The sequence below is a fragment of the Pantoea sp. B566 genome (genome assembly GCF_024793925.1).
GTDB lineage: Bacteria > Pseudomonadota > Gammaproteobacteria > Enterobacterales > Enterobacteriaceae > Pantoea > Pantoea ananatis.
Window position 1 is genome coordinate 1554502 of record NZ_JANUQL010000003.1, and the last position, 115343, is coordinate 1669844.

General features: G+C 52.7%; 105 protein-coding genes and 1 other RNA gene (2 of these 106 only partly in view). 57 read left to right on the plus strand and 49 right to left on the minus strand.

Going from position 1 to position 115343, the window contains the following annotated elements; translation table 11 throughout:
* Positions 1 to 411, plus strand: partial view of a stationary phase inducible protein CsiE gene (csiE, locus tag NYE92_RS08820; protein ID WP_029568392.1) — the 3' end only. Its footprint begins 858 nt before the window's first position; the window shows 411 of its 1269 coding nt (coding positions 859–1269); its start codon lies off the left edge, out of view; it ends in the stop codon at positions 409 to 411.
* On the opposite strand, the gene NYE92_RS08825 is transcribed toward csiE, so the two are convergent.
* Together NYE92_RS08825 and glyA are read right to left on the minus strand one after the other, a co-directional pair.
* Positions 393 to 1541 carry a 3-phenylpropionate MFS transporter gene (locus NYE92_RS08825; RefSeq protein WP_014594325.1) on the minus strand — a complete coding sequence of 383 codons (1149 nt, stop codon included), beginning with the start codon at positions 1539 to 1541 and terminating at the stop codon, positions 393 to 395. The two genes, csiE and NYE92_RS08825, sit on opposite strands and share 19 nt — an antisense overlap.
* Before the next feature lie 130 nt (positions 1542 to 1671).
* A complete protein-coding gene (gene glyA / locus NYE92_RS08830) occupies positions 1672 to 2925 on the minus strand; it encodes a serine hydroxymethyltransferase (RefSeq protein WP_015699732.1) in 1254 nt (417 codons plus the stop codon).
* A gap of 322 nt (positions 2926 to 3247) precedes the next feature.
* Here glyA and hmpA point away from each other — a divergent pair, with 322 nt between their 5' ends.
* Positions 3248 to 4432: an NO-inducible flavohemoprotein gene (hmpA, locus tag NYE92_RS08835; protein WP_259018872.1), complete on the plus strand. Its 1185-nt coding sequence runs from the start codon at positions 3248 to 3250 to the stop codon at positions 4430 to 4432.
* Positions 4433 to 4638: 206 nt separating this feature from the next.
* Here the strand turns inward: hmpA and glnB are convergent, their stop codons facing one another.
* From glnB to purL, 5 genes are all read right to left on the minus strand, one after another.
* Positions 4639 to 4977, minus strand: coding sequence for a nitrogen regulatory protein P-II (gene glnB, locus NYE92_RS08840; protein ID WP_003848647.1), 339 nt, complete (start codon positions 4975 to 4977; stop codon positions 4639 to 4641).
* Between the two features lie 89 nt (positions 4978 to 5066).
* Positions 5067 to 6401, minus strand: a complete 1335-nt coding sequence (gene glrR / locus NYE92_RS08845; protein ID WP_014594327.1) for a two-component system response regulator GlrR — start codon at positions 6399 to 6401, stop codon at positions 5067 to 5069.
* Positions 6401 to 7072: a two-component system QseEF-associated lipoprotein QseG gene (gene qseG / locus NYE92_RS08850; RefSeq protein ID WP_019106086.1), complete on the minus strand. Its 672-nt coding sequence runs from the start codon at positions 7070 to 7072 to the stop codon at positions 6401 to 6403. The genes glrR and qseG overlap by 1 nt, the downstream gene beginning before the upstream one ends.
* 3 nt (positions 7073 to 7075) lie before the next feature.
* Complete coding sequence (locus tag NYE92_RS08855) at positions 7076 to 8503, minus strand: HAMP domain-containing sensor histidine kinase (RefSeq protein ID WP_078829238.1); 1428 nt, start codon at positions 8501 to 8503, stop codon at positions 7076 to 7078.
* Between the two features lie 567 nt (positions 8504 to 9070).
* Positions 9071 to 12961, minus strand: a complete 3891-nt coding sequence (gene purL / locus NYE92_RS08860; RefSeq protein ID WP_029568395.1) for a phosphoribosylformylglycinamidine synthase — start codon at positions 12959 to 12961, stop codon at positions 9071 to 9073.
* A gap of 267 nt (positions 12962 to 13228) precedes the next feature.
* On the opposite strand from purL, the gene mltF reads away from it, so the two are divergent.
* Positions 13229 to 14686: a membrane-bound lytic murein transglycosylase MltF gene (gene mltF / locus NYE92_RS08865; protein WP_014605261.1), complete on the plus strand. Its 1458-nt coding sequence runs from the start codon at positions 13229 to 13231 to the stop codon at positions 14684 to 14686.
* Here mltF and tadA read toward each other — a convergent pair.
* Together tadA and yfhb are read right to left on the minus strand one after the other, a co-directional pair.
* Positions 14683 to 15177 carry a tRNA adenosine(34) deaminase TadA gene (gene tadA, locus NYE92_RS08870; RefSeq protein ID WP_014605260.1) on the minus strand — a complete coding sequence of 165 codons (495 nt, stop codon included), beginning with the start codon at positions 15175 to 15177 and terminating at the stop codon, positions 14683 to 14685. The genes mltF and tadA overlap by 4 nt on opposite strands.
* A 73-nt stretch (positions 15178 to 15250) precedes the next feature.
* On the minus strand, positions 15251 to 15889 hold the full coding sequence (yfhb, locus tag NYE92_RS08875) for a phosphatidylglycerophosphatase C (protein WP_013026761.1): 639 nt from the start codon (positions 15887 to 15889) through the stop codon (positions 15251 to 15253).
* Positions 15890 to 16044: 155 nt separating this feature from the next.
* Here yfhb and NYE92_RS08880 point away from each other — a divergent pair, with 155 nt between their 5' ends.
* A complete protein-coding gene (locus NYE92_RS08880; protein ID WP_014594334.1) occupies positions 16045 to 16884 on the plus strand; it encodes a MurR/RpiR family transcriptional regulator in 840 nt (279 codons plus the stop codon).
* Between the two features lie 102 nt (positions 16885 to 16986).
* Here the strand turns inward: NYE92_RS08880 and NYE92_RS08885 are convergent, their stop codons facing one another.
* Positions 16987 to 17364, minus strand: coding sequence for a hypothetical protein (locus NYE92_RS08885; RefSeq protein WP_014605259.1), 378 nt, complete (start codon positions 17362 to 17364; stop codon positions 16987 to 16989).
* A 524-nt stretch (positions 17365 to 17888) separates the two neighbouring features.
* On the opposite strand from NYE92_RS08885, the gene NYE92_RS08890 reads away from it, so the two are divergent.
* Positions 17889 to 18137, plus strand: a complete 249-nt coding sequence (locus NYE92_RS08890; protein WP_029568396.1) for a YfhL family 4Fe-4S dicluster ferredoxin — start codon at positions 17889 to 17891, stop codon at positions 18135 to 18137.
* Here NYE92_RS08890 and acpS read toward each other — a convergent pair.
* The 11 genes from acpS to rpoE form a co-directional block, all read right to left on the minus strand.
* Positions 18134 to 18514 carry a holo-ACP synthase gene (gene acpS, locus NYE92_RS08895; protein WP_006120525.1) on the minus strand — a complete coding sequence of 127 codons (381 nt, stop codon included), beginning with the start codon at positions 18512 to 18514 and terminating at the stop codon, positions 18134 to 18136. The genes NYE92_RS08890 and acpS overlap by 4 nt on opposite strands.
* Positions 18514 to 19245, minus strand: a complete 732-nt coding sequence (pdxJ, locus tag NYE92_RS08900) for a pyridoxine 5'-phosphate synthase (protein WP_014605257.1) — start codon at positions 19243 to 19245, stop codon at positions 18514 to 18516. Before pdxJ ends, acpS begins: the two co-directional genes overlap by 1 nt.
* 66 nt (positions 19246 to 19311) lie before the next feature.
* On the minus strand, positions 19312 to 20049 hold the full coding sequence (gene recO / locus NYE92_RS08905) for a DNA repair protein RecO (protein WP_013026765.1): 738 nt from the start codon (positions 20047 to 20049) through the stop codon (positions 19312 to 19314).
* A gap of 4 nt (positions 20050 to 20053) precedes the next feature.
* Positions 20054 to 20959, minus strand: a complete 906-nt coding sequence (gene era / locus NYE92_RS08910) for a GTPase Era (RefSeq protein WP_013026766.1) — start codon at positions 20957 to 20959, stop codon at positions 20054 to 20056.
* Between the two features lie 44 nt (positions 20960 to 21003).
* A complete protein-coding gene (gene rnc / locus NYE92_RS08915; RefSeq protein ID WP_014594336.1) occupies positions 21004 to 21684 on the minus strand; it encodes a ribonuclease III in 681 nt (226 codons plus the stop codon).
* A 131-nt stretch (positions 21685 to 21815) separates the two neighbouring features.
* The gene (gene lepB, locus NYE92_RS08920) at positions 21816 to 22790 is read right to left on the minus strand and encodes a signal peptidase I (RefSeq protein ID WP_014594337.1); all 975 of its coding nucleotides are present in this window, start codon (positions 22788 to 22790) and stop codon (positions 21816 to 21818) included.
* A 9-nt stretch (positions 22791 to 22799) separates the two neighbouring features.
* Positions 22800 to 24599, minus strand: coding sequence for a translation elongation factor 4 (gene lepA / locus NYE92_RS08925; RefSeq protein WP_013026769.1), 1800 nt, complete (start codon positions 24597 to 24599; stop codon positions 22800 to 22802).
* Positions 24600 to 24818: 219 nt separating this feature from the next.
* On the minus strand, positions 24819 to 25283 hold the full coding sequence (gene rseC / locus NYE92_RS08930) for a SoxR-reducing system protein RseC (protein WP_013026770.1): 465 nt from the start codon (positions 25281 to 25283) through the stop codon (positions 24819 to 24821).
* On the minus strand, positions 25280 to 26236 hold the full coding sequence (gene rseB, locus NYE92_RS08935) for a sigma-E factor regulatory protein RseB (RefSeq protein ID WP_013026771.1): 957 nt from the start codon (positions 26234 to 26236) through the stop codon (positions 25280 to 25282). Before rseB ends, rseC begins: the two co-directional genes overlap by 4 nt.
* Positions 26236 to 26889, minus strand: a complete 654-nt coding sequence (gene rseA, locus NYE92_RS08940; protein WP_259018875.1) for an anti-sigma-E factor RseA — start codon at positions 26887 to 26889, stop codon at positions 26236 to 26238. The genes rseB and rseA overlap by 1 nt, the downstream gene beginning before the upstream one ends.
* Positions 26890 to 26915: 26 nt before the next feature.
* Positions 26916 to 27494 carry an RNA polymerase sigma factor RpoE gene (gene rpoE, locus NYE92_RS08945; RefSeq protein WP_006120509.1) on the minus strand — a complete coding sequence of 193 codons (579 nt, stop codon included), beginning with the start codon at positions 27492 to 27494 and terminating at the stop codon, positions 26916 to 26918.
* Positions 27495 to 27865: 371 nt separating this feature from the next.
* On the opposite strand from rpoE, the gene nadB reads away from it, so the two are divergent.
* Positions 27866 to 29527, plus strand: a complete 1662-nt coding sequence (gene nadB / locus NYE92_RS08950; RefSeq protein WP_033774413.1) for an L-aspartate oxidase — start codon at positions 27866 to 27868, stop codon at positions 29525 to 29527.
* On the opposite strand, the gene trmN is transcribed toward nadB, so the two are convergent.
* Complete coding sequence (gene trmN / locus NYE92_RS08955) at positions 29509 to 30261, minus strand: tRNA(1)(Val) (adenine(37)-N(6))-methyltransferase TrmN (RefSeq protein WP_014605254.1); 753 nt, start codon at positions 30259 to 30261, stop codon at positions 29509 to 29511. The genes nadB and trmN overlap by 19 nt on opposite strands.
* Before the next feature lie 167 nt (positions 30262 to 30428).
* Here trmN and srmB point away from each other — a divergent pair, with 167 nt between their 5' ends.
* Complete coding sequence (gene srmB / locus NYE92_RS08960) at positions 30429 to 31757, plus strand: ATP-dependent RNA helicase SrmB (protein WP_014594342.1); 1329 nt, start codon at positions 30429 to 30431, stop codon at positions 31755 to 31757.
* A 208-nt stretch (positions 31758 to 31965) separates the two neighbouring features.
* On the opposite strand, the gene grcA is transcribed toward srmB, so the two are convergent.
* Positions 31966 to 32349 carry an autonomous glycyl radical cofactor GrcA gene (grcA, locus tag NYE92_RS08965; RefSeq protein WP_078829236.1) on the minus strand — a complete coding sequence of 128 codons (384 nt, stop codon included), beginning with the start codon at positions 32347 to 32349 and terminating at the stop codon, positions 31966 to 31968.
* Between the two features lie 256 nt (positions 32350 to 32605).
* Between grcA and ung the strand changes: the two genes are divergently transcribed.
* Complete coding sequence (ung, locus tag NYE92_RS08970; protein ID WP_019106095.1) at positions 32606 to 33286, plus strand: uracil-DNA glycosylase; 681 nt, start codon at positions 32606 to 32608, stop codon at positions 33284 to 33286.
* Between the two features lie 58 nt (positions 33287 to 33344).
* Here the strand turns inward: ung and grpE are convergent, their stop codons facing one another.
* Complete coding sequence (gene grpE / locus NYE92_RS08975) at positions 33345 to 33926, minus strand: nucleotide exchange factor GrpE (protein ID WP_015699722.1); 582 nt, start codon at positions 33924 to 33926, stop codon at positions 33345 to 33347.
* A 122-nt stretch (positions 33927 to 34048) separates the two neighbouring features.
* On the opposite strand from grpE, the gene nadK reads away from it, so the two are divergent.
* The 3 genes from nadK (at position 34049) to bamE (ending at position 37210) form a co-directional block, all read left to right on the plus strand.
* A complete protein-coding gene (gene nadK, locus NYE92_RS08980) occupies positions 34049 to 34927 on the plus strand; it encodes an NAD(+) kinase (protein WP_015699721.1) in 879 nt (292 codons plus the stop codon).
* 84 nt (positions 34928 to 35011) lie between these two features.
* Positions 35012 to 36673, plus strand: a complete 1662-nt coding sequence (gene recN, locus NYE92_RS08985) for a DNA repair protein RecN (protein WP_015699720.1) — start codon at positions 35012 to 35014, stop codon at positions 36671 to 36673.
* 186 nt (positions 36674 to 36859) lie between these two features.
* The gene (gene bamE, locus NYE92_RS08990; RefSeq protein ID WP_014605250.1) at positions 36860 to 37210 is read left to right on the plus strand and encodes an outer membrane protein assembly factor BamE; all 351 of its coding nucleotides are present in this window, start codon (positions 36860 to 36862) and stop codon (positions 37208 to 37210) included.
* Between the two features lie 130 nt (positions 37211 to 37340).
* Here the strand turns inward: bamE and NYE92_RS08995 are convergent, their stop codons facing one another.
* Positions 37341 to 37634 carry an RnfH family protein gene (locus tag NYE92_RS08995; protein WP_013026782.1) on the minus strand — a complete coding sequence of 98 codons (294 nt, stop codon included), beginning with the start codon at positions 37632 to 37634 and terminating at the stop codon, positions 37341 to 37343.
* A complete protein-coding gene (locus NYE92_RS09000) occupies positions 37627 to 38061 on the minus strand; it encodes a type II toxin-antitoxin system RatA family toxin (RefSeq protein ID WP_013026783.1) in 435 nt (144 codons plus the stop codon). The genes NYE92_RS08995 and NYE92_RS09000 overlap by 8 nt, the downstream gene beginning before the upstream one ends.
* Before the next feature lie 158 nt (positions 38062 to 38219).
* Here NYE92_RS09000 and smpB point away from each other — a divergent pair, with 158 nt between their 5' ends.
* The 5 genes from smpB to NYE92_RS09025 all read left to right on the plus strand — a co-directional run bounded on the left by smpB (position 38220) and on the right by NYE92_RS09025 (position 43384).
* Positions 38220 to 38702 (plus strand): SsrA-binding protein SmpB, encoded by a 483-nt coding sequence (gene smpB, locus NYE92_RS09005; protein WP_013026784.1) that lies wholly within the window; start codon positions 38220 to 38222, stop codon positions 38700 to 38702.
* 43 nt (positions 38703 to 38745) lie between these two features.
* Positions 38746 to 39108: a transfer-messenger RNA gene (gene ssrA / locus NYE92_RS09010) on the plus strand.
* 168 nt (positions 39109 to 39276) lie between these two features.
* Positions 39277 to 40503, plus strand: a complete 1227-nt coding sequence (locus NYE92_RS09015; RefSeq protein ID WP_116584729.1) for an integrase domain-containing protein — start codon at positions 39277 to 39279, stop codon at positions 40501 to 40503.
* Entirely contained in the window at positions 40503 to 41624 is a 1122-nt protein-coding gene (locus NYE92_RS09020; protein ID WP_116584730.1) for an SIR2 family protein, read from the plus strand. The genes NYE92_RS09015 and NYE92_RS09020 overlap by 1 nt, the downstream gene beginning before the upstream one ends.
* On the plus strand, positions 41612 to 43384 hold the full coding sequence (locus NYE92_RS09025) for an ATP-binding protein (RefSeq protein WP_116584731.1): 1773 nt from the start codon (positions 41612 to 41614) through the stop codon (positions 43382 to 43384). Before NYE92_RS09020 ends, NYE92_RS09025 begins: the two co-directional genes overlap by 13 nt.
* A gap of 336 nt (positions 43385 to 43720) precedes the next feature.
* Here NYE92_RS09025 and NYE92_RS09030 read toward each other — a convergent pair.
* Together NYE92_RS09030 and NYE92_RS09035 are read right to left on the minus strand one after the other, a co-directional pair.
* Positions 43721 to 44832, minus strand: a protein-coding gene (locus NYE92_RS09030; protein WP_152552407.1) for an IS3 family transposase whose coding sequence is annotated in 2 segments (ribosomal slippage) — positions 43721 to 44571 and positions 44571 to 44832 — 1113 coding nt in all. Because the reading frame shifts where the segments join, the coding sequence is not laid out codon by codon here.
* A gap of 199 nt (positions 44833 to 45031) precedes the next feature.
* On the minus strand, positions 45032 to 45847 hold the full coding sequence (locus tag NYE92_RS09035; protein WP_116585209.1) for a DUF5677 domain-containing protein: 816 nt from the start codon (positions 45845 to 45847) through the stop codon (positions 45032 to 45034).
* A 96-nt stretch (positions 45848 to 45943) separates the two neighbouring features.
* On the opposite strand from NYE92_RS09035, the gene NYE92_RS09040 reads away from it, so the two are divergent.
* The 8 genes from NYE92_RS09040 (at position 45944) to NYE92_RS09075 (ending at position 55285) form a co-directional block, all read left to right on the plus strand.
* Positions 45944 to 46126 carry a hypothetical protein gene (locus tag NYE92_RS09040; RefSeq protein ID WP_165836223.1) on the plus strand — a complete coding sequence of 61 codons (183 nt, stop codon included), beginning with the start codon at positions 45944 to 45946 and terminating at the stop codon, positions 46124 to 46126.
* Between the two features lie 729 nt (positions 46127 to 46855).
* Positions 46856 to 47473: a TetR/AcrR family transcriptional regulator gene (locus tag NYE92_RS09045; RefSeq protein WP_105087359.1), complete on the plus strand. Its 618-nt coding sequence runs from the start codon at positions 46856 to 46858 to the stop codon at positions 47471 to 47473.
* 164 nt (positions 47474 to 47637) lie between these two features.
* Positions 47638 to 48534 carry an alpha/beta fold hydrolase gene (locus NYE92_RS09050; protein ID WP_014594362.1) on the plus strand — a complete coding sequence of 299 codons (897 nt, stop codon included), beginning with the start codon at positions 47638 to 47640 and terminating at the stop codon, positions 48532 to 48534.
* A 735-nt stretch (positions 48535 to 49269) separates the two neighbouring features.
* Positions 49270 to 51417: a TonB-dependent receptor domain-containing protein gene (locus NYE92_RS09055; protein ID WP_243408641.1), complete on the plus strand. Its 2148-nt coding sequence runs from the start codon at positions 49270 to 49272 to the stop codon at positions 51415 to 51417.
* Positions 51418 to 51647: 230 nt separating this feature from the next.
* Positions 51648 to 52592 carry a siderophore ABC transporter substrate-binding protein gene (locus NYE92_RS09060; RefSeq protein ID WP_014594364.1) on the plus strand — a complete coding sequence of 315 codons (945 nt, stop codon included), beginning with the start codon at positions 51648 to 51650 and terminating at the stop codon, positions 52590 to 52592.
* Positions 52589 to 53548, plus strand: coding sequence for an ABC transporter permease (locus tag NYE92_RS09065; protein ID WP_024471336.1), 960 nt, complete (start codon positions 52589 to 52591; stop codon positions 53546 to 53548). The genes NYE92_RS09060 and NYE92_RS09065 overlap by 4 nt, the downstream gene beginning before the upstream one ends.
* Positions 53538 to 54530 carry an iron chelate uptake ABC transporter family permease subunit gene (locus tag NYE92_RS09070; protein WP_013026820.1) on the plus strand — a complete coding sequence of 331 codons (993 nt, stop codon included), beginning with the start codon at positions 53538 to 53540 and terminating at the stop codon, positions 54528 to 54530. Before NYE92_RS09065 ends, NYE92_RS09070 begins: the two co-directional genes overlap by 11 nt.
* Positions 54527 to 55285, plus strand: a complete 759-nt coding sequence (locus tag NYE92_RS09075; protein ID WP_024471338.1) for an ABC transporter ATP-binding protein — start codon at positions 54527 to 54529, stop codon at positions 55283 to 55285. The genes NYE92_RS09070 and NYE92_RS09075 overlap by 4 nt, the downstream gene beginning before the upstream one ends.
* A gap of 120 nt (positions 55286 to 55405) precedes the next feature.
* Here NYE92_RS09075 and NYE92_RS09080 read toward each other — a convergent pair whose 3' ends face one another.
* Complete coding sequence (locus tag NYE92_RS09080; protein ID WP_029570517.1) at positions 55406 to 56122, minus strand: IclR family transcriptional regulator; 717 nt, start codon at positions 56120 to 56122, stop codon at positions 55406 to 55408.
* A 175-nt stretch (positions 56123 to 56297) separates the two neighbouring features.
* Between NYE92_RS09080 and NYE92_RS09085 the strand changes: the two genes are divergently transcribed.
* From NYE92_RS09085 to NYE92_RS09100, 4 genes are read left to right on the plus strand one after another with little or no spacing between them, the layout of a single operon-like run.
* The gene (locus NYE92_RS09085; protein WP_029570518.1) at positions 56298 to 56990 is read left to right on the plus strand and encodes a diguanylate cyclase; all 693 of its coding nucleotides are present in this window, start codon (positions 56298 to 56300) and stop codon (positions 56988 to 56990) included.
* Positions 56990 to 57928 carry an NAD(P)-dependent oxidoreductase gene (locus tag NYE92_RS09090; RefSeq protein WP_072404136.1) on the plus strand — a complete coding sequence of 313 codons (939 nt, stop codon included), beginning with the start codon at positions 56990 to 56992 and terminating at the stop codon, positions 57926 to 57928. Before NYE92_RS09085 ends, NYE92_RS09090 begins: the two co-directional genes overlap by 1 nt.
* On the plus strand, positions 57925 to 58857 hold the full coding sequence (locus NYE92_RS09095; RefSeq protein ID WP_019106120.1) for an SMP-30/gluconolactonase/LRE family protein: 933 nt from the start codon (positions 57925 to 57927) through the stop codon (positions 58855 to 58857). Before NYE92_RS09090 ends, NYE92_RS09095 begins: the two co-directional genes overlap by 4 nt.
* Before the next feature lie 38 nt (positions 58858 to 58895).
* The gene (locus NYE92_RS09100; RefSeq protein ID WP_072138239.1) at positions 58896 to 60248 is read left to right on the plus strand and encodes an MFS transporter; all 1353 of its coding nucleotides are present in this window, start codon (positions 58896 to 58898) and stop codon (positions 60246 to 60248) included.
* Positions 60249 to 60371: 123 nt separating this feature from the next.
* On the opposite strand, the gene NYE92_RS09105 is transcribed toward NYE92_RS09100, so the two are convergent.
* A complete protein-coding gene (locus tag NYE92_RS09105; protein ID WP_259018878.1) occupies positions 60372 to 61712 on the minus strand; it encodes an MFS transporter in 1341 nt (446 codons plus the stop codon).
* A 911-nt stretch (positions 61713 to 62623) separates the two neighbouring features.
* Here NYE92_RS09105 and NYE92_RS09110 point away from each other — a divergent pair.
* Positions 62624 to 63292: an ATP-dependent Clp protease proteolytic subunit gene (locus NYE92_RS09110; RefSeq protein WP_259018879.1), complete on the plus strand. Its 669-nt coding sequence runs from the start codon at positions 62624 to 62626 to the stop codon at positions 63290 to 63292.
* Positions 63293 to 63485: 193 nt separating this feature from the next.
* Here NYE92_RS09110 and NYE92_RS09115 read toward each other — a convergent pair whose 3' ends face one another.
* The gene (locus NYE92_RS09115; RefSeq protein WP_259018880.1) at positions 63486 to 64499 is read right to left on the minus strand and encodes an NAD(P)-dependent alcohol dehydrogenase; all 1014 of its coding nucleotides are present in this window, start codon (positions 64497 to 64499) and stop codon (positions 63486 to 63488) included.
* Positions 64500 to 64601: 102 nt separating this feature from the next.
* On the opposite strand from NYE92_RS09115, the gene NYE92_RS09120 reads away from it, so the two are divergent.
* On the plus strand, positions 64602 to 65000 hold the full coding sequence (locus NYE92_RS09120) for a helix-turn-helix domain-containing protein (RefSeq protein WP_014594376.1): 399 nt from the start codon (positions 64602 to 64604) through the stop codon (positions 64998 to 65000).
* Between the two features lie 186 nt (positions 65001 to 65186).
* Here the strand turns inward: NYE92_RS09120 and NYE92_RS09125 are convergent, their stop codons facing one another.
* Positions 65187 to 66293 (minus strand): right-handed parallel beta-helix repeat-containing protein, encoded by a 1107-nt coding sequence (locus NYE92_RS09125; RefSeq protein WP_235193319.1) that lies wholly within the window; start codon positions 66291 to 66293, stop codon positions 65187 to 65189.
* An 83-nt stretch (positions 66294 to 66376) separates the two neighbouring features.
* The gene (locus tag NYE92_RS09130; RefSeq protein WP_259018881.1) at positions 66377 to 66976 is read right to left on the minus strand and encodes an NAD(P)H oxidoreductase; all 600 of its coding nucleotides are present in this window, start codon (positions 66974 to 66976) and stop codon (positions 66377 to 66379) included.
* Between the two features lie 97 nt (positions 66977 to 67073).
* Between NYE92_RS09130 and NYE92_RS09135 the strand changes: the two genes are divergently transcribed.
* Entirely contained in the window at positions 67074 to 67979 is a 906-nt protein-coding gene (locus NYE92_RS09135) for a LysR family transcriptional regulator (protein WP_022623555.1), read from the plus strand.
* On the opposite strand, the gene NYE92_RS09140 is transcribed toward NYE92_RS09135, so the two are convergent.
* The 5 genes from NYE92_RS09140 to NYE92_RS09160 form a co-directional block, all read right to left on the minus strand.
* Entirely contained in the window at positions 67969 to 69852 is a 1884-nt protein-coding gene (locus NYE92_RS09140) for a sigma-54-dependent Fis family transcriptional regulator (RefSeq protein WP_259018882.1), read from the minus strand. The two genes, NYE92_RS09135 and NYE92_RS09140, sit on opposite strands and share 11 nt — an antisense overlap.
* A gap of 143 nt (positions 69853 to 69995) precedes the next feature.
* A complete protein-coding gene (locus NYE92_RS09145) occupies positions 69996 to 71159 on the minus strand; it encodes a metallo-dependent hydrolase (RefSeq protein ID WP_019106125.1) in 1164 nt (387 codons plus the stop codon).
* A 13-nt stretch (positions 71160 to 71172) separates the two neighbouring features.
* Positions 71173 to 72567 (minus strand): DASS family sodium-coupled anion symporter, encoded by a 1395-nt coding sequence (locus NYE92_RS09150; RefSeq protein ID WP_014605220.1) that lies wholly within the window; start codon positions 72565 to 72567, stop codon positions 71173 to 71175.
* A gap of 75 nt (positions 72568 to 72642) precedes the next feature.
* Positions 72643 to 73341, minus strand: a complete 699-nt coding sequence (locus NYE92_RS09155; RefSeq protein ID WP_029570528.1) for an RraA family protein — start codon at positions 73339 to 73341, stop codon at positions 72643 to 72645.
* A gap of 1 nt (position 73342) precedes the next feature.
* Complete coding sequence (locus NYE92_RS09160) at positions 73343 to 74302, minus strand: hydroxyacid dehydrogenase (protein WP_014594384.1); 960 nt, start codon at positions 74300 to 74302, stop codon at positions 73343 to 73345.
* Between the two features lie 822 nt (positions 74303 to 75124).
* Here NYE92_RS09160 and ompC point away from each other — a divergent pair.
* Together ompC and NYE92_RS09170 are read left to right on the plus strand one after the other, a co-directional pair.
* Entirely contained in the window at positions 75125 to 76228 is a 1104-nt protein-coding gene (gene ompC, locus NYE92_RS09165; RefSeq protein WP_014605218.1) for a porin OmpC, read from the plus strand.
* Between the two features lie 85 nt (positions 76229 to 76313).
* Entirely contained in the window at positions 76314 to 76742 is a 429-nt protein-coding gene (locus tag NYE92_RS09170; protein ID WP_259019495.1) for a GFA family protein, read from the plus strand.
* A gap of 167 nt (positions 76743 to 76909) precedes the next feature.
* On the opposite strand, the gene NYE92_RS09175 is transcribed toward NYE92_RS09170, so the two are convergent.
* A complete protein-coding gene (locus tag NYE92_RS09175) occupies positions 76910 to 80011 on the minus strand; it encodes an efflux RND transporter permease subunit (RefSeq protein ID WP_259018884.1) in 3102 nt (1033 codons plus the stop codon).
* 147 nt (positions 80012 to 80158) lie between these two features.
* The gene (locus tag NYE92_RS09180; protein ID WP_227008696.1) at positions 80159 to 80299 is read right to left on the minus strand and encodes a hypothetical protein; all 141 of its coding nucleotides are present in this window, start codon (positions 80297 to 80299) and stop codon (positions 80159 to 80161) included.
* A gap of 395 nt (positions 80300 to 80694) precedes the next feature.
* On the opposite strand from NYE92_RS09180, the gene NYE92_RS09185 reads away from it, so the two are divergent.
* From NYE92_RS09185 to NYE92_RS09195, 3 genes are all read left to right on the plus strand, one after another.
* On the plus strand, positions 80695 to 81234 hold the full coding sequence (locus NYE92_RS09185) for a GNAT family N-acetyltransferase (protein ID WP_013026839.1): 540 nt from the start codon (positions 80695 to 80697) through the stop codon (positions 81232 to 81234).
* Positions 81235 to 81434: 200 nt separating this feature from the next.
* Positions 81435 to 82133, plus strand: a complete 699-nt coding sequence (locus NYE92_RS09190; RefSeq protein WP_014594389.1) for a response regulator — start codon at positions 81435 to 81437, stop codon at positions 82131 to 82133.
* Positions 82130 to 83197, plus strand: coding sequence for an ATP-binding protein (locus tag NYE92_RS09195; RefSeq protein ID WP_014605214.1), 1068 nt, complete (start codon positions 82130 to 82132; stop codon positions 83195 to 83197). Before NYE92_RS09190 ends, NYE92_RS09195 begins: the two co-directional genes overlap by 4 nt.
* Here NYE92_RS09195 and NYE92_RS09200 read toward each other — a convergent pair.
* On the minus strand, positions 83194 to 84138 hold the full coding sequence (locus NYE92_RS09200) for an ATP-grasp fold amidoligase family protein (RefSeq protein WP_029569076.1): 945 nt from the start codon (positions 84136 to 84138) through the stop codon (positions 83194 to 83196). The two genes, NYE92_RS09195 and NYE92_RS09200, sit on opposite strands and share 4 nt — an antisense overlap.
* 537 nt (positions 84139 to 84675) lie before the next feature.
* On the opposite strand from NYE92_RS09200, the gene NYE92_RS09205 reads away from it, so the two are divergent.
* Genes NYE92_RS09205 through NYE92_RS09215 form a run of 3 tightly spaced genes read left to right on the plus strand, consistent with a single transcriptional unit; the run spans position 84676 to position 87472 of the window.
* A complete protein-coding gene (locus tag NYE92_RS09205) occupies positions 84676 to 85674 on the plus strand; it encodes an ABC transporter substrate-binding protein (RefSeq protein WP_210459502.1) in 999 nt (332 codons plus the stop codon).
* Positions 85674 to 86711 (plus strand): iron ABC transporter permease, encoded by a 1038-nt coding sequence (locus NYE92_RS09210; RefSeq protein ID WP_013026844.1) that lies wholly within the window; start codon positions 85674 to 85676, stop codon positions 86709 to 86711. The genes NYE92_RS09205 and NYE92_RS09210 overlap by 1 nt, the downstream gene beginning before the upstream one ends.
* Positions 86711 to 87472, plus strand: coding sequence for an ABC transporter ATP-binding protein (locus NYE92_RS09215; protein ID WP_013026845.1), 762 nt, complete (start codon positions 86711 to 86713; stop codon positions 87470 to 87472). Before NYE92_RS09210 ends, NYE92_RS09215 begins: the two co-directional genes overlap by 1 nt.
* 406 nt (positions 87473 to 87878) lie before the next feature.
* Here the strand turns inward: NYE92_RS09215 and NYE92_RS09220 are convergent, their stop codons facing one another.
* The 4 genes from NYE92_RS09220 to mgtA form a co-directional block, all read right to left on the minus strand.
* Entirely contained in the window at positions 87879 to 88133 is a 255-nt protein-coding gene (locus tag NYE92_RS09220; protein ID WP_019106315.1) for a FaeA/PapI family transcriptional regulator, read from the minus strand.
* Between the two features lie 292 nt (positions 88134 to 88425).
* A complete protein-coding gene (locus NYE92_RS09225; RefSeq protein WP_013026847.1) occupies positions 88426 to 88899 on the minus strand; it encodes a hypothetical protein in 474 nt (157 codons plus the stop codon).
* A complete protein-coding gene (locus NYE92_RS09230; RefSeq protein ID WP_259018886.1) occupies positions 88886 to 89671 on the minus strand; it encodes a winged helix-turn-helix domain-containing protein in 786 nt (261 codons plus the stop codon). The genes NYE92_RS09225 and NYE92_RS09230 overlap by 14 nt, the downstream gene beginning before the upstream one ends.
* A 472-nt stretch (positions 89672 to 90143) precedes the next feature.
* Positions 90144 to 92846, minus strand: coding sequence for a magnesium-translocating P-type ATPase (gene mgtA, locus NYE92_RS09235; protein WP_110015947.1), 2703 nt, complete (start codon positions 92844 to 92846; stop codon positions 90144 to 90146).
* A gap of 648 nt (positions 92847 to 93494) precedes the next feature.
* On the opposite strand from mgtA, the gene NYE92_RS09240 reads away from it, so the two are divergent.
* From NYE92_RS09240 to speG, 6 genes are read left to right on the plus strand one after another with little or no spacing between them, the layout of a single operon-like run.
* Positions 93495 to 95069 (plus strand): ABC transporter substrate-binding protein, encoded by a 1575-nt coding sequence (locus NYE92_RS09240; protein ID WP_019106312.1) that lies wholly within the window; start codon positions 93495 to 93497, stop codon positions 95067 to 95069.
* The gene (locus NYE92_RS09245; RefSeq protein ID WP_013026851.1) at positions 95069 to 96121 is read left to right on the plus strand and encodes an ABC transporter permease; all 1053 of its coding nucleotides are present in this window, start codon (positions 95069 to 95071) and stop codon (positions 96119 to 96121) included. The genes NYE92_RS09240 and NYE92_RS09245 overlap by 1 nt, the downstream gene beginning before the upstream one ends.
* Entirely contained in the window at positions 96118 to 96975 is an 858-nt protein-coding gene (locus NYE92_RS09250; protein WP_013026852.1) for an ABC transporter permease, read from the plus strand. Before NYE92_RS09245 ends, NYE92_RS09250 begins: the two co-directional genes overlap by 4 nt.
* Positions 96965 to 97795: an ABC transporter ATP-binding protein gene (locus NYE92_RS09255; RefSeq protein WP_022623562.1), complete on the plus strand. Its 831-nt coding sequence runs from the start codon at positions 96965 to 96967 to the stop codon at positions 97793 to 97795. Before NYE92_RS09250 ends, NYE92_RS09255 begins: the two co-directional genes overlap by 11 nt.
* Positions 97788 to 98471: an ABC transporter ATP-binding protein gene (locus NYE92_RS09260; RefSeq protein WP_015699659.1), complete on the plus strand. Its 684-nt coding sequence runs from the start codon at positions 97788 to 97790 to the stop codon at positions 98469 to 98471. The genes NYE92_RS09255 and NYE92_RS09260 overlap by 8 nt, the downstream gene beginning before the upstream one ends.
* Positions 98472 to 98484: 13 nt before the next feature.
* Positions 98485 to 99030, plus strand: coding sequence for a spermidine N1-acetyltransferase (speG, locus tag NYE92_RS09265; protein ID WP_013026855.1), 546 nt, complete (start codon positions 98485 to 98487; stop codon positions 99028 to 99030).
* Here the strand turns inward: speG and NYE92_RS09270 are convergent, their stop codons facing one another.
* From NYE92_RS09270 to NYE92_RS09285, 4 genes are all read right to left on the minus strand, one after another.
* Complete coding sequence (locus tag NYE92_RS09270; RefSeq protein ID WP_015699658.1) at positions 99031 to 99450, minus strand: hypothetical protein; 420 nt, start codon at positions 99448 to 99450, stop codon at positions 99031 to 99033.
* A 96-nt stretch (positions 99451 to 99546) separates the two neighbouring features.
* Entirely contained in the window at positions 99547 to 100482 is a 936-nt protein-coding gene (gene mmuM / locus NYE92_RS09275) for a homocysteine S-methyltransferase (protein ID WP_110015949.1), read from the minus strand.
* Positions 100472 to 101878: an S-methylmethionine permease gene (gene mmuP / locus NYE92_RS09280; protein ID WP_014605203.1), complete on the minus strand. Its 1407-nt coding sequence runs from the start codon at positions 101876 to 101878 to the stop codon at positions 100472 to 100474. The genes mmuM and mmuP overlap by 11 nt, the downstream gene beginning before the upstream one ends.
* Positions 101879 to 102014: 136 nt before the next feature.
* Entirely contained in the window at positions 102015 to 102350 is a 336-nt protein-coding gene (locus NYE92_RS09285; RefSeq protein ID WP_014605202.1) for a DUF2002 family protein, read from the minus strand.
* Between the two features lie 151 nt (positions 102351 to 102501).
* Between NYE92_RS09285 and NYE92_RS09290 the strand changes: the two genes are divergently transcribed.
* The 12 genes from NYE92_RS09290 to emrB form a co-directional block, all read left to right on the plus strand.
* Entirely contained in the window at positions 102502 to 102819 is a 318-nt protein-coding gene (locus NYE92_RS09290) for a DUF883 family protein (protein ID WP_014605201.1), read from the plus strand.
* A 292-nt stretch (positions 102820 to 103111) separates the two neighbouring features.
* Positions 103112 to 103354: a redoxin NrdH gene (locus NYE92_RS09295; protein ID WP_014605200.1), complete on the plus strand. Its 243-nt coding sequence runs from the start codon at positions 103112 to 103114 to the stop codon at positions 103352 to 103354.
* Between the two features lie 4 nt (positions 103355 to 103358).
* Entirely contained in the window at positions 103359 to 103772 is a 414-nt protein-coding gene (gene nrdI / locus NYE92_RS09300) for a class Ib ribonucleoside-diphosphate reductase assembly flavoprotein NrdI (RefSeq protein ID WP_013026862.1), read from the plus strand.
* The gene (gene nrdE, locus NYE92_RS09305; protein WP_116585197.1) at positions 103742 to 105880 is read left to right on the plus strand and encodes a class 1b ribonucleoside-diphosphate reductase subunit alpha; all 2139 of its coding nucleotides are present in this window, start codon (positions 103742 to 103744) and stop codon (positions 105878 to 105880) included. The genes nrdI and nrdE overlap by 31 nt, the downstream gene beginning before the upstream one ends.
* 9 nt (positions 105881 to 105889) lie before the next feature.
* Positions 105890 to 106849, plus strand: coding sequence for a class 1b ribonucleoside-diphosphate reductase subunit beta (nrdF, locus tag NYE92_RS09310; protein ID WP_014605198.1), 960 nt, complete (start codon positions 105890 to 105892; stop codon positions 106847 to 106849).
* A 368-nt stretch (positions 106850 to 107217) separates the two neighbouring features.
* A complete protein-coding gene (gene proV, locus NYE92_RS09315) occupies positions 107218 to 108417 on the plus strand; it encodes a glycine betaine/L-proline ABC transporter ATP-binding protein ProV (RefSeq protein ID WP_013026865.1) in 1200 nt (399 codons plus the stop codon).
* A complete protein-coding gene (gene proW, locus NYE92_RS09320) occupies positions 108410 to 109561 on the plus strand; it encodes a glycine betaine/L-proline ABC transporter permease ProW (protein WP_089517113.1) in 1152 nt (383 codons plus the stop codon). The genes proV and proW overlap by 8 nt, the downstream gene beginning before the upstream one ends.
* A 59-nt stretch (positions 109562 to 109620) precedes the next feature.
* On the plus strand, positions 109621 to 110619 hold the full coding sequence (gene proX / locus NYE92_RS09325) for a glycine betaine/L-proline ABC transporter substrate-binding protein ProX (RefSeq protein WP_013026867.1): 999 nt from the start codon (positions 109621 to 109623) through the stop codon (positions 110617 to 110619).
* A gap of 146 nt (positions 110620 to 110765) precedes the next feature.
* Entirely contained in the window at positions 110766 to 111965 is a 1200-nt protein-coding gene (locus NYE92_RS09330; RefSeq protein ID WP_014605194.1) for an MFS transporter, read from the plus strand.
* Between the two features lie 270 nt (positions 111966 to 112235).
* Entirely contained in the window at positions 112236 to 112766 is a 531-nt protein-coding gene (gene mprA, locus NYE92_RS09335; RefSeq protein ID WP_259018890.1) for a transcriptional repressor MprA, read from the plus strand.
* Between the two features lie 148 nt (positions 112767 to 112914).
* Positions 112915 to 114087 carry a multidrug efflux MFS transporter periplasmic adaptor subunit EmrA gene (emrA, locus tag NYE92_RS09340; protein ID WP_013026870.1) on the plus strand — a complete coding sequence of 391 codons (1173 nt, stop codon included), beginning with the start codon at positions 112915 to 112917 and terminating at the stop codon, positions 114085 to 114087.
* A gap of 16 nt (positions 114088 to 114103) precedes the next feature.
* Positions 114104 to 115343, plus strand: partial view of a multidrug efflux MFS transporter permease subunit EmrB gene (gene emrB, locus NYE92_RS09345; protein WP_013026871.1) — the 5' portion only. It continues 296 nt past the right edge of the window; the window shows 1240 of its 1536 coding nt (coding positions 1–1240); the start codon lies at positions 114104 to 114106; its stop codon lies off the right edge, out of view.

Consider the following 115343-nt stretch of genomic DNA (forward strand, 5'->3'; position numbering starts at 1 on the left):
AGGCTTTATCCGCGCCTGCTGCGCACCACACAGCAGGCACTGGACGCTTTCGAGCAGACATTTCAGGTTCAGTTCGCGCCGGAAGAGGTCAGCCTGGTGACGGTGATTTTGGGTGCGTGGCTGATGCAAAGCAGCGCATTGCAGGAAAAACAGGTGCTGCTGCTCACCGGTGACGATCCCGAACTGGAACAGGATGTCGAGCAGCAAATCCGCGAGATTACCTTGCTGCCTGTTAACATCACCTATCAGCGCGTTGAAGATTTCCAGCGCGACGGCGCACCGCGCGAAGTCGATGTCATTATTTCGCCTTATGTCACCTCGCTGCCCCTTTTCTCTCCCCCACTTATCCACGCCGAACTGCCGCTGACTGAATACCATCAGCAACGCATTCGCTATTTGCTGGAATCCTGACGCGGCCGCAGGAACAGTGCGGGCAGTGCCACCAGCGCCATCACCCAGAAGAGATGACCGTGCAGGTGAGTAAAGAGTACGCCGCAAATCATGGTCATGACGGCAATTCCGCCGCCCATTGCCAGCGCCGAATAGAGCGACTGCAAACGGATCACATCCGCCCCCTGCCGTGAAGCGATAAAGCGCATTGCGGCCAGATGACATACCGTAAAGCTACCGCAGTGGAGTAGTTGCCCCACAATCAGCAGCGGCAACGCGGTGCTGGCGCCGAGCAGTCCCCAGCGAACCAGCGCACAGATGCCTGACAGCAACAGCAGATCCCGTGCGCGCCAGCGGTGAAACAGTCGATGGCTTAAGGCAAACACCACGATTTCCGCTACCACGCCCAGCGACCACAGATAACCCACCACCGATGCAGAATAACCGCTCTCCTGCCACCAGATGGCGCTGAAGCCATAATAAGCCGCATGTGCGCCCTGTAATAACGTCACGCACACCATAAAGCGCCAGACCGCGTTTTCCTTTATCAGATCGCGCCAGGCCTGCCAGCCTCCACCCACTCTGCCCTGCCTTTCGCTGCCCTGGGGATGGGTACGCGGGGTAAGCAGCATTCCTGCCAGCATACTGACCAACCCAACCGACAGCAGCATTAAGATCGCCTGCGAAGAGAAGGCGCTCACCAGCATACCGGTCAGGGCTGAGCTGATCACAAACGCCAGCGAACCCCACAAGCGAACGGGCCCGTAGGCAAGGCCAATTTGCTGCGTCCAGGTGGCGGCCAGTGCATCGCTTAAAGGAACCAGCGGCGAGAAAAACAGGTTAAAACCGGTCATGACTAACAGCAGCCACATCCACTGCTGCCCAACCCAATAGCCCGCCGCAATAAAGCAGGTCAGCAGGGCCAGCAGGCGTAATGCCGTAATCAGTTGTCCGGGATTTTTAACCTGAGAGGCGATGAATAAACTGCCCACAAAGCGCGCCACCATGCCGCACCCCAATAGCAGGCCAATTTGTTCAGCATTCAGGCCCACACCTTTGAGCCAGACGCCCCAGAAAGGAAGATAAATGCCGTAGCAGAAAAAGTAGGTGAAGTAGCTTAGTCCAAGCCACTTGGCGGAGCCGATTGCCATGTTCCCTCCAGCAATGATGCGTCCAGGCAATGATATGTGGTCGTTACTTTGTCAGAGCCGGGTTATGCAGGCAATAAAAAAGGATGGCCATGGCCATCCTCTTGTCAGACTGTGTTTTCAACAGAAAGGATTATGCGTAAACCGGCAGGCGCGCACAGATATCCAGTACTTTCTGCTTGGTACGCTCAATGGTGGCTTCATCGTTGATGTTGTCTAACACATCCGCGATCCAACCGGCCAGTTCGCGTACGTCTGCTTCTTTAAAGCCACGGCGCGTAACGGCAGGCGTACCAATTCGAACACCAGAGGTGACAAACGGGCTTTTCGGATCGTTTGGCACGCTGTTTTTGTTTACGGTGATATTCGCGCGGCCCAGTGCGGCATCGGCTTCTTTACCGGTCATGTTTTTGCTGACGAGATCGATCAGGAACAGGTGGTTATAGGTGCCGCCTGATACGATGTTATAGCCACGCGCGATCAGCACTTCTACCATTGCCTTAGCGTTTTTGGCGACCTGCTGCTGGTAGGCTTTAAACTCAGGCTCCATGGCTTCTTTGAAGGCCACGGCTTTACCGGCGATCACGTGCATCAGCGGGCCGCCCTGTCCACCGGGGAAGACGGCTGAGTTAAGCTTTTTGTACAGCTCTTCATCGCCACCCTGCGCCAGGATGATACCGCCGCGCGGACCAGCCAGGGTTTTGTGCGTCGTGGAGGTCACGATATGTGCATGTGGAACCGGGTTAGGGTAAACATCCGCAGCAATCAGACCGGCAACGTGCGCCATATCCACAAACAGCCATGCGCCAACGCTGTCAGCGATTTCACGCATTTTAGCCCAGTCGCAAATCCCGGAATACGCCGAGAAACCGCCGATGATCATTTTAGGCTTATGAGTCTGTGCCAGCTCGGCCAGTTCGGTATAGTCAATTTTACCGGTTTCGTCGATGCCGTAAGGCACAACGTTGTACAGTTTGCCCGACAGGTTAACCGGTGAACCGTGTGTCAGGTGACCGCCGTGTGCCAGGTTCATGCCCAGAATGGTATCGCCGGGCTGCAGCAGCGCGGTGAAAACGGCAAAGTTAGCCTGAGAACCAGAATGAGGCTGCACGTTCGCATAGTCAGCGCCAAACAGGGCTTTAGCACGGTCGATAGCCAGTTGTTCAACAATGTCTACGTATTCGCAGCCACCGTAGTAGCGCTTGCCCGGATAGCCTTCGGCATATTTGTTAGTGAGCTGAGAACCTTGCGCCTGCATAACACGCGGGCTGGTGTAGTTTTCAGAAGCAATCAGTTCAATGTGCTCTTCCTGACGCACTTTCTCTTGCTCCATCGCCTGCCACAACTCGGCATCATAATCGGCAATGTTCATTTCACGCTTTAACATCCGCATCTCCTGACTGGCTATCTTTAAATCGGCAATTTACGCCCCTGAGGGCGAAGGCAGACAGTGTAAACCGTTTTATCGGGGTAAGGTAGGGTGAATTCCCTCTTTTTACGCAAACGTTTGGCTACCGAGACGCCATGCCTTTTTATCCCTTTTTTGCAACGATTGCCCGCCAATATCATTTTTTCACTCTGTAAAAGATTTTTTGCACTTTTGTCGCGAAAACCGGCCAGTTGTTGCCAGAAACCCAGCATGAGATTTACAGCATCAAAGAAACGATCATAAGATGCATTTAAAATGCAACTTTAAATGAGGTGTTGCCATGCTTGATGCTCAGACTATTGCTACCGTGAAATCATCCCTTCCCGCCCTTGCTGCCTGCGGTCCCGATCTGACTGCTCATTTCTATGACCGCATGCTTGCTCAGCATCCTGAACTAAAAAATGTCTTTAACATGAATAATCAACGTAACGGCGGGCAGCGTGAAGCCCTGTTCAATGCGATATGTGCCTACGGCGCAAACCTCGAAAACCTGACGGCGATACTGCCGGCTGTTGAAAAAATTGCGCAAAAACATACCAGCCTGAATATTCAGCCCGCGCAGTATGCAATTGTGGGTGAGTATTTACTTGCTACCATCAAAACACTGTTGAATCCCGGTGATGACGTGCTGGCAGCATGGGGACGTGCTTACGGCGTACTGGCGGATGTGTTTATCCAGCGCGAAGAAGCGATTTATCAGGCATCGGAGCAGCAAAAAGGCGGATGGCGCGGGACGCGGCCGTTTCGCATCAGCGCGATTGAGCAGCAGAGTGCCGTGATCAAAAGCTTTACTTTTACGCCTGTGGACGGGGGTCCGGTTGCCCCCTTTAAATCCGGTCAGTATCTGACGCTTCACTTGCAGCCCGCAGGTTGTGAATATCATCAAATTCGTCAGTACTCACTAACCACAGGGAGCAACGAGAAAATGTACCGTATCGCGGTGAAACAGGCGCCGCAGGGAATCCTGTCCGGCTGGCTACATCAGCATGCAGAAGTCGGCAGTGAAGTGCAGTTGGCCGCCCCGCACGGCGATTTTTTCCTGCAGGTGAGCCCGACAACGCCGGTCACGCTCATTTCCGCCGGCGTTGGACAAACCCCAATGCTGGCAATGCTCCACGCGCTGGCTGCACAGCGGCATCTGGCGCCCGTCAACTGGCTTCACGCCGCCGAAAATGGCAAACAGCATGCCTTCGCAGACGAAGTGACCACCACTGGTGCTCTGCTTCCTGATTTTGAACAGCACATCTGGTATCGCGAGCCGGACGAACCCGATGCAGGCCGCTACGATGCGCAAGGTATGATGGATTTGGCGACCCTGTCAGCGCGGCTGCGGGATGTGAATACCCACTTTTATCTCTGCGGGCCACTTGGCTTTATGCAATTTATCGTTAAGCAGTTGCATGCGGTCGGCATTACGGCGGACAGAATTCACTATGAGCTGTTCGGTCCACATAAAGAGATATGAATCGGCGACTGCGAACGACGCCCTTGAAGCAGTGGTGCCAGCCGTTCGGTGTGCAGTGCTGCGTTAACGCGGGCGGGGGTAACACTTTGTGGTGAAACAGACAGCTTTTCGCCCCTCCCTCATATCAGGACGGGGCGAGATCTCGACGAATGAAACTTTTCCAACATCGCCGGGATTTCAGCTAAAGATTTTGCATCTAAAGTGAATTAAATCGCTTCTTCGTCTTCTTCGCCAGTACGGATGCGCACTACGCGGGCAACATCGAAAACAAAGATTTTACCGTCGCCGATTTTTCCGGTTTGTGCGGTGCGCATGATGGTTTCGACGCAGGTATCAACGATATCATCTCCGACAACCATTTCGATTTTCACCTTGGGCAGGAAGTCCACCATGTACTCTGCGCCACGGTAGAGTTCCGTATGGCCTTTCTGGCGACCAAATCCTTTTACTTCGCTCACGGTCATGCCGGTAATGCCGACTTCAGCAAGTGCCTCACGCACGTCATCGAGCTTGAAGGGTTTAATAATTGCATCGATCTTTTTCATGTCAGATCCTTTCCTCGAGCCCTCCATGGTTAGAGGGTTATTAAAGTATAAATGTCGCTGGCAGCGCCGCAGACTATGGGGGCAAAAAATTACTCTTTAAAGTCGCTGGCGTCCAGTTCATGCCGTGACAGCAGCTTATAGAATTCGGTACGGTTACGTCCAGCCAGACGCGCGGCGTTGGTGACGTTCCCTTTGGTCATCTGTAACAGCTTACGCAGATAGTTAAGTTCAAACTGATTCCGTGCTTCAACAAAGGTCGGTAGCGCGCTGTTTTCGCCACTCAGCGCCTGCTCTACCAGCGCATCGCTGATAACGGGCGAGGAGCTGAGTGCGACACACTGCTCAATGACGTTAACCAACTGACGCACGTTACCTGGCCAGCTGGCAGACATCAGGCGCTTCATCGCATCGACGGAGAAGCTGCGTATCTGCGGCTTATGCCGTTCTGCCGTTTGACGCAGCAAATGGTTAGCCAGCAGTGGGATATCTTCGGTACGTTGATGCAGCGCGGGGATTTTCAGGTTCACCACGTTCAGGCGGTAAAAGAGATCTTCGCGAAACGCATTTTTTTCCATCGCTTTCGGCAGATCCCGGTGCGTGGCCGAGATAATCCGGACATCAATATCGATATCATTATTGCTGCCCAGCGGCCGGACTTTACGCTCCTGGAGCACGCGCAGTAACTTCACCTGCAGTGCAGGCGGCATATCGCCAATTTCGTCCAGAAACAGCGTGCCGCCTTCCGCGGCTTTAAACAGGCCGTCACGCGCGCTGACCGCGCCGGTAAAGGCGCCTTTGGCGTGACCGAACAACTCTGATTCCAGAAGCTGCTCAGGTAAGGCACCGCAGTTAATGGCCACAAACGGCTTTTGCGCGCGCGGGCTGGCGGCATGGATAGCCTGTGCCAGGACTTCTTTACCCGTGCCGCTTTGCCCGTTAATCAGCACGCTGACGTCTGACTGGGCAACCATGTGTGCCTGTTCAAGTAAGCGCAGCATCTGCGGGCTACGGGTCACTATGGCTTCACGCCAGCGGTCGTCGCTGACTGGCGCTCGCTGCGCCAGGGCTTCGTCTATCGCCTTATACAGTGCATCGCGATCCACAGGCTTGGTAAGGAAGCTGAACACGCCCTGCTGCGTTGCCGCTACGGCTTCCGGGATTGAACCATGCGCCGTTAAAATGATGACCGGTAAACCCGCGTGACGCTTTTGAATTTCAGCAAATAATGCCAGGCCGTCCATTTCATCCATGCGCAGATCGCTGATGACCAGCTCGATCTTCTCTTTCTGCAACAGCCGAAGCGCATCGGGCCCACTGGCCGCGGTCGTCACCTGATATCCCTCACTGGTCAGGCGCATACCTAACAGTTTGAGCAGGCTGGGATCATCATCCACTAAAAGCAGGTGGGCCGCTTGTTTCACCATTACTGATCTTCCTCTTGTGGCAGTGCCGTTCCGTGACTGCCATCAGGCATATCAGAGGTTTTGCGCGACGAAAGCTGGCGCTCAATATCGGTTAGCCGCTCCAGTTTGCGCTGGGTATCACTGAGCTGCTGACGCAGTTTTATCTGTTGTTGACGCAGCGAATCTGACTGGGCATCGCTGCTCTGTTGCAAATGGGCGTAGCGTGACCGCATGGCGCTGAGTTCAAGCTGGGCGACCTGATTGCTGCGCCAGAGCTGAATTAACGCACGCATATTGGGGGGGAACTGCTCGCTGTAGCCATCAAGCACGTTGATGTAGTCGCGGCGTTCCAGTGGCGTCACATTGCCGTTTGCCATTAATACCCCCTGCTTAAAGGCGCGCGACCAGCTGTCCACCGGCCAGCGGTGGGCCTCCGCTCGTGCTTCAGCGGGAGAAAGTCGTTCGGCACAGTCTATACTGCGCATCCAGTAAAGGGGATTCGTCATGGCGGCGCTATTCTCAATACGCCAGATATCGACGCAGCGCATACTGAGATAGTCGACCAGCCGCGCTTCGGGCACCACAACGCTGCCCGAAGCGGGCTGGGCTGTTGTGGTGACCGGGGATGAGGCACACCCACTGAGCATCATGCTGCTCAGTGCGCTTATCACGAGGGCGGTGAAAAATTTCATGCTTCAGACTTTCCCGGCTGTGGTGTTCAGTTCGATGCGAAAACAAACATCAGCGTCGTCACGGGTAACCAGTTGCAGGCTACCGTGCATGCGGCGCAGACAATCCTTTGCGATGCTTAACCCCAGTCCGCTGCCTTTGACCGGCCCTTTACGCTGATGACTGCCCTGGAAAAAAGGTTCAAAAATCATCTCCTGCTCATTTTCGGGAATGGGCGTACCGCTGTTAGCGACATCGATGATTATTCGATCGCCCTGCCGCTGGCTGTGCAGCCAAATGTTACCGGATTCATTGCCATAGTTCACGGCGTTAGAGTAGAGGTTGTCAATCACGCTCATCAATAGCATAGGTTCTGCCAGGCAATCTGTGGCTTTCAGATCGATATTGACATGCATAAGCTTGGTTCGGGCTGAGAGTGCATGCGCATTAACAACGTCATACACGATGTCATTCAGATCCACCGTTTCCAGGGTAATCGGGCCATCAGCCAGTTTGCGGTTGTAATCAAGTAGCTGTTCGATAAGGCGTTGCAGGTGGCGACTGCTGTTATCCAGTATTGAAACGATTTCTTTCTGTTCAGGATTCAGTATGCCCGCAACCTCATCAGCCAGCAGCTCTGTACCTTCACGCAGGCTGGCAAGCGGCGTTTTAAGTTCGTGTGAAAGATGACGTAAAAATTCATGTCGCTGGGTTTCCAGCCAGGCCAGGCGTTCACTTAACCAGATAATACGTTGCCCCAAAGAGCGTAACTCGCGCGGACCGCGAAACACCATGCTGCTGCCCAGTTCGCGTCCTTCGCCAAGTCGGTTAATCATCCGCTCTACGCTTTTTACCGGGCCGATGATCATGCGGGTAAACAGCAGGGTTAACGTCAGGCTGATAATAAACAGGATAAGCGCCTGCCAGCCAAAAAACTGACCACGGTCGGCTATTTCACGTTGCAGTTGCAGACCACGTGCAAACACCACTTCTCGCGTATCCTGCACCAGTTGCACGTTTGTCGCTGAAAATTTTTCCAGCGCCTTTGACGCATCGGTCACAGGATTACCATTATCGCACTGCATGGTTTCCAGCTGAGGCAAAATGGCCTGCAACGTTTTAAACGCCGGTAAATCGGGCAGGCTGTCGGCATGGGAACTGAGCATCTGACCATAGCGGATACGCTGCGTCTGATAGAGCTTTGCCAGAGACGTATCGCCCAGCACACAGTACTGGCGATAACTCCGTTCCAGCTCGATAGCGGTGCGTGCCATCGCCTCGCTGCGCCTGACGTCAGTAAAGGTATTTCGGTTAGTGTCGGCAGCCTGATTACTTAACGCTGAGAGACTTTCCCAGGCTTGCCAGGCCAGCACCAACAGCGGCAGGAGCACCAGCAAAAAGGCCATCAGCACCAACTGGCGCAGGGACCCGGGAAATAAACGCCATTTTTTCACGCGACGGCTTCCTTAAAGATACGCTTACCGGATGCTAGCGGAGTCAGCCCAGAGAAGGAAGAGGCAGAAAAGAAAACGGCAGGCGCGATGGCCTGCCGTTGACGCACCGCCATAGCAGTACGCGAGAATGGGTGGAGCCTAACTCAACGTTGCGTCCGATGCTTGATAACGATGCAGAACATACGATTATCGGTTGGGTGGACGACAGGCTCCGTTTGGTGCGTCATTCGGATTTTATGAGCTCTGCCCGCTGTGCGGTGGCAATCATAAACAGATGAATGAGCAACAGGCATAGTATAGCAAGGTTCATGCCAGTTTTTAAAATACCTTTGTAATCAATATTTTGAAAAAACCATTCAGCTGACTTCGCTCATTTCAGACTGTCTGGTCCGCTAAAAGTGTCGCCAGATACCAACACAATTTTGCTTTTCCCTTTCAATCTATAGAAATCATAAAGATAGATGTCACCAATCGGCGACAACAAAAGGTGACGTATGTCTCCTTTTGCCAACAAGTGGGGAATAAAAAAGGGAGGCACTCAGGCCTCCCGGTCTTTTTTCGCCGTTCTTAACCCAATTGTTTCCGTGCATTGCGGAAAATGCGCATCCAGGGGCTGTCTTCGCCCCATTCAGCCGGGTGCCATGAGTTGCTGACCGTGCGGAACACACGCTCTGGATGCGGCATCATAATTGTGACGCGTCCACTTTCATTGGTCACCGCAGTAATACCGTTTGGCGAGCCATTCGGGTTTGCCGGATAGGCTTCCGTCACCTTGCCTGTGTTATCGACATAACGCAGCGCCACCAGCCCTTTCGATTCCAGTGCGGCAAGGTGCGCGCCATCACGCACCTCCACGAAGCCCTCGCCGTGCGATACGGCGATCGGCATACGGGAACCGGCCATGCCATCCAACAGTAACGACGGGCTGGCAGCCACTTCAACCAGGCTGAAGCGTGCTTCAAAACGTTCAGACTGGTTACGGACAAAGCGCGGCCACAGCTCACTACCCGGAATCAATTCACGCAGGTTAGACATCATCTGGCAGCCGTTACACACGCCCAGCGCCAGCGTTTGTGGGCGATGGAAGAACGACTCGAACTGATCGCGTACGCGCGGGTTAAACAGAATGGATTTCGCCCAACCTTCACCCGCGCCCAATACGTCACCGTAGGAGAAACCGCCACAGGCCACCAGCGCCTGGAAAGGTTCCAGATCGATCCGGCCCGCCAGCAGGTCACTCATATGCACGTCAACCGCCGTAAAACCTGCCCGATCAAAGGCGGCCGCCATTTCCACATGCGAGTTAACGCCCTGCTCGCGCAGCACGGCAACGCGTGGACGCGCGCCCGTTGCAATCATCGGTGCCGCAACGTCTTCGTCTGGCTTAAAGGTCAGGCTAACGTTCAGCCCGGGATCGGTGTCATCCTGCTTTGCCTGATGTTCCTGATCGGCACAGGCCGGGTTATCACGCAGACGCTGCATCTGCCAGGTGGTTTCTGCCCACCAGGTCCGCAAGGTGGTGCGGCTTTCGCTGTAAACCGCACTGTCGCCTGAGCGAATCACAAAGCGATCGCCCGACTGTGCGCTGCCCAGCACATGGCTGCAGTGCGCCAGGCCATGTTCAGCAAGAATCTGCTCCACGGCTTCGCGATCCGCCGCGTTGATTTGAATCACCGCCCCCAGCTCTTCGGTGAACAGCGCAGCCAGTGCATCGCTGCCCAGCGCCGCGATATCGACTTCGATGCCACAGTGACCGGTGAAAGCCATTTCCGCCAGGGTAACCAGCAGGCCGCCGTCTGAGCGATCATGGTAAGCCAGCAGTTTTTGCTGGCTGACCAGGGCCTGAATGGCATTAAAGAAGCCAGCCAGCTGCGTTGCATCACGGACATCAGCAGGCTTGTCGCCCAGTTGACGATAAACCTGAGCCAGCGCCGTCGCGCCTAAGGTGTTAGCGCCGTTGCCAAGGTCGATTAACAGCAGCAGGTTGTCCCGATCGGCGACCAGCTGTGGCGTCACATTGCGACGTACGTCTTCGACCCTTGCAAAAGCCGTGATCACCAGCGACAGCGGCGAGGTCATTTCGCGCTGTTCGGTGCCTTCCTGCCAGCGGGTTTTCATCGACATAGAGTCTTTACCCACCGGGATAGTGATGCCGAGCGCCGGACACAGTTCCTCACCGACGGCTTTTACAGCGTCATACAGGCCCGCATCTTCCCCCGGATGGCCTGCTGCAGACATCCAGTTAGCCGAGAGTTTCACGCGCTTCAGCGAACCGACCGGCGTCGCCGCCAGGTTAGTCAGCGCTTCACCCACGGCCAGACGGGCCGAGGCGGCGAAGTCCAGCAGTGCGACAGGCGCACGCTCGCCCAGCGCGAAGGCTTCGCCATGGTAGCTGTCGAGACTGGCCGTCGTAACGGCGCAGTTAGCAACAGGGATCTGCCAGGGGCCCACCATCTGATCGCGCGCCACCATGCCGGTTACGCTGCGATCGCCGATGGTGATCAGGAAGGTTTTTTCCGCTACGGTTGGCAAGTGCAGCACGCGATTTACCGCGTCCGTCAGCGTAATGCCCTCGCGCTGCAGGGCATCGCCCTTCGCCTGCAGTTTCACCACATCGCGCGTCATTTTCGGGGTTTTGCCCAGCAGGACGTCCAGCGGCATATCAATCGGGCTGTTATCAAAGTGGCTGTCGTTCAGGGTCAGGTGCTGCTCTTCGGTGGCTTCACCAATCACCGCATACGGCGCACGTTCGCGCTGACAAATGGCAGCAAACTCGGCCAGCTTTTCAGGGGCCACGGCCATCACATAGCGCTCTTGTGATTCGTTACACCAGACTTCAAGCGGGCTCATTCCCGGTTCATCACTCAGGATGTCGCGCAGGTTGAAGCGACCGCCGCGTCCACCGTCGCTGACCAGTTCCGGCATGGCGTTGGACAGGCCGCCCGCGCCCACATCGTGGATAAACAGAATCGGGTTGTCATCGCCCCGTTGCCAGCAACGGTCAATCACTTCCTGGCAGCGACGCTCCATTTCAGGGTTGTCACGCTGCACCGATGCAAAGTCGAGATCCGCATCGGACTGGCCTGATGCCATGGATGATGCCGCACCGCCGCCCAGGCCGATATTCATCGCCGGCCCGCCCAGCACGACCAGTTTGGCCCCGACGGTGATTTCACCTTTCTGAACGTGGTCCGCACGAATGTTTCCGATGCCGCCAGCCAGCATAATGGGCTTGTGGTAGCCGCGCAGTTCAGTCCCGTTGTGGCTGTTAACCTGCTCTTCATAGGTCCGGAAGTAGCCGTTTAAGGCCGGACGACCAAATTCGTTGTTAAAGGCTGCGCCGCCCAGTGGGCCTTCGGTCATAATATCCAGCGCGCTGACGATGCGTGCGGGCTTGCCAAAATCCTCCTCCCAGGGCTGTTCGAAGCCGGGGATGCGCAGGTTCGACACCGAGAACCCGACCAGGCCAGCTTTCGGCTTGGCACCGCGCCCCGTCGCGCCTTCATCACGAATTTCACCGCCGGAGCCGGTTGCCGCGCCAGGCCAGGGCGAAATCGCGGTTGGGTGGTTGTGCGTTTCAACCTTCATCAGAATGTGTGCGGCTTCCTGGTGATAGGCGTACTCACCCTTTTCTGCGTCCGCGAAGAAGCGACCGACCTCCGAGCCTTCCATTACCGCCGCGTTATCTTTATAGGCTGACAGAACATAATCCGGCGTTTGCTCGAAGGTGTTCTTAATCATTTTAAACAGTGATTTAGGCTGTTTTTCGCCGTCGATGATCCAGTCAGCGTTAAAGATTTTGTGGCGACAGTGCTCAGAGTTCGCCTGGGCAAACATATAAAGTTCAATGTCGTTCGGATTGCGTCCCAGCCGGGTAAAGGCCGCCAGCAGGTAGTCAATTTCGTCGTCGGCCAGCGCCAGGCCGAGCGTCATATTGGCCTGAACCAGCGCCTGACGGCCCTCACCCAGCACATCAACGCTTTTGACCGGCTGAGGTTCATGGTGAGCAAACAGCTGCTCAGCCTCGCTGAAATCGCTGTAAACCGTTTCCATCATGCGGTCGTGCAGCAGTGCGGAGAGCGTTTGCCATTGGCTTTCAGAAAGCTGAGGTGCCTGGACATAAAAGGCCATGCCTCGTTCCAGACGACGCACCTGCGACAGATCGCAGTTATGAGCAATGTCTGTGGCTTTTGATGACCACGGCGATATCGTACCAGGACGTGGCGTGACCAGAATTAAACGCCCTTGTGGCGCATGTTCAGCGAGAGAAGGACCGTACTTGAGCAGGCGCTGCAGACGGGATTTTTCATCCTCACTCAGCGGCGCGCTGACATCGGCAAAATGGACGTACTCAGCGTAAATATCACTCACCGGCAGATGAGCGTCCTGAAAGCGGGCCAGCAATTTGTTTACACGAAATGCCGACAGGGCGGGCGAACCACGCAGAATTTCCATCATAAGATCTCTCGTCTTCGAAGCGCCGGGCGACGCTTCATTGGGCGCAACAGGGGAAAACGGGGCGTATTATAAAGAAACCCACTCCGCGACGAAACCGTTTGCGCAAAATTTATGGCCATCAAGATTTGCCTGAAATTTGCGCAAAAATTGCTTTATAAGTTGCTCTGCCGGTGTTTGTTGCGCAAAATGCCCCTCGCTCTGGGAGTTAAAACAAGATCAATACTGCCTTAAAAGACAGAGGCCTTGGAGCCATCGAGAGATAACTATTTGAAACGCCTAAAATTTAATTATCTGGTTATCGGTCTGCTTACCGTGCTGCTGGCTCTGGCACTGTGGCCGTCTATTCCCTGGTACGGGGGAGGACAAGATACGATTTCACAGATTAAATCACGGGGAGTGCTACGCGTCAGTACCGTAAACTCGCCGTTGACTTACTACACCGTGAATAAAGCACCGGCCGGGATGGACTACGAGCTGGCGAAGCGTTTTGCCGATTATCTGGGCGTTAAGCTTGATATAACGGTGCGCGCCAACCTCAGCGATCTGTTCGATGCGCTCGACGACGGCAAAGCGGATCTGCTGGCGGCAGGTCTGATTTATAACGATGAGCGTTTGTCGCGTTATCAGATCGGTCCGGGCTACTACAGCGTTTCGCAGCAGCTGGTCTATCGCGTGGACAAACCGCGGCCAAAAAACCTGGGTGACTTAAAGGGGCGGCTGGTTGTTGCCTCTGGATCGGCTTATCTGTCGACGCTTAAAAACGCCCGGGCGAATCACTATCCCGATCTCGACTGGGCCATTTCGACCGATCAAAGTCCGAAAGCCCTGCTGGAAGCCGTGGCTGAGGGCAAGCTGGATTATACGATTGGCGATTCCGTGACGATTGCCCTGCTTCAGCGCATTCATCCCCAACTGGCTGTGGCTTTCGACGTCACCGATGAAGAACCGGTAACGTGGTATTTACCGCATGAAAGCGATGACAGCCTGAACGCCGCCATGCTGGATTTCTTTAACAGCATGGGAGAAGAAGGGGCGATGGCAAGACTTGAAGAGAAATATCTCGGTCACGTCGGCACCTTCGACTACGTGGATACCCGCACCTTCCTGCGCTCCATTGATAACGTGCTGCCCGATATAAAACCCCTGTTTGAAAAGTACGCCAAAAATATCGACTGGCGGTTGCTGGCGGCGATTTCCTATCAGGAGTCGCACTGGAATCCGCAGGCGACGTCGCCTACCGGCGTCCGCGGCATGATGATGTTAACGCGGAATACCGCTGACAGCGTTGACGTAGGTGACCGTACCGATCCAGAGCAGAGCATCCGTGGCGGCAGCGAGTATCTGCAAAACATGATGGAAAAGGTGCCACAAACGATTCCGGAAGATGAGCGTATCTGGTTTGCCCTGGCGGCCTATAACATGGGCTATGCGCATATGCTGGATGTGCGTAAGCTCACGGCTAAACAGGGTGGAAATCCCGACAGCTGGGCAGATGTCAAACTGCGGCTACCCATGTTGAGCCAGAAGCGCTACTACTCACAAACCACCTATGGCTATGCACGCGGGCAGGAAGCCTATAATTACGTGGAGAATATCCGCAAATATGAAATTAGCCTGGTGGGCTATTTGCAGGAGCAGGAAAAACGCATTGCCCAACAGGCGGCCCTGGAGGCAGAACTGGGCAAAGGTTATCCTGCCGTCACGCCTGAGGTGGCAATGAATTAACTTTCGCGCTGCGCCTGACGCAGCGCTTTTTGTTGCTGGCGGCGCATGCGGAAAAAGTCGCTCAGCATTGCCGCGCACTCCTCTTCCAGCACTCCCTGATGCAGCGCCACCTGATGATTCATTCCCGGATGTCCCAGAATATCAATCAGTGAGCCGGCTGCGCCGGTTTTTACATCGTGCGCGCCATAAACCAGACGTCCAATGCGACTGTGCACCATCGCGCCCGCACACATAATGCAGGGCTCCAGCGTGACGTAAAGCGTGGTATTGAGCAGGCGATAATTCTCCAGCACTTTCCCGCCCTGACGTAAGGCCATGATCTCCGCATGGGCGGTGGGATCGTGCTGCCCGATAGGCCGGTTCCAGCCCTCGCCTATCACCCGATCGCCCTGAACCAGCACCGCACCGACCGGCACCTCGCCCTGCTCCCATGCGCGCTGCGCCAGCGTAAGCGCCCGGCGCATCCAGTATTCATCTTGTTCTTGAGTCACGCAGACCACTCCCGGCAGCAAAAAAGCGGCGCATTATAACCATCGAATCCGTAAAACCGAAGCGTGACAGCGGTTATTCCAGCTGTTGTAATTCGCCACCCGGGGTGACGCGCCAGCGATGCTGGCAGAAGAACAGCAGCGGGTTATCCTGTTTGCTGTCGCTGTAACCGCTATACAGCTGTAAGGGCGTGCCGATTTGCTCTTCAAGCTGCACCACTTTTTCATGGCCGAGACAGCGCATTTTCAATATGCGTCCGCCTAAACCGGGCTGCATCTGGCTGGCGATGAGCTTCACCCTTGGTAGAAATGCGGAGTCGTAATAGACCTGCTCCACCAGCGACTGCGGTGAGCCCGTAATCAGCCATACATCGGCATCATCGCTACTAAGGTATTCACTGAGTCGTTTCTGCACCACGGGAAATGCTTTAACGCGTTGTCGAAACCACTGCGCGAATTCGGCTTCCAGCCGCAGCAGTGTGGCTTCAGAGCGGCCAAAGGTGATCGACCACAGCAGCAAACTCATCGGCCAGCGCGCGGCGCGTCCCTTAAACAATAAACCCGCGCCCACAACCGGCAGCAACGGCACCACCAGCAGCAGATTAAGCGGCTTGCGGCGCAGCAGATAGCGCATGAAGGTGCCAAACATGTCCTGTTGGTGCAATGTGCCATCAAGGTCGAAAAACACCACGCGACGTTGTATATCGTTGGTCAAACAACACTCCTTTTTACCTAATTGGCATCAACAGCCTCTATTGTAGTCATCTTCGTCCAACGAGGCGATGGCTGTCATTTTTTATTCCAGTGACTACAATGCGCATAGAATCATTTATTCCATGCGGAACATCCGCTAAATCATAAGGATTGAGCATGAGTTCATTGCTGCGCATTCGCCAGCTTTATCCCTCTCTGGCGCTGAACGAGCGTCGGCTGGCGGATTTTTTACTGTCACAACCGGATCGGGCACGGCATCTGAGTTCACAAAAGCTGGCGGAAGAATCCGGGGTCAGCCAGTCGAGCGTGGTTAAATTCGCACAAAAACTGGGATACAAAGGCTTTCCGGCTCTTAAGCTGGCGCTGAGTGAATCGCTGGCGGATAAAGATGCCATCACCGTGCACAACCAGATCCTGAGCGACGATCCGCTCAAAGCCGTGGGTGAAAAATTACTCACGGAGAAGCTCTCTGCGATTCGCGCCACGCTGGATATCAACAGTGAAGAGAAATTAAACGCCGTCCTGCAGTTGCTCAAGCGCGCACGCCGCATTTTGCTGGTCGGCATTGGCGCGTCCGGCCTGGTGGCAAAGGATTTTTCATGGAAGCTGATGAAAATTGGTATCAATGCGGTGGCGGAACAGGATATGCACGCGCTGCTGGCCAGTGTTCAGGCTATGTCATCTGGCGATGTGCTGCTGGCGATCTCCTACACCGGCGAACGACGTGAAATCAACCTTGCCGCTCAGGAAGCCGTTCGCGTAGGGGCGGATGTGCTGGCCTTTACCGGCTTTACGCCTAACACACTGCAGCAGTGCGCCACCCATTGCCTGTACACCGTGGCAGAAGAGCAGAGCACGCGCAGCGCCGCCATTTCATCTACCACCGCGCAGCTGGCGTTGACCGACCTGCTGTTTATGGCCCTGGTGCAGAACGATCCTGAGCGAGCATCCAGCCATATTCGTCACAGCGAAGCTCTGGTTAAGAAACTGATCTAGCCAGAAAGCTCAACGCAGATATTTTGCCGAGAACATAACGAAAGAAGCCAGCATTCGCGCTGGCTTCTCAGAGAACTGTAACTGTTAACCGGTATGAACGGATTAGCTACCGCTGGTATCTTGCGTCGAAATAGGCAGGTACTGGCTCATACCTGTGCTGGCAGAATCCACAGCAGCCTTGTTTTTAGCAACCAGATAGAAGGTGTCAGCATAAGAATGCGGAGCGTGATCTGCGGAATAAAGCGCGAATTTTACGACTTTCTTTCCACCCTCATACTTACATTCCATGTCCCAGCTAATAGTCGAGCCAGGTGTCGCTTTACATTTTCCCTTTCCATAGGTGTATTGCAGGAAATTATTCGTTTTATTTTCTGCCGACGCAACGAAATCTGGTCGAGATCCGCCCGCTGACAGGCTTCCGTAAGCGGTTGTTGCGGCAAGAACAGCTACGCCCACAATCAAAAGAATTCTTTTTTTCACCTGACACAATCCATCGATATTGTTGATGAATAGATATTATCGGAAAAATCCTAAGCCCGCATCTGTTCTTCGCATTTTCTATGACAAAATATTTCTATTGAACATTTTTCCTGCTAAATCCTTACAAATGGTGGACGGGATGACGTGGGGCACTTTTAACGCCTTCTCTCTCTTTAACCACTCAGGTTGCTGCTCAAAGAAAGCCATCATTCATCATAAAATTCAGCCCTGAACTTCATCCACAAAAAAAGAAATTTATAAACATTGAGTTATGCAATGCTGTAGCAGCATTTGTCACTTTAGCCCCTCGCCGTCATTTTTGCTTAAGGCAGAATATGATACTGTTCGCCACGTTTATCACAGCCGAATCCAGTTTGCAGGTCATTGACACAGTCTGCTAGCTTAAAAAGGCAATATTGTAACGTATGTCGGGAAATGAAAGTGTCATGGCAGGCTGTCTCGACCGCCGTCTTTGCCAGGCAACGCATAAACGACAAAAATTATTTATCGATTAAGATACCGCGATGTCTCTACTGATTACCGAACGATGCATTAACTGCGATATGTGCGAACCTGAATGCCCGAACCAGGCGATTGCGATGGGTGAAACAATCTATGAAATTGATGTAAGCCGCTGCACGGAGTGCGTGGGTCATTACGATCTTCCAACCTGTCAGCGCGTTTGCCCGATTGATAACACGATCGTCATTGATCCACAGCACATCGAATCACGCGATGCGCTGTGGGATAAGTTTGTGCAGCTGCACGGTTAACTTTCGATGATCACCGTTGCGCAAGCATAGTGACGCTCATCTGCCAGCGTGACATGCACATGCTGCACGCCAAGACGTTGCGCCACCTCGGCGGCATGATCGAAGAAACGCAGCAGCGGTTTACCCAGCGCGTCGTTATAAACTTCGAACTGGTTAAAAGCCAGCCCGCCCCGAATGCCGGTACCAAAGGCTTTTGCCGCCGCCTCTTTAACCGCAAAACGTTTCGCCAGGAAACGAACCGGCTGACGGTGCTGTTGATATTGCTGCCACTCGGCCTCGCTCAGGACACGCCGCGCCAGACGATCGCCTGAACGTGAAATCACATCGGCAATGCGTTCTATTTCGACGATATCGCTGCCCAGTCCCAGGATAGCCATTAGCGACGCGCTTCTCGCAGCAGTGCTTTCATGGCTTTCACCGCCTCAGGCAGACCACTCATCACGGCACGTCCAATAATCGCATGACCGATATTCAGCTCATGCATTTCCGGCAGGGCGGCGATTGGCAGTACGTTGTGGTAAGTCAGCCCATGACCGGCGTTAACTTTTAGCCCACGGCTGGCAGCAAAGGTGGCGGCCTGACGGATACGTGCCAGCTCAGCGTCGCGCGCTGGGCCTTCAGGCGCTTCAGCATAGGCACCGGTATGAATTTCAATATAGGGCGCGCCGCTGGTCACCGCCGCCTCGATTTGGCGGTGATCGGGATCGATAAACAGGGACACCAGAATGCCCGCTTCGCTGAGCTGTTTCACCGCGGCGTTCAGCTTCTCCTGCTGGCCCGCGACGTCCAGTCCGCCTTCGGTGGTGACTTCCTCGCGCTTTTCCGGCACCAGGCAGCAGAAATGCGGTTTGATTTCACAGGCGATAGCCAGCATCTCCTCGGTCACGGCCATTTCGAGATTCATGCGCGTTTCAATGGTATCGCGCAGGATGCGCACATCCCTGTCGGTAATGTGGCGACGATCTTCGCGCAGGTGCACGGTAATGCCGTCTGCACCCGCCTGTTCGGCGATAAACGCCGCCTGTACCGGATCGGGATAATGGGTTCCACGCGCATTGCGAACGGTAGCGATGTGGTCGATATTCACGCCTAACAGTAACTCAGCCATGACAATCCTCGGTTCATTATGGTCATTGCGTTGAGTGTACCGCGCAGAGATAAGGCCAGGCTACGGTCAGTGCTCTGTCTCGTCAGAAATAGTGGGCTTTTTTTTCGGGGTAAACTGGCGAAAAAGCTCCTGGCTTTTTAGCGGCTTACCGCCCAGGTAGGGTTTGAGGGCCATACGCGTGAAACGTTTGGCTGCGCGCAGGGTTTCTGCATCCGGGAATTCACGGGTAAACAGCGCCTGCAGTTCACGCCCGGTGAAGCTACGCTGGTTCAGCACCAGGCTGGCAATAAAGCCTTTCTCTTCACGGTAGCTGTAGGTCATGGCTTCGCTGACCGGTTCACCGCTGCCCGCACAGTGCAGGAAGTCTACGCCGTAACCCAAATGACCCAGCAGCGCCAGCTCAAAACGGCGCAGCGCAGGCTCTGGTGATCCTTCGCCTGCCGCCAGCATCTGAATGCATTGCAGGTAGTCGAAAAACAGTTCAGAGAAGGGAATGTGCTGCTCCAGTACCCGAGATAACAACTCGTTAACGTACAGGCCGCAGTATAGCGTGATGCCACTGAGAGGTAATGCCAGGGAGACCGCTTCAGCGTTGCGCAGGGTTTTGACTTCCCCACGCCCGCTCCAGCGCACCAGTAAAGGCGTGAAAGGCTGTAAGGTGCCTTTCAGTTGGGAACGCCGTGAACGTGCCCCTTTTGCCAGAACACGTACGCGGCCTTCACTTTCACTAAACAGATCAAGCAGCAGGCTGGTCTCGCTGAAAGGACGACTATGCAGCACAAAGGCGCGTTGCCAGCCTTCCATTTAATCAGAGATCGTCTGTGTAACCCAGGCTGCGCAGCGCACGTTCGTCGTCCGCCCAGCCGGATTTAACTTTGACCCACAGTTCGAGATGCACTTTCGCATCGAACATCTCTTCCATGTCTTTACGGGCTTCGATACCGATGGTTTTGATTTTGGCGCCTTTGTTACCAATCACCATTTTCTTCTGCCCTTCACGCTCGACCAAAATCAGACCGTTGATGTCATAACCGCCGCGCGCATTCGACACGAACTGTTCGATTTCAACCGTGACCGAGTAAGGCAGTTCAGCCCCCAGAAAACGCATCAGCTTTTCACGGATGATTTCTGAGGCCATAAAGCGCTGCGAACGATCGGTAATGTAATCTTCCGGGAAGTGATGGTCAGATTCCGGCAGATGCTTACGGGCAATGGCGGCGATGGTATCCACATTTTTACCGGTTTCTGCTGAAATCGGCACAATATCGATAAAGTTCATTTGCTGGCTCAGGAACTGCAGGTGCGGCAGCAGAATACTTTTGTCCTGAATATTGTCGACTTTATTGATCGCCAGCAGCACGGGCACTTTGCCATCGCGCAGCTTGTTTAATACCATTTCGTCATCCGGCGTCCAGCGCGTGCCGTCCACCACAAAGATGATGAGTTCAACGTCACCGATAGAACTGCTGGCAGCACGGTTCATCAGGCGGTTAATCGCCCGTTTCTCTTCCATGTGCAGGCCTGGCGTATCCACATAGATCGCCTGGTAGGCGCCTTCCGTATGGATACCCATAATGCGGTGACGAGTGGTTTGCGGCTTACGCGACGTAATCGAAACCTTCTGCCCCAGCAACTGGTTCAGTAAGGTGGATTTACCGACGTTGGGTCGGCCAACTATCGCGACAAAGCCGCTGTATGTAACGTTTTCGCTCATTCGAATCCTGAGGTTTTAGCGCCTGTTAAAGCGCCGGGATAATACTATTCCAGACCAAGTTTAATCAGCGCCTGTTCGGCGGCTGCTTGTTCGGCTTTACGGCGGCTGGAGCCTACGCCCACCACCGGTTCTGCCATGCCACTCACCTGACAGTGAATGGTGAATTCCTGATCGTGGGCTTCGCCACGTACCTGCACGACTAAGTAACTGGGTAGTGGCAGATGCCGGCCTTGCAGATACTCCTGCAGGCGCGTTTTGGGATCTTTTTGTTTGTCACCCGGACTGATTTCGTCCAGGCGCGTCTGATACCAGTCGAGGATCAGTTTTTCCACCGTCTGAATATCACTGTCGAGGAAAACGCCGCCAATCAGCGCTTCGACGGTGTCCGCCAGAATGGACTCACGGCGAAAGCCCCCGCTTTTTAATTCACCGGGGCCTAAACGCAGGCATTCTCCCAAATCAAACTCGCGCGCCATCTCTGCCAGCGTATTTCCCCTGACCAGGGTTGCACGCATACGGCTCATATCCCCTTCATCCACGCGTGGAAAACGGTGATAGAGCGCGTTAGCAATCACATAGCTGAGAATGGAATCGCCTAAAAACTCAAGACGTTCGTTATGTTTACTGCTGGCGCTTCGATGGGTCAGGGCCTGCTGTAAAAGTTCAGAATGTGTAAAAGTGTAGCCCAGTTTGCGCTGAAGCTTGTTAATCAAGATGGGGTTCATGCGATTCCAGTTCTGTTTTGCGTCTGTCACTCTGCATACCAAACAGGGCTGGAGAACCAACTCATTCTGTTTGGTGTGCAGTGGCCCCCCACCTGGAGGGCCACCCTTTTCACCTGACTGTCAGGCTATGGTTAGTGGATACCACCGATACGACTGAGTCGTACGCCGGTTGGCCACTGACCTTCTTGTTTTTCGAAACTCATCCAGATGGCGACCGCTTTACCCACCAGGTTACGCTCGGGAACAAAGCCCCAGTAGCGGCTGTCGGCGCTGTTATCGCGGTTATCACCCATCATGAAATATTGCCCCTGCGGCACGACCCAGCTGGCCTGCGGCTGGCCGGGCTGCTGATAGTACATGCTCGCCTGGCTTTGTGCTTCTGTCACCAACAGGATGTCATGCGTTACATCGCCCAGGGTTTCTTTGCGCGTGGCCAGACGTAATCCCCCCCGCATGGTGTCATTCAGCGGTAGCTGATAGAAACCGTTACCCGCTTCGTTACCATCAAACCCGCTAAACGTTTGAACAAATTTGCTGGGTTCAATATTGCTATAGGTGACGGGCAGCGCTTTGCTACAGGGCTTGCCGTTATCGCAGGCCGGATTAATGGTCAGCGTTTTACTGTACGGATCGTAGGTCACCCGATCGCCAGGCAGACCGATCACGCGCTTGATGTAATCCAGGCTGGGATCCTTCGGGTATTTAAACACCGCGATATCGCCCCGTTTTGGATGCCCGGTAGGGATCAGCGTCGTTTGCGTAATGGGATCTTTAATGCCATACGCAAACTTTTCGACCAGAATAAAGTCACCAATCAGCAGGGTTGGCATCATAGAACCGGACGGGATCTGGAATGGCTCATACACAAACGAGCGCACAAAGAACACCACGGCCAGCACCGGAAACACCGATGCGGCGGTTTCAATCCAGCCCGGTTTAGGGGCCATTTTCGCCAGCGCTTTGCTGTCGAGTGTTCCGCCCGCCTGCGCCTGCGCCGCCGCCTGCAACGCACGACGCTTTGGTGCCCACTTAATACGATCGATCACCCAAAGAATGCCGGTAATCAACGTCGCTATCGCCAGTATCAGGGCGAACATATTAGCCATTTGAGATCCTTATTTGCTGTCTTTTCCGACATGCAGAATGGCGAGGAATGCTTCCTGCGGCAGCTCAACGTTACCGACCTGCTTCATTCGCTTCTTACCATCTTTCTGCTTCTGCAACAGCTTTTTCTTACGACTGACGTCACCGCCGTAACACTTGGCGAGTACGTTCTTACGTAGCTGTTTAACGGTTGAGCGAGCGATAATGTGGTTGCCAATTGCCGCCTGAATCGCAATATCAAACTGCTGACGTGGGATGAGCTCTTTCATTTTCTCAACCAGATCACGTCCACGGTAAGGTGCGTTTTCACGGTGGGTAATCAGCGCCAGCGCATCAACACGTTCTGAGTTAATCAGAACGTCAACGCGCACCATGTCAGAGGCCTGAAAACGTTTAAAATTGTAGTCCAGTGAGGCATAACCCCGAGACGTTGATTTCAGACGGTCAAAGAAGTCGAGAACCACTTCCGCCATCGGAATCTCATAGGTCAGCGCCACCTGGTTGCCGTGGTAAACCATGTTGGTCTGAACGCCACGTTTCTCGATGCACAGCGTGATGACGTTGCCCAGGTATTCCTGCGGCAGCAGCATATGACACTCGGCAATGGGTTCGCGCAGCTCTTCAATATTATTAAGCGGTGGCAGCTTCGAAGGGCTGTCCACGTAGACGACTTCACCGCTTGTGGTTTCCACTTCGTACACCACCGTCGGCGCGGTCGTAATCAGATCCAGATCGTATTCGCGTTCCAGACGTTCCTGAATGATCTCCATGTGCAGCAGCCCAAGGAAGCCACAGCGGAAACCAAAGCCCAGCGCCGTTGAGCTTTCTGGCTCGTAGAACAGCGAGGCATCGTTCAGGCTCAGCTTGCCCAACGCATCACGGAACGCTTCGTAATCATCAGAACTGATGGGGAACAGACCGGCATAAACCTGCGGCTTCACTTTTTTAAAGCCGGGTAAGGCTTTATCCGCAGGGTTGCGTGCCGTGGTCAGCGTATCGCCCACGGGTGCGCCAAGAATGTCTTTGATGGCGCACACCAGCCAGCCGACTTCACCGCAGTTCAGCTCGGTACGGTCAACCTGCTTCGGCGTGAAGATACCCAGACGGTCAGCATTGTAGACCTGCCCGGTGCTCAGCACCTTGATTTTGTCGCCTTTGCGCATAGTGCCGTTTTTCACGCGCACCAGCGATACAACGCCGAGGTAGTTATCGAACCAGGAGTCAATAATCAGCGCCTGCAAAGGGGCGTCCGGATCGCCCTCTGGTGCCGGGATGTCGCGAACTAAACGCTCCAGCACTTCAGGTACGCCCACGCCAGTTTTGGCTGAGCAACGCACGGCGTCGGTCGCGTCAATGCCTACGATGTCTTCGATTTCCTGCGCGGCACGATCGGGATCGGCGGCTGGCAAATCGATCTTATTCAGCACCGGCACTACTTCCAGATCCATCTCAATCGCGGTGTAGCAGTTGGCCAGGGTTTGTGCTTCAACGCCCTGTCCGGCATCAACCACCAGCAGTGCGCCTTCACAGGCGGCCAGTGAGCGGGAAACCTCATACGAGAAGTCAACGTGTCCCGGCGTGTCGATGAAATTGAGCTGGTAAGTTTCGCCGTCTTTTGCTTTGTAATCGAGCGTTACGCTCTGCGCCTTAATAGTAATGCCACGTTCACGCTCCAGGTCCATTGAGTCAAGAACCTGCGCGGCCATCTCGCGATCGGTTAATCCCCCGCAAATCTGAATTAAGCGGTCAGAGAGCGTGGATTTACCGTGGTCAATATGGGCGATGATGGAGAAATTTCTTATGTGCTTCATTTATAGGAATATCTTCACGTAGAGAATCAGTTAGAAACCTGAGCACAGACACATTCAGGAAGATCGCTCTTAACCCACAATCCTGTCAGCCTCATTAATGACGACGCATATTACACTGTTAAGGCCGCGCATAAAAGAATGGAACGTTGTGGAAGCGAAACAGTTTTTGGCGAGGCGCCATAATGACAGAAGCCGCAGCAAGTGCGGCTTGAGTGAGGATCAGGCTTCGCTTTCAACGCGCAGTGCATCCGGCGGCAAAGCGATGTTCAAAATAACGGGCTGGAATGCCTCGCGATCGCCAAATTTCATCGAAATACCTTTGGCCACGATAAAGCCTCCCACGCCGCCTAACAGCGCGCCGCAGGCCGCAGCGAGGTCGCTACCAAACAGCGCCTGAAACAGGCCGGCAAACAGGAACAGGCCAAACAGAGGCGTCATATAAACCAGCAGCGCGGAACCCAGCAGGCTGCTCTCTTTGATACCGAGTTCAACACGCTGGCCCGGCGTCAACGGCTTGCTGCTGGCGATCTGCATCACGTGCGCGTTCTTTGGCCCCAGCTTATTCAGCATATGGCTACCGCAGCCTTTACGTGCCTGACAGCTGTTGCAGGACGTTTTAGCTTCAGTGTGCAGCGTGGCGATGCCATCCTGCCATGCCACCACAGTGGCCCATTCTCTCATCATTTTTTTGCCCCGAATTCGACGCTGTCTGCGATACGTTTGGCCGTCACGGGCGGTAGTTCGCCGACGACCGTAATTTCGTTATTATCGCGTATTACGGTTTGCACCGTACGACGTCCCGTGCGCAATGTCTGTGCGGTGCTGTTTTTATCTGCCGGAGTGACATTGACCGCAAAGCTAAACAGGCCATCGCTGTAGAGCCGTGATTCAACCGATTTATTTAACGCGGGAATGGTGCGACGACTTTGCGAGACCAGCGTCATGCCAGCGGGGAGCCAGGCGGGCTGCCAGTCTAACGAAACGTTATCGGTTTTAGTTAACGACAGCGACGGCGGCAAATTCGCTTTCTCCAGCCCCTGCATCAGATTGCGAACGCCATCGTCCACCGCGAAGCTGATAACGCGAAACTGCTCCATCGTTTCACCATCCCGGTCAAGCAAATCGACCCGGAGCGGCAGCTTGGTATCCACGTCCAGCCAGACAACGTAGCTGTAGCGCGTGCCATCGCGTGAAACGATGCGCACTACGTCGCACATCTGGTCGGCAATGCGTGAACGGCCCACGGTGATAAAATCGTAGGCGGTATCCAGCTTGCCAAAATCGGCGTAAATAATGGACGGTAGCGCATCCACAATGTGGTTGCCCGGTAGCGAGAAAGGCTCAATGCCAGGTTCAAAATAGCTGATGTCGTTGCCACGTTGAATCACTTCACGACGCGGACCGTCCATCTGCAGCACCTGCGCATAAACGCGATCGTCGATAACCGCATGACGATAGCGCAGAGATTCCATGCCAAGGCGGGAAACGTTAATGTAGGCGAATTCGTAGTTGAGGGTCTGGCTTGCCTGCTCCATCTGCTGCAATAACGCCCCAGACGCAGAAACCTGCGCTGGGGCGGCAGATGACCACAACAGGCTGCCTGCCAAAAGGCTGACGGCATACCATAGCGGCTTCATTACTGCTGCTGGATTCCTAATGACTGATTACCAGGGACATTGGCCTGCGCTTGTTTAGGCGCATTGGTTTCGAACTGCAGCTGATCCGCATGCAGGCGACGCTGGAGTTCATAGTCCTGCAGCATGGCATTCACGCGACGACGTTGATCCTGCACCTGCTGAGTCGCATTACCGTTGCCAAAGGCATCCGATGGCACGCCAAGGCTCACGGGAGAGGCTTTACCCATGACAGGTAAGGTGTTGAAGACCGGCGAATCAGAACTTTCGACGCTGCCGCTACCCGGTTGGTTATAGTGCTGAACGCCAACGATAACAGCCAGGGAAACACAGGCGGCGACACCAACCTGGGTAATCTGTGCCGCCCACGGGCGAGCTTTATGCCAGAACGGCATTTTTTCCCAGCGAGAAGGTTCGGGCTGTGCTTCGGGGATCAAGGTTGTGACGTTGCGCTGAGGCTCTTTTTCAATCGCAGCAGCGACGCGTGCAGCAATGTCAAAATGCAGGTGCTCGCCCACGTCACCGCGCATGGTATCGCGGATAAGATGGTAGCGTTCCCAGCTTTTTTGTAATTCTGCGTCTTTAGACAGCGCTGAAAACAGCTCACTGTCTAAAGCCTCACCATCCATTAAAGCGGAAAGTTTTTCTTTCTGCATGCCTAATACCCTTCCAGTAGCCGTTATCACTGACGTTGGATAAGCGGTTGAACTTTATTATCAATGGCCTCACGTGCACGGAAGATACGGGACCTGACCGTGCCCACCGGGCAATCCATAATGACGGCGATCTCTTCATAGCTCAGACCGTCAAGTTCCCTGAGGGTAATTGCCATTCGCAAGTCCTCAGGAAGCGCCTCGATGGTACGAAAGACGATTTGTTTCAGTTCATCTGACAACATTAAGTTCTCAGGGTTCGAAATTTCTTTCAATGCGCCCGCACTTTCGAAGTTTTCAGCATCAATTGCATCAACATCACTGGAAGGCGGACGACGCCCCTGAGCGACCAAATAATTTTTTGCTGTATTCACTGCTATACGATACAGCCAGGTGTAAAACGCGCTATCGCCCCGGAACGAGTCCAGCGCACGATAAGCCTTAATAAATGATTCCTGAACGACATCAGGCACATCGCCTGAAGGGACATATCGTGAGACCAGGCTCGCCACTTTATGCTGGTAACGAATTACCAGTAAGTTAAACGCCTTTTGATCCCCCTTCTGAACCCGTTCAACAAGAACCTGGTCCGCTAACTGCTCGCTCATCCGAGGTAATGTCTCCCCAAATACTTTCTTATGCGTTAAGGAACTGCCAGCACACCGCTATTGAGCAAGCATGCGCTTTGAGTCATTGCGTGGCAAAAAGTTCACTCTCGGCCTCTTTTAAGCCACTTTGCGGCAAAATCACACAGTTTGTTCATTTTCGTTCAGTGTAACGCGCGCAAATCGCAGGCAGAGTAACCTATGACAACAGCTTTTTCATCTTTAAATCCTTGTAATCGATTAAGTTTGGTATAAAAAACCCGATTTAAACCTGCAAAACATTAACCTCTTGATATCACTAATGAATTAATTTTCAGACACGCATATTGCCGCGTTTGTGTTCAAAATACTTCACAAAAAATGTCCAAACGCTTATGCTCGGTCCATTCTTGTTTAGTAAATTAAACACTATGACAATTTTCTCTTCCTCTGATTATCAGTGTGATGTCCTTATCGTCGGCAGCGGTGCAGCGGGATTGTCGCTGGCATTGCGTCTGGCAGAGCATTATCAGGTCACCGTATTAAGCAAAGCGCAGGTCAATGAAGGCTCGACGCTGTATGCGCAAGGCGGGATTGCGGCGGTTTTTGACGAAACCGACAGCATTGATTCACATGTGGAAGACACGCTGATCGCGGGTGCAGGTTTATGCGATCGGGCCGCCGTCTCCTTTGTGGCCAGCAATGCGCGGCACTGCGTGCAATGGCTGATTGATAACGGCGTGGCATTTGATACCGATCCCCAGGCTGCAGGCGAGATGCGCTATCACCTGACGCGTGAAGGCGGCCACAGCCACCGCCGTATCCTGCACAGCGCGGATGCGACGGGTCGCGAAGTGGAAACCACGCTGGTAGGCAAAGCGTTGCATCATCCCAATATCCGCATTCTCGAGCGCACCAACGCGGTGGATCTGATTCTTTCGGATAAGCTCGGCCTGCCGGGCCCGCGCCGGGTGACCGGCGCCTGGATTTGGAACCGTAATCGTGAACGGGTTGAGACCTGCCGCGCACGTGCCGTGGTGCTGGCAACGGGCGGCGCGGCCAAAGTGTATCAGTACACGACCAACCCCGATATCGCCTCTGGTGATGGTATTGCGATGGCCTGGCGGGCGGGATGTCGCGTGGCTAATCTGGAGTTTAACCAGTTTCATCCGACCTGCTTGTTTCATCCCCAGGCACAAAACTTTCTGCTCACTGAAGCGCTGCGCGGCGAAGGGGCCTGGCTGGTGCGGCCCGACGGCTCGCGTTTTATGCCCGACTTCGATGCGCGCGCTGAACTGGCGCCGCGCGACATTGTCGCCCGCGCCATCGATCACGAGATGAAACGCCTTGGCGTTGACTGTATGTATCTGGATATCAGCCATCAGCCTGAAGCCTTTGTGCGTTCACACTTCCCGATGATCTACGAAAAACTGCTGACCTTTGGTTTCGATCTGACCAAAGACAGGATCCCGGTGGTGCCTGCCGCGCACTACACCTGCGGCGGCGTCATGGTCAACGCGCAGGGCCGCACCGATATCAACGGCCTGTATGCCATCGGTGAAGTCAGCTACACCGGCCTGCACGGTGCCAATCGCATGGCCTCCAACTCGCTGCTCGAATGCCTTGTATATGGCTGGTCGGCAGCGGAGGATCTGCTGCGTGTTTTACCGGAGGTCGAAGCCGTTGATAACCTGCCGGCCTGGGACGACAGCCAGGTGGATGATGCCGATGAACGGGTGGTGATTCAGCATAACTGGCATGAGCTGCGGCTGTTTATGTGGGATTACGTAGGCATTGTCCGCACCACCAAACGGCTGGAGCGGGCACTGCGCCGCATTACCCTGCTGCAACAGGAGATAGACGAGTATTACCACCATTTCCGCCTGTCCAATAACCTGCTGGAGCTGCGTAACCTGGTGCAGGTGGCTGAGCTGATGGTGCGCTGTGCGCTACAGAGAAAAGAGAGCCGCGGGCTGCATTTTATCCGCGACTATCCGGATTTGCTCCCTGAGGCCCAGCCTACCGTGCTGCAACCGGGTCAGGACATAAACAAATAGAAGTCACGCGTCAGGCTTTGCCAGGCGTCTGAGTACTGCCTGTCTGCATCGCGAATAGCCAGCCGCTCAAACAGGGTTTCGCCGGGGCTGGGGGAAAAGCCCAGCAGAACCCGATGCGGGGGACGATGTGCGTACTCTGCTACATCAAAACGAAAGCGTAAGTGCCAGCCGTCAGCCTGTGCCAGCGCGATAACCTGCTGCCCTGTCGCTTCGGGTAAGACCACACAGAAAAATCCCTCTTCTTCGATCAGCGCGGCCGCACAGCGCAATAACGTCTGATGATCTAATGAACCGGTGGCACGTGCGCTGTCTCTAGCCGGGGTTGCGCAGGCCACACCGGGATCAAAATAAGGAGGATTACTGACGATAAGCGAGTAACGCGCTTCGCAGTTTTCAGCCCACTGGGCGATATCCTGTTGATGAACCTGCATTCGCGCTGCCCACGGCGACTGCTGGATGTTTTCATGCGCCTGCTGTGCGGCGTCCGGATCTAACTCTACGGCATCCACGTCGACATTCGACGGAGTACGCTGGGCCAGCATCAGGGCTATCAGGCCCGAACCGGTGCCGATATCGAGAATCCGCTTCACCCCGGCGACCGGTGCCCATGCGCCCAGCAAAATACCATCTGTGCCGACCTTCATCGCACAGCGGTCATGTGCAACAAAAAACTGCTTGAAGGTAAAACCGTTCTTTTTTAATTGTGGCCGCGCCTGCGGCTTGTCCTGCATCATACTCAGCGACCATTCACCTTTTATCCTGCCGTACGGCAAGGCGTAAGTGTAACGTGGTGGGTTGGGGAATTCACGCCGTTGACGTAATCTGGCGCAGTCAATACCGATAAACAGATGAAGATTATGTTCGATCTGTCTATAATCAGCGCCCCAAACTGAGGTAGAACATGACCGTAACCACATTTTCCGAACTTGAACTCGACGAAAGCCTGCTTGAAGCGCTGCAGGAGAAAGGCTATACGCGCCCGACAGCAATTCAGGCTGCTGCCATTCCCCCCGCGCTGGAGGGCCGCGACGTTCTGGGTTCGGCACCTACCGGGACCGGGAAAACCGCCGCGTATTTATTACCGGTGTTGCAGCACCTGCTCGATTTTCCGCGCAAGAAGTCTGGCCCGCCGCGTATTTTAATTTTAACGCCAACCCGTGAGCTGGCCATGCAGGTTGCCGACCAGGCACGGGAACTGGCGAAACACACGCATCTGGATATCGCCACCATCACTGGCGGCGTGGCCTTCATGAACCACGCTGAAGTGTTTAGCGAAAATCAGGATGTCGTGGTTGCCACCACCGGTCGTCTGCTGCAATACATTAAAGAAGAAAACTTTGACTGCCGCGCTGTAGAAACGCTGATCCTGGATGAAGCCGACCGCATGCTGGACATGGGCTTTGCTCAGGATATTGAAACCATCGCGGGCGAAACGCGCTGGCGCAAACAGACGATGCTGTTTTCTGCCACGCTGGAAGGCGAGCATATCAAGGATTTTGCCGAGCGCCTGCTGAATGAACCGGTTGAACTGGAAGCCGATCCCAGCCGTCGCGAGCGTAAGAAGATCCAGCAGTGGTATCACCGCGCCGACGATCTTGAGCACAAGACAAAGCTGCTGGTTCATCTGTTAAAGCAGCCGGAAGTGACCCGTTCAATTGTGTTTGTGCGCAAGCGCGAACGTCTGCACGAGCTGGTCAGTTGGCTGCATGATGCCGGTATCCGCACCAGCTACCTTGAAGGTGAAATGGTGCAGGCTAAACGCAATGAGGCGATTAAACGCCTGGTCGAGGGCCGCGTCAATGTGCTGGTGGCGACCGATATTGCCGCACGCGGCATTGACGTCGACGATGTCAGCCACGTCATCAACTTCGATATGCCGCGCACCGCTGACACCTATCTGCACCGCATTGGCCGTACTGGCCGGGCCGGTCGTAAAGGTATCGCGATTTCGCTGGTTGAAGCACACGACCATCTGCTGCTGGGTAAAGTCAGCCGCTATGTTGATGAACCGATTAAAGCCCGGGTGATTGACGAGCTGCGTCCTGTTACGCGCGCGCCTTCGGCGAAAACGACGGGAAAACCGTCGAAAAAGGCGCTTGCCAAGCGTGCAGAGAAAAAAGCGAAAGAAGAAGAGAAACCGCGGGTTAAAAAGCGTCACCGTGACCTCAAAAACGTGGGCAAGCGTCGCAAGCCGAGCGGCAGTACGCCGGGCAGCGAGAGTGCGGAATAAATCAGCACGGACTTAAAAAAATCGCCTCCAGTGAGGCGATTTTTGTTTTTGAAAGGCCTGTAAATATGCTTTTAGCATGATTTTAGCATCGAACAGCCCACGCTGGCCTGCCAGCCCAAACGCGCGCTTACCCAATCAAATTTATCATATTGTTAACATTGATAAATTTTGCAGACAGGCGCTGCGTTTTATTTCAGCGCCCGATCCGTTACAAACTTTCAGTAAAGGTACGGGCAATCACATCGCGCTGCTGTTCCGCGGTCAGTGAGTTAAAGCGCACGGCATAGCCTGAAACACGGATTGTCAGTTGGGGATACTTTTCGGGATGTTTCACGGCATCTTCCAGCGTTTCGCGGCGCAATACGTTGACGTTGAGATGCTGACCGCCCTCTACGCGAACCTGAGGTTTCACCTCAACCGGCACGTCGCGGTAAGCCACGTCGCCTAACTCCCCAATCTTCACAATCTGATCCTCCTGAAAGCCTGCAACGGCACAGAGGCAGCGCGCTTCGGCTTTTTCTTCGTCCAGCAGCCAGAAAGAGTTAATTAACGCCGGATTACTCGATTGGGTAATCTGAATACCTGTGATCATTTCAATCCCTCCTGCAAGGTGCGACCTTCGTCTACACCGTGACTCAGTCAATTTGAGCTGTTGGTATACCACCCGATGTCTGCCATAGTTTTGACCTGCATCAATTACCGCCGGGCGTTTTATCGCCACCCTGGTAAGCTTTTGATTTTAAAAACCCGCCTTAGGAAAATTTTGTTTAATTCTTCAAAAATTTTTGGGCTTCATGTCTGAAGACTGAACCGCTAAGCTTAGGGTTCGAAATACAAGGGAGTTGATCATGGCTGAAAAGCTGACCTGGCACGACGTGCTGGCCGAAGAGAAAGAAAAACCCTACTTCATCGAAACCCTGAAGCATGTCGCGAATCAGCGGGCCGCAGGCGTAACGGTTTATCCGCCTCAGAAAGATGTGTTTAACGCGTTTCGCTTAACCGAATTAGGTGACGTTAACGTCGTGATTCTGGGGCAGGACCCTTATCACGGCCCGAACCAGGCACACGGGCTGGCTTTCTCTGTGCTACCGGGCGTGCAGACGCCGCCGTCACTGCAGAACATGTACAAAGAGCTGCAGCAGGACATTCCGGGGTTTGAGCGGCCCAGCCATGGTTATCTGGCAAGCTGGGCGGAACAGGGCGTGATGTTACTGAACACCGTACTGACTGTTGAAGCCGGTAAAGCGCACTCTCACGCCCGGCTGGGATGGGAAACCTTTACCGATACGGTGATTAAAGCTATCAACGAACAGCGTGAAGGCGTGATCTTTCTACTGTGGGGCTCGCACGCCCAGAAGAAAGGCAGCATTATCGATCGCAAGCGCCATCACGTGCTGCAGGCGCCGCACCCTTCCCCGCTTTCCGCGCATCGTGGCTTCTTTGGCTGCCAGCATTTTTCCCAAACCAATGCGCTGTTACGCGATGCCGGTAAAACGCCGATTAACTGGACGCCGGTATTACCTGAGTAAACGCCATAAACACAAACGGCCGCGTCAGTGCGCGGCCGTTTGCAGGGTGAGACAGTAATCAGGCTTTCGCTTTCGCCACGGCAACCATGGCCGGACGCAGCAGGCGGCCGTTAAGCGTATAACCGCGTTGCATGACCATCATGACGTGGTTAGGCTCGACATCCTCAGACTCCATCATCGACATCGCCTGGTGCACTTCAGGATTAAAGGGCACACCGGTTTCGCCGACCACTTCAACACCGAATTTACGCACCGCGCCCAGCAGGGATTTCAGCGTAAGCTCAATGCCTTCAACCATAGAGGCAGACTTCTCGTCTTCTTTGTTGGCCAGTTCCAGTGCACGTTCCAGGCTATCGATCACCGGAAGCAGCTCATTGGCAAACTTCTCCAGCGCAAACTTGTGCGCTTTTTCAATATCCATCTCGGTGCGGCGGCGAACGTTTTCAATTTCTGCCTGCGCACGCAGCTGCGCATCACGCACGCCCGTCTGCAACTGGGCTAACTCAGCTTCAAGCTGAGCGATGCGCTCATCACGCGGATCCACCTCTACTGCTGTCTCCGCGTCCTGAGGTTGGTGTTGATCCTGTTGAATTTCGTCTGAGACTTGCTCGTTTGGGGTGTTCTGTTCTTTACTACTCATGAATTTCTCCGCGTTTTGCACATTCACGTCGCTGGTTGGCTTATTATGGGGATTGGTTTGACGGATTCAAGGGAACACGTCACATCATCGTGCCGATTTGGCTTATGAGGAACACCCACTCGATGAACAAACACTTTAACTGCATTGGTATTGTGGGCCATCCACGCCATCCTACCGCGCTCACTACACATGAGATGCTGTGTCGCTGGCTGACTGCCAAAGGCTATCCCGTTATCGTTGAACAGCAGATTGCACAGGAACTGTCGCTGGGGGATGTTCAGACCGGTACGCTGGCTGAGATTGGCCAACAGGCCGATCTGGCCGTCGTGGTGGGCGGCGACGGCAATATGTTAGGTGCCGCCAGAGTACTGGCGCGTTATGACATAAAAGTGATTGGCATTAACCGCGGTAATTTAGGGTTTTTAACCGATCTTGACCCCGATAACGCCCATCACCAGCTCGATGAAGTGCTGAACGGCAACTATTTTGTCGAAAGCCGCTTTCTGCTGGAAGCGCAGGTCTGCAAGACGGATTGCTCCCCGCGTATTGGCAGCGCCATCAATGAAGTGGTGCTGCATCCGGGCAAAGTCGCGCACATGATCGAGTTTGAAGTGTACATCGACGAAGTCTTTGCCTTCTCGCAGCGTTCCGATGGCCTGATTATTTCCACGCCTACCGGTTCCACCGCCTACTCGCTTTCAGCGGGCGGCCCGATTTTAACACCGTCGCTCGACGCTATTACCATTGTGCCCATGTTCCCGCACACCTTGTCGGCGCGCCCGCTGGTGATCAACAGCAGCAGTACGATTCGGCTGCGTTTCTCGGCACGGCGTAATGACCTTGAGATCAGCTGTGACAGCCAGATTGCGCTGCCTATCCAGGAAGGAGAAGATGTATTGATTCGCCGCAGCGAAAACCATCTCAACCTTATCCATCCTAAAAATTACAGTTATTTCAACACGCTGAGTTCAAAACTGGGCTGGTCAAAAAAATTGTTCTGAAAATGAGCGCGCCCTCTTTACTGGATAAAAAACCAGTTTATACTGTATGAAAAACCATATGTGTTTATTCATACAGGTGACGCTATGCTGGCACAACTGACCATCAGCAATTTCGCTATCGTTCGAGAGCTCGACATTGATTTCCAACGCGGTATGACCGCCATCACTGGTGAGACCGGTGCAGGTAAGTCTATTGCTATCGATGCGCTTGGGTTGTGCCTCGGCGGTCGCGCCGATGCGGACATGGTGCGTCAGGGGGCCAGCCGTGCTGACCTGTGTGCGCGCTTTCAAATTAAAGCGTCGCCTTCTGCCCAGTGCTGGCTGAGCGATAATCATCTCGATGACGGCAATGAGTGCCTGCTGCGTCGCGTCATCAGCGCCGATGGTCGCTCACGCGGCTTTATCAATGGTACGGCCGTTCCTCTCTCGCAGTTACGCGATCTGGGCCAGTTGCTGATCCAAATCCACGGCCAGCATGCCCATCAGTTGCTGCTCAAACCCGATCATCAAAAGCATCTGCTGGATGCCTACGCCGGTCATGACGACCTGCTCGTTCAGATGCGGGCATCCTATCAGACATGGCACCAGAGCTGCCGTACGCTGGCGCAGCATCAGCAACAGGCGCAGGAGCGGGAATCCCGCCGTGAGCTGTTGCAGTACCAGCTTAAAGAGCTGAACGAGTTCGCGCCGGTGGCAGGGGAATTTGAGCAGATTGACGAAGAGTACAAGCGCCTGGCGAACAGCGGCCAGTTGCTGTCGACCAGCCAGCAGGCGCTGCAGCTGTTAGCCGACAGTGATGACACCAATCTGAACAGCATGCTGTACAGCGCGCGTCAGATGCTGTCTGAACTCACTGCGATGGATGACAAGGTCAGCGGTGTATATAACCTGCTGGAAGAAGCCGCCATTCAGCTGAGCGAAGCCAGTGACGAACTGCGTCACTACTGCGACAGTCTGGATCTGGACCCGAACCGCCTCTATGAGCTGGAACAGCGCATTTCCCGGCAAATTGCCCTGGCCCGCAAGCATCATGTGGCACCAGAGGGCCTGCCCGCCGTGCACCAGCAACTGCTGGATGAAGCGGAACTGCTGTCACAGCAGGAAAGCGATCAGGAAAGCCTGCAGACGTTGGTAACCGAACACTACAAGGCTGCCCTGGCGTGCGCGGAGCAACTGCATGCGCAACGCACCCGTTATGCCAACGAGCTACAGCAGTTGATTACTCAGAGCATGCATCTGCTTTCGATGCCGCACGGTCGCTTTGCCATTGAGTTGATCTTCAACCCGGAGCAACTGACCGCCGACGGTGCCAGCCGCATTGATTTTCAGGTAACAACCAACCCCGGACAGCCGTTGCAGCCGCTGGGTAAAGTCGCCTCGGGTGGTGAGCTGTCGCGTATCGCGCTGGCGATTCAGGTTATCACCGCGAAGAAAATGGAAACGCCAGCGATGATTTTCGACGAAGTTGACGTGGGGATTAGCGGTCCGACGGCTGCGGTAGTGGGTAAAATGTTGCGTCAGTTGGGCGAATCTACCCAGGTGATGTGCGTAACCCACCTGCCGCAAGTTGCGGGCTGTGGACATCAGCATTTCTTTGTCAGCAAGGAAACCGATGGCGAAATGACAGAAACGCATATGCAGCCTCTGGATAAGCGCGCGCGCCTTCAGGAACTGGCGCGGTTACTGGGCGGCAGCGAGGTCACCCGCAACACACTGGCTAACGCGAAAGAACTTTTAGCGGCCTGATATGCACTTTTTTACCACAGCGTGGTCATATGCATGCTCTGTAGAGGTTTCCAATAGCGAAAAGGTTTATTATCATCGACAGCTAATGTCGCCTGAATAATAAAGCCTGCCGCAGGCAGAGTTCAGAATTTGATGGCAGAAGAACAGCCTGTAAAAGGCGTTTCGCCCAGGAAAAGGAATGTATAGATGCGCTGTAAAACGCTGACTGCCGCGGCAGTGGTAATGTTAATGATGACCGCCGGATGTTCCACTTTAGAGCGCGTTGTTTATCGCCCCGATATCAATCAGGGCAACTATCTGGTTGCTAACGATGTTGCCAAGATTCACACCGGTATGACTCAGCAGCAGGTTGCCTATACGCTGGGTACGCCAATGATGAAAGATCCCTTTGGCAGCAATGTCTGGTACTACGTCTTCCGTGAGGAGCCAGGCCACGAGAAGGTCAAACAACAAACGCTGACCCTGACCTTTGACCGTAGCGGCGTACTGACCAACATCGATAACAAGCCCGCGCTGTCTTCTTCACAGGATAATTAATCCAGGACGCCAGGGTCGTTACCGACAAGCGATTTAGCATCACCGAACGCAGTAAGAGCGAACGTAAAAGACAGAACGTAAAAAGGCGCTAATCAGCGCCTTTTTCATGCTCAGAAATCGAACCGAGAGATTATTTTTTACTGCTTGCCGCGCGCTCTGCTCGTTGACGACGAAGCTCTTTTGGGTCGGCAATCAGCGGACGATAAATTTCAACCCGGTCGCCTTCCTGTACGGTATCGCTCAGTTTTACCGGATGACTGTAAATCCCCACCTTGTTGCTGGCGAGATCGATTTCAGGCCGCAGTTCCAGCAAGCCTGATTTGCGGATAGCCTGTTCAACCGTGCTGCCCTCTTCCAGTTTTACGTAATGCTGATACTGTTTTTCAGGCAGGGCGTACACCACCTCGACAGAGATATCAGGCACTGTAAACCTCTTTGGCGCGCTGGGTAAAGGCCTGCACCATGCTGTTGGCCAGCTCTTTGAAGATTCGACCAAATGCCATTTCGACCAGCATGTTGGTGAACTCAAACTCCAGGCTCAGCTCGACCTTACAGGCATCATCCCCGAGATCGACAAAGCGCCAACCGCCGGTGAGCTTACGGAACGGCCCATCGACCAGTTGCATATGAATGCTCTGGTTGTCGGTCAGCGTATTTCGGGTGGTAAATGTTTTGCTGATGCCCGCTTTCGACACATCGACTGAAGCCGTCATTTGATTCTCTGAGGCATCCAGTACGCGGCTTCCGGTGCAGCCCGGCAGGAATTGCGGGTAAGCATCCACATCATTTACAAGTTGGTACATTTGTCCGGCGCTAAAGGGGACAAGCGCCGAACGACTAATCTGAGCCATAATGGTTCCTGTTCGTCACAAAACCGCTAAATAATAGCATTTTCAGCGATTAAACAAAAATTCCTCATTGCCATGGTGTGCTAGAATACCCTGTTTCCTGCTGCCCCGCTGGACTGGGGATGCGATAACCGACCAAGTGATGTAAAATACGCGGCATTATGACAAAGAAAAAAGCACACAAACCCGGTTCTGCCACCATTGCCATGAATAAGCGCGCCCGCCACGAATACTTCATTGAAGAAGAGTTCGAAGCCGGCCTGTCGCTACAGGGATGGGAAGTTAAATCACTCCGTGCAGGTAAAGCCAACATCAGCGACAGCTACATTCTGCTGCGCGACGGTGAAGCTTATCTGTTCGGTTCCACTTTTCAGCCGCTGGCGGTGGCCTCATCGCACGTGGTCTGCGATCCTACCCGCAGCCGTAAACTGCTGTTAAAGCAGCGTGAGCTGGACTCACTTTACGGCCGTGTGAACCGCGAAGGCTATACCGTTGTGGCGCTGTCGCTCTACTGGAAGAACGCCTGGTGTAAGCTAAAGATTGGCGTTGCTCGCGGTAAGAAAGAGCACGACAAGCGCAATGACATCAAAGATCGCGAATGGCAAATGGATAAAGCGCGTATCATGAAGAACGCCAATCGTTAAACACTGGATTTCGATACGCTTTTTTGCTAGTATTTGAAGTTCTGGGGCTGATTCTGGATTCGACGGGATTGTGAAGCCTTAGGAGCATGCCGAGGGGCGGTTGGCCTCGTAAAAAGCCGCAAAAAAATAGTCGCAAACGACGAAAACTACGCACTAGCAGCTTAATAACCTGCTTAGAGCCCTCTCTCCCTAGCCTCCGCTCTTAGGACGGGGATCAAGAGAGGTCAAACCCAAAAGAGATCGCGTGGATGCCTTGCCTGGGGTTGAAGCGTTAAACTGAATCAGGCTAGTCTGTTAGTGGCGTGTCTGTCCGCAGCTGACCGGCGAATGTAAAGACTGTACTAAGCATGTAGTGCCGACGGTGTAGTAATTTCGGACGCGGGTTCAACTCCCGCCAGCTCCACCAAAATTCTTTCGCGGCGATACCAGAATTGTCCGCTGAAGTACTGAAAGCCCGCACGGTGAAAGCCCTGTGGGCTTTTTTGTGTCTGTAATCTTCCGTGTGGATCTGCCTAAATCCAGAGATAATTGGTACACGAGTTAGTTCACGCTAGAAGGTGGGCCAAAAACGTGTATTAACTATGCATGGAAACCATTCAGGACGCGGATCACACGCCACCTTACCAATAACGAAATCCTCAAAGCCAAACCTCAAGAGAAAGACTTCACACTGCATGATGGTGACGGCCTTTTCCTGCTCATTAAAACGTCAGGTAAGAAGCTATGGCGTTTTCGCTACCAGCGGCCAGCAAGTAGCAGCCGTACAAATCTTAGTCTTGGCTCATACCCTGCCCTAACACTCGCTGTCGCACGCCAAATGCACGACCGATATATGTCGCTGCTTGCGCAAGGGATCGACCCGCAGAAGCAGCAAGAGAAAGTATCGGAACAACGCCAAATCGAGCTGGAAAGTATTTTTTTGGTTATTGCCGGAAGGTGGTTTCAACTTAAGAGCAAAAGCGTTACCGTGAATTGTGCGAAGGATATTTGGCGATCGTTGGAGAAAGACATCTTCCTTTCTATCGGTGAGATTCCTGTTCAAACGCTTAAGGCTAGAACGATTGTAGAGGCCCTAGAGCCGATTAAAGCTCGCGGGGCACTAGAAACAGTTCGCCGCTTGGTTCAGCGTATTAACGAGATCATGATTTATGCCGTTAATACCGGTTTGATTGATGCTAATCCTGCTTCTGGGGTTGGAATGGCTTTTGAAAAACCGAAGAAACTTAACATGCCTACGTTAAGACCTGAAGAATTGCCCAAGTTAATGCGCTCGTTAACTATGTCGAATTTGTCAGTTTCGACTCGCTGTCTAATTGAATGGCAACTTCTGACACTTGTTCGACCTTCTGAAGCTGCTGGGGCGAGATGTAAGGAAATCGATTTTGATGCGAAATTATGGACAATTCCAGCGGAGCGCATGAAAGCCCAACGTTTACATATCGTTCCCCTTTCTTCTCAAGCTATGTATATTCTTGATGTGATGAAATCAATCAGCAACCACAGAGAGCATGTATTCCCTAGCAGGAATGATCCCAAACAGCCAATGAACAGCCAGACTGCTAATGCTGCTTTAAAGAGAATTGGATTTGGAGGAAAGCTCGTTGCTCATGGTTTACGTTCGATAGCGAGTACAGCTATGAATGAAGCAGGACTAAATCCAGATGTGATAGAGTCAGCATTAGCGCACATAGATAGAAATGAAGTTCGTAGAGCTTATAACCGTTCAATCTATTTAGAGCAAAGAATTGAATTAATGAATTGGTGGGGAAAACAAGTTAATAAACATAAGGTGCATAACTAATGGATAAAGAATTCCCTTGTAAAGCTTCAAATATCTATGACAAGAACATTAATTTTTTGTTTGGTTCTGGAGCATCTGCTGCATACATACCAACTTTATGGTTAAGCAATAATGTAACATACGAAACATTACTCACGCATGATGATATCAAAGGACAGACGAATTTAGAAAACTACATATTAAGCTTTTATTATAACAATATAATCGAAAAAACCTTCTGCATTAAGCCTGAACCAACTCCAATTAACTATTCTAAAACATTAAATGATTATAATAAATTCTTATATGAACTAGTTTCTTTATTGGAAAGAAAAGGCTCACATCAAATAAAAAGGGGCAATATTTTCACTACAAATTACGATCTTTTTTTTGAAACAGCCGCAGATAATATTCTTAACAAAAAGAGTTTCTACTTCAATGATGGAGCATTAGGCTTTAAAGAGCGAAACCTAAATATTAGCAACTTCCATTTATCACATTGGCATCAAGGAACACACGATTTATATAAACAAGAAATTCCAACAATAAACATTATAAAAATGCATGGTTCAGTATCATGGAATAAAAAAGATCAACAAAAAATAAATATTCAATACCCCAAGACAGCGCCAGAAAAAATAACTTTAGAATGCGATAAAAAAATACAAGACTTCACCACATGTCTTTGTGAAACAGACGAAGACCTTTCTGATTATTTAGCGCTTTGCCAAGAGGATATTGATAGCCTTGCTGATTTCAGAGTTGAGTACAACAGATTAGCTATAGTAAGTCCTACAAAAGAAAAGTTTTCAGAAACTGTTTTTCAGCAACATTATTACCAAAGTCTGAGATTATTAAGCTATGAACTTGAGAAACCTCAAACAGTATTGATCTGTTTTGGCTTTTCATTTCAAGATGAGCATATTTTAGAAATAATAAAACGTTCACTTAGCAACCCAACATTGAAAATTTTTGTTTTTTGTTACAGTAAAAATAGCAAACAATCAATAAATGAGACAATCAATGACTCAAGAATAACATACATATATCCCAAAAGTGATGCTCATAACATTTCCCTCGATGTATTTATAGATAGGATTTTCACTTCTGACAATGGAGACTGGATCTCATGGACGGACTAAATGTTGGTTATGTCACCCAAGTAAAAGGAACTATGGTTGTTGCTAAAGTGGATCATGCTTTGTATCAATCCACCTATTTTCATCATGGTAAAATACTTCGAGGAATAGCTATTAACGAATTCGTTCTAATTCGGAAAGGCTATCAAGACATAGTTGGAAAAATAATAGGTGAGGAAATCATTGAAAACGTCAACATTAGAAAAGATGAATTAGAACAAAAGAAATATGATAGATTCATTGAATTAAGTATATTAGGGTATTTCTTTGAAGATCATTTTTATTCGGGCATAAAATTCCTCCCGATGATAAATGACCAGCTTTATTTAATATCAGATGAGAACATTTCTGAGATTTACAATTTTAGTAAAAATAAAAACACCCCCCTAATAAATATAGGGAAATCAATTCTTGAAGAGTTACCAATCAGCATTCCAATTAATGGTGTATTCAACTCTCATATAGGTATTTTTGGTAACACCGGTAGTGGGAAATCTAACACTTTAGCTAAACTTTACCACTCACTCATTTCACTTGTCAGAGATAACGTCGATTTTAAGAACAAGTCAAAAGTAACTCTCATCGATTTCAATGGCGAATATGGTACCCTGGCTAACTCATTCCCCGACATAACCGACACTAAAACGTTAAACACGAAAAACCCACAAGACAAACTGCATTTTACCGAAAGTGAGTTTTGGGATGATGAGTTGTTATCTGTTCTCTTTTCAGCAACTGAAAAAACTCAAAAACCATTTCTAACTCACCTAGTCAGAAATAAAAATGATTACGACGACGACCTCGGTAACTATCTTAAAAGAACAATATCCATCATGTTCGGGACAAATCAACATAGAGAAACAATAAATTTACTTAGAGGCCTAATACCATTTTTTGAAGAAAGAGATCAGAAATCAATAATTGATGAATTAGCTAATTTTTCCTGGCACTCAACTCAAAATAAATACGACCATCCCAATAGGTGGATAAACACCCCTGAAGATGCCATAGCTCATTTGAGCACCACATATAATAGTTCACTTACAGCCAACTCCGTTTTTGATGAGATATTTATACGATCAACATTGCAACTAATAAATTCGGTATCGAAAAACTACGTTCAATATGAACACATATCACCACTAATTAATAAAATAACAGCAACCGGACCATCATTATCCAAGGTAATTGAAGTAACACAATTAAGAGAAGAACGCTTTCCAATTTCAATTATATCTTTAAAGAACTGTAATCAATCAACAAAAAAAACCATTCCTATGATGATTGCAAAATGTTCTTTCTTAGACCACAAATCAACAGATAATGATTGCGAAAGTTTCCATTTAATTATTGATGAGGCTCACAATATATTATCTGAAACCTCGACTAGAGAAGCTGAAAGCTGGAAAGACTATAGGTTAGAGCTATTCGAAGAAATAATAAAAGAAGGAAGAAAGTTTGGATACTTTGTAACCATTTCAAGCCAACGTCCTTTTGATATTTCACCAACCATTATCTCTCAGTTACATAATTATTTTATACATCGATTAGTAAATGAGAATGATCTATTTCTTTTAAAAAATACGTTAAGTACTCTTGATGCGGCATCAAGATCATTAATTCCTACACTTCCCCCTGGTGCATGCATCGTTTCAGGAACTGCTTTCCATACTCCTTTGATTGTTCAAATGGAAAGACTGACTGAAGATATGGCTCCACAAAGTGACACGTTAAATCTTGAAACTCTGTGGGGACTTTCATAGACGCGCGCAATGCTATCCCCGCCACGCCTGCCCGCTTTATGCATCGTTTTTCATGCAAGTGCATTGAGTGGGCTAGGCCGCGCCCTATATGGCCTGAATGCAGGAAAGCGGTAAATGATTTTGGATGCAGATCCATGCACGCTATGCATGCACGGCTCTTTACAAAGCGGCTCGCCATAGAAAAGGCTTCATGAAGACAAAGGTCAGGAATAAAAAAGCCGCTGGTTGTGCAGCGGCAGTGTGAGAGCTCAATGTATCTGGCGGAATGAAGAACCATAACGGCCGAGCGTCTGGCGTTTTCTTGCTGGTGCCGGTGATGGTGTAAGCACACCCGTTTTAGTTCCACGCACTTTTTGAGGTTTCCGGTTTTTCGGCCATCAGCCGGTACTCCTCCGGCGTCAGGTTATTCAGGGATTCATGAGGCCGCTCGCTGTTGTATTCCATCAGCCAGCGACTTGTGATTTCCCGAGCTTCATTCAGCGTTCTGAACAGGTAAAAATCCAGGATTTCTGTTCGGTACGTCCGGTTAAACCGTTCGATAAAGGCGTTCTGCGTTGGTTTTCCCGGCTTGATAAATTCCAGCATCACTCTATGCTCTTCAGCCCACTGTGCCAGCGTCAGTGAGACCAGTTCTGGTCCGTTGTCCATCCGCAGTTTCAGTGGATAACCCCGGTTTGCCACGATTCTGTCCAGCACCCTGACCACCCGCTGTGCCGGGATATTCAGATCGATTTCTATGGCGAGGGCCTCGCGGTTAAAGTCATCAACCACATTAAAGGTCCGGAAGCGTCTGCCGCAGACCAGCGCATCATGCATAAAATCGATGGACCAGCTCTGGTTAAGCGCTTCCGGCGTAGCCAGTCGCGCCGGGTTACGTGCGGGTAAACGCTGTTTTCCCTTGCGACGAAAATTCAGTTTCAGCAGGCAGTAAATCCGGTGAACGCGTTTATGGTTCCAGGTGTTACCCTGCCTGCGCAGCAGCTGGAACAGCTTTTTGAAGCCGTATCGCGGGTAGCGCTCTGCCAGCTCAGTCAGCACCTGGATCACCGGTTCATCACGCCGGGTATCGGGCTGGTAAAAACAGACCGTCCTGCTCAGCGATAACGTCCTGCAGGCCTGGCGAATGCTCATGGTAAATTGCGCAGTCAGGTAACCGACGAGCTCACGCTTTATCGCTGGTTTTAAAGCTTTTTTTCGATGACTTCTTTAAGTGCCCGGCATTCAAGGCTGAGATCAGCAAACATCTGTTTGAGGCGACGGTTTTCATCCTCCAGGTCTTTCATCTTTTTTATATCAGAGGCTTCCATACCGCCAAACTTCGCTTTCCAGTTGTAATAGCTGGCTTCAGAGATACCGGCTTCACGGCAGACATCCTTAACGGTACGTCCGGCTTCGACGGACTTCAGAACGGCAATGATCTGGTGTTCGGTGAATCGGGCTTTACGCATGGTGATCTCCTCACAGGACATAATCAGTATGTCGGAAGATCTCTAAAAGTGAATGGTTCGTTTAAGCGGGATACTTACACAGCTCTGATTCTGTGAGGCACTTGGCGCGCATCTGGCTGTAGAGGCTTGTAACCATCCAGTAATGGTTTTTTAAAACTCCTCCATTACAGTTTAAAATTAGAAAAATTATTGTACTTTTTTATAAACGACCATGATCATACGATTCATGCTGAGCTATAGCTTTCTGAAGCTGTTCAAATGCATGTTCAATCCTTTGAGATTCGCAATTAACTTTTAAAATATTACAGATTCTTGTGAGGCCTTCAGTTCTAAGGCCCACAGCTATAAGATAGTTGTATGTTGCTAACCTGCGCCTTTCCATTTCCGCATCTTTTACTAATTTTTCAAGATCATCACCAAACAAGGCTGCATTTTCATAAAACATTATCAAATTTGCTATATCATCTGAGAAGCTGTGCACGGAATCACATAGTGGAGCATAGAAAGCGTGGTAATGATTTTCCCATCCCAAACATTCAAATAACTTCCTTCCATTTGGATATCGCTCGGTGTTGGGCCATCGCTCATCAAAATCAGCTAATGCAATTTGGCCATTTCTTCTCCGAGCTATAGCTCCTGGGTTAGACCATCCCTTTGATTCAAGAAAAGCTATCCAGTTCTCACCATTTTTTTTAGTAAGTTGCTTACTACTTCTTAGTAAGGCTCGGGAGCGTTCGCCTTCATCGCCAGCAATATAAAGTTGATTTGCAGCCTGTTCAATAATGACTCTAGTCTGGGCTTCCGCTGAAGAATAAGCTCCTGCAAGAATCAAGTTTCCAGCTTGAGTGCACAGTTCATTCAATATTCTAAAATAGTGAAAGACCATTAACTCCTGTGTTTGGCTCTTGAAGGTGTTGAACATTTTATCTTTCAGAAAGCTCAGTTCGCCCTCACAAACTCTGTTTAGGTTCAATGCGACCTCAGCATCCTTTTTCAAGTCGATTATCTTACTCATCCATGAACTCGCGCTTAAAAGTTAAAAATAATATAGTCTTTTTTATACCTACAACATAGATATTTCAAATCCCTTTTGCATTACAGGAACGTCTTAATGCTTCGTGCAATTTCCTTTGAGCAGAGCCTTAATCTGACCGATATGTGCCAGCGCTTTTTCAACGCTTACTGGCGCTACAACATTTTCAATCTGAACGATGGGCGCTGGAATGCACTCGCCTGCCTTAATCCGTTTGGCCATCTTACTCAACTCAATACGGCATTTTCCACGCAGCTCTGACTCGCTTAGGCAATCGGCGCGCATCTGGCTTTACAGGCTTGTGACCATCCAGTAATGGGTGTTTTCCTGCCATGGATAAGCCTCAGGGGAGCTGGCGGGAGAAAGTCCCACAACCTCAATATAAAAATAAAGTAGCCAAAGGCCGGTGATGGTCATTGCCCCGCAGCCAAAGATATCACCCATCCCCCAGCAGACAATATTGCGCGTTTTGACTTACCTTGTTGCCTCAACTGTCCTCGTCATATTTCGCATCTCTTCTGTCAGCCAACAGGAAGCTGCACAATAGAAGAGGTGAAAATTTTGCGTAATCATCACGACGCCGCTTTTTTTAAAAACTGAGAGCAAAGCGAGGAAAACCGCATCAATGAAATTGATAACGTGATACAGCTGACGATATTGCACCTTAAGTGAAAAGCTAATGCGATAAAGGCCCGCATTTTACGCACGTGTAAAGGCAAAATAGCGTGCATCATCACATATAAAGCGAGAAGCAAGGCGGATTTGTGAATGCCGCGGCAAGCTTTACATCCTGAGGTAATTTCGCCGATGGCGCGGGAAAATGATGCTTTGATAAAAACGACCAACCAGCAATGTCTCTCATTTTTCCTGAACACATCGCAGAAGTGCTAACCCACCGCCTCCCAAAACCCCCTCCCTCTTCCTCCCCTTGACAGCCTCCCCCTCCATGATCTAAAAAGGAAACGATCACTTCCTAATTGGAGATTAGCTATGAAATCCCCTTCCCACACCGGCAGTGCGCAATCCTCTGCGGGCCGACCACGTGCTTTTAACGAAGCGCAATTTCTGGATGGGGCCATCAGGCTATTTCGCGATCGTGGTTTCAGTGACGTCAGCATCAGCGACATCACCGCAGCGACCAACCTCAGTACAGGCAGCGTTTACAAGGCTTATAAAGACAAACAGGGCGTTTTTGCTATGGCGCTTGAACGGTATGTGTTTCTTCGTGAAGAGCACATAAAAACCCGGCTGGAAAAGGCCACGACAGCTAAAGATAAGCTTGCTGAACTGCTGCGTGACTACGTTGAGCTCAGTCAGGGGAAAGAGGGCAAGCTGGGCTGCATGGTGGTGGCTGGTGTCACTAACGTCGACCAGCTCGGCGCTGCAGCCACCAGCCTGGAAAAACAGCTGGCAAAGCGGCGCAGCAACATTGCGGAATTGATCAAAAGCGGAAAGCAAGATGGCTCTATTGCCGCGACCACCAACGAAGCCGCCGCTGCCGAGGTGATTCTGGCGTTGCTTCAGGGAATGCGCGTCATCGGTAAAGCCTCAACCCTCACCGACGATGCTGAGCGTTTTGTGGCTCAGGCGTTGAAGGTTCTGGCGTAACGCATGATTGTTGAAGCCGCACTCGCCGGGGCGATATTGCTGTTGCAGCGGACTTCATGACTCATCTGGTCCATGCACCTGGTTCACCATTTTAAGCGGCGGATGATTACACCGCGCCATGGCGGCGGTAAGCCGGTAGTGTACTTTTACTTTAGGAAAACCCTATGTCTGCTCTCATGCTCCCTGCTGCACCCGATGGTTTTAGTCACCATTTTTCCCGGATAGAAGGTCTGCGCTTTCACTATGTCACGGGCGGTCGTGAGGATGGCTTTCCGCTGGTGTTGCTGGCCGGCTTTCCCGAAAGCTGGTTTGCATGGCGACATGTCATGCTGCCTCTGGCTGATCAATACCGAATTATCGCCGTTGATTTGCCGGGCCAGGGCGACACCGATAAGCCGCTTTCCGGCTACGACACTCAAACGGTTGCCACGCGGCTGCATGCCTTTATCGATTCACTCGGTTTAGGATCGTACTTTCTTGCCGCACACGACGTCGGTGCCTGGGTAGCCTTTACCTACGCGATGTTATATGGCGAGGAAATACGGGCGCTGACGTTGATGGATGCCGGTATTCCGGGCATATCATTACCGGATAAACTGCCGTCGGCTTCTGACAAATCCTGGAAAACATGGCACTTTGCCTTTCATGCCGTAGCGGATCTTCCTGAAGCCTTGCTGGCAGGCCGTGAGCGCATTTATCTGGAATGGTTTTTTCGCGAGAAAGCCGCTAACCACAGCTGTTATGGCGAGACTGAACTGAGCGAATATGAGCGCTTGCTTAAAACGCCGGGGGGCTTACGCGCGGGGCTGGCGTTTTACAGAGCGCTGTCTCAGTCGGCCGCGCAAAATGCGGAGCTGGTCAGGCAGGGGCGACTGGTCATGCCGGTACTGGGGCTGTCCGCCGATCAAGGCTCGATTGCAGATATGGCGGCGACGTTGAAAGCCTATGGCGATGATATACACGGCCAGCACATCGCCAACTGCGGGCACTTCCAGCCGGAGGAACAGCCCGAAGCCACTGCCAACGCCCTGGCCGCGTTTTTTGGCCAGTACAGGCATTAGATCAGTCTCTGTCCGTGGATAACAAAACCATCTGCACAGTTTTGCTGGCCGTTCGGTGTGGACAATAAAAGGTGAATGCGCCATCCGAACGCCGCGTCCCTTTTCTCTGAGAGCCGCGGAGTATCAAAGGCGCGTTGACGTCACAAACGTGTCTGAGGATTGAGCATCCCCGGAACACGTTTGAGCGGATGCGCCCGCAATCCACTGCAATATTCCCACCGCCTCTGAATACGATATTCATCATTATTCTGAATAAAAGATTCGCCTGATTTTCCAGTTTCCCGCAGATTACGCGTTACCTGCACCGCAACTCCGGCCTGATCATCGTTAAAATATAAATAAAACGCTTATTGAAAGTTAATAACCAAGCCAGAAATTGTTAACTGCCTGTATATATCTTCTGATACAAAGAAGAGAATATCTAATATTTAAGCGTGACTTATAGACAACTCATTATTCAAGCCAGTGTTAATGAAAATTTAAATTTAGCCAAAGACAATCCCAAAACCGTGCAGTCTTAATCAGTTAGCTCAGGCGCATTTGTGGCACCCTGGTATTCTTACGACGCTTGCTGGCAATTTAATTCTTTAAAAAAACCACTCAGTTTCATGACGGATTTATTTTTCCGGCAATTGATAATGATTATTGAGTTGATTCCCATTTGCATATGGAATTATGATTTCTTTCGCTCAGGGATATATCAACTGGATGACAATCGTTAAAGGATTAATCGTTATGATGCCGTTGAAAAAAATCACTCGCCATATTACCACGAGTTTATTGGTTCCCGCTGTTGGCATGATCTCCCCCGCTCTGGCTGAGTCTGACAGGAATGAAGACAGTGAAGATGTCATGGTGGTAACGGCATCGGCGATTGAACAGCGACTGAAAGATGCCCCTGCATCAATCTCTGTTATCACCGCAGAACAGCTGGAAAGAGACATTGGTAAATCCGCCACGGACCTTGCCGATATTCTTGAACGTGTCGCAGGCGTGACCAAAGCCATTGGCACAGACGTCAGTTCCGGTATTCAACTGCGCGGTATGCCCGCGGCTTATACGCTGTTATTGGTTGACGGTAAACGCATCGGCTCAAGTAACGGTATTAAAAGCACCCAGCAAAACTATTTCGACGATATTAACTGGATCCCCGTGGATGCGATTGAACGCATTGAAGTGGTCAGGGGGCCCATGTCCGCGCTCTATGGTTCGGATGCAATGGGCGGAGTCGTGAATATTATCACAAAGAAAAATAGCGATACCTGGCACGGCGCATTAACGGCAGGCACCCGACGGCCGCAGGATCGCAACCGGGGCAATACCCAGACCTGGACAGGCAGCATTGGTGGTCCGCTGGGCCATGGATTTGATTTGCGTGTTAACGGGTCGTGGAACAAGCGCGAAGCGGATAAAAGCGAAACCGACACGTTGCGTTGGGGAAGCGGCCAGGAAGGCCGCAAAAATGAAAATTACGGCGCAGAACTCGGCTGGGATATCACCCCTCATCAGCGCATCGCCGTTTCCACTCAGCAGGGAACCGAGCGAGGTATTCCCGGTGAATCCATGGATGGCAGTGAAATTGCGCTGCGCGGTGTGGATAAACTTGAACGTGAAAATTATGCGCTCGATTATCGCGGTATTTTTGATTTCGGCACGGCAAAGCTGAACGTTTATCAAAATAAATTTAAAAACTGGGTAACCGATATTCCGGTGATTTCTGGCGGAGCGGTGACGGGCAGTCAGGATGTGGCGCTGTGGAATCAAGAACGCATTGTTGAAGGCGATATTAACCTGCCATTTGAATTCGGTTTACCACATAACCTGACTGTCGGCGCACAGTGGAAAAAAGAAGAACTGAACAACCCTCGCTCTGTTGGCGTGGTGGCGGACGCCTCCAGCAGCTATGGCAAACATCACGCTCAGGCCAAAAGTACCGGCCTGTTTGTCGAAGATCAAATCGACCTGCTGGATACTGTTTCACTGACGCTGGGCCTGCGCAAAGATAATACCGATTACGGTAACAGGACAACGCCACGCGCCTATCTGGTTTGGCAGGCCACGGATACGCTGACGTTAAAAGGGGGATATTCAGAAGGTTTTAAAGCACCCAGCGTGCGCCAGGCAAGCAAAGGCTTTATTGAATCCTCCAAAGGCGCTGGATGTAACGGCTATGCCGATTACCACGGCGGCGGCTGTTACACGATGGGCAGCGATAAACTCAAGCCTGAAACGTCACAAAACTGGGAAGTGGGCGCGATCTTCGATTATGAAGGATGGAGCGCGGGGCTGACGTTCTTCGACAGCCGCTTCAAAGACAAAATCGCCTCTGCGCCTGTTGGCTATTTACCCGGTGATACCTCAGGCCGCTACTGGCTTGAACGCGTCAATCTTGATACGGCGCGAACTCAGGGCCTGGAAGGCAATGTGACCCTTCCCCTGATTTCAGAAGAAATGGGCCCCTGGATGAAGCGCCTGTCGCTGAGTAATACGTTCACGCGAATGCTCAAAGCCGAAGATTCTCTGGGCGTGATGCTCGTGACAACGCCAACGCTCGCCACGTGGTCCTCCCTTGACTGGCAGGTCAATGACGATATCAGCCTTTCATTTACCGCAAAATACTACGGAAAGATGCTGGGGCTGAACAGCAGCGCAGACCAGGCGGCGAGAGGCAATACCGCGACGGCACGTATCCGCAATGCCTACATGATTTATGGTCTGTCAGGACAATACAGGGCAACGAAAAACCTTAAGTTTAATGTCGGGCTGGACAATCTTTTTGATAAAAACCCTGTCTCTGACCATCCGTCCTCCAGCGGGGTTTCAGGCAACAACTACGCGGTTCCCGGCCGCACAATGTATGCCTCAATAACGGCGTCATTCTGATCGCCTCACTGATGCTCTCACGCCGCCCCGTCAATGGCGCCGTCACAGGATGATTTATCTGAGCGAGCATGGGATGGACAGAGAGCAGCCTGAACAGTAACTGGCCCGGCATCACGTTTTATGCATTGCGACCGCTGCGTGATACAGGCGCGTAGAGCAGGTATTCAGAACTGCATATAACCCAAAACCACTGACCTTATACGGACCCTAACCACGCGCAAGGAGAACACATGCGTTTCCCGTTTCTGTCGATTTTATTGCCCCTGGCCTGGGTACTGACGGTTTTGCCTCCGGCATCTGCTGGTGAAGCACCAACGGTCAGGGTAGCGCATCTGCAGGGAACCACGACGCTGCCGCAGCATCCTCAACGCGTGGTGATCCTCAATCCGTCCACGCTGGATATTGCCGATGCATTAGGCATTACACCGGCGGGCGTCCCGCAAGCCGGTTTCACCTATCCGGCGCATCTGGCTAAATATAATGGTCAGGGCTATTTCAATGCCGGAACGCTGTTTGAGCCCGCCTATGAAGCCTTAAGCGCCGCCGCACCGGAGGCGATCTTTGCCGGTGGCAGAGCCCTGGCGGCCTACAACAAACTCAGCGGTATCGCCCCCACCGTTTCTCTGGATATTGACCCGCATGATTTCATGCAAAGCCTGACGCAGCGCACGACGCAACTGGGGGAAATCTTTGGCAAACAGGCGCAGGCAACAGCCGTTTTAACCGCATTTAACGCGCAGATTGCAGACCTTCGCCCCCTCGCCGCCCGGTCGGGAAGCGCCATGATGTTAATGGTTAACGGCGGCAAACTCAGCGCCTATACGCCGCACTCCCGCTTTGGTTTTATTTTTGATGTGCTGCAGTTCAAGCCTGCACTCTCTCTGCCCAATGCCAGCAAACATGGCAATGCTATTTCGCCCGAGTTGATCATGCAGGCGAATCCCGACTGGCTGTTCGTTCTGGACCGTGACAGCGCCATCGGCAGTAAAGAAGGCCTGTCGGCCCGTCAGGTTCTGGATAATCCGCTGGTGCGCCGCACCACCGCATGGAAAAAGCAGCAGATTATCTGGCTGGATTCCGCCTCGCTGTATATTGCTGGCGGGATCCAGAGCTACAGCCTCATGATGAGCCAGATCAAACAGCAACTGCTCGCTGCCAGAGAGCAGCCTGAATGAAATATGGGGCTTATCTCATCGGCCTGGGGCTGCTGTCTACGCTGGTTATGCTGAGCTTAGTCACGGGCGTAACGCGCGTGTCATTAATCGACCTGTGGCACGATGCCGAGATGCGGGAAATTCTGTTTGTCAGCCGCTTTCCACGTACCGTCGCGCTGGTGCTTGCCGGTAGCGCGATGAGCGTGGCGGGCCAGATCATGCAGATGCTGACGCAGAACCGCTTTGTTGAGCCCTCTGTGGTGGGTACAACCCAGTCCGCAAGCCTGGGGCTTCTGCTGGTGATGGTCTGGTATCCGGCGGCGCCCGTTATCGTCAAAATGTGCATCGCCTCCCTGTTTGCGCTGGCCGGTACGGTGCTGTTTATGCTGCTCATTCAGCGCATCCGGCAGAAAAGCGCGTTTATTGTGCCGCTGGCTGGCATCATGCTGGGCGCCGTTTTCAGCTCGGTAACGACATTTTTGGGGATGCAGTTTGATATCCTGCAGTCGCTAGGCAGTTGGGAATCCGGTGACTTTTCCAGTGTGATGCAGGGACGCTATGAACTGATCTGGATTGTCGGAATGATTACCCTGCTGGCGGCCCTGATTGCCGATCGCTTCACGGTGGCCGGTCTGGGCCAGGACTTCTCGGTTAACGTCGGGCTGAACTATCGCCAGATCCAGTTAACGGGGATGGCGATGATCGCCATTGTCAGCGGCGTGGTGATCGTTGTCGTCGGTGTCCTGCCTTTCCTGGGGTTGGTTGTGCCGAATATTGTCAGCATGATTTTCGGCGATAACCTGCGCCGCACCGTGCCCTGGGTCGCGATGACAGGTGCCATACTGGTTTTGAGCTGCGATATCCTGGGGCGGCTGATTATTTATCCCTTTGAAGTCCCGGTCAGTGCTTTACTCGGCGTACTGGGCGCGGCGGTTTTTCTGGTGCTGATTATCAGAGGAAGGCGCTATGGCAACTGATCTGTCACCGCTGTCCCGCTCCCTGAAAAACGTCTCCTCGCCCGTCTGGCGAATCAGCCTGTTAGCCCTGCTTGCGGTCATTGTTTCCCTTGTCTTTATGACCTTGCATCTGCAGGGAAATATCAGCTACGTGTTGAAACATCGGGGGCAGATTTTATTCACCATCGTGCTGGTCGCCTTTGCATCCGGCATCAGTACGCTGCTTTTTCAAACCATCACGCAAAATCGCATTTTGTCGCCCTCGGTCATGGGCCTTGAGGCGCTTTTTGTGTTTATCCAAACCCTGCTGGTGTTTTTTGTTCAGCTTTCGCAACTGAGCCAGGTGGGAAGTATGGTGCCGTTTCTTGGCGAAACGGCACTGTTGATGATCTTTGCCACGCTGCTCTATCGCTGGCTATTTAACCGCAGTGGGCTGGATCTTCACCGGGTACTGTTAACGGGCCTGGTGTTTGGCACCCTCTTTCGCAGCCTTTCGGGTCTGATGCAACGTTTACTCTCCCCTGGCGAATTCGCGGTGCTGCAAAGCCGGATGTTTGCCACTTTTACCCATGCTGACCCGGCGGTGCTGGCCCTTTCGGCCGTGCTGATTGCTGCAATCACGATTATCGTCTGGCGCATACGGCACCGCCTGGACGTTATTGCATTAGGGCGCAATAGCGCGACGGCACTTGGTGTCCCTTTTCAGCGTTATGTCACCGGTCTGTTGCTGTTGGTTTCGCTCCTGGTGGCAATTTCAACTGCGCTGGTCGGGCCGATGACATTTCTGGGGCTATTGGTGGTCAACCTTGCCTGGCCCGTGGTGGGATCGTGGCGTCATCGCTACCTGCTACCGGGAACTGTGCTGATTGGCATCATCATGCTGACGGGCGGACAGTTAATCCTGGAGCAGGTGTTTAACATGGCGGGAACGCTGTCCGTCATTATTGAATTTTTAGGCGGTGGACTGTTTATTTACCTGATTCTGAAAAAGGTGGCGACGTGATTGAAGTTGTGAATGTGAATAAGGTATACGGCCCGTTATCTGTCCTTAAAAACATCAACGAAACCCTGCCCTCATCAGGCATTACCTCAATCATCGGGCCCAATGGGGCAGGCAAATCAACCTTGCTGTCGGTGATTAGCCGCCTGTTGAAGCCCGACAGCGGTGAGGTCAGAATCGATTCGCTCATCGTCAATGAAGCGCACAGCGAGAAGCTGGCGCGAATTATGTCGGTACTGCGGCAGGAAAATCAGGTCACCAGCCGGCTCTCGGTGTACGATCTGGTGAGTTTCGGTCGCTATCCCTATTCCAAAGGGCGCATCACGGAAAACGATAAGCATCATATCCATCAGGCACTGTATTTTCTGGATTTGCTTCCGCTTGCTGAACGTTATCTTGATGAACTCTCGGGAGGCCAGCGACAGCGCGCTTTTGTCGCGATGGTGCTGTGTCAAAATACAAAATACGTGCTGCTGGATGAGCCGCTGAATAATCTGGATATGAAACACAGCGTGACCATGATGAAGCAGCTACGGCGCGCCGCTGACGAGCTGGGAAAATCCATCATCCTGGTTATCCATGATATTAACTTCGCCTCGACGTATTCAGACCATATTATCGCCATGAAGAACGGTGCGGTTTTTTTTCGCGGCACGCCGGCTGATATGATGAAACCCGATCTTATTGAGCGCCTTTTTGAAATACCTGTCGCGGTTGAAACCGTGGCGGGACAGCACATTGCGGTCTACTACCGTTAACCTTGCGCACCGGGCGAAACGCCGGTGGTTATGCCATCGGCGCTTTCAGTCAACCTGCGGGCCAACGCGTGCATGTAGAGCCTGTGGCTGTATTTATGCACGCGTTCAGCAACAGGTTTTTTACGCGTTGTGTGCGTAAACAACATCACAGAACGCTTTTCTCGCGCCGAGTTGAGCGGAAAGTCTGGCTGCGGACTCTCGCATCAGTTCTCCCAATCCCGCCTCTTTGCGATCCAGCGTTAACCGTGATGATGGGCCGGTTAACGCCAGGGCTGCGGCTAACTTATCCCCTTCGCCAAACACCGGGATGGCAAAGGCGGCAGTATGGGGATCGCGCGCGCCCGAGGTATAGAGCGGTAAATCCGGTGCGTCGTCAAACAAGGTTTCGCCCATCCCCCAGTGACGCAGCACCTGACCAATGGCGGAGTTGTCCAGCGGATACAACGAGCCCGGCAGTCGCGTATGCCGTAAGCCATCTGAGGATTCGGCACGAAAGACACAAAGACGCTGGCCGCTATCAATCACATACCAGCTGGCACTTTCCTTTGTAGCTGAGGCCAGCGTTTGCAGTTCGGGCTGAACCACGCTGGCCAGATGAAACGACTGTTCATAGAGCTTGCCCAGATAAAGCAGCCTTGGCCCCAGGGTGTAAATGCCGTTCTCCCTTCTGACCACGTAACTCATACGTTCCAGCGAATTCATCAGTCGATAAACGGTGGTTTTGTGGTAGCCCGAAAGCTGCGACAGCGTCGTCAGGGACAGGCTTTCTTCGCCTGGCTTAAAACAATCCAGCAAGGCCAGCGCCTTCTCTACCGCATTAACGCCTTCGTTTCCCATTTCGCTTCTCCTGATTTTTGCTGGCACCGAGTGTACCCGAAACTGTGAGTCACATCTTGTTTACATAACAAACAAGCTCGCAACACTGGCGCCGTGGTCAGTGTCACCGATATAGTTATTTCATTATGTACAACACAGTTTTACTCTGTAAAACACGAAACCTGTGAGGTGACCCATGTCCGCGAACGAAAAACCGATGATCAACCGAAACGTAACGCGAGTCAGCAGTGATTATGTCAGACGTGCCGCTGAATTTCAGGCCGCGATTATTGCGGATGTCGCGGGCAGACGCGGCACGCTGCATGGCCGTATCAAACCGCTGGGCACACATATGAAAGTGGCCGGGCCGGCGGTAACAGTGGAAGTGCGCCCGGGTGATAACCTGGCGATCCATGCTGCGCTGGCGGTGGCCAAACCCGGCGATGTCATCGTCGTGGATGGCAAGGGCGATATCAGCTGCGCGCTGTTAGGCGAAATCATGGCAACCCAGGCCGAAGCATCCGGCATTGCCGGGATTATCATCGATGGTGCGGTCAGGGATGCGGACGCACTGAGCACGCATACCTATCCCGTTTTCTCGGCCGGGCTCAATCCCTGTGGCCCGACGAAGTTCATTCCTGGTCGCGTGAATTACCCGGTTTCTGTTGCCGGCGCCACGATTAACGCGGGCGATCTGGTGGTGGGTGATATCGATGGCGTGGTGGTGGTGCCACGCGATGAAGTAGAAGTGGTATTGGAGCTCGCGGCGAAAAAACTGGATATGGAAACCCGCCGTATTGCGGCGATCAAAGCGGGAGACAAAAGGCCAGGCTGGTTGAACGGTGCCCTGCGTGCAGCGGGCATGTTAGCGGAAGGGGAGGAACTGTGATGCGTAAAAAGGACACTGTCATCATTACCGGCGCAGACATCACTCCCGCCGCGCTCGCGATGCTGGAGGATTATGAGGTGGTCTTTGCGGGCACTAAGCCGTCAGAAGACGATCTGGTTGCGCTTTGTGAGCAGCACAATCCGGTCGGGATTGTGGTGCGCTATGGAAAAATTAACGCCCGCATCATGGATGCAGCGCCTGCCCTGCGCGTGATCTCCAAGCATGGCAGCGGCATTGACGTTATCGATCAAACGGCGGCGGCCAAACGAAACATCAGCGTCCAGTCTGCGCCCGGTGCCAATGCGGCAGCGGTGGCAGAACATACCTGGGCCATGATTCTGGCCTGCACCAAATCCCTGATCCCGCTGGATCGCCGGATGCGTGACGGCCACTGGGATAAATCCACCCACAAGTCGCTTGAACTTGAAGGCCGGACGCTTGGACTGATTGGCCTGGGCGCGATTGGCGGCCGGGTGGCGGACATTGGTCGGGTGTTTGGCATGCAGGTGATAGCTTACGATCCCTGGGCGAAAACGCTGCCCGCAGGCTGTGAGCAGGTGGACGATTTAGCCACGCTGTATGCGCGCGCAGATATTGTGTCGCTGCACTGTCCGCTGACCGCGCAAAACAGCAAGATGATCAATGACCAGGCTCTGGCACAGTTCAAACCCGGCGCCGTGCTGGTGAATACCGCGCGCGGTGGACTGATTGATGATGATGCCCTGATTCGTGCTCTTAACAGCGGCAGACTCAGCGGCGCGGCGCTGGACAGCTTTACCGTTGAGCCGCTGACTGCGCCGCACATCTGGCAGAAGGTGGAAAACGTCATCATTACGCCGCACATCGGCGGCGTGAGTGATAATTCTTACGTGAAAATGGGCACGGCCTCCGTAACCAATCTGCTTAAAGTATTAGCGCAAAAGGAAGCCACCGTATGATGTGCCTGACCACACCGGAGGTCAGGCAGACATCGGTTTTTACCCGGTTGCCCGACCGCTTCCGCGCACCTGACCGTCACAATGCCTGGGCCACCGCGAATCGCGGCGGCCAGCTTACCGACTCTTTTCTTGAAGGGCCGGTCTGGCATCCTTCGGGCTGTCTTTACCTGACCGACATTCCCTATGGCCGGATATTCCGCGTTGATATGGCAGGCAACTGGGACATCGTCGTGCAATACGATGGCGAACCCAACGGCATGAAACTTGTCGGTCCGGAGACGCTTCTGATTACGGACTATCGTCACGGGTTAATGAAGCTCTGTCTCAAAACGCAAAAAATCACGCCGTGGCTGTCGCGCCGTAACAGCGAGAGTTTTCGCGGCGTGAACGATTTAACGCCCGACAGCCGGGGGAACCTCTATTTCACCGATCAGGGGCAAACCGGGCTGCACGATCCCACAGGACGGGTTTATCGGCTCAGCGAGGATGGACGGCTGGATATTCTGCTGGATAACTGCCCAAGCCCAAACGGGCTGGTGCTGTCGCCAGACGAAAAAGTGCTGTATGTCGCAATGACGCGCGGCAATGCGATCTGGCGCGTGCCGCTTCAGCGCGATGGTTCAGTCAGCAAGGTCGGTCAGTATTTTACCTCGCACGGCCCCAGCGGTCCCGATGGATTAGCCATGAACGCGCACGGCGAGCTGCTGATTGCCAACCCTGGCCTGGGCCGCGTCTGGCTGCTGAACGATCTGGCTGAGCCCGCAGAAATTCTCACCAGTCCCGCCGGACGCTCCACCACCAATCTCTGTTTTGGTGGCGAAAATTTACAGCAGCTGTTTATTACCGAATCGGTCAGCGGCAGCATTCTTACCTGTTCAATGAAAACACCAGGCCATCCACTGCCCTTCCTGTCCACCGATTTTCTCTGAGAACAACACTGCGTTTTCTGAACGCAGCGGAGGCAACCATGAATCTGCATTCTGTAAGCACTGGCTCACCTGTTGAGCCAGCAGCCGTGTCTGCATCCCATGAAGACATGAATCAAACGGATTTTGAACAAAGCGAACGGGCGGCGGCTAAAGCGTTCCGCCGTATCCTGCCTTTTATTTTCATCTGCTACGTGGTCAGTTATCTGGATCGCACCAATGTCAGCTTCGCCGCACTGGGCATGAACACCGATCTGGGCATCACGGCTGAGCAGTTCGGGTTTGGTGCCGGGATGTTTTTCATCGGCTATTTTCTGTTTGAGGTGCCCAGTAACCTGATTATGCAAAAAGTGGGGGCTCGTATCTGGATCGCCCGCATCATGATCTCATGGGGCATCATCTCCATGGCGACCGCCTTCGTTACCGGGCCGGTCAGCTTTGCCTTTGCCCGTTTTTGCCTGGGCGTGGCTGAAGCAGGCTTTACACCGGGTATTTATCTGTTCTTCACCTACTGGTTTCCCGGAAGCTGGCGCGCAAAAATCACGGCGGCATTTTTAGTCGGCATCCCCGTGGCGAATATCATCGGGGCGCCCTTATCCGGCATGTTGATGCAAATCACCGGGCATGAGCACATTCGTAACTGGCAATGGTTGCTGCTGCTGGAAGGGTTTCCGGCCGTTATCCTCGGCGTCCTGTGCCTGTTCTTCCTCAACGATCGCCCGGCAAAGGCCAACTGGCTGAGCGAGGCGGAAAAAACGTTGCTGAGCCGACGACTGGCAAACGAGCAGCAGCAAATTGAAAGGGCGCACGGTGCCAGCCTGCGTGACGCGCTGCGCAATCCCCTGCTTTACCTGCTGGCTTTCATTAATTTTTGCGGCATTGTCGGTTCTATTGGCGTGGGCCTGTGGATGCCGCAGATCATCAAGCAGATTGGCGTGAGCCATACCGCCACGGGTTTTCTGACCGCGCTACCTTATGTTTGTGGTGCCTTCAGCATGCTGTTCTGGGCGCAGCGGGCCAATGCCTCCGGCCACCGCATTCGCTGGATCAGCGCTGCGCTGGTTATCGCCGCCATCGCGCTGGCCTGCAGCGCCGTCGTGAATGAGCCGGTGGTGAAGATGCTTGCGCTCTGTTTTACCGTCAGCGGCATTCTGGCTTTTCAGGCGTCATTCTGGGCACTGCCTTCGGGTTTTCTCACAGGAAGCGCGGCCGCAGGCGGATTAGCCATGATTGTTTCTGTCGGCAATCTGGGAGGATTTGTCGGGCCTTCGCTTATTGGCTATGTGCGTCAGACAAGCGGGGGTTTTATGTGGGCGCTGCTGGCAGTTTCCGCCGTGTTGCTGATTGGCGCGTTTACCGTAGCGTTAATCAAAGATCCTTACCGCAAAGCATAGTCATCCCCTCCCCTGAGGCGCTCCGGCGCCTTTACCTTTTCCTGTTAAGCCTTATTCCGCCATGTCATCGGCTACAAAAAAAAGCGCCCGCAGGCGCTTTACTGGTTTTTCAGGTTGAACCCACTATTTGCTTGCCGGTGACAGGCTCTGATCAACCTCGATTTTTGCGGCGCTTTTGCGGCCCATGATCAGCACCGCGATACCGCCCGCCGCGCAGAGTACCGCCAGTGGCACCATCGCCAGCGCATGGCTGCCGGTTTGCTCATTGATAATGCCGTAGACGTTGACCATCAGGCCACCACCAATCAGATTCGCCATTGCGCCGATAGCCGCTAAGCCCGCCGCTGCGGTGGTAGAAGACATCCAGCCGGACGCCAGCGCCCAGAACGGGCCTTTCATGGAGTAAGCACCAATCAGAACCAGCGACAGAATCACCACGCTTCCCGCCAGCGACTGCGTAAGGAAGGCAGAGAGCAGCCCACCCGCGATCAGGAAAAGCGTTAACGCGGTATGCCAGCGGCGTTCGCCCGTGCGGTCAGAGCTACGTCCCCAGACAATCATCAACACCGACGCCAGGCCATAAGGAATCGCGTTGACCAGCCCGGTGGTGAAGTTGTCGAGTCCAAACGACTTAAGCAACTGCGGCGACCAGACGCTCAATGTAGAACCGGCAGCCGAAGCCCCTGCGTAAATCAGCGCCATCACCCAGATATGTTTATGCCGCAGAAGCTGCCACAACGAAATATGACCAATCACTTTACGTTTTGCGTTCTCTTCAGCCAGCGTGGTGCTGAGCCAGTTGCGCTGATCTTCGGTTAACCAGGTCGCATTTTCAGGGCGATTGCTTAACAGGAAAAAGGCGGCGACGCCTAAAAGCACGGCTGGAATGCCTTCTAAAATAAACAGCCAGTGCCAGCCGCGTAACCCGAACCAGCCATCCAGCGAGAGTATTGCGCCCGAGATCGGTGAACCAATGAAGTTTGCCGCCGGAATGGCCACCATAAACGTCGCGATGACGCGGGCGCGGTACTTACTGGGGATCCAGTAGGTCAAATACAGGATAACGCCGGGAAAAAACCCCGCCTCGGCAGCACCCAGCAAGAAGCGCAGGAAATAGAGCATTTCAGCGCTTGAAACAAAGGCGGTGCAGACGGATACGATGCCCCACGTCACCATAATGCGAGATATCCAAATCTTTGCGCCAATCTTTTGCATCGCTAAGTTGCTGGGCACTTCAAACAGAAAATAGCCGACAAAAAACAGACTGCTTGCCAGACCAAATACCGCTTTGGACAGGCCGAGATCCTCGTTCATTTGCAACGCCGCCATTCCGATGTTGCCCCGGTCAATGATAGCGATCAGATAGCAGACGATCAGGAAGGGAAGGATCCGTCTTATCACGCGTTTTACGGTCTGCTGTTCGATATCGGAGGTTAATGCGCCATTCGGCATCTTTTCAGACATGGTGTTCCTCGCAGAATTGTCATGGTTTTACGCCTGGATACATCGCTTGTTTTACTCTGTAAAACCGTGGTGTACAAAGTACACTCATTATCTGGTCAAACTTTTTCCGCCGCAGGTAAATGTTATGAGGTTGTGTTATTTGTCACAAAAAGGTATCAGCATAAGCGGCGATATGTGACGCTGGAGGAGTTTTTACGCTTTTAAACGGGAGCGATGTTGGAGAAATGCGACAGTCAAAATATCAGCAGAGACCGGCAAGGCTGGCGTTCGGCAGAGTCGCCTGATGGATGATGTGGCAGCGTCGGCTGCCGACGAGAAAGAGGCCAGGAAATCAGGTTTTGCCTGCCGCAGCAGTAACAATTTAAAAAAGGCATCTTATCAGTTTCATTTTGCGCCTTAATACACCGCCCTTAAAAACGTGATGTCGCGCGAAGGTCTCTTCATGTTTTCACTGCACGCGAGCGCAGACAGGCGAAAATACACCCAGGATAAGGCGCGAATCGATGACCTGACCGACACTGACAGCGTTTTGTGTTGAGAGCGCCTTCAGTGCACGCGTCGAACGTGCCTGGTCAACGCATTCACGGTCATCCGGCAATCACCCGACAGCTGGATTATCCTCCATGCGCCGCCATTTGCTTTCAGGTGACAGCACTCCGTTCAGAGGCGCAGGTGTTCACTGATAACAGGTTTCGCGATATTCAAAACAGTGTTAAGCATCAGGTATTCCGAGATTCACGCTATTACTATCGCGAGGAAAAAAAATTCGCCCCCTAACGATTAAAAATGCCTGATAAATAATAATGTGAAATATATTAAAGGGTAACAAAGCCCTGCAAATAACCAATCGGCATTGCATAAAATCCCTGTGGCTGATAAGAAATGAAAAAAAACGGAGGGATGATTCAACTATGAAATATAACGCTTTGATAGCGGCCCTGTTTATTACGATCAGTACACCCTCTTTGGCTGCTATCAACAGAGTCGTTGACGTCAAACGCCCGCCAAACACGGTGAAGTCCGTAAAGGTGTTTTTCACCGGCGTGGTCACGCTTAATAAGGTGATGTCGCTTTCATCCGTGCTCGATGAGATCGGTCAGAATTATAAATCAGCCACGCAGGTGCTGCTCTATATCAGCAGCCCCGGTGGTGACATTGATGCCGGGAAAATTGGTTATCAGGTCGTTAAAAACTCCCCCATTCCCGTTACGACCGTGAACGCCTCCTCCGTCGAGTCCTCGGCGACGATGATCTACTGCGGCGCACAAAAGAGGCAGGTTATGGGTGACAGCATTTTCTTATTGCATGCGCCAACCGTTGGAAACGCGCCGCGTAGCAATGTCAGTGAAAATATGCTGGACGAGAAAACCGAATTTACCAGCAGATACCGGAACGTGATAAAAACGATTTATCAGTCCTGTACCCACCTCACTGACGAGCAGATTGAAAAGATCACCTACAGTGAAGATAACCATAAGCTGCTGGACAACAAGCAGGCATTAGCCACGGGCATCGCCACAGGCGAAATGACCGATTTTCAGCCTGCTGATGCCGCATATTATATTCATGATAATGACTAAAGGATGATGAAGAGGGGCAGAGCCTGCAAGTCAGACAAGGTTCGAGCCGTTGGATGATAACACCACTCACTTACCCTTGCTGTGCAGGGGGTTTTGTTGAAAAGGGTGCACAGCGTATGCACCCTTTTTTGACCGACGACAAGCAGGTTTTCGCCTCTTATGACAAGGCTTACATGCCCACTTTATCTATCTGTCACCACTCAACACAGATTTTGCCCAGATGCGAGCCGCTCTGCTGCCAGGCGAAGGCCTCGGCAATATCGTCATATTTAAACGTCCGGTCAATAACCGGCTTCTGGTTCATGCTTTCCAGCGCCTTCACGTAGTCAATCTGGTCCTGACGACTGGCAACGATCACGCCTTTAATGGTGACCTGCTTCGCCAGAACAGACAGAATGGACAGCGTTGCTTCATCGCCGGAAATGATACCGATTTGGGTGATGTGCCCACCGATTTTGACCGCTTTCAGTGACTCGCCCAGCGTCGCCGGGCCGCCCACCTCAACAACATGATCCACGCCCACGCCGTTGGTCAGTGCGAGGACGCTATCGCCCCAGTTCGGAGTGGTGCGGTAGTTGATGGTTTCATCGGCCCCCAGCGCTTTAACGTGCTTAAGCTTTTCATCTGATGAGGATGTGGCGATCACTTTCGCGCCCATCGCTTTAGCAATCTGCAGGGCAGCCATGGACACGCCGCCCGTGCCCTGCACCAGCACCGTGTTGTTGGCCTGCAGTTTGCCTTCAGTGATCAGGGCGCGCCAGGCTGTCAGGCCAGACGTGGTGATCGTGGCCGACTCACAGTGCGTCCAGCCTTTCGGGGCATGGGTAAAGGCATTCTCAGAACGCACCACGTATTCGCTGGCCATGCCATCAATGCCGTCGCCCGGCGTATGGGCAAAGCCTCCCACTTCTGCGGAAGGTTTGCCGGACAGCCAGACGGGAAAGAACGTCGAAACCACGCTGTCGCCCACGCGGAAATCCTTAACGCCTTCGCCGACGGCTTCTACCACGCCTGCGCCATCAGACAGCAGGATGCGGCCGTCTTCGGTTGGAAACTGCCCGGTAGCGACAATCAGATCGTGAAAATTCAGGGAGCCGGCTTTGATAGCGACCCGAATCTCACCTTTGCCCGGCTGGCCCGGATCGGCGATGTCCGACACACGGATATTGTTGAGTCCGCCTGGTGCTTTAAGGGCAAGTGCTTTCATGATTTTCTCCGTTAAAAGAGGGATGTCTTAATCAGCAGTTGCTAAACATAGACCCTATGTGCATTTTATTAAATACGGTCATTTAGGTGATATAGGTACATTTTGGATACTGTAAAAACCCCAAGATATGAAAATTACGATGCGGTGGCCTGCCCGGTTGAAGCCACGCTGGAACTGATTGGCGGCAAGGGTAAAGGGATGATTCTTTACCACCTGCAAAACGAAACGCTGCGGTTTAATGCGCTAAGAAGACGGCTGGGTGATATCACGCCGCGGGTACTCACGCGGCAACTTCGGGAACTGGAAAACGTCGGGTTAATTCATCGCGAAGTGTATGCTGAAGTTCCGCCGAAGGTGGAGTACAGCATGACCGAAGAAGGCGCTTCGCTTGCGCCCTTGCTTGGGCTGTTAAAGCAGTGGGGAGAGCAACACGCGCTGGCCTTATTAGGCAAAAAAAAACCCGCCGTTGTGCCGGAAACGTCCGAGGCGGAAGCACAATGAATGGCCGTGCGCGGTGCCCCCAAAACCTGTTATGACTGATCCTGGACAGGTTCCTCCGCAGGGTATCATGGGGAGGAACCTGAACCCCGGTGGTGAGGTTCAGTCGTTCAGTACGTTTCCATCTGGCACATCACAAGGTGGCCCGCAGCAACCGATGACCGGTTTTCTGTGCTGTCTCGCCATTGCTTATTTCTCAAGCACAGAAGCAACCGACTCACAGTTCACCGGCATCCTGTGCTCTGCCACGGAGACAACACAAAATCCGGCCGCATCTTTGCTGTAATGTGCCGCCACACTGAAACGATTGTGGCGTTTAATCTCCTCAACCGGCGGGATTGAGCCAGGCACACCACCTACTGCGGTTTGCAAGCCTACTGTCCAGGGCTGGGTAAACAGATTGTCGTTAACGCTAACCGGCCCGTCGGTCGGTACACCTCGAATATAAACACTGCCTCGGTTTGACGTCCCGTAGCGGCCATAATCAAACAGATTATTGTTTATGATGATGTTTTTCCCGCCGTGGCCCTGCGCGCCCTTGTGCATATCAAACTGATGGTAAGCGCCCCGTGCTCCGCCATTGAGCACAAGGTTGTTATAAGCGTGATAGCCCTCACCGTCATCGCCTTTTCCGGCAATAGCATGACGATTAGCGTTAAAGGTATTGCAGTAGATATCGGCCTGGGCATGGCCATTTTGTACCACCACACCGTAGCCCAGTTGGGTACGGATATTATCGTGGATAACGTTGTGATGAATTTTATTGTCGACGGACGTTTTTACGCTAATCCCGGCCCACGGCCAGTGATAAATCTCATTGTTGTCGATATCAATATGATCGGTGCCGGGTAAAAACTGGATGCCAATCGTTTTATTCGGCGTGTCCGGTTGTCCAGAGGGGCCTTCAATACGCAGCCCGGTTATCCTTGCTTTAGCCTCAACAACATACACAGGATATTGATTAAGTCCGTCATTGAGCCATGGCGTTTGTAATAAAGCGCCCCGACTGCCTTTTTCACCACGATTGCTAAAAAGCGTCTGCCCGGCTTTAATGCGCAATGCCTGTGGCTGATTCGGCACCGTGATGGTGACATCACCCGGAACATAGATGAAGGGATGATTGCTGTCGACAGCCTGTTTCAACGCATCGAAAGTGCGGACAGTAACATAGTGGGCGACGTTATCCGGCGTAAGACGATCCTGATACTGCGCCCCACCTCCAATGACATCGCAACTGCCCACCGCGCTAATGGCAGAGCCGGATATCAGTAACAGGCCCGCTATGGCTATTTTCATTTTGGTCATCTCCTGTCGACGCCCGATACAGGCCAGGCTGTCATGTACGCCGTTTTGCAGGGCAGCGATCGCCCTGCCATGCTTTATTCAATGGTGCTGTCTACGACCGCCTGCGCCTGTGCAAACAGTTGCTCATAATGCGAGTGGCTGTCATCAATCGTCTCCTCAACACCCAAGGTGTTATAGAGGAAATGAACCTCCACGTCAGCGTTCTCCAGGTAACCCGCCACGCCCATTGTGTAATCCGTGATGTTTTTCTCCCAGCCATATTTAATAAAGGTTTGCTGAGAACCGCCGACCAGTGCCAGCCAGCGTACTTTTTTATTTTTTAACGCGCTGTTTTCACCGTAGGCCAGACCGTAGTTCCACACGCGTTCCAGATAGCCTTTGAGCATGGCGGGATAGCTGTACCACCACAGTGGAAAGACAAAAATGATCGCATCACGATCGTCAAGCTCACTGAACAGACGATGCACCTCCGGTGAGTAGCGCTTAGCCGGATTTTCCCACTCGGGTTCGTCCTCTTCCCGCATCGCCGGATCAAAGCCACTGCGGTAGAGATCCAGCATCTTAACATGTGCGCCCCGCTGCTCCGCCCGGTGGCGCAGGCTTTCCACCATCTGTGCGGTGAGTGAATCGGCACGGGGATGTGACCAGACGATATACAGGTTTGTTGATTTCATCTTTCACCTCATCTTGTGTTGAGGCATTCACATTACGCTCGCCACATTAGTGTGTGAAACGTATGATTTGAGATGGGTTGATGAGAGATTTTCACCAATGAAACTGAACGTCTATGACTTTGCGACCTTTATCGCGGTTTCACGGCACAAAAGTTTTCGCGCGGCCGGTGACGAGCTTGGCCTGTCGCCCTCGGCGGTTAGCCACGCAATAAAGCAACTTGAGCAGCGGCTGAAAATCCGGCTGTTCAATCGCACAACGCGTAGCGTTGCCCTGACAGAAGCCGGAGCAAATCTGTATGAGCGTTTGCGCCCGGCCTTTGATGAAATCAATGTGATACTTGATGAGGCTAACTGTTTTCGTCAGACGCCCATGGGCTCGCTAAAAATTAACTCATCGCGTCTTGCCTCGCGCATGGTGTTAATCCCACTGGTGGCAACATTCAGTCGGCTTTATCCGGATATCCGTGTGGAAATCACAACGGAAGACCGGCTGGTCGATATCGTGAAAGAGGGATTTGACGCGGGTATTCGCCTCAGCAGCAGGCTTGAAAAAGATATGATCGCGCTTCCCGTTGGGCCCAAAATCAGGTTGGTTGTGGTGGCAACCCCGGACTATTTCGCCCGCCATGCACCGCCTGAGCACCCGCGTGACATCATGAATCATCAGTGCGTGATGTTCCGTCACGGCAGCGGTCGCATTTATCAATGGGAATTCAGCGGCCCGGAAGGCAGGCTTGAGATACTTCCGGCCGGTAATATCCTGCTGGACGATATGGACGCTCAACGTGATGCCGTGCTGTGCGGTGCCGGACTGGGCTACCTCTATCACGAACAGGTAAAAGATGAACTGGCAGCTGGCCGTCTGGTTCCGGTACTGGAAGCGTGGTTACCAGAGCAGCCCAGCCTGCAGTTTTACTATCCTAATCGCCACTATATGTCATCGGCGTTAAGGGCATTTATTGACCACATCAAAGCCGCTTCGCCAGCCGCGGTTAGCTGTTAAGATCGTACTCTTTCAACTTACGCCACAGGGTGGTCGGGCTTATGCCAAGGATGGCTGCCGCCCTGACCTTATCCCCTTGAGTTTGGGTGATGATACGCGTGATGAGGTGTTTTTCCTGCTTTTTAAGCAAATGGGTTTCGCTCTCCGCAGGCTCGCAAAGCAGGGATTGCTGGCTGGCAGAGCCAAAATCATCGGCAACCCGCACGGCCCTGAGCAGTTCGTCTTTGTCTACAACATCGCGATCGTGAAACACGGCCAGCCTGTAGATAACCGACTGTAATTCGCGGATGTTACCCGGCCAGCTGTGCCGCCTTAAGACATCCAGCGCATCCGGAGTAAACGCGATCTCTTTTCCCTGCTGATGCAGTAAATGCCGCGCCAGTAATTCAATATCCCCTTCGCGCTCAGCCAGTGCAGGTAGCCTGAGTTCCAGGATATTGATTCGGTAGTAAAGATCCTGGCGAAAAACGCCCGACTGAACCAAAACATGCAGATCTTTATTGCTGGCGGTAATCAGCCGAAAGTCTGCCGCAATGAGCGCCTCTCCCCCCAGACGGACAAACTGCTTTTCCTGCAGGACACGCAGTAATTTAACCTGCACATTGAGCGGCGCTTCGCTGATCTCATCAATAAAAACCGTTCCCTTCATCGCCATTTCGAACACGCCGGGCTTGCCACCTTTCCGCGCATGAGTAAATGCCCCCTCAGCATAGCCAAACAGCTCGCTTTCCAGGAGGTTTTCAGGAATGGCAGCACAGTTGATTGCGATAAAGGGGCCATGTTTTCGGATGCTGTGATGATGAATACTCTGCGCAAAGAGTTCTTTGCCAGTGCCGGTATCACCCAAAATATGAATGGGGGCGTCATGACGCGCGCACAGCTTGGCTTTATCAATCGCGATGTTAATGCTGGCTGAATGACCAATAATGTCATCAAAAGCGTAGCGAGTGTAAAAGCCTTGCTGTTTTATCTTTTTGTCTGCACTGTTTCGCCACTGGCTCTTCCCCTGAATAAACCCGGTAACGATGGAATAGCCATCCTGGCGCTTGGTGTAATGCTTTATTGAGGTACAGATAAAATCACCGTCGAGTTCTACGATCATTTCCTTTACGTCTGACTCATCGATAATTGAGCGATAAACCTCTTTGAAAGCGTCTTTGCGGTAAATTTTATCGCCAGCATGACACTGAAAAAGGGTTTTCCCTCTGTTGTTAATGCTCACCACCTCCCCCATTTGGTCAATGCACATAATGCCTTCACGAGACTGATTCATCGCGGAATAGCTCATATCCAACTTCAGACTTTCCTGATTGATATATTTCAGCAAACTGAAGGCCTCGTTGATGGCTTGCTCAATTGAATTATTATCCGTGTCCCCCATCACAACATTGAGGTCATATTTCTTCGCCATCTCTGCAACCGTCAGACCGCCTATAACGACTTTGTAGTTATTTTCTGCAAGATTTTTCACAACACTTTCGATGTCATAGTGATTATAGACCTGACAGATTTTTAAATTTTCATTGGTCATGTTTTGGTAATGCTTGAGCGCGTTACAAAATTGGGGAAAACCTACCGCAGCAATTTTTTGCGATTTATTTTTCGCCTGCTTAAGAATACGATAAATGCCATGAAAATCATGCGCTATCTCGATCACCGGAATGGTCACATTGCTGCGAAGAAGCACGGCAGTCCCGCCACGACTAATAATGATTTTCGTTCCAGACCGAATCATTTCATTCGCTTTATCTAATACTTCTGAATAGCCCGTTTCGTACACTGGCAGTTCAAGCTGCTTTTCAATAAGAACATTTAAAATGCGTTGGGTGATGGTTTTTGAAACGGAGAAAATGACGATTTCATTAGACTTCATTGAAGATTCGCTTTTGTCGCTCGCTATTTCATCGAGTATAAGGATAACGATGAATGAGATATTGACAGGCGTCATTCCAGCTTGAGTAAAAAAAGCCTTGTTATATTCAGGTCACAAGGCTTGAGAGGCGAGGTAGTTAAAAATTAGCCGTGCAGGCGCCGATAGCAGATCTGACCATTACTGATCGTGACGCAGTTATCGATATAGCGTTCGCCTTGCAGTCTGGCTCCCTGAGTATCTTCGAAAACAATTTTTTCATTGCGCAGTTTTACCACCGAAATATCGGCAAATGCCTTCGGCTCCAGCGTACCTATCTGCCCTTGCATTTTCATGAGTCGTGCCGGCGTGCTCGTGACCGCCCTGATAACCTCAAACAAAGACATGCCCATATTGAGATATTTAGACATGACATGTAGCAGACTGTAGACCTTATCTGTACGCAGACTGTTGCGCTGCGTTAAGTCGGTGCTAATGATATCCGGGTAGAACCCCTGATCCATCGCGTTGCGGGCAACGTTAAAATCGAAATGCGCCACACCATTTGAACAGTCAAAGACTACGCCTCTTTGCTGTGCCGCCAGAACAGACGGGTACACCTCGCCCCGACCGTTGAGAATGGTATGGCCTGTCCCGTGGAAACAATGCGCATAGATATCATCCGCGTTGAAATGCTGAATGAGCTCATTCGCCGGCAGAAAGGAATCGGTGACATGCACACAGAGTGACGTCTCCAGCTCACGCGCCAGCGCAACCGTGGTTAAAAACGGATCGCTGCTGTACGACTTGCCTTTGGCAATATCCTGGCTGTAACGCAGTTTCAGCCCAAGAATATTCTCTTTATTTTCGCTTAATACCTGCCTGATGCGTGGCAGGTTATAGTTGGCCGGATTGGTGTTTTCCAGGTATCCCGTTGGCCCGCCACCCAGCGTAGACAAGCCAACATTGACCACATTAAGATAACTTTTTATCTTCACGGTAGCCGTATTAATCACGCTGTTACGGAACAACTTATAGTTTACCCAGCCACTACTGCCGGCATCGACAACGCTGGTTACGCCGTTGGGTAAACAAACCACATCCGGGTTAACGCCTATCGCCGTCCCGCCGTGGAAAACATGCGCATGAAAGTCGATCAATCCGGGGAGAACAAGGCAACCCGCTGCATCAATCACCGTTTCCGCCTCGGTGCTGTCAACGTTTTCAAGGTCAACAATACGGTTGCCGATGATGCCAATATCCCGCCTGAGGTAATCTTGTTTGTCACTGTCCACCGTCAGGCCATTTCTGATAAGCAAATCCAGTTTCATCTTTATCCTCCGGTTAAATACCTATCAATTTCCAGTAAGGAAGACCAATCAGGAAATAAACGATGACGTTAATCAGCACCATCATGGTGCCCAACAGCCAGAAGGTTTTTTGCGGCACGTAGCCACTGGAGAAGGTAAATACGCCAGCGCCGTTACCGTAGTGCGTCAGAAGTGCGCCGTAACCCGCCGAGAATGCCAGAGACAAGGCAACATACATCGGTTCTGCCTGGGTGGTCATACCGAGGGTGAACAGCACGGGATAGAAGGAGACAACAAATGCGCTGTTGGACACAAAGAAGTAACGCACAGCAAGACTGATAAAGATCAGCACGCCGATTGCGCTAAATTCGCTGAGATGAGACAGGTCAAGGTAGTTTTTAATGACGCCGACCAGAAAGACATAGAATCCCCCTTTTGACAGCGCAACGGCGCATCCGTAAAACGCACCGTACCAGACAAATGTCTGCCAGGCCGCTTTCTCGCTGACGACATGTTCCCAACTAAGGACTTTAAATAACAACAGACAGGCGAGAAAGGCAAATCCGACCGGGATAAAAGGAATACCGGTAATTGATCCCGTCATCCATCCCAAAACGCCCATGATGAAGAAGACGATCAGCAGCTTCTCTTCACGTTTGACCGGCCCCAGTTCACGCAGCCCCTGCTCAGCAATCTCATTAACGTTATCGATCTTTTTCAGTTCTGGCGCATAGACTTTGTAAAGGAGCCAAGGACACAGCAGCAGGATAAATCCGGCAGGAATGATGGCAGCCTTAAACCAGGTCATCCAGTCCAGATTAACCTTCATGATTTCGTTAGCCAGTGAAACAGTAATGGCGTTGGTTGCCATACCGGTTAAAAACAGGCTCGACGTCCCCATCGACACCACATACATCAGGATAGTGAGATAGGCGCCGATCCGGCGGCTACCCTCGTCTGGTTTCGATCCCAGTGCCTCAGCTATATTTCTGAAAATGGGATAAACGATACCGCCAGAACGCGACATATTCGATCCGGTTGCCGGGGCCAGCACCGTATCCGTTACCATCATCAGATAACCCAGCGTCAGCGTATTTTTACCGTAGCGTTTTAACAGAACGTAAGCGATACGCTTACCGAGCCCGGTAATGACAAATGCCTTACAAATAATAAAGGCACTGATGATAAACCAGACCATTGAGGTGCCGTAACCCGCGAAAAGAATATGCGGATCGATGAAGATCGATGCGATGCCCAAAATGATCAGCATAATAATCGCATCAGTGAAAGGCCGAAATACCAGTCCGCACAGCATCGCCAGATAAATGCCGACCATATGCCAGGTCGTGGCGGAAATCTCTTCAGGATTCGGTATTATCCAAAATAAAACCGGAAAGAATACGATCGGGAAAAGTTTTAAATAGAACATATTTTATTACCTTTGCTTTATCACCACGGAAGCATGGCTTCCGTGGCTTGAGCTAATCGATGTTAGCCAGGCAGACTAACGAAATACGTCGTCAATGAACTCAACGCGCTTCTCGTCCAGTGTTTTTCTGACCCAGGCACGGTTGGCGGTTCCGTTTTTGGCCGCCTCGACTTTGCTCGCGTCAAATTTTGAATAGGCTTTTGCTTTTTCAAGCAAGGCTTCCGCATCACCCAAGGGAACAACAATCACGCCATCCGCATCACCGACAATGAGATCGCCGGGCGATACCGCAACCCCGCCAACGGCAATCGGCGTATTGACCTCGCCGGGGCCTTCTTTAAACGGGCCAGCCGGGTTTGACCCCGTGGCAAACAGAGGAAAGTCCAGTACCGATAAGGCATCAATATCGCGGATGGGCCCATCCAGAACGATACCGGCGATTTTCTTGCAGTAATGGGCGTAAGCCACCATGATTTCGCCCATCAACGCCCGAGAACGGTCGCCTTCGTTGGATACCACGATGACGTCGTTTTCCGTGGCCATATCCAGTGCTGCGTGAAGCATCAGGTTGTCGCCAGCCCGGGCTTTAACGGTAATGGCATAACCCGCCATGACCGGTTTTTGTGGTGAAGAAATACGCTGAATACCGTTGCCCAGTACGGCAATACGATTCATGGTGTCCGCAATATTCGCAGCGGGCAGTTGCGCGTACGCTTTGAGTAATTCAGGGTTGCCTTCAGGACGTTTTAAATAAATACGATTGCCAATAGTCATCTTATTCTCCAAAGCCAGGAACGGGCCAGGTGGGTTTTTTACCAGACAAAACCTCATCAATACCGATTGCGGTATGCAGTGAAGCTCTGTCAGTGGCTTCTTTTGTGGCGGCACCAATATGCGGACCAATCACGACATTACTGAGTGAGAAAACAGGATCGTTCGGGTCGAAGGGTTCTTTCTTTAAGACGTCCAGGCCGGCACCGGCGATAAGATGGTTAGCGAGCGCGTGATACAGCGCTTTTTCATCCACAAGCTTGCCGCGAGCGGTATTAATGAAATATGCAGTGGGCTTCATCATGGCAAATTGCTTTTCGCCGACGAAATCCTGGGTTTCCGAGGTGGTTGGACAATGCAGAGAGACAAAGTCACTTTCCTGAAAAATGCGGTCAAAGTCCTCGGTACGCTCCACGCCTTCTGGCATTTCCGCCTGGGTTTTATAGGGATCGTAAGCAATGACTTTCATGTTGAAACCGTGCAGCGCTTTGAGCGCGACGCGCGAGCCAATATTACCGACGCCCACTAAACCAAGCGTTTTACCGTCCAGTTCGACCTTTGGCGTGCGCAATTTAGCCCAGTAGTAATCCTCCAGCATCTTCTCTTCAACCAGCCTGAAGTTACGCGAGCAGTGCAACATGTAGAAAATAGCCAGTTCTGCTACGGACATGCTGTTAGCAACGGGCGCGTTCAGAACAACAACGCCATGACGTTTGGCCGACTCAAGGTCAACAGTGTCGTAGCCCGCGCCGTGCCGGGCGACGACTTTCAGTTTCTTTGCTGCCTCAAAAACGCGGTCAGACATTTTTGATAGCCGCACAATAATGCCGTCGCAGTCAGGAATATCACGAATAATGTCGTCTTCTTCCATACCTGAACCGGTAATCAGCTCATAACCCCGACTTTCTAAATAAGCGCGCCCTTCTGCCATTATTTCCTGAGGGAGCAAAATTTTATATGCCATGTAAACTTCTCCTGTGTTGAATACGCAGAATGTATTGCAGCGTGCGTGCCAACACCGAAAGAATAACAATCAAAAAATATAATCATTTGATTTTATGATATTTCATAGCCTCAATGTCCCAGACATGTGGTCGCATAAGAGTGATGATTATCACGCATAAAAAACGGGAGCTTTTCAAAAAGAAAAGAGAGATTGATTAACCATTTCATTCTGAAAGTGAAGATGTGAGGCAGTTAACGGTGAATGGATGTTGAGAAACTCAACAGTTTTGCTGAGGACGTAGATCCGGGAAGATAAACACGGTTAACAAATACTTGTGATAAACATATCCACTTTTTTAAACACCTCGTTCTTATTAAACACTATTTTAACAAAGCGCAAATAAACGCTGTACATTATTAATCCGTCTCTCAGGGTAAGATCTCACCTTCAGTGTCAATAAATGCAAAACCTTTAATTACGTAAAAACACTTCCCTCATCTTTATTCTTTTATTAATGAAGTTATAAAAACCAGAGAATGCCAGAAAAAACAATTAACAAAAAAGGCATAATAAGAACAAAACAAAGAACCCATAAAAAACAACGGAATATTAAAAAAATAGCAACAACGACAATATAAAAACAATAATATCAAGACAAACAAAAAACACATCAGACCTTCTATTTAGACGCAGATCATACAAACACAAATAAATCGAAATAGCAGGAAACTTATCATTGAATTCATACCGCATTGTCATTTAAAAGTAGTGAGCCATTTAAGCGCGCCTCATCCATCAGTGGTTCTGGTTAATATAAAATAAAACTACAGGATTTCTCTCATGAAACTTAAATTAGTTGCAGTGGCAGTAACTACATTGTTAGCAGCAGGTGTAACAAATGCTGCAGAAATCTATAACAAAGACGGTAATAAATTAGATCTCTACGGTAAAATGCAGGGATTGCACTATTTCACCAGTGATAAAGGTGAGCGTGGTGATAATTCATATGCTCGCCTCGGTGTAAAAGGGGAAACGCAGATCACCGACCAACTGACCGGGTTTGGTCAGTGGGAATACAACATGCAGGCGAACCGCGATGAAAAATCTGAGAGCCAGTCATGGACGCGCTTAGGCTTCGCGGGGCTCAAATACGGTGACTATGGTTCGTTTAACTACGGCCGTAACTACGGCGTGGTTTACGATGTTACCTCCTGGACCGACGTGTTGCCGGAGTTTGGCGGCGACACCTATGGCTCCGATAATTTTATGCAACAGCGTGCCAATGGCCTGGCGACCTACCGTAATACCGACTTCTTTGGCCTGGTATCCGGACTTAACTTTGCCTTACAGTATCAAGGCAGAAACGGCGGTGCTGATGGTGAAGGCAACAGTGTGACGAATAATAACCGTAATGCTGCGAAGCAAAACGGCGACGGCTACGGTGCAGCAGTGACCTATGCCTCTCCTCTGGGCATAAATGCCGGTGTGGCCTATTCTCATTCCAAACGCACACTGGACCAGAACGGTCTGGCATTGGGTGAGGGTGATAATGCCGAAACGTATTCAGCCGCGCTGAAATACGATGCCAATGCCGTTTATCTGGCGGCACAATATACCCAAACCTACAATGCCACACGCGTTGGTAATGGCAACCCAGGTTTCGCCAACAAAGCACAGAATTTCGAAGTCGTTGCGCAGTATCAGTTCGACTTTGGTCTGCGCCCCAGCATCGCGTATCTGCAATCAAAAGGGAAAGATCTTGAAGGCTTTGGCGACCGGGATTTAGTGAAATATGTTGATTTAGGTGCGGCCTATTACTTCAACAAAAATATGTCAGCCATCATCGATTATAAAATCAACCTGCTGGATGAAACTGACTTCACTCAGGCAGCGGGCATTTCAACTGACAATATTCTGGCCGTCGGCCTGGTTTATCAATTCTAATTCCGACGCGCTCGTGTTAAGCCAGCTCTCAGAGCTGGCTTTTTTATCACCCGCATATTTACCGCTCTGGGGTACAAGGATGGTTTTGACAACATTTACCGGGCGTTGCCTTTGTGGTGAGTGTCAGTTCGCCGTCGAGATCGATGAACTGAACGTGCATGCCTGTCATTGCACGTTGTGTCAAAAATGGTCAGGCGGGATTGCCATGTACATTGAAGCGGCCAGTGCGCCAGCATTACTCAGGCAGTCAGCCTCGCCCTCATGTTTCACCTCGTCCTTACAGGGTAAACGCTATTTTTGCCCCGGCTCTGGTTCTCCAATGTGGTTGTTGTTGACTGACAGCCAACGGTATTTTATTCCCTGGACACAGCTTGACCTGACTGAAGATGTGCAGCGCCGTCTGGTACTGGCCGCTGAAATCTGCACCGAGACTCAGCCTGCCTTCTGGCGCCTTACAGGGCAATATGCCCGCTTTAGTGGCAAAGCGTTCGAAGCCAGAATGCCGCACCGCTAATCGGTTTCCTCAGCCATCCCTCATGCACTGACGCCAGCGGCGCAGTCACGTCACGTCACGTCACAGCAGTAAAGATCATCACGCCATCTTAACGACCTAATACGCTATCTGACCCGACAACCGGACGAATGGCTATGTTGCCCTCGCCCGGCCTGATTCAGAGGCGCTTAGCGCTGCTTCGGTTTTAGTTTTTCGACCGCCTTCATCACTGAAAAATAGAACAGGGGTACAAAGAATATGGCCAGCAGCGTGCCGCTGATCATCCCACCAAATACGCCACTGCCGATCGCCTGCTGCGTTCTGGCACTTGCTCCGCTAGCCAGCATCAAAGGTACCACGCCCAGGGTAAAGGCCAGCGACGTCATCAGGATCGGGCGTAAACGCATCCGCGAGGCTTCCAGCGTTGCCTCAACCAGCCCTTTGCCGCCTTCGTGCATCTGCTTAGCAAATTCGACAATCAGAATGGCATTTTTTGCCGACAGTCCAATAATCGTAATCATCCCAACTTTGAAGAATACGTCGTTCTGCATATCCATCAGGCTGACGGCAATGACCGCGCCCAGCAGGCCAAGCGGCACGACCAGCATAACGGAGACCGGCACTGACCAGCTTTCATAGAGCGCCGCCAGCACCAGGAACACCACCAGCATGGACAGCACCATCAGCATAGGCGCTTCAGAGGCCGATTGCTGCTCCTGTAACGAGCCACCGGTCCACTCTATTGCAAAGCCTTCTGGCAGTTGTTTCGCCAGCCGGCTCATCTCGTTCAGCGCATCGCCACTTGAATAGCCGTGTGCGGGATTGCCGGTTATCTTGATTGACTGATAACCCTGATAACGAACCAGCTGCAACGGGGAGGTTTCCCACTCCGCATGAACAAACTCAGCGAGCGGTGCCATTCCGCCGGACGCATTGCGCACGTATAACCTGAGAATATCCTCGGGTTGCATACGATATTTCGCATCGGCCTGAATGATGACCTGCTGCATACGATCGCTGTTGGGAAAATCATTGACGTAAAGCGAACCTATCGCGCCGGAAAGCGTCTGGCTGATCTCATCAAAAGCCACGCCCATCGCAAAGGCTTTTTGTCGATCGATATTAAGCCGGATCATCTGCCCATCGGGTAAACCGTCAACGTACACATCCCGGACGACAGAACTTTTCGCCGCAAGCGCCAGCAACTGCTCCTCCGCCTTTTTCAGCGCCGCATAGCCTTTGCCGCCGCGATCCTGCAGGCGCAACGTAAAGCCCGATGAGTTCCCCAGCTCGTCAATAGCCGGGGGGATCAGATTAAAGGTTTCCGCTTCAGGATTCGCTGACATCACTTTCTGCGCGCGCGCGGCTTCAGAAAAGGCGGTTGCCCCCTGACGATCTTCCCATCCTTTTAAGGTGGTGAAAGCCATGGCGGAGTTAGGCCCGGAACCCGCAAAGCTGAACCCCATTATCGCGATAGTTGACTGCGTCGCCGGGCTTGAAAGCACCTGCTGTTCAAAAGCTTTTACCACGTTCAGCGTGCGTTCGCTGGTCGCGTCCGAGGGGAGCTGAATGGAGGTCATAAAGTAGCCCTGATCCTCCTCCGGCAGAAACGAAGACGGCAGGTTTTTTATCGCCAGAAAGAACAGCAGGCACAGCGCCGCATAAACCGCTAACGCACCGCCTACCCGTTTTAATAAACGGCTTACGCCCTGGCCGTAAAGGTAAGTCATTGCTGCAAACTTATGGTTAAACCAGCCAAAGAAGCCCTTTTTCTGATGAGCATGCCGATCAACAGGTTTTAACAGCGTGGCACACAGCGCCGGCGTCAGGCTGAGCGCCAGGAAGGCGGAGATCAGGATAGAAACCGCCATTGAGAGCGTAAACTGCCGGTATATCGCCCCAACGGAACCACTGGCCATCGCCATCGGGATAAAGACCGCGCTCAGGACCAGCGTAATCCCGATGACCGCACCGGTAATCTCCTTCATCGCCTTTTGCGTTGCCGCTTTCGGGCCCAGCCCCTCTTCCGTCATGATTCGTTCGACGTTTTCCACCACCACTATCGCATCGTCAACGATGATTCCAATCGCCAGCACCATACCGAACATGGTTAATACGTTGACCGAGAATCCCGCCAGCAGCATCACGGTAAAGGTGCCCAGCAGCGCAATCGGCGCAACAATCGCCGGGATAAAGGTATAGCGAACATTCTGTAAGAACAAATACATCACAAGGAAGACCAGTATCATGGCTTCGATAAAGGTATGAATGACCTTCTCAATCGAGATCTTCACGAAGGGCGTCGTATCAAACGGAATGCTGTAAGCCATTCCCTCTGGCATAGCCTGACGCAGCTCGTTCAGACGGAGTTTGAGCCGCTCTGCGGTTTTAACCGCATTGGCGCCTGGCGAAAGCTGAATCGCTGCCGCGGTAGAGACGCGTCCGTTTTCACGGGTGGCAAAACTGTAGGTTTGCGATCCGAGCTCAACCCGCGCCACGTCGCTCAGCACCACGCGAGATCCATCCGGATTGGCGCGCAGGGTAATACTGGCGAATTCCTGGGGTGAACCAAGCTGGCCTTTGACCAGAAGCGGATAGCTGACCTGCTGGCCAGCAACCGCCGGTGCGTCACCGGTCCGTCCGGGCGCAATCTGGGTATTTTCCGTGTTGATTGCCCGACTGATATCGCTGACGGTCAGGCGATACTGGCTAAGCTTGACCGGATCGACCCAGACCCGCATTGCTTTCTCTGCGCCAAACAACTGCACGCGGCCCACGCCTTCAATACGACGAAGCTCTTCCGTGATATTGCGTGAAAAGTAGTCGCTCAGATCGGCCTCAGTGAGTTTGCCATCTTTAGACGTCAGCCCGACGATCATCAAAAAGTTAGCGCCCGAGGCCTCAACGCTCAGGCCATTCTGCCGCACGGCCTGGGGCAGGCGCGGCTCAATCACTTTGATACGGTTTTGCACATCAACCTGAGCCAGCTCAGGATCGGTGCCGGGCGCAAAAGTCACCGTAATGGATGCCATACCGCTGGTATCGCTGGACGATTCGTAATACAGCACGTGCTTTGCCGATGAAAGCTCACGCTCAATCAGCGCCACCACGCTGTTGTTCATGGTTTCCGGCGTTGATCCTGGATATGAGGCGGTGATGCTGATCGTCGGCGGTGCCACCGAGGGATAAAGCGCTACGGGTAATTTTGGAATGGAGAGCAGGCCAAACAAAATAATAAAAACGGCAATAACCCAGGCAAATACCGGTCGATTAATAAAAAACTGAGGCATGATTTACCCTGACTGAATATAAAAAAGATGAGGGCAGAAAACCATCACCTGTTACGCTGCAAGCCACACACGTGTGCGTGCTTTTTAAAGTAAGACGCCAGTCTGTCAATTCATCGTGGTGGTAACTGGCTTGTTTGCTGTGTGCATTTACGCCTCCTTTAGTCGGCGCAGCGCGGCCTTATACAGGAGCCGGGTCACGCGCCCGCCCCGGCAGGCCAGCGCATTGGTGGTGACCGCCTCCCAGAACGGCGTCTGGGCGGTTCGCTCATAGCGATTAATCTTTTTCACTGGCCGATACATCGTCGCGATCGCGCTTCTCCCCTTAACGCTTAACGCTTGCTGTAGCGGTGTGACGCCTGAAGGATGCAAACCGGTGGTGAACAGCAGCAAAAATAAAAAGCAAAAAACGGACCTCACTAAATTACGCGGCGTCATCACGAATACTCTCCAATAATGCGCATTATTCCGGAGTGTACCCGCCTGACAATGACCTATTATGTAAAGTTTATGGAGAGAGTATGGATAGGTAAAAATAAAAAAACGTCGCACACCGCGCAATATATTCGATAGACAATTTAAAAGCGCAGGACATAATATATGCTGAACTTTGACAGGGACAGAGATTATCTGGACACAAAATTACAAGGTATTCGCCTTTATTTTATCCCGGGAAAGGGTTTGAGATGAAAATAGCTGAAAGTGAACGCGTCTTCATCAGGCGTTTTTTGCAACAGGATGCTCAGGGCCTGTTAAATTATTTATCCGCGCCTTATCCGGCCTGCTTTTTCGATGAGAAACTGGCCGATCTTGAGGCCGCCGTCAAGGAGGCGCGGAAAAGGAGCATTGACGCCACGCAGTTTGCCCTGTGTCTGCAACAGACAGGCGAATTAATCGGTCATCTTTTTGCCTGCGATGACGAAGAACCGGATGCCCGTACCCGGAACGTGGGATGGTATCTGAATCCTGCCTATCAAGGCCATGGCTATGCTCAGGAAGCCGCAATCTGCCTGTTTAATTATTTATTTCGGATAAAAAATGTCAGGCGGATTTATGCCTATGTCGCCGATGACAACGCGGGTTCGCAGCGATTATGTCAGCGTTTGGGGATGCGGCTGGAAGGATGCTTTAAAGAGCATGTGTCATTCACGGATCACAATGGCATCGCGATTTATGAAAATACGCAGGTTTACGCCATCCTGCAAAGAGAGTGGTGCATCAGCTAATCGGCGTTCCATGCTTTCTGTCGCCGCGTGACGTTGCTTTTCTTTTGGCTAAGGTCTGATTGTGGGTTTCATGCTGTGCGCAGTGCTTTTGCTGGTCTGCCTGTCATGACAGGCGTAATGTTCCTGATGATAGGACGCGCTTCTCCTCCGGCTGTGCTGCCCCATCATCCGCAACAGGTGTTTTTAATTTTGAGGGCGTTATGAGCAACGATAATCTAATCCTTGTGGCAGAGGATGACTTTGAAATCTCTGATATATTAATGAGTTATATCAAACGCGCCGGAATGAAAGCGGTGCATGCGGCAGAGGGGGAAAGCGCTCTGGCCTTAATTAAAACCTTACAGCCTGACCTGGTGCTGCTGGATATCCAGTTGCCGCTAATCGATGGCTGGAATGTGCTTTCAACGTTGCGTAAAGAAAGCAACACGCCGGTGATCATGGTGACCGCGCTGGATCAGGATATTGATAAGCTTATGGGGCTTCGCCTGGGTGCCGATGACTATATCGTTAAACCCTTCAATCCTTCGGAAGTGGTCGCCCGTATTGAGGCCGTGCTGCGCAGAGCAAAAAATCAGGCTGTCCCTCAATCCCTGATCAGAACCCGCTTTATGACCATCTACACCGATGAGTTCTGTGTGGAGATCCACAGCGGTGGGCAGACGTTTACGCCGGTACTGACCACCACAGAATTCAAGCTTCTGACGCATATGGCAAAATATCCCCGTAAGGTCTTCAGCCGTGAAGAGCTGCTCAATGCCTGCCTGCCCGAAAGCGACACGCTCGACAGAACCGTAGACAGCCACATGAGTAAGTTGCGTAAAAAATTTGAAGGCTGTGGCTTAAACGGCGTACCGGAAAGCATTCGTGGGATAGGCTATCGGCTGGGTGAACAGAAGTGAATAAAGATAAAGCGCTCAGTCGGCAAATTCTTCTGTTTATGCTGTCCCTGACGTTCACCATCATTATTGTGGCCGTGGTCGGTTCCTATCTGTTTTACAGCTTCATTATTGAAAACTTCCCCGGCGGTTTGTCCGCCAGCAACAGTGAAAGCATGACGGTCTTTGACTGGGTCTGGATCGCTATCAGCTCGATAATCAGCTTCCTGATTGCCTTACTGTTTGCTTTCAAACTCTCCGCCAAGATACTGAATCCCCTGAGTTCCGTTGCCACCAGTTTGCGCCGGATTTCTCAGGGCGATTTGAGCGCCCGCGCCGCAAACAGTCAGAGCAGCCTGGGGGAGGTGAATACGTTAGTCAGGGACTTTAACGAAATGGCGGAAAAGCTGCAGACGCTGGACAACCAAAGAAAGTCCTGGAATGCGGCGATCGCCCATGAACTCAGAACGCCGGTCACGATTTTACGCGGCAGGCTGCAGGGGCTGGTTGAAGAGGTGTTTGAACCCGATCCGCCGTTGTTCAAAAGCCTGCTGCGGCAGACAGAAGGATTATCACGGCTTATCGACGATTTGCGCGTCGTGGGAGCGGCAGAAGGCGGATCCTTTACGCTGGATGTGAAAGCCGTGGCAATGAGCGATGTGCTGGAAAACGTTGGCGCATCGTTTGGTCACCCGTTTCAGGAGCAGGGATTTAACCTCATCATTGAGCAAAATAATGCCGTTACGCGGTGTGATCCGCTGCGCATTATCCAGTGCCTGACCATTTTATTTGATAACGCGCTTAATTACGCCACGCCGGGCATCGTCAGGGTCCGAAGCGGACATCGGGACAACCTGTTTTTTATTGAGGTGGAAGATACGGGGCCGGGCGTGCCTGACGATTTCCAGCGTCATATGTTTGAGCCGTTTCAACGCGGCGCCGCAGGTCGTGCGATAAACCCGGCGGGATGCGGGCTGGGTTTATCCGTTGCGAAGGCGATTATGCAGGCTCATGGGGGCGATATTCGTTACCGCACATCATCCCAGGGCGGCTCCCTTTTTTTACTGCGCTGGCCTGACGCTGACTAGCGCAAATCCACCTCTGGGCTTGAAGGCAGGCGGAAGGTTTTATGGTACGCCTGCTGTTGCCACATCGCGCCAAGTATCGCGTCCCATTCCTGGGGAATGATTTTGAGCTTACCGCGCTGTGGCGTAAGCGTGATCTCGCTGAAGTACAGGCTGTCGTCCTTCAGCATTAAATCGACCCGGCAATAGTCGATATCTTTTGCCAGCGCCTGCGCAGCAGAGAGGGCGCGATAAAACAGCGCCGGTTCCGGTATAAAAGCCGGATGATGGGGATAGGCTATCTGGAAGGGCTGCAGTTCCCATTTTCTGTTGTACACATTCACGTACTCCCTGCCCTGTTCATCAGTAAAGTCGGCTTCGATAATGCTCGCATTGCCATCGAAGCAGTGAATACGCAACATTTCGGGCGTAGTGCTTCTGTCCCTTCCCTCAAACAGTTCAATATATTCTTCACACAGAATGGTGGGCGTAATGTCTTTGTATTGCCACTCTCGCGTGCAGTAATACATGTTCTTTTTCAGGGCTAAATCCAGCGTTAATAAAGCAGACTGACTATCGAACGCCGTTTTGTCTTTGCAGATTATCGTGCTGCCACTGTCGTGATTGCACTTTAAAACGAAGGTATCGGGCAACGCGGCAAAATCAATCTCTTTAGTGCTTTTATAGGTCTTAATTAAGGGCGCGACCGTGACTTCATCCGTGCGGCTGGCAACGTAGTGACGGACAGCGAGCTTGTCTGCCAGCAGCGTATAAAGCGGCTTCCTGTCATAGAGCAGCCTGTAGCACATTTTTTCATTCAACGTGACAGGATGAATCAGATCCGGCTCTCTGTTTAACAACGGGCGCAGTCGTTGCGTATGGAAAAGTACGTCGCTAATTAAAAAACACCTGATGATTTTGAGGTTATATTCAACATATTTAGCGATATAGTTCAGCGTCTTCATCTTATCCTCCCCGAAAGTGGCAGGATGATAAGCAGAATAGATTGCTGGAGTTTGTGTGAATGATGGAGCAGAGATGGAGCCGCCAGCCCTTGCCGAAAACGTCGCTGGCGCTGCAGACGCGCCGCGCCGGGGCAACGCAGACGCATTCCCGCGTGAGGCGCTCGCAACCTAGTCAGTCAGTCAGTCAGTCAGTCAGTCAGTCAGTCAGTCAGTCAGTCAGTCAGTCAGGAACGCTAAACCGCGCATTGCCGTACTTCACCCTCTTCCTATGGTTAATATTATTTCATCTATCATTACATTAACTATTACTCCTCTAATTGTAATGAAGGGTTTACTCATCTGTTTTAGCTCAGTGTTATTTATTTTAATAATGACCAGGCTGGCACGTTGATTTCTTTCACTCAAATAATTTTTATACATTTCAGCTAAAAGCCAACTCATATAATAATGATTTCTATTTACATTTTAGGTCTGATAAAATCCGCCGCGCCAGAATGTTAAAAGCACGCAGTCTCATTTATTAATGGACATATACTAATGAAAAAAATGCTTAGCCTGTTAAGTTTTATTTTCCTGACAACGAGTTCCGCCTGGGCAACCACCTATCCTCTGACGATTGAAAACTGTGGTCAGAAAGAAACATTCACCAAGGCACCTGAACGCGTGGTGGCGCTTGGGCAGAATACCGCTGAAATTCTGCTGCTGCTGGGACTGCAGGACAAAATGGTGGCCAGCGCATTCTGGCCGACCAAAGTCTTACCGCAGTTAGCGGAACAAAATGCCAAAGTGCCGGTACTGACCGTCGAGATCCCAACGCTGGAATCCATTCTGGCGAAGAACCCCGATTTTGTTGCGGCACAGATCCAGCTGCTGATGGGGCCGAACAGCAAGGTCGCCAAACGTGAAGACTTTGAGTCAGTGGGCATCAACACCTATCTGTCTCCGGGCATGTGTGCCACAAAACAGAACACCGGCGATATCTACGGTAGCCGTGCCACGCTGTGGAATATGTCCTACGTTTATAAAGAGATCGCCGATTTTGCCAAAATCTTTAACGTAGAAGATCGCGGCCAGCAGGTGATCAACGACTTTAAAGCACGCGAAAGCGCCCTGAGAAAAGCCTTCCCGAAAGGTAAGAAAGATCTCTCCTTCCTGTTTTGGTTCTCCAGCTCCTCGCCCTCTGCCGACGCTTACGTCGGCGGTAAGAACGGCGCATCCGGTTTTATTGCCAATGTGTTAGGCGGCCATAATGCGATTACCACTGAAACTGAATGGCCCACCGTGAGCTGGGAAAGCATTATTGCCACCAATCCGGATGTGATCGTTGTGACCAGCCTTGACCGTAATCGCTGGAAACTGGATAACGCCGAAGAAAAGATTAAGTTCCTGAAAAGCGATCCGGCGGTCAGCCAGCTGGATGCGGTGAAGAAAGGCCATATCGTGGTGATGGACGGTCAGGCAATGAACCCGACGATTCGTACCCTTTACGGGGCAGAACAGGTTGGCGAACAGTTACGTAAGATGGGCCTGAATTAATGCGTGAAGGGGTTGTTCAGGCACGACGTGGCATGGGTTTTATTGCTGTCGCAATCATCGCCATCGTCGTGCTGTTTATGGTTATCGCGCTCGGCGTCAGCGTAGGCGAATTATCGATACCGTTGAAATCCGTGGTGTACACCGTGACCAATAAACTGGGTATGACGGATGTGCCCGTGAACCGTATTCACGAAAGCGTTATCTGGGACTTTCGTTTAAGCCGTGCGCTGGTTGCGGCGCTGAGCGGTGCCGGTCTGGCCATTTGCGGTGCTGTACTGCAAAGCCTGTTGAAAAATGCCCTTGCCGAACCTTACGTACTGGGCGTTTCTGCCGGCGCATCGACGGGTGCGGTATTGATCGTGGTCTCGGGCGTCGGGGCCGGTGCGATTTCCCTGTCGCTGGGCGCCTTTACCGGCGCCTTTGCCGCCTTTGCCTTTGTTGCACTACTCACCAATGGCGCACGCGGTGGCACAGAGCGTACCATTCTGGCGGGCGTGGCAGCGTCGCAGCTTTTCAATGCGATTACCGCCTATACCATCAGTACTTCAGCCAATGCCCAACAGGCGCGTGACGTGATGTTCTGGTTGTTGGGTAGCTTTAGCGGCGTGCGCTGGCCTGAGTTTCAGCTGGTTTTGGTGATAGTGGTCATCGGTTTAGCGGTCTGCCTGTACTATTCCCGCGCGCTGGACGCATTTACCTTTGGTGACGACGCCGCCGCCTCGCTGGGGATTCCGGTCGGCGTGGTGCGTCTGGTGCTGTTCACGGCAACCGCCCTGATGACCGCCACGATTGTCAGTATGGCTGGCTCGATCGGTTTTGTCGGCCTGGTCGTTCCCCACGTGATGCGCTTCTTTTTCGGCCCGCTACACAGCCGCTTACTGATTGCCTGTGCCATCGCCGGCGCGATTCTGATGGTCCTGGCGGATATTGCTTCACGTATGTTGATTGCGCCGCAGAGCCTGCCGGTTGGCGTCGTGACCGCGCTGGTTGGCGTGCCTTTCTTTGCAATTATTATTTATCGCTCCAGGACGCAATAATGAGCATCAGCGCGGAAAATCTTACCTGGCGGGTAGGAAAAAAAGTCATCGTTAACGATGTATCCCTGGCGGTCTCGTCGGGCGAAACCGTGGGCTTACTGGGGCCGAACGGCTCCGGTAAATCGTCGCTGCTGCGCCTGCTGGCCGGTCTGCGTAAGCAACACACGGGCAAAGTGATGCTGGATGGCAAGGATCTGTCCCTGATTGCCAGAAAGCAGCTTGCCCGCCGTGTGGCTTTTGTTGAGCAACATGCGTTAACCAGCGCCAATATGACCGTACGTGATGTCGTAAAGCTTGGAAGGATCCCGCATCACTCCCCTTTTTCCAGTTGGACACATCACGATGATGAGATAGTCGAAGCCGCGCTGACGCGGGTGGATATGTGCTCACGCTGCGATCAGGGCTGGCAGAGCCTGTCCGGCGGTGAACGCCAGCGCGTACACATCGCCAGAGCATTAGCCCAGGCGCCCAATGAAATTCTGCTTGATGAGCCCACTAACCACCTGGATATTCACCATCAGCTCCAGTTGATGAAGCTCATTAGCGAGCTTCCGGTCACCAGCATTGTCGCCATTCACGATCTGAATCATGCGGCGCTGTTTTGTGACCGGCTGATTGTGATGCTGGAGGGCGAACTGATTGCGCAGGGAACGCCTGATGAGATACTCACAGAGTCGCTTCTGTGGGACGTGTTCAAGGTCAGGACGAAAATCGAGACGTCGCCCGTCCATGGCAAGAAGCATATTCATTACTATGCCTGATTCAGTGCTGCGTTAAATGTTTAACGCGATGTCACCGTTTCCGCTGCGCCCGGCCAGCCGTTTGTGATCGCCTGTTCTGCCTGCCGGTTTGTGTTTACTCTCAGCTTTTATTCGGTCGTGCCCCTTCAGGCCGCTTTCTGTGCAAGGACGGGCTGCTTGTCGGGCTGCCAGACTGGTCGCGTGCTACGGCGCACTTGAGACGAGGGCGTTTTTGCCGTGCTGGCCGAAATCTCATCATGGGCAGCCAGCTTGCTGCTGCGCTACTCCCCTTTCCCCAGGCCATACTAAGCTGGCGCTTTTTCCTTTCATGCACGCCGTTGCCATGCTGATAATGTGTTGTCCCTTAAAAAAAGCGTAGCGTTCAGGGCTGGGCCTGTTATCACGACAGAAATAAGATAATTAAAATTCAGAGGATGAACCACTTGCAGGATTTACGCCCGGGTTCTTTTTTTAATAAACCACTGTTTTCCAGTTTCAATAACCAGTTTCGCGCAGCATAAATAGACATATCGCATTCATCCGCGACATCACGAGTCATTATTCCTTCCGCCTGGCGCTTTATCAGGCACATCATCACATCTTTCATTTTTGGTTTTTTTTCCGTTTCCTGAAGCTGATTCCATTTCGCCTCACACTGAATTTTATAAGCTAAATTTTTCATCGCTGGCTCCCCGTAAGGTAAAAATCCGACTTCATTTTCGAAATCAAACGCTTGTATAAGCGCGTATCGGCGACGGCTCTCTGCCACAACCGACCGCAATCTTAACCGACGATGCAATTTAACAATTACCACCCTCAGGCAACCACAAACACTTATCCATGCCTGTTTTTAGATTTAATACTCTGAATTTATAAATAAACACAAAATAATAAACCAGACAAAGGCAGCGGTGAGGCAAGAAGAATGAGGACAGGCGAGCGGCAGGCAAGCTCGTGCCCGTCCGGTCAATCCGTTAGCGGGTGTGACAGACAATCAGTGGCAATACACGGCTACCGATAAGTACGGCATCGTTCATACCGGTTATTTTGCTGATATAAAGATAGGAGAAGTTGGTATTCAATACGCTGTCAGGAACATTATCCCGCAGACCCGGATGAAGGGTGAAATGATTGAGTTTATACAGAGACTGAATATAAGGTGAATAGTGGAATTCGGCATTACGCCTTAATACGTAATCCTTGCCATTTTTATGTACGATGCCATCAACGGAGACCATTGCGTCGCCAGAATAACGCAGCGTCAGCACAAAACTGGCGTCCAGATGAAAGTCAGTGGCGGCATCGCGCTGCTGTAAATTAGCCGCGCAGGTAAATTCAAACATGTCACTGTGCGATCGCACGTAATAATAGCTGGCATAAATGACCACGCCCGCCAGGGCAATGATGAGGCACAGCAATAAGGCGAGGCGTCGTTTAGGGTTTATCATTATCTGGCCTCCATCCCAGCTCGGTATAATTTGAGCACGCTATTTTTTCGTCTTTCGTTCTCACGCAGTACGAGACATAGACGTTGCCGCTGTGGCCTGCCGTGACATTTCTGTCCACATAAAACATATACTGACCGCCCTTCTGACACGCCATTCCGCTGTCTGTAATCAGCTTGTGCCACACGCGTTCAGCAGGAAAGGTCGATTCACCGGAGTGAACGGGAAGATAAAAGACGTCACAGCCATCAAGCCGGGCGACGCTGACGAGCGTGATGCTTTTCTCTTTCAGAAGCAGCGGAATAAGAAGCACGCCGAGTAACAGCAAGATAAAACCGCCAGACAGCCAGTAGGCGCGCGGGCTGCGTCGCGTAACGGATGTGGAAGTGGAAGTGGACGCCGGTTCGCCCGCGGGATTTGGGGGCTGGAGGGCCAATTTTTGGATGCGAATGGCGGGATTGAAAACGAAGCCCACCTTGTACACCGTGGTAATCGCCTCCTGCTCTATGCCCAGTGAAGACAGCCCGCGTCGAATGGCGGAAACGTAGGCATTGAGGCTGTTGGAAGAAGGCGTTGCGCCCGTCTCTTGCCAGAAGTTATCCAGGATCTGCTCGCGGGCCAGCACGACGCCGGCGCTTTTCAGGAACATTTCCAGTAAATGGTTGCAGGCAGGCGATAGCGGCACGCTGGTCTCGCTGGAATCCACCAGGCATAGCAGGCCCTGAGCCGGTATAAACCGCACCAAATCGTCAATCACGTACTCCGTTTGTTGCATCCCGTTCTCCGGCAACAAACTGCGTGTTTAATCAATAAGCAACACATGCGTGGCAATAAACCCTTATCGGCATGGGACAAAAGCGCAATGGCTCGCGAAGGCACACAAACGGTGAATGCGGAATTCGCTACGGCAGGACCCGGCCCTCGTCGAGGCGATCGCAGGTTCAGGTGGTTAACAACCTGCACCCGCGGCAGTGAACGCGGCCTGCCCCATACCGGCTCACCTCAAGATCCCCCGACGCTGGCGCGGTGAATAATGTGCAAATTGTATCAGAGAAATCTGGCGGGAGAGAGGGAATGACCAGTAGCTTGCTTACATTTATGGCATCACTTTCGACGGATTGATCCAAAACAAAGTGTGCGATCGGCAGCAATGCGGGGAGAGTACGGTGGGCGGTGGATGCCTTGCCAACGCGGTTTCGGCATCCACCTGTCGTTTATGACGTTATCGGTTTATTCCTGCAGGCAGATTAATACCAGCGGCCGAAACGTTTGATATAAAACATTTTCATTCCCTGCGCGACCAGGCAGTAGCTGAATAGCGTCAGCACCAGCCAGGGGAAATAGTGCCATGGCAGGGGCACTAACCCGACCATTGCGCCAAGCGACGAGAACGGCAGCAGAATACCGGCGGCGGAAATACCCAGCGTGGTCAGCAGCACTGGTAACCGGGCACAGCTCTGAACAAAGGGGATTTTCTGCGTCCGTAACATGTGCACCACCAGCGTCTGGGACAGTAAACCCTCAACAAACCAGCCGGACTGGAACAGCGACTGCGCACCGGCGTGATTGGCGCCAAACACATACCACATCAGCGCAAAGGTTGTGACATCGAAAATGGAAGAGGTTGGCCCCATCCACAGCATAAAACGTTTGATGTTACCCGCATCCCATTTACGCGGTTTGCGCAGAAACTCGCGATCCATTTTATCCCAGGGCAACGCCAACTGAGAGACGTCATACATCAGGTTCTGAATCAGTAACTGCACAGAGAGCATGGGCAGAAAAGGAATAAACGCACTCGCTATCAGCACGGAAAACACGTTGCCGAAATTCGAACTGGCCGTCATGTTCAGGTACTTGATGATATTGCCAAAGGTCTCACGCCCTTTCAGTACGCCTTCGCCCAGTACCGCTAAGTCTTTTTCCAGCAAAATAATGTCGGACGACTCTTTGGCGATATCTGTCGCGCTGTCGACCGAAATGCCGACATCCGCCTCGCGCAGCGCGGGCGCATCATTAATGCCATCGCCAAGAAAGCCAACGGTATGTCCATTCTGTTGCAGTAATTTAAGCACGCGTGACTTCTGCTGAGGCGTAAGTTTGGTGAAGATCATGCAGCGCTCGACGTCGCGGCGCAGCTCGTCGTCACTCATAGCCTCGATTTCATTACCGGTCAGCATGGCTTCTGAAGCCAGCCCGATTTCCTGACAGACGCGCATCGTCACAAGGGGATTATCGCCGGTCAGCACTTTTACGCGAATTCCGCTGTCTTTCAGTGCCTGTATCGCCTTGCCCGCGCTCTCTTTGGGCGGATCAAGGAATGTCAGCAGGCCTTCAATCGTTAATTCGCACTCATCTTCACGGCTGAGCGGCACCGATATCCCGTGCTCACGCGTAGCCACCAGCAGCACACGAAAACCCTGCTGGTTATAATGCCGGGTCAGCGCGAGCAGCTCTGCGCGCTTTTGCTCGCACAGTGGAAGAGTGGTATCGCCCTGACGTAGCGTGGTCGCCGCTGCCAGCATTTCTTCTACAGCGCCTTTGCAGATGAGCAACGGGCGGTGGCTTTGCAAATCCTCCACGATGACCGAGACACGACGACGAACGAAGTCGAAAGGAAGCTCATCCACTTTCTGAAACTGGCTGCACTGCGCTTTAGACAGCGTTTGCTCACCAAACTTCAGCACGGCGCGATCCATTAAATTTTTCGCACCGCTCTGGCTGCTGCTGTTAAGCCATGCCAGCAGCAGGACGCGGGCATCCTCTTCATCGTTAGCGTTGAGATGCGCCGACAGCAAAATATTGTCCTGTGTCAGCGTGCCGGTTTTATCAGTACAGAGCACATCCATTGCTCCCAGGTTCTGAATGGCGTTCAGGCGTTTAACAATCACTTTTCGGCGCGACATCGCAATGGCGCCTTTTGCCAGATTGGCGCTGACAATCATGGGCAGCATTTCCGGTGTCAGGCCCACCGCAACGGCCAGCGCGAACAGCATGGCATCCATCCAGTCGCCCTTGGTAAAGCCGTTCAGCAGTAAGACAATCGGCACCATCACCAACATAAAACGGATGAGGAGTCTGGAAACGCTGTTCACGCCGCGGTCAAACGATGTCTGTGGACGGCGGCCGGACAGAGAGGCCGCCAGCGAACCAAACCAGGTCTCGCTGCCGGTGGCGACCACTAATGCTCTGGCCGTGCCGCTGGCAACATTGGTCCCCATCAGGCAGCTGTTTTTCAGCTCAAGCACGCTGCGACCGGGTTGCTCTTCAATCTCCACGCCTGCGCTGAGATCGTTTTTTTCTACCGGCAGGGATTCCCCAGTCAGGATCGCCTGACTGATGAACAGATCGCGTGAGGTCAGCAGGCGCACATCGGCAGGCACCAGATCGCCCGCGCTCAGTAAAATGACATCCCCCGGCACCAGTTCGCGCATATCGATATCGTAGCGACGGGAGATTGCACAGCCCTCTTCCCGACGCAGCACGGTCACCTGAGTGCGCACCAGAGATTTCAGCGCCTGAGCGGCACGATTGGTGCGAAACTCCTGCCAGAAACGCAGCAGCCCGCTCAGCGTCACCATGGTAAGAATAATCGTCACGCCCGAGAGATCGGTTTCCTGACCAGCCCGCAACGGCAGCCAGTAATCCGTTATAAAGCTCACCAGTGCCAGAACCATCAGCACATAAATAAACGGATTATTGAATGCCGTAATCAGCTGGATAAACGCAGAGGGCGCCTTCTCATGCATGACTTCATTACGACCATAGTCATTGAGCCGCGCGCTGGCTTCCACATGGGTCAGCCCCTCAAAGCTGCTGTGCAGATTCGTCAGCGTCACATCGGTGCGATAACGTGCTTCACGTTCAATGGCATAAGGGGTGTTTGATTTTTTTGCTGCACGATGCGCATGGTAAGCCATCGCGGCTTGTTCGAGTTTCATGTCGCTCATGTCGACATCTCCCTGATTTAAAGCAACAGATATCCTGCATGCCAAATAATGCATGCCTGGTTTTCCGGTGATTACCGGTTTATTGAATCAGCCCGTCTCTTAGAAAAAGTTATTTTCCCCACCCTGCGGCCGTAATATCAGGCCGACAGATGTCGGGCCTTGCGAAATAAACGCAAAGCAAAAGAAAGCTGAAAGTGAAAGGGTGCGCAGCCCACAGCTACGCCTGTCGAGGCGGAGGAAAAAGTGCCAGAATATACATCAACATAGCGTGCTCTCGCGGTGACTACAGCGTTAATTTCAAGGAGAGCAATCGTGATCTAAAGAAAGGATTGCTGCCCGCCGTGTGGCAAGCAGCGAAATGCAGTTAGCTTGCCGGAGTTAAATCGCGTTTAGGGTGACTGTCCAATGTATGACTCCTGCAAATATTTTCACGTAGTATAAACGCCGGGCCCTTCGGGTAAAGGAAAATAACCGCTCAATTGCCATCTCGTTTATTAACCGTTTCTGTTTCGCACAGCCGTTTTGTTTGCGTCTTATAACCGGGCTGCATTTGTTATAACTTTTTTGCATATCATTAGCCGATAATGGACTATTCTTTGCATGAGCCCTTTCGTACACTCGCGTTACTTTCTCAGGCAAGGATTTTCCATGAAAAAAATAATTCCATCACTACTGGCCTTGTCACTGGCCACCGCCTTTAGCGTCAATGCTGCCACACCAAAAGATACGTTAGTCGTGGTGCAGTCGACCGATGATGCCGACAGCTTCGATCCGGCGAAGGGATTTGAACTCACCAGCGTACAGGCGTTCACCAATATTTATCAGCGGCTGGTCCAGTCCGACCCGCAGAACCCAATTGATTTAAAACCCACGCTGGCAACGTCCTGGCAGCCAGGCAGTGACAATCGCAGCCTGACATTTGCGTTGCGTAAAGACGCTAAATTCTCCAGCGGCAATCCACTGCGTCCGGAAGATGTGATCTTCTCGCTGGGTCGCGTCGTGAAACTGAATCTGGATCCCTCCTTTATTCTTACCCAGCTCGGCTGGAATAAAGATAATGTGGATAGCTTCCTGAAAAAGGTCGATGACGACCATGTGCAAATCAGTTGGACGGCCGACGTCAGCCCGGCCTATGTGCTGAGCCTGCTGTCAGCACCAGTGTCCTCCATCGTCGATGAAAAAACCGTTAGCGCGCACGCCGAAAAAGGCGATTTGGGGAACGGCTGGCTGGCTACGCACTCCGCCGGTAGCGGCCCGTATCAGATTCGCAAGGTCGTGATGCACCAGGCCGTGATCCTGACCGCCAATCCGACCTCTCCAGCCGGGGCGCCAAAGATCAAAAATATTCTGATCAAGAACGTGCCGGAACCCGCGGCCCGCCGTCTGCTGCTTGAGCAAGGTGATGCAGACATCGCCCGTAATCTGGGGGCCGATCAGATCGCCTCGCTGCAGGGCAAAAGCGGTGTGAAAACCGAAGCCATTCCGATGGCCTCGCTGTATTACATTCAGTTCAACATCGGCAACAAAAACAACGCCGCCTTAAAAAATCCGGCCTTCTGGGAAGCCGCGCGCTACCTGTTTGACTACAAGGGCATTGCCGGACAGCTGCTGAAAGGCCAGTTCGATGTGCACCAGACGTTTCTGCCGAAAGGTTTTCTGGGTGCATTAAACGACAACCCCTACAGTTACGATCCTGAAAAAGCCAAAACGATTCTGAAAAAGGCCGGCCTGACTAACGTCAGCTTCACCCTGTCTACCAGCAATCAGCCTCCCTACCTGGATATCGCTCAGGCCCTGCAGGGCAGCTTTGCCAAGGGCGGCGTGAAAGTGGAAGTGTTACCGGGACTGAGCTCTGAAGTCTCGACCCGCGTCAAAGCGCATAATTACGAAGGCACGATCAACGCCTGGGGCGCAGACTACTTTGATCCGAACACCAACGCCGCGTCATTTGCCTATAACCCGGAAGATGGCAGCAAGACGATTGCTTACCGTTCCGACTGGCACATTCCGGAGCTGAACAAACAGGTGCTGGCGGCAACGGCTGAAAGCGATCCGAAAAAACGCGTTGAGCTGTATCAGGCCATGCAGCGTGAAGTGCTGAAAAGCTCGCCTTATGTGATTGGCCTGCAGGCGAAAAACCTCATCGCCCTGCGCGATAACCTCAAGGGCTATGTTCAGGGCATTAACCCGGACATGGTTTACTACTCGCAGGTAACGAAGTAATGGCACAGTCTGCCTCTTCTGCCGGGCCCGCCCGGCATGTCTGGCGGCGCGTTGGCCGCCTTTCATCAGGCTTGCTGTCGCTGGCGATCACCCTGCTGGGTTTGCTGGCGTTCACCTTTATGCTGTCGCATCTGTCCCCTATCGATCCGGTACAGCAAATCGCTGGCGATCATGCCAGCGAAGCGACCTACGCGCAGGTGCGTCACGATCTGGGATTAGATCAGCCGGTACTGATGCAGTTCTGGCACTACATTGAACACCTGCTGCGCGGCGATCTCGGCGTATCCCGCCTGACCAACCAGCCGGTGAGCAGCGACCTGCTTCAGACGTTTCCGGCCACTATCGAGCTGGCGACCTGCGCGATGATTTTTGCCGTCATCTTTGGCGTTTCACTGGCACTGATTGCCGCGTGGAAACCCGGCAGCTGGATTGATAACGTCGCCCGCTTTATCTCCCTGCTGGGCTACTCTGTGCCGGTTTTCTGGCTGGGCCTGCTGGGCCTGTTGCTGTTTTATGCGGTTCTGCACTGGTCTGCCGGACCTGGGCGGCTGGATGATATCTGGGCCTATACGCTGGAGCCGAAAACCGGCTTCGTGCTGATTGACAGCTGGCTGTCGGGTGACCGGGAAATATTCTGGAATGCGGTGGCGCACTTATGGTTACCGGTGGTGATCCTGGGCCTCCTGGCGATGGCAGGCATCACCCGCCTGCTGCGCGCGGCGCTGCTGGAAGAGAGCAGCAAAGAGTATGTGGTGCTGGCACGAGCCAAAGGCGCGGGACGGGGGCGCATTCTGTTGCGCCATATTTTCCCTAACGTGCTCGGCACCCTGATTACCGTGATTGCGCTCTCTTACGCGACCTTGCTGGAAGGCTCGGTCCTGACGGAAACCGTATTTGCCTGGCCCGGCGTGGGGCGCTACATGACCAATGCGCTTTTCTCTGGCGATGTGCCGGCGATTTTAGGCGCCACCTTACTGATCGGCGGCTGCTTTATCCTGATTAACGCGCTGGCGGATGCCCTCACCTGGTTAACCGACCCGAGAACACGATGACGCAACAACTCACTGAACTTGAAACGGTGCGACCCCGTCGCCGCCGTCGCCGCATCACCTCGTTAACCATTGGATTGACGCTGGTGACGATTGTGATTCTGATGGCAGTGCTGGCCCCGCTTATTGCCCCTTACGATCCGAATCTGCAAACCATCGCCAGCCGGTTGCTGCCCCCTTCGGCTGCACACTGGTTCGGCACCGATGGATTTGGTCGCGATTTACTCTCCCGGGTGATTTATGGCGCGCGCCCTACGCTGCTGCTGGTCTCGCTGATCCTGGTTCTGACCATTCCGGTTGGCCTGTTGGTGGGGATCACCGCGGGTTACGCGGGCGGCTGGACCGAGCGCGTATTAATGCGCATTACGGATATTTTTCTGTCGCTGCCCAACCTGGTGATTGCGCTGGCGCTGGTCGCAATGATGGGACCGGGACTGATGAACGGCGCGCTGGCTCTGGCGCTGACCAGTTGGCCTCCGTTTGCCCGCCAGGCACGAGCCGAAACCCTGGCGCTGCGCCGCAGCGACTATCTGGCGGCGGCCCGAATGCAGGGGATTACCGGTTTTCGCCTGATGTTCGGCCATATTCTGCCGCTGTGCCTGCCCACCGCGGTGGTGCGCGCCGCACTCAGCCTGGGTGGGATTATTCTGGCGGCCGCCGGACTGGGCTTCCTTGGCATGGGCGTGCAACCGCCGACCGCCGAGTGGGGTTCAATGGTGGCAGAAGGCAGTAAGGTCATATTTGACCAGTGGTGGGTCGCTGCTGCACCCGGCGCGGCCATTCTGTTTGCCAGCCTGGCCTTTAACCTGACAGGCGATGGCCTGCGTGACCGACTGGATACCCGACATGCAAAATAACATTCTGGTAGAGTCGCTCAGCATCCGCAGCGACGACGCGACGCTGGTCGATAACATTAGCTTTTCTATCGGGCGTGAGCGCGTGGCGCTGGTCGGCGAATCCGGCTCCGGCAAATCCCTTACTGCACGAACCCTGATGGGACTGCTGTCTCCGTCACTGCATCTGCAAGCTACCCAGCTCCAGGTCGCCGGTGAAAATGCCCTGACCCTGAACGAACGCAGCTGGAGTAAGCTTCGTGGCGATCGCGTGGCCATGGTGATGCAGGATCCCAAGTATGCGCTGAACCCGGCGCGGACGATCGGCTGGCAGGTTGAAGAACCGCTGATTCTGCATCGCCGCCTGAGTCGGGCGGAACGAAAAGAAAAAGTCTGCGATATGCTGGACGCGGTGGGCCTGCCCGATCCGCGAGCCCTGATGCAGTTCTATCCGCATCAGCTTTCGGGCGGCATGGGCCAGCGCGTGATGCTGGCGATCGCCCTGATTACCGATCCGGCTTTTTTGATTGCGGATGAGCCGACCTCCGCGCTGGATCACGCCATGCGCGATCAGGTGCTGTCGCTGATCCGCCAGCTGGTTGAGTCACGCAACATGGGCCTGCTACTGATTAGCCACGACCTGCAACAGGTTTCGGAACACTGCGAGCGGGTTATGGTGATGTACAAAGGCCGGGTGCTGGATACGCTGCCGGCCGCCGATCTGCCTCAGGCCACGCATCCCTACACCCGTACGCTGTGGTCATGCCGTCCCAGTAAAGCAACACATGGACAACCGCTGCCGGTTCTGGACCGCGCGGCGCTGGAGGCCAACCACAATGATTAATTTGCATAACCTCAGTGTGTCACACAAACAGGGTTACGATCTCCGCACGGTGGTGCACGACGTGAATCTACAGGTGAACGCCAGTGAGTGCTTTGGCCTGGTCGGCCCGTCCGGCTGTGGTAAATCGTCGCTGCTGTGGGTTATGGCTGGACTGAATCCCCACTGGCAGGGCGAGATGCAGCTGGCCGGGCATCCGGTGCAGCCAGGCAAAACCTTTACCGGTGCGCTGCGCCAGGACGTGCAAATGGTGTTTCAAGACCCTTATGCTTCCCTGCATCCGCGCCACCGTTTGCGCCGCACGCTGGCTGAGCCGCTCAGGCTGCTTAAGCAGGATAACATTGACGATCGTATTGATGACAGATTTCGCCATGTCGGGCTGGACCCGTCGTTAGCCGATCGTTATCCTCATCAGCTGTCCGGCGGCCAGCGTCAGCGCGTGGCGATTGTTCGCGCTCTGTTGCTGCAGCCCAAAATACTGCTGCTGGATGAGCCGACATCAGCACTGGATATGTCAATACAGGCTGAAATCCTCAATCTGCTTAACGATCTCAAGCGTCAGGATGGCCTGACCATGGTTCTGGTGAGTCACGATCCTGACGTGATTGACCATATGTGTGACCGTGCCGTACGCATGGCGCAGGGGCGGATCGTTGAGCACATTGCCGCTCCAGCCTAAGTAAGGAAAGATAATGACCATCAGACTCCGCCCGCTGGAAAGAGAAGATCTGCACTTTGTGCACCAGCTTGATAACAATGCCAGCGTCATGCGCTACTGGTTCGAAGAGCCGTATGAGGCTTTTGTTGAGCTGTCCGATCTCTACGACAAACACATTCACGATCAGACCGAGCGACGTTTCGTGGTGGAACATGAGGGGCAAAAAGCGGGAATGGTGGAACTGGTCGAAATTAACCATGTCCATCGCCGTGCTGAGTTTCAGATCATCATCGATCCGACCCATCAGGGCAAAGGCCTGGCAACCCAGGCCGCCCGCCTGGCGATGGATTACGGTTTCTCAGTCCTCAACCTGTACAAGCTGTACCTGATTGTCGATCAGGAAAATGAGAAAGCGATCCATATCTACAGCAAACTCGGTTTTGAGATCGAAGGCGTGCTAAAACACGAATTCTTTATCAATGGCGAGTACCGCAATACGATCCGTATGTGCATTTTCCAGCATCAGTATCTGGAACGGCATAAAACCCAGGGCAGCATGGTCAAACCCACTGCCCAGTAATCAGCCGCGCGCGCCGACCGGATTCATGTAAGGGCTGGGATGCTCTGGCTCGAGGTTGTACATGCCGCCATAGAACGGATCCACCAGTAACCAACCGGGTAAACCCAGCAGGGGAATATTTCCCAGCAGATACCAGAGGTTGGCGCGGGCCTCAATTGGCACCGTTACTGGCACATAGCCCGGACTTTCCAGCATCAGCAGATAGTGTTTTTTGCCAAAGTAGCGGTGGTTGGATTTCTCCAGGACGACGGTTTTCGGCGTGTATCCTTCCGCAACCGGGCGGCCGTTTTCATCCTGCACGGTAAAACGCGCGCCCGGCGGCTGTGAATCGATCAGAACCGATTGAGTTTCAGTGCCAACAATGGTGGCGCAGCCGCTCAGAAGCATCGCGGCGGCAAGCGCCAGAATGTGCTGTTTCATGGAAGGATCCGATAAAAGTCAGGAAGCACAGTGTAAACCGCCCTTCCCACCTTTTCATCTGTCTCAATCGGGCTATCATCGCCCGATTCTGCCGCTTTATTGCGGTTGACAATGCCGGGCAATAGCCGCGATGTCTTTGGGGGAGGTGCGGCAGCAGCCGCCAATCAACCGGGCACCGGCCTGCTGCCACTCGCTAAACTTGTCATGCAAGGTGCAGCCAGAGGGCGCAGAGTGCCAGGTTTTGCTGCTGGCGTCGTACTGCTCGCCCGAGTTGGGATAGACCACCAGCGGTTTGTCCGTCAGGCGCTGGAGCTGCTGCAGGGCCGGCGTAACGCTTTCCAGCGCAATACAGTTGATTCCTAATGCCACCACCTGCGGTTGCGCATTGAGGTAAGCCGCCACCTCACGCAGCGGCGTACCGTCGCTGATGTGTTCGGCATCACGCAGCGTGAACGAGAACCAGGCGCGGCTGTCAGAGAATTCGCCTAACAGGGCAACCAGCGCCTGGGCTTCTGCAAAGGAGGGCAGCGTTTCGCAGGCCAGTACATCCACGCCCGCCGTCAGTAATGCGTTGATCCGTGGGCGATGGAACGCCATCATTTCAGTCTCTGGCAGCGCGTAATCCCCCCGGTATTCCGATCCATCGGCCAGAAACGCGCCGTAAGGTCCGACCGATCCCGCCACCAGCAGGATCTTTGCTTCGGCCTGCGTCGCCAGATAATCTGCGCGGGCACGTTTAGCCAGTTCGACGCTTTGCGCGATCAGCGCCAGAGACTGCGTTTCGTTGAGGCCCCGCGCCGCAAAGCCCTGCGGCGTTGCCTGATAGCTGGCAGTAATGGCGCAGCGCGCGCCGGCAGCAAAATAGTCGTAGTGCACCTGGTAAATCAGCTCAGGGTTCTCCACCAGCACTTTAGCGGACCATAACGCATCCGCCAGATCGCAACCACGTGCCTCAAGCTCGGTCGCCAGCGCGCCGTCAAGAATTAGCGGTGCAGACTGTTGTAATGCGCGCGAAACAGGATTATGCGACATCCCTGGCCTCCTTAGCCTGTGTTTTTTTGTGCGTGACATGGTAAGCGCCATAGCAAAACAGCACAAACGGAATTCCGCACCACAGGGCAATACGCTGCGAGGGATCGAAAGCCAGCCCCACACAGGCCAGCAGGCAAAGCAGGAAGCCCAGGATGGGAGTGAGCGGATACAGCGGCGCGCGATAAACCAGTTCCTGCAGCGATTTACCCTGTTGCACATGACGACGACGAAAAACGTAGTGCGACGCGCAGATGCTCAACCACACGGCCACCACGGCAAAGCCAGAGATAGCAGACAGCGCCACAAATACGGTATCCGGCGCGACCACGCTGGAGAACAGCGCCAACAGGCCGCCGATCATACTGACCGTTATCGCCAGCAGCGGTACCCCGCGTTTGTTGACCCGGGCGAAAGCGCGCGGCAGCGTGTTCTCATTGGCCAGCGACCACAGCATGCGGCCTGAGGCATACAGACCCGAGTTCGCCGCAGACAGGATGGCCGTGAGTATCACAAAGTTAATGATATCTGCCGCCCAGGGAATGCCGATCTTCTCAAATACCAGCACAAAGGGACTTTTAACGATGCCGGCCTGGTCCATTGGAATTAAGGCGGCCAGCACGAAAACGGTGCCGACAAAGAACAGGATCAGGCGCGCGACGGTAGTGCGAATGGCCAGCGGCACGACTTTTTGCGGGTTTTCGGTTTCGCCTGCGGCAATGCCAATTAGCTCGGTGCCGGAAAAGGCAAAGTTCACCGCGACCATCGTCATCAGAATCGGTAATACACCATTAGGTAGCCAGCCGTGTGCGGTGATATTGCTCAAACCCGGCGCGGGTGTGCCGTCTTTCATCGGGATAAAGCCAAACATGGCAGCGCCGCCCAGGACGATAAAGGCGACAATCGTGATGACTTTGATGATGGAAAACCAGAATTCCCCTTCGGCAAAGAAACGGGTGGAAATCACGTTGAGCAGATAGATGGCGATGCAGAAGACCAGGCACCATAGCCAGACCGGCACGTGTGGAAACCAGTACTGCATGCAGAACCCTGCCGCCGTCAGGCTGGAGCCCAACGCGACGGTCCAGGTCAGCCAGTACAGCCAGGCGACGGTATAGCCCGTGGCCGGGCTCAGATAGCGAGCGGCATAGACGTGAAATGCCCCCGTTTCAGGCATGGCGACCGACAGCTCACCCAGGCAGGCCATCACAAGCCATACCACCAGCGCACCAATCAGATAAGCCAGCAGCGTGCCTGCGGCCCCGGTGGTGGAAATAATGTAGCCGGTATTAAAAAACAGGCCGGTCCCGATGACGCCGCCCAGCGATAGCATCACCAGGTGGCGAACTTTCATGGTTCGCTTAAATTGATCCTGCGAAGAAGTCGTCTGCTCGCTCATATATCCCATCCGTATGGACGTCTAAACATCTATATGCAGCAGATTTATACGCATTACGGCGCCGAAATGCAACGGGCGAAACGGTCAGGCATCGACGGGAAGGGATCGTTGCCCCGCGTTAACGGGGCGGGATGCGCTAGCCGAACACGCTCTGTATATAGCGTTCAAGCGCCATGCGGGAACTGAAACCGTGTGGAATACCATAATGTTCCTGCGAATCACCCGCCAGGTAGAGAGGGAACTGCGTGTAGTGATCACAGGTTTTCATTTCTGACGCCGGTTCGGCAAAAGGCTGACTTTTTTCTTTCAACGTTGGGTGAATGATCAGCGCCGTGCGCCCCATACGCGCTTCGCGGTTAACATAAACATAGTTGTCGCCACGACGGTAGCCATAAGCGCGTGGTGTAATCTCATCGACTTCAAAGCCTACTTTTTCCAGTACGCGCGCTACCTCATCTGGTCGTAAATACATGCTTGATCCTCTCCTCTTCAAAAGCCACGCAACCTTACATCAGCGTGGCTGCACGGGCATTCGGAATTTTCCCTAAAGGGCCATCCCGCGCCTCGTTAAGCCAAACGTGGTCTACACTGAGTATTACGTGTTAATGACAAGGGAGCCAAAAATGTTTAATCGAACGCAAAAAAACGATGACATTGATATCAATCAGGATGTGAACGAGCTGGCTGATTCACTTGAAGCGTTGCTGAAATCTTACGGCAGCGAAGCGAAGGATGAGGTTAATTCTGCCCGCAGCCAGGCGGAAGCGCTGCTGAAGCAAACCCGTGCGAAATTAAACGGTGGCGGCAATCGTGTTTCGCAGGCCGCCCGCGACGCCGGCTATCAGGTTGATGCCTATGTGCATGATAAACCCTGGTACGGTGTCGGCATCGGCGCTGCGGTCGGGATTGTGCTGGGCGCGCTGTTAGTGTCCCGCCGCTAGTCCCTGCCCTGCCGTTATCATCAGCCTCGCTCAATGAGCGGGGCTTTTTTTATGCCTGTTTTTTGCGCAACTGGCTTTACAAAATATTTTTTCGCGTGGCAGGGCGCGTCGCCACTGGCTTGCCGCATCCGGGGCCATTAACCCCATATATAGTACGCTTGACCGCAATTAACGCTACATCTAGTATTCATTTCATTGTCACACCACAAGATGTTTGCAAGGACGAAGCCTGATTCATGGAAAAAAACTTCGTTATCCGCAGCGGCACCGCAATGAAAGAGGAATACGAATCATGCGCATTATTATTTACACTAAAAACAACTGTGTCCAGTGTAATGCCACGAAAAATGCACTGGATCGTCAGGGCATCGACTACCACCTCATCAACCTGGATACGCAACCGGAGGCCATCGATAACCTCAAGGCCTTGGGTTACCGCCAGGTACCGGTCGTCATGACGCGTGACGATCACTGGAGTGGGTTCCGCCCTGACAAGATAGCTGGCCTGTCTCAGTCCGTGGCGATGGGCGGATAGCCGCATGTTTCCACTGGTCTATTTTTCCAGCCAGTCGGAAAACACCCATCGGTTTATTCTCCGTCTGGGCCTGCCCGCGTGCCGCATACCGATTGACGCGAAGCAACAGCTGCACATTGACCAGCCCTATATTCTGGTCGTGCCCAGCTATGGCGGCGGCAGCCACCGCGGTGCGGTGCCCAGACAGGTTATTCAGTTTCTCAATGATGACGCCAACCGCAACGGCTTACGCGGCGTTATCGCCGCCGGTAACCGTAATTTTGGCGAAGGTTACTGCCTGGCTGGCGACATCATTGCTAAGAAATGTCAGGTTCCCTACCTGTATCGGTTTGAACTGATGGGAACCCCCGACGATATCGCCAATGTGAAAGCGGGAGTAACCCAATTTTGGCAACGACAGATACCCTCAACGACGTAGCGCTGGATTACCATGCGCTGAACGCCATGCTGAACCTGTATGACGCTGACGGCCGTATCCAGTTTGATAAGGATCAGCAGGCCGCACGTCAGTTTGTTATTCAGCACGTGCAGCCCAACACCCAGCACTTTGCCAGCATCGCCGATCGCCTGCGCTATCTGGTCGCCGAAGGCTACTACGAAGCTTCCGTACTCAATCAGTATGATTTTAACTTTGTCTGCGGACTGCACGACGAAGCCGATGCATGGGGCTTTGCGTTCAAGACCTTTTTGGGTGCGTGGAAGTACTACACCAGCTACACCCTGAAAAGTTTTGATGGCAAGCGTTACCTGGAAACCTTCGAGCAGCGTGCCTGTATGGTGGCGCTGACGCTGGCGCAGGGCGATGAAACCCTGGCGCGCTCGGTGCTGGAAGCCATCCTGAGTGGGCGTTTTCAGCCCGCCACGCCGACGTTTCTGAACAGCGGCAAGCAACAGCGCGGCGAACTGGTTTCCTGCTTCCTGCTGCGCATTGAAGACAACATGGAGTCGATTGGCCGGGCCGTGAACTCTGCGCTCCAGCTGTCTAAACGCGGCGGCGGCGTGGCGTTTCTGCTGTCGAACCTGCGTGAGTCCGGCGCGCCGATCAAGCGCATTGAAAACCAGTCTTCCGGCGTTATTCCGGTGATGAAAATGCTGGAGGATGCGTTTTCTTATGCTAACCAGCTCGGCGCGCGTCAGGGAGCCGGCGCAGTCTGGCTGAATGCTCACCATCCGGATATTTTGCGCTTCCTGGATACCAAGCGCGAAAACGCCGATGAAAAAATCCGCATTAAAACGCTGTCGCTGGGCGTGGTCATTCCGGATATCACCTTCCAGCTTGCCAAAGAGAATCAGCCGATGGCGCTGTTCTCGCCCTACGATGTTGAAAGAATCTACGGTCAGGCGTTTGGCGATATCAGCATCAGCGAGAAATACGCGGAGATGCTGGCGGACGACAGAATCCGTAAAACCTATATTCAGCCGCGCGATTTCTTTCAGACGCTGGCGGAAATCCAGTTTGAATCAGGCTATCCCTACATCATGTATGAGGACAGCGTAAACCGGGATAACCCGATTGCCGGTCGCATCAATATGAGCAACCTCTGCTCAGAGATTTTGCAGGTGAACAGCGCCAGCGAATTCAACGAGGATCTCAGCTACCGCCGCATGGGCAAAGATATCTCCTGTAACCTTGGCTCGCTGAATATTGCCCATGCGATGGATTCTGGCGATCTGGCCCACACGGTAGAAACGGCAATTCGGGCGCTGACTGCGGTGTCAGATATGAGTGACATTGGCTCGGTTCCCTCCGTTGCGGAAGGCAATCGCCGCTCGCATGCTATCGGTCTGGGTCAGATGAACCTGCATGGTTACCTGGCCCGTGAAGGCATTGCTTACGGATCACCCGAGGCGCTGGATTTCACCAATCTCTATTTCTACTGCGTGACTTATTATGCACTGCGTGCCTCGAATCAGCTGGCAAAAGAGCGCCAGCAGACTTTCGACGGTTTTAGCGCCTCAACCTATGCCACCGGCGCGTATTTTGACAAATATCTGCAAAGCGACTGGCAGCCGCGAACCGCCCGCATCGCCGCCCTGTTTGCCGATGCGGGCATCAGCTTGCCCTGTCACAACGACTGGCTGGCACTGCGTGAATCGGTGATGGCCTCGGGGCTGTATAATCAAAACCTGCAGGCGATACCGCCTACCGGATCGATCTCCTATATCAACCACGCCACGTCCAGTATTCATCCGATTGTGTCGCGAATAGAGATCCGCAAAGAGGGCAAAACCGGTCGCGTTTACTATCCGGCCCCCTTCATGACCAACGACAATCTGGAACTCTATCAGGACGCTTACCAGATTGGGCCGGAAGCCATTATTGATACCTACGCAGAGGCGACCCGACATGTGGATCAGGGCCTGTCATTAACCCTGTTTTTCCGGGATGACGTGACCACGCGCGACATTAATAAAGCGCAGATTTACGCCTGGAAGAAAGGGATTAAAACGCTTTACTACATTCGACTGCGCCAGATGGCCCTGCAAGGCACTGAAATTCAGGGCTGCGTCTCCTGCGCACTGTGAGAACCCATTATGCAACTCAGACAAATTCAAGCCATTAACTGGAACCGTATTCAGGATGAGAAAGATCTTGAAGTCTGGAACCGTCTGACCAGCAACTTCTGGTTGCCGGAAAAAGTCCCTTTGTCCAACGATCTGCCGGCCTGGCAGACGCTGGATAAACAGCATCAGCAGTTGACCATCCGCGTATTCACCGGCCTGACGCTGCTGGACACCATCCAGAACGTGCTGGGTGCGCCAGGATTAATGCCCGATGCGCTGACGCCGCATGAGGAGGCCGTCTTGTCGAATATCAGCTTTATGGAGGCGGTACATGCCCGCTCATACAGCTCGATTTTTTCGACGTTGTGTCATACCAGCGATGTGGATGCCGCTTATCAGTGGAGCGAAGAGAATCAGGCGCTGCAAAATAAAGCCGAGATCATTCTTACTCATTACCGCGCTGACGATCCGTTAAAGAAAAAAATCGCCAGCGTCTTTCTGGAGTCGTTCCTGTTCTATTCAGGATTCTGGCTGCCGATGTACTGGTCAAGCCGTGGCAAACTGACCAATACCGCCGATCTGATTCGGCTCATCATCCGCGATGAGGCCGTTCACGGCTACTATATTGGCTACAAGTACCAAAAAGCCCTTGAGCAGGTTGATGAAGGCCGCCGCGAAGCATTGCAGCAGTTCGCCATCGATCTGCTGCTGGCGCTGTATGAAAACGAGGTTGTTTATACAGAAGCGCTCTATGGCGATGTCGGCTGGGCGGAAGAAGTAAAAACCTTCCTACACTACAACGCCAACAAGGCCTTGATGAATCTTGGCTATGAAGCGCTGTTCCCGGCAGAATTAACTCAGGTTAACCCGGCAATTCTGTCGGCGTTATCCCCAAACGCGGATGAAAATCACGACTTCTTTTCGGGTTCGGGCTCCTCATACGTGATGGGCAAAGCGGTCGAAACGGAAGACGAAGACTGGAGTTTCTAAGGTTGTCTGTGCCGTCATAACAGGTCACAGGCGGTCATGATTACTGGCGCTGATTAATAAGCTGTTATTTCCCTTAAATCAGCGTCATTATTTCTCATTCATTCCCTCCCTACCGCTCGTCATTCTGCCAATATCTCAGCGCTGCACGGTCTAATTACTGTCGTTTTTTAAAATAAATCATAAAAAATTCATCTCCCCGCATCCCTTGTGATGACTGGAAATTATCGCGATAAGACGTGATTTCCAGCCATGAATATTTTACACCAGGGTTGACAGATAATCTGAGTATGTCAGGTTATAGCCTGCTTAAATTGAACCAGGGTACGTCATTTTACATTAAAATAATTTAATCAGGGCATTAATTACGGATGACAATAAAATTAGAAGTAAAAAATCTTTATAAGGTATTTGGTGATAATCCACAGAGGGCATTTAAATATATTGATAAGGGTTGTGGTAAAGAGGAAATCCTCGAAAAAACAGGCTTATCGCTCGGTGTCAAAAATGCCAGTCTGGCCATTGAAGAAGGCGAGATCTTCGTCATCATGGGGTTATCCGGTTCAGGGAAATCCACCATGGTTCGCCTTCTCAATCGTCTGATAGAGCCGACGCGCGGCCAGGTGATTATTGACGGTGTCGATATTGCAAAAATATCGGACAGCGAACTGCGTGAGGTTCGCCGAAATAAGATCAGCATGGTATTTCAGTCATTCGCCTTAATGCCGCATCTTGACGTTGTAAATAATGCCGCTTTTGGCATGGAATTAGCCGGCATCCCCTTAGCAGAACGTCAGGAAAAAGCCCTTGAGGCATTACGTCAGGTTGGGCTGGAAAATTACGCCCACGCCTATCCTGATGAGCTATCAGGCGGCATGCGTCAGCGTGTAGGTCTGGCACGCGCTTTAGCCATTAATCCCGATATTTTATTAATGGATGAAGCCTTTTCTGCACTCGATCCCTTAATTCGTACCGAAATGCAGGATGAACTGGTGAAATTACAGGCCAGACATCAGCGCACTATCGTGTTTATTTCACACGACCTGGACGAAGCCATGCGCATTGGCGATCGTATTGCCATTATGCAAAATGGTGAAGTCATTCAGGTCGGCTCACCCGATGAAATCCTGAATAATCCCGCCAATGATTATGTCCGCACGTTCTTCCGCGGCGTCGATATCAGTCACGTCTTTAGCGCTAACGATATTGCACGCCGAAATGCTGGCGCGCTCATTCGCAAAGCGACCGGATTAGGCCCGCGCTCGGCCATACAACTGCTGCAGGAAGAAGATCGTGATTACGGCTACGTGCTGGAGAAACAGAAATTCATCGGCGTAGTGTCAACCGACTCTCTCAAGGCGGCCCTGGCGGCAGGGCAAGGGCTGGAAAGCGCCCTGCTCGACGCGCCATCGGCGGTTCCTGCCACGACCTCGTTAAACGAACTGCTCTCACACGTGGCGCAGGCTCCCTGTGCCGTTCCGGTGGTGGGAGAAGAAAATCAATACGTCGGTGTGATATCGAAAAGCACGCTGCTACGTGCTTTAGATCGTGAAGGAGCCAGCAATGAGTAAAGACACAGCAACCCCATGGGATAACCCGGCACCGACGGATACCCAGAGCAGCCAAAGTAGCGATCCCTGGTCGGGTGCCGCAGATCAGAGCAGTGCCGCCGACAGCGGCCATCATGCCGCCACCGGCGGTGCAGATGCGTGGGGCACGCCAGATGGCAGTGCCGCGACAAGCTCCAGCAGCAGCACAGACTGGTTGAACAACGCGCCTGCACCCCAGGCGGACCATTTCACTATTATGGATCCGTTCCATAAAACCTGGATTCCTCTGGATCACTGGGTCACCGAAGGGATCGACTGGGTCGTGAATCATTTCCGTCCGGTCTTTCAAAGCATTCGCGTACCGGTGGATTATATCCTCAGCGCGTTTCAACAGCTGCTGCTGGGCATGCCCGCGCCGGTGGCTATCGCGCTGTTTGCGTTAATCGCCTGGCAAATCGCCAGTCCGGCAATGGGCATTGCCACGCTGATTTCACTGATCGCCATTGGCGCCATTGGTGCCTGGTCGCAGGCGATGATTACGCTGGCGCTGGTGCTCACCGCCCTGCTGTTTTGCATCATCATTGGCCTGCCTATGGGCATCTGGCTGGCGCGCAGTGAACGTGCGGCACGTATTGTGCGTCCGCTGCTGGACGCCATGCAGACCACACCGGCCTTCGTTTACCTGGTGCCGATTGTCATGCTGTTTGGTATCGGGAATGTCCCGGGCGTCGTCGTCACCATCATTTTTGCCCTGCCGCCCATTGTCAGGCTGACCATCCTGGGAATTAAACAGGTTCCTGCCGACCTGATCGAAGCCAGTGAGTCCTTTGGCGCCAGTCCGCGCCAGCTGCTGTTTAAGGTTCAGCTGCCGCTGGCCATGCCCACCATCATGGCGGGTGTGAATCAGACGCTGATGCTCGCCCTGTCGATGGTGGTGATTGCCTCCATGATTGCCGTGGGTGGACTGGGCCAGATGGTGCTGCGCGGCATTGGTCGTCTGGACATGGGCCTGGCCTCCGTGGGCGGCGTCGGCATCGTGATTCTGGCCATTATCCTTGACCGCCTGACGCAGTCGGTGGCGCGTGACAAACGCAGCCGTGGCCGTCGCCACTGGTATCACACCGGCCCCATTGGCCTGCTGACGCGTCCTTTCCGTCAATCCTGAATATTGAGCGCGGCAGTCAGCTGCCGCCGTTATCGCGACAATAAAAACGAGGAATAATCATGCGCAAGACGCTTCCTGCTGCCGTTGCCATTCTGGCCACTTTCTCTGCTTCTCACGCTTTCGCGGCCGATCTGCCGGGTAAAGGCATCACGGTGAAACCGGTACAAAGTACGATTGCCGAAGAGACTTTTCAGACGCTGCTCGTGAGCCGGGGCCTGGAGAAGCTGGGCTATACCGTTGAGAAACCGAGCGAAGTGGATTACAACGTCGCCTATACCACCATCGCCTCGGGTGATGCGACCTTCCTGGCAACCAACTGGCGGCCACTGCATGACGATATGTATAAAGCCGCAGGCGGGAGCCAGGCGTTTTATCGCGAGGGAACCTATGTTTCCGGCGCGGCTCAGGGCTATCTCATCGATAAAAAAACGGCTGAAAAGTATCACATCACCAATATCGCCCAGTTGAAAGATCCCAAGATTGCCAGGCTTTTCGACAGCAATGGCGATGGCAAAGCGGATATGACCGGCTGTACGCCTGGCTGGGGCTGCGAGGCGGTCATTAACCACCAAAACACAGCTTATGGCCTGAGCAACACCGTCACCGCCAACATGGGCAACTATTCGGCGATGATCGCGGATACTCTGGCGCGCTTTAAACAGGGAAAACCTGTCCTTTACTACACCTGGACGCCTTACTGGCTGAGTGATGTGCTTAAACCAGGCCGCGACGTGGTCTGGCTGCAGGTGCCATTCTCTTCATTGCCGGGCGAACAGAAAGGCGTGGATACCAAACTGGCTAACGGCGCGAACTATGGCTTCCCGGTCAACACGATGCACATAGTGGCCAACAAAGCCTGGGCGGAAAAAAATCCCGCCGCCGCGAAACTGTTTGCTGAGATGACACTGCCGATTGGTGATATCAATGCGGAAAATGCCGCCATGCACGCAGGGCAAAATTCTGAAGAGGATATCAATCGCCACGTAGACGGTTGGATCAAGGGCCATCAGGCCCAGTTTGATAAGTGGATTAACGACGCGCGCGCCGCGACTCAATAAGGCTCGGCAGGCAGACGAAGGGCGGACACCTGTCTGCCCTTTTTCCGTTATGACTGATTAACAGGCGCATGACATAAACATAGCTCTCAAATAATTTTTTAGGTTATTATTAACGCCACTTTATTAATATTTACCTCTGCCTCCCTATGACAACATCTCGCCCTGGTTTAACGTCTGCACTGGTGGGACTGATGTCCGTTGCCACTGGCCTCTGTGTTGCCAGCAATTATTATATTCAGCCACTGCTTCATACCATTGCCCAACACTTTGACCTGTCGGTGGCGCTCGCGGGGTTCATTGTGACCAGCGCACAGCTTGGCTATGCCTGTGGGCTGCTGTTGCTGGTCCCGCTTGGCGATATGCTGGAACGGCGCGACCTGATAGTGGGCATGATGGTGCTGGCGGCGGCGGGCATGGTGATCATTGCTCTCTCCTCCTCATTTCCCTTTCTGCTGTTAGGCACGGTGATCACCGGACTCTTTTCGGTGGCGGCCCAGATTCTGGTGCCGCTGGCCGCGACGCTGGCAGAGCCGGAAAAGCGGGGCAACGTTACCGGCACGGTCATGAGCGGCTTGCTGCTGGGCATCCTGCTGGCGCGAACCGTTGCGGGCGGCCTGGCGCAGTTAGGTGGCTGGCAAACCGTATACTGGGTCGCCAGCGTATTTATGCTGCTGATGGCGATTGCGCTGTGGCGCACGCTGCCGCGCATCACACCTTCTGTTTCATTGAATTATCCGCAATTGCTGATTTCCCTATTTCGGCTATATGCCGCCGATCCTGTGCTGCGCACCCGTTCCGTTACCGGCTGTCTTACCTTTGCGAATTTCAGCATCCTGTGGACATCAATGGCATTTCTGCTCTCTGCCACGCCTTACGGTTTCTCGGAAGGAGAAATCGGGTTACTGGGACTGGTCGGCGCCGCCGGGGCACTGGCAGCCAGGAAAGCTGGCTCGCTGGCGGACAGAGGTCATGCCAAACTCACCACCAGCGCAGGCTTGCTGCTGATGTTGCTGTCCTGGGCGGCCATTGCCTGGGGCGCGCAGCAGCTTGTGGCGCTGATTGTCGGCATCTTAGTGCTGGATCTGGCGGTTCAGGCCGTGCACATCACCAATCAAAGCGTGATATACGCACGCCAGCCTGAGGCACGAAACCGACTGAATGCCGGTTATATGACCAGCTACTTTATTGGCGGTGCGCTAGGCTCATTGCTGTCGGCCAATGCCTACCATTTCGCGGGCTGGTATGGCGTCTGCGCGGCCGGTGCGACACTGACTTGCCTGAATTTACTGATCTGGTGGCGGAATCATCGCCAGGAACAAACGAATAGCCAGAATAGTGTGATTTAGCCTGTTCAGCGGAGTGTGAGTTTGCTATCGTTGGCCCAAAGTTATTCACGCCAGTTATTTTTTCTTTTGCAATCATTTGATGTCGTACCGTTTTACTGTACGACCAACGCGTATGAAATCGATGCGCAAAACCTTTACCCTGGGGTCAAGGACAGATCTTGAACTACCACAGTGCGACAGCCTGAGGATGACCTGTTAAGGCCAGAAGACTCAGCAATGACGCTGCCACCGTGGTGATTATAAAAGTTGAAATTAGTGAGGTTTTTTCTGATGGAAAGTTCGTTTACGCCCATTGAGCAAATGTTAAATATCCGTGCCAATCGTCACATGGATTTCCCCTTCCAGGAAATTCTCCTGACGCGCCTTTGCATGCATATGCAGGGTAAATTGCTGGACAATCGCAACAAAATGCTTAAAGAACAGGGCATTAATGAAACCCTGTTTATGGCGTTACTGACGCTGGATGCGCAGGAAGACCAGAGCATTCAGCCTTCTGAGCTGAGCACCGCCCTGGGTTCCTCACGGACTAATGCCACGCGCATTGCCGATGAGCTGGAAAAACGGGGCTGGATTGAACGTCGTGAAAGCGCGCAGGATCGCCGCTGCCTGCATCTGCATCTGACCGACAAAGGTAATGCATTTCTGCAGCAGGTGCTGCCGCCTCAACATCAGAGCCTGCAATACCTGTGGTCTTCACTGACCGGTGATGAGAAGTCACAGTTGGAAAACATCACCCGCAAGCTGCTTACCCGTCTGGATAAGATGGAAGAAGATAAACTAACTGCTTCCCTGTCGCGGTAATAGCAAGATCTGCGACACAATCACCTGACGAAATCGTTATTTTAACCCTCTTTTATCCGGCCAGCGCTTAGTCGCTGGCTTTTTTGGCTCGGGCGATGGTGAAAACGGAGTTTAACCCGCCGATTAAGTGGAAAACGTGGAGAAATAAATGAGTGCATCAGAGGCGCAAAGCCCGCATCAGCCAGTAAATAACAAGAAGAAAAAGCGCAAAGGCGCGCTGCTATTACTGGCGCTGGTCGTCGTACTGCTTGGCATTGCGTGGGGCGTTTACTGGTACCTGGTGCTACGCCACTATCAGGAAACGGACGATGCTTACGTTGCCGGTAACCAGGTGCAGGTGATGGCCCAGGTCTCAGGCAGCGTCAATAAAGTCTGGTTTGATGATACCGATTTTGTCAAAAAAGGGGATGTGCTGGTATCGCTGGATAAAACCGACGCACAGCAGGCGTTTGAAAAAGCCCAGACCGGGCTGGCGACCAGCGTGCGCCAGGTACATCAGGAGATGATCAACGCGAAACAGTATCAGGCCACCATTGCGCTCCGTCAGACCGCGTTAGATCAGGCGCAGGCCGACCTGAAACGCCGCGAGCCGCTGGGCGCCTCTAACCTGATTGGGCGTGAAGAGCTGCAACATGCACGCGATGCCGTGGCTTCAGCGAAAGCGGAGCTGGATGTGGCGGTTCAGCAGTATAACGCGAACCAGGCGATGATCCTGAATACCTCTCTGGAAAACCAGCCTGCCGTGAAGCAGAGTGCGGCACAGCTGCGTGATGCCTGGCTGGCACTTCAACGTACTGACATTCGCAGCCCAATGGATGGCTATGTCTCGCGCCGCAGCGTGCAGGTTGGCTCGCAAATCAATACCAGTACGCCGCTGATGGCGGTGGTGCCTGCAACCGACTTGTGGGTAGACGCTAACTTCAAAGAGACCCAACTGGCTGGCGTGCGTATCGGCCAACCGGCAACCGTTGTGGCGGACATCTACGGTGACGATGTGGTTTACCACGGTAAAGTTGTCGGTCTGGACATGGGAACCGGAAGCGCGTTCTCCCTGCTGCCGGCGCAAAACGCCACCGGTAACTGGATCAAAGTGGTTCAACGTCTGCCGGTCCGTATTGAGTTGAATCAGGACGAAGTGGCTAAACATCCTCTGCGTATCGGGCTGTCAACATTGGTAGAAATTGATACCGATAATAAAGACGGCAGCGCACTGGCTACCAGCGTTCGTCAGCAGGCTGCCTACAGCAGCAACGCCCTGGCCATTGACCTTGCACCGGTTGATAAGCTGATTACCGATATCGTCCACGCGAACGCCGGATGATCACCCGGAGGCTGTAATGGCACAAGCACCGCTTAAAGGGATGCCGCTGGTCTTAATGACCATTGCGCTCTCCCTGGCGACGTTCATGCAGGTTCTGGATTCCACCATTGCGAACGTTGCTATACCGACCATTGCGGGTAACCTGGGGGCCTCAAACTCCCAGGGGACCTGGGTCATCACGTCTTTCGGGGTGGCAAACGCCATCTCGATTCCGATAACGGGTTGGCTGGCCAAACGCATCGGTGAAGTCAAACTCTTTACCTGGTCGACCATCCTGTTTGCGCTGGCTTCCTGGGCCTGCGGCATGTCCGAAAGCCTGGAAATGCTGATTTTCTTCAGGATAATTCAGGGGATCGTTGCAGGTCCGTTGATCCCGCTGTCGCAAAGCCTGCTGCTGAATAATTATCCGCCTGCAAAACGCAGTATCGCCCTGTCACTCTGGGCGATGACGGTGATTGTGGCCCCCATATGTGGCCCCATTCTCGGCGGCTGGATCAGTGATAACTATCACTGGGGCTGGATCTTCTTTATCAACGTGCCGATTGGTGTTGTGGTCATCATGCTCACGCTGCAAACCCTGCGTGGTCGTGAAACCGCTACCCAGATCCGCCCCATTGATACCGTTGGCCTGGTGCTGCTGGTGGTCGGGGTTGGCTCGTTGCAGGTGATGCTGGATCGCGGTAAAGAGCTGGACTGGTTTAGCTCAACAGAAATTATTGTGCTGACGATTGTCGCGGTGCTGGCGCTGGTGATGCTGTTGATTTGGGAGCTGACAGACGATCACCCGATAGTCGATCTGTCGCTGTTTAAATCGCGCAACTTCACCATAGGCTGCTTATCCATTAGCCTTGCCTACATGCTCTATTTTGGGTCGATCGTTCTCTTGCCGCAGTTGCTGCAGGAGGTCTACGGTTATACCGCGACCTGGGCAGGGCTGGCCTCAGCGCCGGTCGGGATTATCCCGGTTATCCTGTCGCCCATCATTGGTCGGTTCTCCCATAAGCTTGATATGCGGAAACTGGTCACCTTCAGTTTCATCATGTATGCCATTTGTTTCTACTGGCGCGCTTACACGTTTGAACCGGGCATGGACTTTGGCGCGTCGGCCTGGCCACAGTTTATTCAGGGCTTCGCGGTCGCCTGCTTCTTTATGCCACTTACCACAATTACGCTGTCGGGTTTGACACCCGACCGGATGGCGGCGGCATCCAGTTTGTCGAACTTCGTGCGTACGCTGGCGGGTTCGATAGGGACGT

Excerpts from the sequence above, each read along its gene's own strand:
- NYE92_RS08825 (WP_014594325.1), bottom strand. The coding sequence starts at position 1,541 with ATGGCAATCGGCTCCGCCAAGTGGCTTGGACTAAGCTACTTCACCTAC.
- glyA (WP_015699732.1), bottom strand. The coding sequence starts at position 2,925 with ATGTTAAAGCGTGAAATGAACATTGCCGATTATGATGCCGAGTTGTGG.
- hmpA (WP_259018872.1), top strand. The coding sequence starts at position 3,248 with ATGCTTGATGCTCAGACTATTGCTACCGTGAAATCATCCCTTCCCGCC.
- glnB (WP_003848647.1), bottom strand. The coding sequence starts at position 4,977 with ATGAAAAAGATCGATGCAATTATTAAACCCTTCAAGCTCGATGACGTG.
- glrR (WP_014594327.1), bottom strand. The coding sequence starts at position 6,401 with ATGGTGAAACAAGCGGCCCACCTGCTTTTAGTGGATGATGATCCCAGC.
- qseG (WP_019106086.1), bottom strand. The coding sequence starts at position 7,072 with ATGAAATTTTTCACCGCCCTCGTGATAAGCGCACTGAGCAGCATGATG.
- purL (WP_029568395.1), bottom strand. The coding sequence starts at position 12,961 with ATGATGGAAATTCTGCGTGGTTCGCCCGCCCTGTCGGCATTTCGTGTA.
- NYE92_RS08880 (WP_014594334.1), top strand. The coding sequence starts at position 16,045 with ATGAGTTCATTGCTGCGCATTCGCCAGCTTTATCCCTCTCTGGCGCTG.
- NYE92_RS08890 (WP_029568396.1), top strand. The coding sequence starts at position 17,889 with ATGTCTCTACTGATTACCGAACGATGCATTAACTGCGATATGTGCGAA.
- acpS (WP_006120525.1), bottom strand. The coding sequence starts at position 18,514 with ATGGCTATCCTGGGACTGGGCAGCGATATCGTCGAAATAGAACGCATT.
- pdxJ (WP_014605257.1), bottom strand. The coding sequence starts at position 19,245 with ATGGCTGAGTTACTGTTAGGCGTGAATATCGACCACATCGCTACCGTT.
- recO (WP_013026765.1), bottom strand. The coding sequence starts at position 20,049 with ATGGAAGGCTGGCAACGCGCCTTTGTGCTGCATAGTCGTCCTTTCAGC.
- era (WP_013026766.1), bottom strand. The coding sequence starts at position 20,959 with ATGAGCGAAAACGTTACATACAGCGGCTTTGTCGCGATAGTTGGCCGA.
- rnc (WP_014594336.1), bottom strand. The coding sequence starts at position 21,684 with ATGAACCCCATCTTGATTAACAAGCTTCAGCGCAAACTGGGCTACACT.
- lepB (WP_014594337.1), bottom strand. The coding sequence starts at position 22,790 with ATGGCTAATATGTTCGCCCTGATACTGGCGATAGCGACGTTGATTACC.
- lepA (WP_013026769.1), bottom strand. The coding sequence starts at position 24,599 with ATGAAGCACATAAGAAATTTCTCCATCATCGCCCATATTGACCACGGT.
- rseC (WP_013026770.1), bottom strand. The coding sequence starts at position 25,283 with ATGATGAGAGAATGGGCCACTGTGGTGGCATGGCAGGATGGCATCGCC.
- rseB (WP_013026771.1), bottom strand. The coding sequence starts at position 26,236 with ATGAAGCCGCTATGGTATGCCGTCAGCCTTTTGGCAGGCAGCCTGTTG.
- rseA (WP_259018875.1), bottom strand. The coding sequence starts at position 26,889 with ATGCAGAAAGAAAAACTTTCCGCTTTAATGGATGGTGAGGCTTTAGAC.
- rpoE (WP_006120509.1), bottom strand. The coding sequence starts at position 27,494 with ATGAGCGAGCAGTTAGCGGACCAGGTTCTTGTTGAACGGGTTCAGAAG.
- nadB (WP_033774413.1), top strand. The coding sequence starts at position 27,866 with ATGCTCGGTCCATTCTTGTTTAGTAAATTAAACACTATGACAATTTTC.
- trmN (WP_014605254.1), bottom strand. The coding sequence starts at position 30,261 with ATGATGCAGGACAAGCCGCAGGCGCGGCCACAATTAAAAAAGAACGGT.
- srmB (WP_014594342.1), top strand. The coding sequence starts at position 30,429 with ATGACCGTAACCACATTTTCCGAACTTGAACTCGACGAAAGCCTGCTT.
- grcA (WP_078829236.1), bottom strand. The coding sequence starts at position 32,349 with ATGATCACAGGTATTCAGATTACCCAATCGAGTAATCCGGCGTTAATT.
- ung (WP_019106095.1), top strand. The coding sequence starts at position 32,606 with ATGGCTGAAAAGCTGACCTGGCACGACGTGCTGGCCGAAGAGAAAGAA.
- grpE (WP_015699722.1), bottom strand. The coding sequence starts at position 33,926 with ATGAGTAGTAAAGAACAGAACACCCCAAACGAGCAAGTCTCAGACGAA.
- nadK (WP_015699721.1), top strand. The coding sequence starts at position 34,049 with ATGAACAAACACTTTAACTGCATTGGTATTGTGGGCCATCCACGCCAT.
- recN (WP_015699720.1), top strand. The coding sequence starts at position 35,012 with ATGCTGGCACAACTGACCATCAGCAATTTCGCTATCGTTCGAGAGCTC.
- bamE (WP_014605250.1), top strand. The coding sequence starts at position 36,860 with ATGCGCTGTAAAACGCTGACTGCCGCGGCAGTGGTAATGTTAATGATG.
- NYE92_RS09000 (WP_013026783.1), bottom strand. The coding sequence starts at position 38,061 with ATGGCTCAGATTAGTCGTTCGGCGCTTGTCCCCTTTAGCGCCGGACAA.
- smpB (WP_013026784.1), top strand. The coding sequence starts at position 38,220 with ATGACAAAGAAAAAAGCACACAAACCCGGTTCTGCCACCATTGCCATG.
- NYE92_RS09020 (WP_116584730.1), top strand. The coding sequence starts at position 40,503 with ATGGATAAAGAATTCCCTTGTAAAGCTTCAAATATCTATGACAAGAAC.
- NYE92_RS09025 (WP_116584731.1), top strand. The coding sequence starts at position 41,612 with ATGGACGGACTAAATGTTGGTTATGTCACCCAAGTAAAAGGAACTATG.
- NYE92_RS09035 (WP_116585209.1), bottom strand. The coding sequence starts at position 45,847 with ATGAGTAAGATAATCGACTTGAAAAAGGATGCTGAGGTCGCATTGAAC.
- NYE92_RS09040 (WP_165836223.1), top strand. The coding sequence starts at position 45,944 with ATGCTTCGTGCAATTTCCTTTGAGCAGAGCCTTAATCTGACCGATATG.
- NYE92_RS09045 (WP_105087359.1), top strand. The coding sequence starts at position 46,856 with ATGAAATCCCCTTCCCACACCGGCAGTGCGCAATCCTCTGCGGGCCGA.
- NYE92_RS09050 (WP_014594362.1), top strand. The coding sequence starts at position 47,638 with ATGTCTGCTCTCATGCTCCCTGCTGCACCCGATGGTTTTAGTCACCAT.
- NYE92_RS09055 (WP_243408641.1), top strand. The coding sequence starts at position 49,270 with ATGATGCCGTTGAAAAAAATCACTCGCCATATTACCACGAGTTTATTG.
- NYE92_RS09060 (WP_014594364.1), top strand. The coding sequence starts at position 51,648 with ATGCGTTTCCCGTTTCTGTCGATTTTATTGCCCCTGGCCTGGGTACTG.
- NYE92_RS09065 (WP_024471336.1), top strand. The coding sequence starts at position 52,589 with ATGAAATATGGGGCTTATCTCATCGGCCTGGGGCTGCTGTCTACGCTG.
- NYE92_RS09070 (WP_013026820.1), top strand. The coding sequence starts at position 53,538 with ATGGCAACTGATCTGTCACCGCTGTCCCGCTCCCTGAAAAACGTCTCC.
- NYE92_RS09080 (WP_029570517.1), bottom strand. The coding sequence starts at position 56,122 with ATGGGAAACGAAGGCGTTAATGCGGTAGAGAAGGCGCTGGCCTTGCTG.
- NYE92_RS09085 (WP_029570518.1), top strand. The coding sequence starts at position 56,298 with ATGTCCGCGAACGAAAAACCGATGATCAACCGAAACGTAACGCGAGTC.
- NYE92_RS09090 (WP_072404136.1), top strand. The coding sequence starts at position 56,990 with ATGCGTAAAAAGGACACTGTCATCATTACCGGCGCAGACATCACTCCC.
- NYE92_RS09095 (WP_019106120.1), top strand. The coding sequence starts at position 57,925 with ATGATGTGCCTGACCACACCGGAGGTCAGGCAGACATCGGTTTTTACC.
- NYE92_RS09100 (WP_072138239.1), top strand. The coding sequence starts at position 58,896 with ATGAATCTGCATTCTGTAAGCACTGGCTCACCTGTTGAGCCAGCAGCC.
- NYE92_RS09105 (WP_259018878.1), bottom strand. The coding sequence starts at position 61,712 with ATGTCTGAAAAGATGCCGAATGGCGCATTAACCTCCGATATCGAACAG.
- NYE92_RS09110 (WP_259018879.1), top strand. The coding sequence starts at position 62,624 with ATGAAATATAACGCTTTGATAGCGGCCCTGTTTATTACGATCAGTACA.
- NYE92_RS09115 (WP_259018880.1), bottom strand. The coding sequence starts at position 64,499 with ATGAAAGCACTTGCCCTTAAAGCACCAGGCGGACTCAACAATATCCGT.
- NYE92_RS09125 (WP_235193319.1), bottom strand. The coding sequence starts at position 66,293 with ATGAAAATAGCCATAGCGGGCCTGTTACTGATATCCGGCTCTGCCATT.
- NYE92_RS09130 (WP_259018881.1), bottom strand. The coding sequence starts at position 66,976 with ATGAAATCAACAAACCTGTATATCGTCTGGTCACATCCCCGTGCCGAT.
- NYE92_RS09135 (WP_022623555.1), top strand. The coding sequence starts at position 67,074 with ATGAAACTGAACGTCTATGACTTTGCGACCTTTATCGCGGTTTCACGG.
- NYE92_RS09140 (WP_259018882.1), bottom strand. The coding sequence starts at position 69,852 with ATGAAGTCTAATGAAATCGTCATTTTCTCCGTTTCAAAAACCATCACC.
- NYE92_RS09145 (WP_019106125.1), bottom strand. The coding sequence starts at position 71,159 with ATGAAACTGGATTTGCTTATCAGAAATGGCCTGACGGTGGACAGTGAC.
- NYE92_RS09150 (WP_014605220.1), bottom strand. The coding sequence starts at position 72,567 with ATGTTCTATTTAAAACTTTTCCCGATCGTATTCTTTCCGGTTTTATTT.
- NYE92_RS09155 (WP_029570528.1), bottom strand. The coding sequence starts at position 73,341 with ATGACTATTGGCAATCGTATTTATTTAAAACGTCCTGAAGGCAACCCT.
- NYE92_RS09160 (WP_014594384.1), bottom strand. The coding sequence starts at position 74,302 with ATGGCATATAAAATTTTGCTCCCTCAGGAAATAATGGCAGAAGGGCGC.
- ompC (WP_014605218.1), top strand. The coding sequence starts at position 75,125 with ATGAAACTTAAATTAGTTGCAGTGGCAGTAACTACATTGTTAGCAGCA.
- NYE92_RS09175 (WP_259018884.1), bottom strand. The coding sequence starts at position 80,011 with ATGCCTCAGTTTTTTATTAATCGACCGGTATTTGCCTGGGTTATTGCC.
- NYE92_RS09185 (WP_013026839.1), top strand. The coding sequence starts at position 80,695 with ATGAAAATAGCTGAAAGTGAACGCGTCTTCATCAGGCGTTTTTTGCAA.
- NYE92_RS09190 (WP_014594389.1), top strand. The coding sequence starts at position 81,435 with ATGAGCAACGATAATCTAATCCTTGTGGCAGAGGATGACTTTGAAATC.
- NYE92_RS09200 (WP_029569076.1), bottom strand. The coding sequence starts at position 84,138 with ATGAAGACGCTGAACTATATCGCTAAATATGTTGAATATAACCTCAAA.
- NYE92_RS09205 (WP_210459502.1), top strand. The coding sequence starts at position 84,676 with ATGAAAAAAATGCTTAGCCTGTTAAGTTTTATTTTCCTGACAACGAGT.
- NYE92_RS09210 (WP_013026844.1), top strand. The coding sequence starts at position 85,674 with ATGCGTGAAGGGGTTGTTCAGGCACGACGTGGCATGGGTTTTATTGCT.
- NYE92_RS09215 (WP_013026845.1), top strand. The coding sequence starts at position 86,711 with ATGAGCATCAGCGCGGAAAATCTTACCTGGCGGGTAGGAAAAAAAGTC.
- NYE92_RS09220 (WP_019106315.1), bottom strand. The coding sequence starts at position 88,133 with ATGAAAAATTTAGCTTATAAAATTCAGTGTGAGGCGAAATGGAATCAG.
- NYE92_RS09225 (WP_013026847.1), bottom strand. The coding sequence starts at position 88,899 with ATGATAAACCCTAAACGACGCCTCGCCTTATTGCTGTGCCTCATCATT.
- NYE92_RS09230 (WP_259018886.1), bottom strand. The coding sequence starts at position 89,671 with ATGCAACAAACGGAGTACGTGATTGACGATTTGGTGCGGTTTATACCG.
- mgtA (WP_110015947.1), bottom strand. The coding sequence starts at position 92,846 with ATGAGCGACATGAAACTCGAACAAGCCGCGATGGCTTACCATGCGCAT.
- NYE92_RS09240 (WP_019106312.1), top strand. The coding sequence starts at position 93,495 with ATGAAAAAAATAATTCCATCACTACTGGCCTTGTCACTGGCCACCGCC.
- NYE92_RS09245 (WP_013026851.1), top strand. The coding sequence starts at position 95,069 with ATGGCACAGTCTGCCTCTTCTGCCGGGCCCGCCCGGCATGTCTGGCGG.
- NYE92_RS09250 (WP_013026852.1), top strand. The coding sequence starts at position 96,118 with ATGACGCAACAACTCACTGAACTTGAAACGGTGCGACCCCGTCGCCGC.
- NYE92_RS09255 (WP_022623562.1), top strand. The coding sequence starts at position 96,965 with ATGCAAAATAACATTCTGGTAGAGTCGCTCAGCATCCGCAGCGACGAC.
- NYE92_RS09260 (WP_015699659.1), top strand. The coding sequence starts at position 97,788 with ATGATTAATTTGCATAACCTCAGTGTGTCACACAAACAGGGTTACGAT.
- speG (WP_013026855.1), top strand. The coding sequence starts at position 98,485 with ATGACCATCAGACTCCGCCCGCTGGAAAGAGAAGATCTGCACTTTGTG.
- NYE92_RS09270 (WP_015699658.1), bottom strand. The coding sequence starts at position 99,450 with ATGAAACAGCACATTCTGGCGCTTGCCGCCGCGATGCTTCTGAGCGGC.
- mmuM (WP_110015949.1), bottom strand. The coding sequence starts at position 100,482 with ATGTCGCATAATCCTGTTTCGCGCGCATTACAACAGTCTGCACCGCTA.
- mmuP (WP_014605203.1), bottom strand. The coding sequence starts at position 101,878 with ATGAGCGAGCAGACGACTTCTTCGCAGGATCAATTTAAGCGAACCATG.
- NYE92_RS09285 (WP_014605202.1), bottom strand. The coding sequence starts at position 102,350 with ATGTATTTACGACCAGATGAGGTAGCGCGCGTACTGGAAAAAGTAGGC.
- NYE92_RS09290 (WP_014605201.1), top strand. The coding sequence starts at position 102,502 with ATGTTTAATCGAACGCAAAAAAACGATGACATTGATATCAATCAGGAT.
- NYE92_RS09295 (WP_014605200.1), top strand. The coding sequence starts at position 103,112 with ATGCGCATTATTATTTACACTAAAAACAACTGTGTCCAGTGTAATGCC.
- nrdI (WP_013026862.1), top strand. The coding sequence starts at position 103,359 with ATGTTTCCACTGGTCTATTTTTCCAGCCAGTCGGAAAACACCCATCGG.
- nrdF (WP_014605198.1), top strand. The coding sequence starts at position 105,890 with ATGCAACTCAGACAAATTCAAGCCATTAACTGGAACCGTATTCAGGAT.
- proV (WP_013026865.1), top strand. The coding sequence starts at position 107,218 with ATGACAATAAAATTAGAAGTAAAAAATCTTTATAAGGTATTTGGTGAT.
- proW (WP_089517113.1), top strand. The coding sequence starts at position 108,410 with ATGAGTAAAGACACAGCAACCCCATGGGATAACCCGGCACCGACGGAT.
- proX (WP_013026867.1), top strand. The coding sequence starts at position 109,621 with ATGCGCAAGACGCTTCCTGCTGCCGTTGCCATTCTGGCCACTTTCTCT.
- NYE92_RS09330 (WP_014605194.1), top strand. The coding sequence starts at position 110,766 with ATGACAACATCTCGCCCTGGTTTAACGTCTGCACTGGTGGGACTGATG.
- mprA (WP_259018890.1), top strand. The coding sequence starts at position 112,236 with ATGGAAAGTTCGTTTACGCCCATTGAGCAAATGTTAAATATCCGTGCC.
- emrA (WP_013026870.1), top strand. The coding sequence starts at position 112,915 with ATGAGTGCATCAGAGGCGCAAAGCCCGCATCAGCCAGTAAATAACAAG.